Origin of the sequence: Bacillus sp. SN1, from assembly GCF_002796895.1 — a bacterium.
Taxonomy (GTDB): domain Bacteria; phylum Bacillota; class Bacilli; order Bacillales; family Bacillaceae; genus Bacillus; species Bacillus inaquosorum.
Genome location: NZ_PHIE01000005.1, coordinates 173,014 through 288,356, shown reverse-complemented (window position 1 = coordinate 288,356; position 115,343 = coordinate 173,014). Strand labels below are relative to the sequence as shown.

The 115,343-nt window shown below is 46.5% G+C and carries 104 protein-coding genes and 6 pseudogenes (2 of these 110 only partly in view); 37 read left to right on the top strand and 73 right to left on the bottom strand.

Going from position 1 to position 115,343, the window contains the following annotated elements; all coding sequences use genetic code 11:
* The 9 genes from CVV77_RS17790 to glvA form a co-directional block, all read right to left on the bottom strand.
* Positions 1-705 carry the start of a sugar porter family MFS transporter gene (locus tag CVV77_RS17790; protein ID WP_100276086.1) on the bottom strand. The gene continues 744 nt to the left of window position 1, outside the view, so only the first 705 of its 1,449 coding nucleotides appear in the window; the start codon lies at positions 703-705; its stop codon lies beyond the left edge, outside the window.
* A gap of 174 nt (positions 706-879) precedes the next feature.
* Positions 880-1,824 (bottom strand): AraC family transcriptional regulator, encoded by a 945-nt coding sequence (locus CVV77_RS17785; RefSeq protein ID WP_100276085.1) that lies wholly within the window; start codon positions 1,822-1,824, stop codon positions 880-882.
* 93 nt (positions 1,825-1,917) lie between these two features.
* Positions 1,918-2,775 (bottom strand): catechol 2,3-dioxygenase, encoded by an 858-nt coding sequence (catE, locus tag CVV77_RS17780; RefSeq protein WP_100276084.1) that lies wholly within the window; start codon positions 2,773-2,775, stop codon positions 1,918-1,920.
* Between the two features lie 17 nt (positions 2,776-2,792).
* Positions 2,793-3,197, bottom strand: a complete 405-nt coding sequence (catD, locus tag CVV77_RS17775) for a DoxX family oxidoreductase CatD (protein ID WP_003239773.1) — start codon at positions 3,195-3,197, stop codon at positions 2,793-2,795.
* Between the two features lie 153 nt (positions 3,198-3,350).
* Positions 3,351-5,165, bottom strand: a complete 1,815-nt coding sequence (locus CVV77_RS17770) for an ABC transporter ATP-binding protein (RefSeq protein ID WP_100276083.1) — start codon at positions 5,163-5,165, stop codon at positions 3,351-3,353.
* Positions 5,159-6,880, bottom strand: coding sequence for an ABC transporter ATP-binding protein (locus CVV77_RS17765; RefSeq protein WP_100276082.1), 1,722 nt, complete (start codon positions 6,878-6,880; stop codon positions 5,159-5,161). Before CVV77_RS17765 ends, CVV77_RS17770 begins: the two co-directional genes overlap by 7 nt.
* A gap of 104 nt (positions 6,881-6,984) precedes the next feature.
* The gene (gene malP, locus CVV77_RS17760; RefSeq protein ID WP_088111307.1) at positions 6,985-8,568 is read right to left on the bottom strand and encodes a PTS maltose transporter subunit IIBC; all 1,584 of its coding nucleotides are present in this window, start codon (positions 8,566-8,568) and stop codon (positions 6,985-6,987) included.
* A 14-nt stretch (positions 8,569-8,582) separates the two neighbouring features.
* The gene (gene glvR, locus CVV77_RS17755; RefSeq protein ID WP_019257802.1) at positions 8,583-9,347 is read right to left on the bottom strand and encodes a MurR/RpiR family transcriptional regulator GlvR; all 765 of its coding nucleotides are present in this window, start codon (positions 9,345-9,347) and stop codon (positions 8,583-8,585) included.
* 64 nt (positions 9,348-9,411) lie between these two features.
* Positions 9,412-10,761, bottom strand: a complete 1,350-nt coding sequence (gene glvA / locus CVV77_RS17750; RefSeq protein WP_100276081.1) for a maltose-6'-phosphate glucosidase — start codon at positions 10,759-10,761, stop codon at positions 9,412-9,414.
* Between the two features lie 334 nt (positions 10,762-11,095).
* Here glvA and CVV77_RS17745 point away from each other — a divergent pair, with 334 nt between their 5' ends.
* From CVV77_RS17745 to CVV77_RS17720, 6 genes are read left to right on the top strand one after another with little or no spacing between them, the layout of a single operon-like run.
* Positions 11,096-11,410 (top strand): WXG100 family type VII secretion target, encoded by a 315-nt coding sequence (locus tag CVV77_RS17745; RefSeq protein WP_003239785.1) that lies wholly within the window; start codon positions 11,096-11,098, stop codon positions 11,408-11,410.
* 5 nt (positions 11,411-11,415) lie between these two features.
* The gene (locus CVV77_RS17740) at positions 11,416-12,639 is read left to right on the top strand and encodes a hypothetical protein (RefSeq protein ID WP_100276080.1); all 1,224 of its coding nucleotides are present in this window, start codon (positions 11,416-11,418) and stop codon (positions 12,637-12,639) included.
* 11 nt (positions 12,640-12,650) lie between these two features.
* On the top strand, positions 12,651-13,457 hold the full coding sequence (locus tag CVV77_RS17735; RefSeq protein ID WP_100276079.1) for a hypothetical protein: 807 nt from the start codon (positions 12,651-12,653) through the stop codon (positions 13,455-13,457).
* The gene (locus tag CVV77_RS17730) at positions 13,454-14,011 is read left to right on the top strand and encodes a YfjD family protein (RefSeq protein WP_100276078.1); all 558 of its coding nucleotides are present in this window, start codon (positions 13,454-13,456) and stop codon (positions 14,009-14,011) included. Before CVV77_RS17735 ends, CVV77_RS17730 begins: the two co-directional genes overlap by 4 nt.
* A 10-nt stretch (positions 14,012-14,021) precedes the next feature.
* Complete coding sequence (locus CVV77_RS17725) at positions 14,022-14,564, top strand: YfjD family protein (protein ID WP_258460051.1); 543 nt, start codon at positions 14,022-14,024, stop codon at positions 14,562-14,564.
* Between the two features lie 49 nt (positions 14,565-14,613).
* On the top strand, positions 14,614-14,943 hold the full coding sequence (locus tag CVV77_RS17720; protein ID WP_084990644.1) for a YnfA family protein: 330 nt from the start codon (positions 14,614-14,616) through the stop codon (positions 14,941-14,943).
* Positions 14,944-14,979: 36 nt separating this feature from the next.
* Here the strand turns inward: CVV77_RS17720 and CVV77_RS17715 are convergent, their stop codons facing one another.
* From CVV77_RS17715 to CVV77_RS17640, 15 genes and pseudogenes are all read right to left on the bottom strand, one after another.
* Complete coding sequence (locus CVV77_RS17715) at positions 14,980-15,159, bottom strand: small acid-soluble spore protein H (RefSeq protein ID WP_003239795.1); 180 nt, start codon at positions 15,157-15,159, stop codon at positions 14,980-14,982.
* Between the two features lie 52 nt (positions 15,160-15,211).
* Positions 15,212-17,029 (bottom strand): acetoin dehydrogenase operon transcriptional activator AcoR, encoded by a 1,818-nt coding sequence (gene acoR, locus CVV77_RS17710; RefSeq protein WP_100276077.1) that lies wholly within the window; start codon positions 17,027-17,029, stop codon positions 15,212-15,214.
* 114 nt (positions 17,030-17,143) lie between these two features.
* Positions 17,144-18,520 (bottom strand): acetoin dehydrogenase complex dihydrolipoyl dehydrogenase, encoded by a 1,377-nt coding sequence (gene acoL / locus CVV77_RS17705; RefSeq protein ID WP_100276076.1) that lies wholly within the window; start codon positions 18,518-18,520, stop codon positions 17,144-17,146.
* Between the two features lie 20 nt (positions 18,521-18,540).
* Positions 18,541-19,737 carry an acetoin dehydrogenase complex dihydrolipoyllysine-residue acetyltransferase gene (gene acoC, locus CVV77_RS17700; protein WP_100276075.1) on the bottom strand — a complete coding sequence of 399 codons (1,197 nt, stop codon included), beginning with the start codon at positions 19,735-19,737 and terminating at the stop codon, positions 18,541-18,543.
* A gap of 13 nt (positions 19,738-19,750) precedes the next feature.
* Positions 19,751-20,779 carry an acetoin:2,6-dichlorophenolindophenol oxidoreductase subunit beta gene (acoB, locus tag CVV77_RS17695; RefSeq protein WP_100276074.1) on the bottom strand — a complete coding sequence of 343 codons (1,029 nt, stop codon included), beginning with the start codon at positions 20,777-20,779 and terminating at the stop codon, positions 19,751-19,753.
* A 1-nt stretch (position 20,780) separates the two neighbouring features.
* Entirely contained in the window at positions 20,781-21,782 is a 1,002-nt protein-coding gene (acoA, locus tag CVV77_RS17690) for an acetoin:2,6-dichlorophenolindophenol oxidoreductase subunit alpha (protein ID WP_100276073.1), read from the bottom strand.
* A gap of 236 nt (positions 21,783-22,018) precedes the next feature.
* A pseudogene (locus tag CVV77_RS17685) lies at positions 22,019-22,689 on the bottom strand (YfjL-like protein).
* A 29-nt stretch (positions 22,690-22,718) separates the two neighbouring features.
* Positions 22,719-23,171, bottom strand: coding sequence for a DUF6884 domain-containing protein (locus CVV77_RS17680; RefSeq protein WP_100276072.1), 453 nt, complete (start codon positions 23,169-23,171; stop codon positions 22,719-22,721).
* A gap of 93 nt (positions 23,172-23,264) precedes the next feature.
* A complete protein-coding gene (locus CVV77_RS17675; RefSeq protein WP_100276071.1) occupies positions 23,265-24,521 on the bottom strand; it encodes an amidohydrolase in 1,257 nt (418 codons plus the stop codon).
* Positions 24,522-24,542: 21 nt separating this feature from the next.
* The gene (locus tag CVV77_RS17670; protein WP_100276070.1) at positions 24,543-26,075 is read right to left on the bottom strand and encodes an AbgT family transporter; all 1,533 of its coding nucleotides are present in this window, start codon (positions 26,073-26,075) and stop codon (positions 24,543-24,545) included.
* Positions 26,076-26,096: 21 nt separating this feature from the next.
* Positions 26,097-27,281 carry a M20 metallopeptidase family protein gene (locus tag CVV77_RS17665; RefSeq protein ID WP_088111319.1) on the bottom strand — a complete coding sequence of 395 codons (1,185 nt, stop codon included), beginning with the start codon at positions 27,279-27,281 and terminating at the stop codon, positions 26,097-26,099.
* A 146-nt stretch (positions 27,282-27,427) separates the two neighbouring features.
* Positions 27,428-28,411, bottom strand: a complete 984-nt coding sequence (locus tag CVV77_RS17660; RefSeq protein WP_100276069.1) for a tRNA dihydrouridine synthase — start codon at positions 28,409-28,411, stop codon at positions 27,428-27,430.
* A gap of 757 nt (positions 28,412-29,168) precedes the next feature.
* Positions 29,169-29,453, bottom strand: a complete 285-nt coding sequence (locus CVV77_RS17655; protein ID WP_015252550.1) for a YfzA family protein — start codon at positions 29,451-29,453, stop codon at positions 29,169-29,171.
* Between the two features lie 1,229 nt (positions 29,454-30,682).
* Positions 30,683-32,083: a 23S rRNA (uracil(1939)-C(5))-methyltransferase RlmD gene (rlmD, locus tag CVV77_RS17645; protein WP_100276068.1), complete on the bottom strand. Its 1,401-nt coding sequence runs from the start codon at positions 32,081-32,083 to the stop codon at positions 30,683-30,685.
* Between the two features lie 113 nt (positions 32,084-32,196).
* Positions 32,197-33,060, bottom strand: coding sequence for a DNA-3-methyladenine glycosylase family protein (locus CVV77_RS17640; RefSeq protein ID WP_019257793.1), 864 nt, complete (start codon positions 33,058-33,060; stop codon positions 32,197-32,199).
* Between the two features lie 118 nt (positions 33,061-33,178).
* Between CVV77_RS17640 and corA the strand changes: the two genes are divergently transcribed.
* Together corA and CVV77_RS17630 are read left to right on the top strand one after the other, a co-directional pair.
* Positions 33,179-34,138 (top strand): magnesium/cobalt transporter CorA, encoded by a 960-nt coding sequence (gene corA, locus CVV77_RS17635; RefSeq protein ID WP_060398173.1) that lies wholly within the window; start codon positions 33,179-33,181, stop codon positions 34,136-34,138.
* A gap of 83 nt (positions 34,139-34,221) precedes the next feature.
* Entirely contained in the window at positions 34,222-35,082 is an 861-nt protein-coding gene (locus CVV77_RS17630; RefSeq protein ID WP_100276067.1) for an NAD(P)-dependent oxidoreductase, read from the top strand.
* Positions 35,083-35,119: 37 nt separating this feature from the next.
* Here the strand turns inward: CVV77_RS17630 and pdaA are convergent, their stop codons facing one another.
* Positions 35,120-35,911: a delta-lactam-biosynthetic de-N-acetylase gene (gene pdaA / locus CVV77_RS17625; RefSeq protein ID WP_060398171.1), complete on the bottom strand. Its 792-nt coding sequence runs from the start codon at positions 35,909-35,911 to the stop codon at positions 35,120-35,122.
* A 98-nt stretch (positions 35,912-36,009) separates the two neighbouring features.
* Entirely contained in the window at positions 36,010-36,195 is a 186-nt protein-coding gene (locus tag CVV77_RS17620) for an SE1561 family protein (protein WP_003239829.1), read from the bottom strand.
* A gap of 145 nt (positions 36,196-36,340) precedes the next feature.
* Between CVV77_RS17620 and yfkAB the strand changes: the two genes are divergently transcribed.
* Together yfkAB and mscC are read left to right on the top strand one after the other, a co-directional pair.
* A complete protein-coding gene (gene yfkAB / locus CVV77_RS17615; RefSeq protein ID WP_019257789.1) occupies positions 36,341-37,462 on the top strand; it encodes a radical SAM/CxCxxxxC motif protein YfkAB in 1,122 nt (373 codons plus the stop codon).
* Complete coding sequence (mscC, locus tag CVV77_RS17610) at positions 37,463-38,305, top strand: mechanosensitive ion channel protein MscC (protein ID WP_100276066.1); 843 nt, start codon at positions 37,463-37,465, stop codon at positions 38,303-38,305.
* Between the two features lie 38 nt (positions 38,306-38,343).
* Here the strand turns inward: mscC and CVV77_RS17605 are convergent, their stop codons facing one another.
* Both CVV77_RS17605 and cax read right to left on the bottom strand, forming a co-directional pair.
* Complete coding sequence (locus tag CVV77_RS17605; RefSeq protein ID WP_080010751.1) at positions 38,344-39,138, bottom strand: YfkD famly protein; 795 nt, start codon at positions 39,136-39,138, stop codon at positions 38,344-38,346.
* Between the two features lie 69 nt (positions 39,139-39,207).
* Positions 39,208-40,263 carry a calcium/proton exchanger gene (gene cax, locus CVV77_RS17600; protein WP_003239837.1) on the bottom strand — a complete coding sequence of 352 codons (1,056 nt, stop codon included), beginning with the start codon at positions 40,261-40,263 and terminating at the stop codon, positions 39,208-39,210.
* Positions 40,264-40,431: 168 nt separating this feature from the next.
* Here cax and CVV77_RS17595 point away from each other — a divergent pair, with 168 nt between their 5' ends.
* Positions 40,432-41,607: an MFS transporter gene (locus CVV77_RS17595; protein ID WP_100276065.1), complete on the top strand. Its 1,176-nt coding sequence runs from the start codon at positions 40,432-40,434 to the stop codon at positions 41,605-41,607.
* A gap of 198 nt (positions 41,608-41,805) precedes the next feature.
* Here the strand turns inward: CVV77_RS17595 and CVV77_RS17590 are convergent, their stop codons facing one another.
* Genes CVV77_RS17590 through yfkJ form a run of 3 tightly spaced genes read right to left on the bottom strand, consistent with a single transcriptional unit; the run spans position 41,806 to position 43,465 of the window.
* On the bottom strand, positions 41,806-42,633 hold the full coding sequence (locus CVV77_RS17590) for a YihY family inner membrane protein (RefSeq protein WP_100276064.1): 828 nt from the start codon (positions 42,631-42,633) through the stop codon (positions 41,806-41,808).
* Positions 42,634-42,656: 23 nt separating this feature from the next.
* Positions 42,657-42,977 carry a hypothetical protein gene (locus CVV77_RS17585; RefSeq protein ID WP_088111325.1) on the bottom strand — a complete coding sequence of 107 codons (321 nt, stop codon included), beginning with the start codon at positions 42,975-42,977 and terminating at the stop codon, positions 42,657-42,659.
* Between the two features lie 17 nt (positions 42,978-42,994).
* Positions 42,995-43,465 (bottom strand): protein-tyrosine-phosphatase, encoded by a 471-nt coding sequence (gene yfkJ / locus CVV77_RS17580; RefSeq protein ID WP_100276063.1) that lies wholly within the window; start codon positions 43,463-43,465, stop codon positions 42,995-42,997.
* Between the two features lie 203 nt (positions 43,466-43,668).
* On the opposite strand from yfkJ, the gene CVV77_RS17575 reads away from it, so the two are divergent.
* Together CVV77_RS17575 and CVV77_RS17570 are read left to right on the top strand one after the other, a co-directional pair.
* Complete coding sequence (locus CVV77_RS17575; protein ID WP_003223104.1) at positions 43,669-43,884, top strand: DUF1128 domain-containing protein; 216 nt, start codon at positions 43,669-43,671, stop codon at positions 43,882-43,884.
* A gap of 204 nt (positions 43,885-44,088) precedes the next feature.
* Entirely contained in the window at positions 44,089-45,285 is a 1,197-nt protein-coding gene (locus CVV77_RS17570; RefSeq protein ID WP_100276062.1) for an MFS transporter, read from the top strand.
* Between the two features lie 33 nt (positions 45,286-45,318).
* On the opposite strand, the gene yfkM is transcribed toward CVV77_RS17570, so the two are convergent.
* Positions 45,319-45,837, bottom strand: coding sequence for a general stress protein 18 (gene yfkM / locus CVV77_RS17565; RefSeq protein ID WP_100276061.1), 519 nt, complete (start codon positions 45,835-45,837; stop codon positions 45,319-45,321).
* Positions 45,838-46,079: 242 nt separating this feature from the next.
* Here yfkM and CVV77_RS17560 point away from each other — a divergent pair, with 242 nt between their 5' ends.
* On the top strand, positions 46,080-50,468 hold the full coding sequence (locus CVV77_RS17560) for a multifunctional 2',3'-cyclic-nucleotide 2'-phosphodiesterase/3'-nucleotidase/5'-nucleotidase (RefSeq protein ID WP_100276060.1): 4,389 nt from the start codon (positions 46,080-46,082) through the stop codon (positions 50,466-50,468).
* A gap of 36 nt (positions 50,469-50,504) precedes the next feature.
* On the opposite strand, the gene CVV77_RS17555 is transcribed toward CVV77_RS17560, so the two are convergent.
* The 4 genes from CVV77_RS17555 to treP all read right to left on the bottom strand — a co-directional run bounded on the left by CVV77_RS17555 (position 50,505) and on the right by treP (position 55,220).
* Positions 50,505-51,170: an NAD(P)H-dependent oxidoreductase gene (locus CVV77_RS17555; protein WP_019257780.1), complete on the bottom strand. Its 666-nt coding sequence runs from the start codon at positions 51,168-51,170 to the stop codon at positions 50,505-50,507.
* Between the two features lie 141 nt (positions 51,171-51,311).
* A complete protein-coding gene (gene treR / locus CVV77_RS17550) occupies positions 51,312-52,028 on the bottom strand; it encodes a trehalose operon repressor (protein ID WP_084990689.1) in 717 nt (238 codons plus the stop codon).
* Between the two features lie 20 nt (positions 52,029-52,048).
* Positions 52,049-53,737 (bottom strand): alpha,alpha-phosphotrehalase, encoded by a 1,689-nt coding sequence (treC, locus tag CVV77_RS17545; RefSeq protein WP_100276059.1) that lies wholly within the window; start codon positions 53,735-53,737, stop codon positions 52,049-52,051.
* Between the two features lie 70 nt (positions 53,738-53,807).
* Complete coding sequence (treP, locus tag CVV77_RS17540) at positions 53,808-55,220, bottom strand: PTS system trehalose-specific EIIBC component (RefSeq protein WP_100276058.1); 1,413 nt, start codon at positions 55,218-55,220, stop codon at positions 53,808-53,810.
* A gap of 224 nt (positions 55,221-55,444) precedes the next feature.
* Between treP and CVV77_RS17535 the strand changes: the two are divergent.
* Together CVV77_RS17535 and CVV77_RS17530 are read left to right on the top strand one after the other, a co-directional pair.
* Positions 55,445-55,801 (top strand): annotated as a pseudogene (locus tag CVV77_RS17535) (spore germination protein); the annotation flags it as partial.
* Between the two features lie 16 nt (positions 55,802-55,817).
* Positions 55,818-56,013, top strand: a pseudogene (locus CVV77_RS17530) (endospore germination permease); the annotation flags it as partial.
* 26 nt (positions 56,014-56,039) lie between these two features.
* On the opposite strand, the gene CVV77_RS17525 reads toward CVV77_RS17530, so the two are convergent.
* The 3 genes and pseudogenes from CVV77_RS17525 to CVV77_RS22720 form a co-directional block, all read right to left on the bottom strand.
* Positions 56,040-57,455, bottom strand: a complete 1,416-nt coding sequence (locus CVV77_RS17525) for an alanine/glycine:cation symporter family protein (RefSeq protein ID WP_088111333.1) — start codon at positions 57,453-57,455, stop codon at positions 56,040-56,042.
* A gap of 129 nt (positions 57,456-57,584) precedes the next feature.
* On the bottom strand, positions 57,585-57,977 hold the full coding sequence (locus tag CVV77_RS17520) for a DnaJ family domain-containing protein (protein ID WP_003239874.1): 393 nt from the start codon (positions 57,975-57,977) through the stop codon (positions 57,585-57,587).
* Between the two features lie 69 nt (positions 57,978-58,046).
* Positions 58,047-58,130: pseudogene (locus CVV77_RS22720) on the bottom strand (hypothetical protein); the annotation flags it as partial.
* Between the two features lie 104 nt (positions 58,131-58,234).
* On the opposite strand from CVV77_RS22720, the gene ltaS reads away from it, so the two are divergent.
* Positions 58,235-60,184 (top strand): lipoteichoic acid synthase, encoded by a 1,950-nt coding sequence (gene ltaS, locus CVV77_RS17515; protein ID WP_019257772.1) that lies wholly within the window; start codon positions 58,235-58,237, stop codon positions 60,182-60,184.
* Between the two features lie 33 nt (positions 60,185-60,217).
* Here the strand turns inward: ltaS and nagE are convergent, their stop codons facing one another.
* Positions 60,218-61,576 carry an N-acetylglucosamine-specific PTS transporter subunit IIBC gene (nagE, locus tag CVV77_RS17510; protein ID WP_088111334.1) on the bottom strand — a complete coding sequence of 453 codons (1,359 nt, stop codon included), beginning with the start codon at positions 61,574-61,576 and terminating at the stop codon, positions 60,218-60,220.
* A gap of 170 nt (positions 61,577-61,746) precedes the next feature.
* On the opposite strand from nagE, the gene map reads away from it, so the two are divergent.
* The 4 genes from map to CVV77_RS17490 all read left to right on the top strand — a co-directional run bounded on the left by map (position 61,747) and on the right by CVV77_RS17490 (position 63,467).
* Positions 61,747-62,496 (top strand): type I methionyl aminopeptidase, encoded by a 750-nt coding sequence (gene map, locus CVV77_RS17505; protein ID WP_088111335.1) that lies wholly within the window; start codon positions 61,747-61,749, stop codon positions 62,494-62,496.
* Positions 62,497-62,577: 81 nt separating this feature from the next.
* Entirely contained in the window at positions 62,578-62,892 is a 315-nt protein-coding gene (locus CVV77_RS17500; RefSeq protein WP_100276057.1) for a DUF3243 domain-containing protein, read from the top strand.
* A 109-nt stretch (positions 62,893-63,001) separates the two neighbouring features.
* Positions 63,002-63,157, top strand: coding sequence for a hypothetical protein (locus CVV77_RS17495; protein WP_003239883.1), 156 nt, complete (start codon positions 63,002-63,004; stop codon positions 63,155-63,157).
* 172 nt (positions 63,158-63,329) lie between these two features.
* On the top strand, positions 63,330-63,467 hold the full coding sequence (locus tag CVV77_RS17490; protein WP_003239885.1) for a YflJ family protein: 138 nt from the start codon (positions 63,330-63,332) through the stop codon (positions 63,465-63,467).
* 41 nt (positions 63,468-63,508) lie between these two features.
* Here CVV77_RS17490 and CVV77_RS17485 read toward each other — a convergent pair whose 3' ends face one another.
* Positions 63,509-64,174 (bottom strand): MOSC domain-containing protein, encoded by a 666-nt coding sequence (locus tag CVV77_RS17485; protein ID WP_100276056.1) that lies wholly within the window; start codon positions 64,172-64,174, stop codon positions 63,509-63,511.
* A 66-nt stretch (positions 64,175-64,240) separates the two neighbouring features.
* On the opposite strand from CVV77_RS17485, the gene CVV77_RS17480 reads away from it, so the two are divergent.
* Positions 64,241-64,516, top strand: coding sequence for an acylphosphatase (locus tag CVV77_RS17480; protein WP_019257767.1), 276 nt, complete (start codon positions 64,241-64,243; stop codon positions 64,514-64,516).
* On the opposite strand, the gene nosA is transcribed toward CVV77_RS17480, so the two are convergent.
* The 9 genes from nosA to CVV77_RS17435 all read right to left on the bottom strand — a co-directional run bounded on the left by nosA (position 64,507) and on the right by CVV77_RS17435 (position 75,011).
* Positions 64,507-65,598: a nitric oxide synthase gene (gene nosA / locus CVV77_RS17475; protein WP_100276055.1), complete on the bottom strand. Its 1,092-nt coding sequence runs from the start codon at positions 65,596-65,598 to the stop codon at positions 64,507-64,509. The genes CVV77_RS17480 and nosA overlap by 10 nt on opposite strands.
* A gap of 119 nt (positions 65,599-65,717) precedes the next feature.
* Positions 65,718-66,512, bottom strand: coding sequence for an MBL fold metallo-hydrolase (locus CVV77_RS17470; RefSeq protein WP_100276054.1), 795 nt, complete (start codon positions 66,510-66,512; stop codon positions 65,718-65,720).
* A gap of 55 nt (positions 66,513-66,567) precedes the next feature.
* A complete protein-coding gene (gene citM, locus CVV77_RS17465) occupies positions 66,568-67,869 on the bottom strand; it encodes an Mg(2+)/citrate complex secondary transporter CitM (RefSeq protein WP_100276053.1) in 1,302 nt (433 codons plus the stop codon).
* 375 nt (positions 67,870-68,244) lie between these two features.
* Positions 68,245-69,204 carry a tripartite tricarboxylate transporter substrate binding protein gene (locus tag CVV77_RS17460; protein WP_100276052.1) on the bottom strand — a complete coding sequence of 320 codons (960 nt, stop codon included), beginning with the start codon at positions 69,202-69,204 and terminating at the stop codon, positions 68,245-68,247.
* 2 nt (positions 69,205-69,206) lie between these two features.
* Positions 69,207-69,887 carry a two-component response regulator CitT gene (gene citT / locus CVV77_RS17455; protein ID WP_100276051.1) on the bottom strand — a complete coding sequence of 227 codons (681 nt, stop codon included), beginning with the start codon at positions 69,885-69,887 and terminating at the stop codon, positions 69,207-69,209.
* Entirely contained in the window at positions 69,859-71,487 is a 1,629-nt protein-coding gene (yflR, locus tag CVV77_RS17450; protein WP_100276050.1) for a two-component sensor histidine kinase CitS, read from the bottom strand. The genes citT and yflR overlap by 29 nt, the downstream gene beginning before the upstream one ends.
* A gap of 157 nt (positions 71,488-71,644) precedes the next feature.
* Positions 71,645-73,081, bottom strand: coding sequence for an anion permease (locus CVV77_RS17445; RefSeq protein ID WP_019257759.1), 1,437 nt, complete (start codon positions 73,079-73,081; stop codon positions 71,645-71,647).
* 127 nt (positions 73,082-73,208) lie between these two features.
* The gene (locus tag CVV77_RS17440) at positions 73,209-74,471 is read right to left on the bottom strand and encodes a pectate lyase (protein WP_100276049.1); all 1,263 of its coding nucleotides are present in this window, start codon (positions 74,469-74,471) and stop codon (positions 73,209-73,211) included.
* Between the two features lie 192 nt (positions 74,472-74,663).
* The gene (locus tag CVV77_RS17435; protein WP_003239911.1) at positions 74,664-75,011 is read right to left on the bottom strand and encodes a YflT domain-containing protein; all 348 of its coding nucleotides are present in this window, start codon (positions 75,009-75,011) and stop codon (positions 74,664-74,666) included.
* A 243-nt stretch (positions 75,012-75,254) separates the two neighbouring features.
* Between CVV77_RS17435 and CVV77_RS17430 the strand changes: the two genes are divergently transcribed.
* The 6 genes from CVV77_RS17430 to CVV77_RS17405 all read left to right on the top strand — a co-directional run bounded on the left by CVV77_RS17430 (position 75,255) and on the right by CVV77_RS17405 (position 80,688).
* The gene (locus CVV77_RS17430; RefSeq protein ID WP_100276048.1) at positions 75,255-75,623 is read left to right on the top strand and encodes a YfmB family protein; all 369 of its coding nucleotides are present in this window, start codon (positions 75,255-75,257) and stop codon (positions 75,621-75,623) included.
* 109 nt (positions 75,624-75,732) lie between these two features.
* On the top strand, positions 75,733-76,680 hold the full coding sequence (gene yfmC, locus CVV77_RS17425; RefSeq protein WP_084990710.1) for a Fe(3+)-citrate ABC transporter substrate-binding protein YfmC: 948 nt from the start codon (positions 75,733-75,735) through the stop codon (positions 76,678-76,680).
* Between the two features lie 71 nt (positions 76,681-76,751).
* Positions 76,752-77,753, top strand: coding sequence for a Fe(3+) dicitrate ABC transporter permease FecD (fecD, locus tag CVV77_RS17420; RefSeq protein ID WP_003239919.1), 1,002 nt, complete (start codon positions 76,752-76,754; stop codon positions 77,751-77,753).
* Complete coding sequence (yfmE, locus tag CVV77_RS17415; protein ID WP_100276047.1) at positions 77,750-78,751, top strand: Fe(3+)-citrate ABC transporter permease YfmE; 1,002 nt, start codon at positions 77,750-77,752, stop codon at positions 78,749-78,751. The genes fecD and yfmE overlap by 4 nt, the downstream gene beginning before the upstream one ends.
* Positions 78,752-78,763: 12 nt before the next feature.
* Entirely contained in the window at positions 78,764-79,561 is a 798-nt protein-coding gene (gene yfmF / locus CVV77_RS17410; RefSeq protein WP_019257752.1) for a Fe(3+)-citrate ABC transporter ATP-binding protein YfmF, read from the top strand.
* Positions 79,562-79,668: 107 nt separating this feature from the next.
* Positions 79,669-80,688 carry an NADP-dependent oxidoreductase gene (locus tag CVV77_RS17405; RefSeq protein WP_100276046.1) on the top strand — a complete coding sequence of 340 codons (1,020 nt, stop codon included), beginning with the start codon at positions 79,669-79,671 and terminating at the stop codon, positions 80,686-80,688.
* A gap of 54 nt (positions 80,689-80,742) precedes the next feature.
* On the opposite strand, the gene CVV77_RS17400 is transcribed toward CVV77_RS17405, so the two are convergent.
* Both CVV77_RS17400 and CVV77_RS17395 read right to left on the bottom strand, forming a co-directional pair.
* On the bottom strand, positions 80,743-81,189 hold the full coding sequence (locus CVV77_RS17400; RefSeq protein WP_100276045.1) for a GNAT family N-acetyltransferase: 447 nt from the start codon (positions 81,187-81,189) through the stop codon (positions 80,743-80,745).
* Positions 81,190-81,257: 68 nt separating this feature from the next.
* A complete protein-coding gene (locus CVV77_RS17395; RefSeq protein ID WP_100276044.1) occupies positions 81,258-82,388 on the bottom strand; it encodes a DEAD/DEAH box helicase in 1,131 nt (376 codons plus the stop codon).
* Positions 82,389-82,562: 174 nt separating this feature from the next.
* Here CVV77_RS17395 and CVV77_RS17390 point away from each other — a divergent pair, with 174 nt between their 5' ends.
* Positions 82,563-84,119, top strand: coding sequence for an ABC-F family ATP-binding cassette domain-containing protein (locus CVV77_RS17390; protein WP_100276043.1), 1,557 nt, complete (start codon positions 82,563-82,565; stop codon positions 84,117-84,119).
* Positions 84,120-84,283: 164 nt separating this feature from the next.
* Here CVV77_RS17390 and CVV77_RS17385 read toward each other — a convergent pair whose 3' ends face one another.
* The 6 genes and pseudogenes from CVV77_RS17385 to yfmT all read right to left on the bottom strand — a co-directional run bounded on the left by CVV77_RS17385 (position 84,284) and on the right by yfmT (position 91,012).
* Positions 84,284-85,474, bottom strand: a complete 1,191-nt coding sequence (locus tag CVV77_RS17385) for an MFS transporter (RefSeq protein WP_100276042.1) — start codon at positions 85,472-85,474, stop codon at positions 84,284-84,286.
* A 65-nt stretch (positions 85,475-85,539) separates the two neighbouring features.
* Positions 85,540-85,962 carry a MerR family transcriptional regulator gene (locus CVV77_RS17380; protein ID WP_100276041.1) on the bottom strand — a complete coding sequence of 141 codons (423 nt, stop codon included), beginning with the start codon at positions 85,960-85,962 and terminating at the stop codon, positions 85,540-85,542.
* A 123-nt stretch (positions 85,963-86,085) separates the two neighbouring features.
* Positions 86,086-86,532 carry a YfmQ family protein gene (locus tag CVV77_RS17375; protein WP_100276040.1) on the bottom strand — a complete coding sequence of 149 codons (447 nt, stop codon included), beginning with the start codon at positions 86,530-86,532 and terminating at the stop codon, positions 86,086-86,088.
* Between the two features lie 124 nt (positions 86,533-86,656).
* Positions 86,657-88,546: an ABC-F family ATP-binding cassette domain-containing protein gene (locus tag CVV77_RS17370; RefSeq protein ID WP_100276039.1), complete on the bottom strand. Its 1,890-nt coding sequence runs from the start codon at positions 88,544-88,546 to the stop codon at positions 86,657-86,659.
* 134 nt (positions 88,547-88,680) lie between these two features.
* Positions 88,681-89,046: pseudogene (locus CVV77_RS22715) on the bottom strand (methyl-accepting chemotaxis protein); the annotation flags it as partial.
* A 508-nt stretch (positions 89,047-89,554) separates the two neighbouring features.
* Positions 89,555-91,012, bottom strand: a complete 1,458-nt coding sequence (gene yfmT, locus CVV77_RS17360) for a benzaldehyde dehydrogenase (protein ID WP_003239954.1) — start codon at positions 91,010-91,012, stop codon at positions 89,555-89,557.
* Between the two features lie 247 nt (positions 91,013-91,259).
* On the opposite strand from yfmT, the gene bcaP reads away from it, so the two are divergent.
* The 3 genes from bcaP to CVV77_RS17345 all read left to right on the top strand — a co-directional run bounded on the left by bcaP (position 91,260) and on the right by CVV77_RS17345 (position 94,783).
* Positions 91,260-92,645 carry a branched-chain amino acid transporter BcaP gene (gene bcaP, locus CVV77_RS17355; RefSeq protein WP_100276037.1) on the top strand — a complete coding sequence of 462 codons (1,386 nt, stop codon included), beginning with the start codon at positions 91,260-91,262 and terminating at the stop codon, positions 92,643-92,645.
* 90 nt (positions 92,646-92,735) lie between these two features.
* A complete protein-coding gene (locus tag CVV77_RS17350; protein ID WP_100276036.1) occupies positions 92,736-93,443 on the top strand; it encodes a YjjG family noncanonical pyrimidine nucleotidase in 708 nt (235 codons plus the stop codon).
* A gap of 110 nt (positions 93,444-93,553) precedes the next feature.
* Positions 93,554-94,783, top strand: coding sequence for an MFS transporter (locus CVV77_RS17345; protein ID WP_084990734.1), 1,230 nt, complete (start codon positions 93,554-93,556; stop codon positions 94,781-94,783).
* Between the two features lie 28 nt (positions 94,784-94,811).
* Here the strand turns inward: CVV77_RS17345 and CVV77_RS17340 are convergent, their stop codons facing one another.
* From CVV77_RS17340 to cypD, 7 genes are all read right to left on the bottom strand, one after another.
* Positions 94,812-95,747 (bottom strand): putative nucleotide-diphospho-sugar transferase, encoded by a 936-nt coding sequence (locus CVV77_RS17340; protein ID WP_100276035.1) that lies wholly within the window; start codon positions 95,745-95,747, stop codon positions 94,812-94,814.
* Positions 95,748-95,761: 14 nt separating this feature from the next.
* Positions 95,762-96,925, bottom strand: a complete 1,164-nt coding sequence (locus tag CVV77_RS17335) for a glycosyltransferase family 2 protein (RefSeq protein WP_088111355.1) — start codon at positions 96,923-96,925, stop codon at positions 95,762-95,764.
* A gap of 28 nt (positions 96,926-96,953) precedes the next feature.
* A complete protein-coding gene (locus tag CVV77_RS17330; RefSeq protein WP_019257737.1) occupies positions 96,954-97,865 on the bottom strand; it encodes a putative nucleotide-diphospho-sugar transferase in 912 nt (303 codons plus the stop codon).
* A gap of 23 nt (positions 97,866-97,888) precedes the next feature.
* Positions 97,889-98,857: a GDP-mannose 4,6-dehydratase gene (locus CVV77_RS17325; RefSeq protein ID WP_100276034.1), complete on the bottom strand. Its 969-nt coding sequence runs from the start codon at positions 98,855-98,857 to the stop codon at positions 97,889-97,891.
* Positions 98,858-98,863: 6 nt separating this feature from the next.
* Positions 98,864-99,628, bottom strand: coding sequence for a glucose-1-phosphate cytidylyltransferase (locus tag CVV77_RS17320; protein WP_100276033.1), 765 nt, complete (start codon positions 99,626-99,628; stop codon positions 98,864-98,866).
* A 237-nt stretch (positions 99,629-99,865) separates the two neighbouring features.
* The gene (gene ltaS1, locus CVV77_RS17315) at positions 99,866-101,785 is read right to left on the bottom strand and encodes a lipoteichoic acid synthase LtaS1 (RefSeq protein ID WP_088112507.1); all 1,920 of its coding nucleotides are present in this window, start codon (positions 101,783-101,785) and stop codon (positions 99,866-99,868) included.
* Between the two features lie 437 nt (positions 101,786-102,222).
* Complete coding sequence (cypD, locus tag CVV77_RS17310; protein WP_100276032.1) at positions 102,223-105,408, bottom strand: bifunctional P-450/NADPH--P450 reductase; 3,186 nt, start codon at positions 105,406-105,408, stop codon at positions 102,223-102,225.
* Between the two features lie 149 nt (positions 105,409-105,557).
* Here cypD and CVV77_RS17305 point away from each other — a divergent pair, with 149 nt between their 5' ends.
* Positions 105,558-106,628: a DUF3900 domain-containing protein gene (locus CVV77_RS17305; protein ID WP_100276031.1), complete on the top strand. Its 1,071-nt coding sequence runs from the start codon at positions 105,558-105,560 to the stop codon at positions 106,626-106,628.
* A gap of 34 nt (positions 106,629-106,662) precedes the next feature.
* Here the strand turns inward: CVV77_RS17305 and CVV77_RS17300 are convergent, their stop codons facing one another.
* The gene (locus CVV77_RS17300; protein WP_100276030.1) at positions 106,663-107,772 is read right to left on the bottom strand and encodes an FAD-dependent oxidoreductase; all 1,110 of its coding nucleotides are present in this window, start codon (positions 107,770-107,772) and stop codon (positions 106,663-106,665) included.
* A 159-nt stretch (positions 107,773-107,931) separates the two neighbouring features.
* Here CVV77_RS17300 and yetL point away from each other — a divergent pair, with 159 nt between their 5' ends.
* Entirely contained in the window at positions 107,932-108,435 is a 504-nt protein-coding gene (yetL, locus tag CVV77_RS17295; RefSeq protein ID WP_100276029.1) for a transcriptional regulator YetL, read from the top strand.
* Positions 108,436-108,458: 23 nt separating this feature from the next.
* Here the strand turns inward: yetL and CVV77_RS17290 are convergent.
* The 4 genes and pseudogenes from CVV77_RS17290 to CVV77_RS17275 form a co-directional block, all read right to left on the bottom strand.
* Positions 108,459-109,448 (bottom strand): annotated as a pseudogene (locus CVV77_RS17290) (DMT family transporter).
* Positions 109,448-110,092 (bottom strand): Bax inhibitor-1/YccA family protein, encoded by a 645-nt coding sequence (locus CVV77_RS17285; RefSeq protein WP_003222963.1) that lies wholly within the window; start codon positions 110,090-110,092, stop codon positions 109,448-109,450. The pseudogene CVV77_RS17290 and the gene CVV77_RS17285 overlap by 1 nt, the downstream one beginning before the upstream one ends.
* 108 nt (positions 110,093-110,200) lie before the next feature.
* Entirely contained in the window at positions 110,201-110,368 is a 168-nt protein-coding gene (locus CVV77_RS17280) for a YezD family protein (RefSeq protein ID WP_084990755.1), read from the bottom strand.
* A gap of 156 nt (positions 110,369-110,524) precedes the next feature.
* Complete coding sequence (locus CVV77_RS17275; RefSeq protein WP_100276028.1) at positions 110,525-111,397, bottom strand: STAS domain-containing protein; 873 nt, start codon at positions 111,395-111,397, stop codon at positions 110,525-110,527.
* A 196-nt stretch (positions 111,398-111,593) separates the two neighbouring features.
* Here CVV77_RS17275 and CVV77_RS17270 point away from each other — a divergent pair, with 196 nt between their 5' ends.
* The 3 genes from CVV77_RS17270 to hmoA all read left to right on the top strand — a co-directional run bounded on the left by CVV77_RS17270 (position 111,594) and on the right by hmoA (position 113,047).
* Entirely contained in the window at positions 111,594-112,172 is a 579-nt protein-coding gene (locus tag CVV77_RS17270; RefSeq protein ID WP_100276027.1) for a hypothetical protein, read from the top strand.
* 93 nt (positions 112,173-112,265) lie between these two features.
* On the top strand, positions 112,266-112,628 hold the full coding sequence (locus CVV77_RS17265) for a VOC family protein (protein ID WP_100276026.1): 363 nt from the start codon (positions 112,266-112,268) through the stop codon (positions 112,626-112,628).
* A gap of 95 nt (positions 112,629-112,723) precedes the next feature.
* The gene (gene hmoA, locus CVV77_RS17260) at positions 112,724-113,047 is read left to right on the top strand and encodes a heme-degrading oxygenase HmoA (protein WP_060398123.1); all 324 of its coding nucleotides are present in this window, start codon (positions 112,724-112,726) and stop codon (positions 113,045-113,047) included.
* Positions 113,048-113,086: 39 nt separating this feature from the next.
* Here the strand turns inward: hmoA and CVV77_RS17255 are convergent, their stop codons facing one another.
* The 3 genes from CVV77_RS17255 to CVV77_RS17245 all read right to left on the bottom strand — a co-directional run.
* Positions 113,087-113,782 carry a DUF421 domain-containing protein gene (locus tag CVV77_RS17255; RefSeq protein ID WP_003239992.1) on the bottom strand — a complete coding sequence of 232 codons (696 nt, stop codon included), beginning with the start codon at positions 113,780-113,782 and terminating at the stop codon, positions 113,087-113,089.
* Between the two features lie 110 nt (positions 113,783-113,892).
* Positions 113,893-115,233, bottom strand: coding sequence for an alpha-galacturonidase LplD (gene lplD, locus CVV77_RS17250; protein ID WP_019257726.1), 1,341 nt, complete (start codon positions 115,231-115,233; stop codon positions 113,893-113,895).
* Between the two features lie 8 nt (positions 115,234-115,241).
* On the bottom strand, positions 115,242-115,343 hold the 3' portion of the coding sequence (locus CVV77_RS17245; protein WP_019257725.1) for a carbohydrate ABC transporter permease. It continues 786 nt past the right edge of the window; the window shows 102 of its 888 coding nt (coding positions 787-888); its start codon lies off the right edge, out of view — the gene reads right to left on this strand; its stop codon occupies positions 115,242-115,244.

Genomic DNA, 115,343 nt, shown 5'->3' with positions numbered 1-115,343 from the left:
CTGCTGTGCCCGGCTGTCTTCACGGATTTGCCGAAGCACCCGCAGAGCGTCACCCATTCTGCCTTTAGCCGCCAGCCAACGCGGGCTTTCAGGCACGATGAGCATTCCGAACCATAACACAACAGCCGGAAGTGTCGCGATGACCAGCATATACCGCCATACATTTGCGCTCTCCCCCATTGTGCTGCCGATAATGGCGTTAAAGGTGTATGCCAGCAGCTGGCCAATTACGATCATCAGTTCATTTTGTGTCACGATTCGTCCCCTGCGTTCTGCCGGCGAAATTTCCGCTAAAAAGGTTGGAACCGTTACAGAAGCGCAGCCAACCGCCAGTCCGAGCAGAAAACGAAAGGCAATCATCACGGACGCGTTTGGTGAAAAGGTACAGCCAAGTGTGGCTGCGATGAAGAGTAAGGCTAAATAAAGGATCGTTTTTCGGCGGCCGTGCCAATCGGACAGACGTCCTCCAAACATCGCCCCGAAGGCTGCCCCGAGAAGCAGGGAACTCGCAACCAGTCCTTCTGTAACAGGTGTAAGATTGAGTTGACCTGCAGTTGCCATAAAAGGAAGTGCCCCATTAATGACACCCGTATCATAACCGAACAACAGGCCGCCGAATGTAGATACCAATGTAATCGTTCGTAAAAGCCCTTTATGAGCTAAGCTTTCTTTTTCTTTTACAGCCTCTTTCTTTTTTGTACTCACGGCTTTCTTCCCCTTCTTTCAAGAATGGCAGAGCACCCGACACCAAGCATAAGCCAATGCATCCCTCCATCAGCAATACCCATTTTTGTAACCGCTTTCTAAAAAGATTATAAGACAACGAGATTTCTCGCGTCTTTATCTTATGAAGACATTGTTTTGTCATTTCAGGACATCTTATTCGTGCGGCTTGGCCTGTTCGATTTTTTGAAAAGGTTTATTGATTTGAAATGCGGTCATTTTTGAATCTTTATAAAGGGAGCGGAAAAGCCCTGGTGAGCTGCCGATTTTGGCGGAAAATATGCGAGTGAAATAATGTACTGAGAAACCGATTTCTTCCGCTACTTCTTTAATCGATAGATTCGTTGATTTCAGCAGCTCGGCAGCTTTGTTTATTTTTTCATTTTGGACAAATTCTGAGTAGCTGACGCCCAGTTCTGCTGCAAATAAACGTGATAAGTGCCTCCCTGAGATATGAAAGTGGCTGGCGACATCCGTCAGCTTTAACGGCTGTGAAAGATTGTCTTTTATGTGCAGTTTCACCTCTGTCAGCAAAGCAGAAGATGTTTGAATGGGCTGCTTTTGTTTCGGGCGATGGGCGGACGGGAGAAAGGTTTGGATTAATGACAGGATCAATGCATGCGACAAATGAGATAGGATCTCTTTGTCAAAAGCATTGACAGGCTGCGCTGCTTGCAGCATTAACGTTTTCCAAAGCAGGCCCGGCGGTTCGCCATCCTTCAATTGCATTGTGATAAAGGGGCTTTGTTTCACTTCTTCCATCACTTTGATCCATTCGGCGCTTGACTGATCCTCGCTCAGCTCGAAAGCGACGTAAAAAAGGAACAGCCCTGTTTCACTTTTGATTTGGTGCAAATGCTCCGGCTTTGACAAAAAAATCGTCTGTTCACGAAGCGGATATGTACGATCGCCTTCAAGGTAATATCCTTCACCTCTTACGACGTAACAAATTTCATAAAAGGAATGCTTATGAAGCAGTGTGTTATAGTGGTTCGTCATCGCTCCCCAATAGTGGACGTAAAATGAAACATCCTTTTGCTCTAAGCGATGCACATATTGATTTAATGCTATTTTGCCTGTCACAAGGTGATTGAGTTCCATGTAAACGCCTCCTAACAAGTTGGTTCTCCCATCATAACAAGGCGGACAAAAATAAAAAATCCCCCTGCCGTTTTTTCGGCAAAGGGATTACAGTCAAATCACAAATCTAATATGGGCGCCGGAAACAGGATCTTTCACACGGAAGCTGTTTTCCGTTTCTTCGATCGAATATCCGGCACGTTTGACTCGGTCTGCCACTCGATCCAGTTCCTCTTGATGAGGCAGGACAACCGTGTAATAGTCTAGTCCGCTGGCATTTGTCGGTTTAGGCGGCGCGTTTCTTCCCGCCCAAATATTTAAGCCGATATGATGATGGTAGCCTCCGGCTGAAACGAAGAGAGCAGACATGCTCGCATAGTTTCCGACAATATCAAAGCCCAGCACATCCGTATAAAACGCTTTTGCTTCTTTCAAATCACTGACATGCAGATGAATGTGTCCGATAATTGTATCGTTCGGAAGCACTGCTTTCCGTTCATCTCCGGCCACTTCAAGAAGACCCTCAATGTCAACAGCGGTTGTCGTCATGACGTAGTTTCCTTCACGATCACGCTGCCACGTACTGCGGGGGCGGTCAGCGTACATTTCAATTCCGTTTCCATCAGGATCAGACAGGTAGAGTGCTTCACTGACAGCATGATCCCCATGTCCGATGGCAATGCCGTGTTCAATCAGGCGGGCGAGCGCGATACCAAGTTCCTTCCTGTTCGGAAGAAGAATTGCAAAGTGATAGAGGCCCGTCACAGACCGTTCAGGCAAGACGACGGCGCTCTGATTTTCTTCGAGAACAAGCAGGACGCGTTTTCCGTCAGCCGATAGTTCGGCTTGGCGATCCGTCTTTTTTAAGACTTGAAAGCCGATGACGTTACAGTAGAACTGAAGGGAGCGCTCCAGACTGCGGATTGTGAGTTTGACATAGCCAATGTTTGTATCCTCATGAATGCTGGTCATGCTGTATGCCTCTTTTCTTATGCTGATACGTTTTCGCTCTTTTTTGCTTTAAATACAAGCGGGTCTAGCGCCAGGAAACGGCTTCCGGAAAGAGCCAGGTGGATTGATGTCAAAAGCAGAAGGTAATCAAATTCTGCATTGCCCATGAATGGCGCTTTCAGCTTGACTGTAATGATGGCTCCGATCAGCGTGAGGGCAAACAGAACACCGACAATACGTGTAGCCAATCCGAAGAAGACAAGCACTCCGCCAACGAGTTCAATCGCTGCAATGACATACGCCATAAAGCTTGGAAGGCCTATGCTGCCGAAAAATTGGATGGTGCCTTCCATTCCCTGAAACTTAGATAAACCATGAACAAAAAAGATAATACCTGTAATAACTCTTAAAAGTAATGTGCCAATTTCAAATGATTTATTCATTTTATCCTCCTTGATAAATGTTATCACTTACTTAATGTAAGCTAGTATATATACATAACTTGTTTACGTCAAGTAATTTTGTTACATTTTACGAAAATGAAATAAAAGTACTATAAAACTGTAACAAAAAAGACCTTTGTGCGGGACAAAGGTCTATTTCTCAAATTGGCTTTTATATAAGTCACTGTAAAATCCTTTTTGTCGGATCAGTTCTTCATGGCTGCCTTTTTCAATCATTTCGCCGTCTTTCAGCACCACAATCTGATCCGCTCTTTGAATGGTGTTCAGCCTGTGGGCGATGATGACGCTTGTTCTTCCCTCCATTAAACGGGCGAGCGCTTCTTGAATGTTGACTTCTGTTACGGTATCAATGTTACTTGTCGCTTCATCCAAGATGAGAAGAACCGGATCGGCAAGCACCGCACGCGCTATGGAAATCAATTGTTTCTGTCCTTGGCTGATGCCCGATCCGTTTTGCGTCAGCACTGTGTCGTACCCTTTTGGCAGCCTTTCAATAAAGCTGTGGGCATTCGCTGTTTTTGCCGCGGCTTCGACTTCCTGATCAGAAGCATCAAGCCTGCCGTAGCGAATATTTTCTCTGATCGTTCCTTGAAACAAAAACGAATCCTGCAGGACAAACCCCATGTTTTTCCGCAGGCTTGCTCTAGTGAGGGTTTTAATATCTGTACCGTCGATTAAAATCCTTCCCTCATCAGGCTCGTAAAAACGGGCGAGCAGGTTGGTGACAGTTGTTTTCCCCGCTCCCGTCGGTCCGACAAACGCGATGGACTGTCCGGCAGGCACTGTAAACTGTAAATGCTTCAGTGTCTGCTGCCCTTCATCGTAACCGAAGGACACATCCCGGAATTCAATACTGCCTGTTTGGATCGGCTGATGCACGGCGTTCTTTTCATCCTCGCGCTCTTCTTTTTCATCAAGCACGTCAAACACCCGTTCAGCGCCGGCAATGGCGGACAGCATCGTATTAAACTGATTGGCCAGATCGTTTAAAGGGCGTGTGAATTGCCTTGAATACTCGGCAAAAACGACGATGGAGCCGATCGAGATCCAGCCTTTTAGCGCGAACAAACCGCCGATTGCGGCAATCATTGTAAAGCTTAAGTTATTCAAAGAGTTCATGACTTTCGGGATAAACCCGGAAATCGTCTGTGCCCAGAAGCCCGAGGTCTTGAGCGCAGCGTTTTTTTCGAGAAATTCGGCAGTGATCTGCTTCTCACGCGAATAGGCTTTGATGACCTTTGCGCCGGAAACAGATTCCTCAATATATCCATTCAGCTCACCAAGGTTTTTCTGCTGTTCTTTAAACAGCTTTCCCGTCCGGTTGGTGATCCATTTCAGGCTTACTGCCATCACCGGAATGATGGTCAAGGTAATCACTGTAAGGAGCGGGCTCATGTACAGCATTACTGCAACCGTTCCGACAAAGGTGATGACGCTTGACAGAATTTGAATGACCGACGTATTTAAAGTAGAGCTGACATTTTCGATGTCATTTGTCACCCGGCTCATCAGCTCACCGTGCCGCTGTTTATCAAAAAACGGAATCGGCAGCTCATGCAGATGGGTGAACAACTCGCTTCTCATTCTGAAAACAGTGCCTTGCGAAATCGTAATCATCCAATAGTTTTGAAACCAGAGTGACAGTGACTGAATAATGTAAATGACGAGCAGAAGAAGCAAAACGGGAATCAGTCCGCTTACCGTTCGCCCGACGATGAAATGGTCGATGGCCTTTCCGATTACAAAGGGGCCAAGGAGCCCGAATATCGCGCTGATGACAACCATCAGCATGACAAGGATAAGCAGTCCTTTTCGTTCAGCCAAGTAAGACCAGATTCGTCTCAGTGTGCCTTTTGCATCCTTTGCTTTCGCCCGCTTTTTTGCGCCTTCTTTTTTGTCGATTGGCATTTTGGGATATTGGAAAGGCTTGCGGATGTCTTTTAGCATGACTCGCTCCCCTCCCTTCCGAATTGCGACTCGTAAATGCGTTTGTATAACTGAGATTCAGAAAGCAGCTCACTGTGCGTGCCTTTTTCAATCAGTTCGCCATCCTCAAGCAGCAAAATCTTATCAGCTCTCATCGCCGTGGTCATTTTTTGCGTAATGATCAAGGTTGTGCACTCATATGTGCTGATTGCCTCAAGCAGCTTCGCCTCCGTCTGCAGGTCTAGCGCGCTTGTGCTGTCATCTAAAAGAAGGATGGCCGGCTTTCGGATCAGCGCCCGCGCAATGGAAATCCGCTGCTTCTGGCCGCCGGACAGGTTGACGCCTCTTTGTCCCAAAACAGTGTCATACCCATTCGGGAGCTTCATAATCGTTTCATGAATTTGCGCATGTTTGGCCGCTTTCATTATTTCATCAAGTGAAGCATTTTCTTTGCCCCAAGCGATATTTTCCTTGATTGTGCCGGAAAACAGAAGCACTTCCTGCGGTACATATCCAATTTGCTTGCGAAGCCCCTCTGCTGGAAAATCGTGAATTGGCTTTTCATCTATGTAAATGCTGCCTGAATCCGGCCGATAAAGCCGCGGAATGAGCTGAAAGAGCGTGGACTTGCCCGATCCCGTCGCACCGAGAATCGCGATCGTTTCCCTCGGCTTTGCGGAAAATGAGACATTCCGCAGCGCTTCTCTCTCCATTTCAGGATAACGGAAGGATACATGCTGAAACTCAATCCGTCCTGACAAACGACCTGGTATGATGCCTTCTTCCCGCTCATCGCCTTCCGTTTCAAGCACCTCGCCGATTCTATCCCCTGAAGCCTTCGCCCGGGTGAAAATCATAATCAAAAACGGAAACATCGAAAGCGCGCCCGTAATTCGTGTTGCGTAGTTAATAATCGCGACAACATCACCGACTTGAGTGCTTCCGTTTGTGATACTGTGTGCACCTGCCCACAAAATCAAAAGGATGCAGAGGTTCATCAGCAGCATCAGCACAGGCATCGTGAATTCCACAAGCTGAAAGGCTGAAACTGTTTTTTCCATCAGCCTCGTGTTGGCTTTGATAAATCTTTTGACCTCGTGGCTGCCGCGAAGCAGCGCTTTGATCAGCTTAATCGCTGTTAAGTTTTCCTGCATGACGGTATTCACCTGATCCAGCCGTTTCTGCACTGAACGGAAGAGCGCCCCGCCTTTCTTTAATACCCATAGCAAAAACAAGATTAGGATCGGAATGGTCACAAGCAGAAAAAAGCCGAGCTTCACGTTAACGGTGAGTGACAGCACAATACCGCCTACAATCATTAACGGAGCCCGCAGCATAAACCGCAAACTCATAAAAATCATGTTTTGAACCTGTGTGACATCGTTTGTCAGCCTTGTAATATAAGAAGAGGATGAGAACTGTCCAAAAGTAGAATAGGAGAAGGACTGGATTTTTTGAAAAAGCCCTTTTCTCGTATCGTAGGAAAAGCTTTGGCTGACATGGGCGGCATAAAAGGAATTCAGCATTCCCGCTGCAAATGATAACACGGTCAGTCCGATCATGACCGCGCCCCATGTCCACACATGCCGGAGATCTTGCTTTAAAATCCCATCGTCGATGATTTTTGCGATCAGTAAAGGCTGCATCAGTTCAACCGCAAGCTCCGTCAACATGAGAATCAGCGCAATTCCCACCAGCAATGAGTATGGTTTTAAAAACGATAAAGCCTTTTGCATGTAAAAGCCTCCAAACCCCTTTTTACTCGATTGTCTCTTTCTTTACTTTACTATGACGGTCTTTTTGACGGCAAACGAAAACCCTCCCGAAAAGGAGGGCTGCATTATTGATTCAATATTTTTTCCACACGCTCCCGCATCTGCGGAACGCTCAATCCGATAATCACCTGAAACGCCTTCCCGTTTCTGACGACGCCGTGTGAGCCAAGCGCTCGGAACACGCTGTCGGGCTCAACCTTTGTTTCATCCTTGACGCTGACTCTGAGGCGGGTGGCGCAGTTTGTCACTTCAGTGATGTTGTCTTTTCCGCCCAGCGCTTCAATATACAGAAAAGCGGTGTCATCTGCCGTTTCAACAGCGGAGGCCGTTTCATCCTTGTTTTTTCTTTCTCTGTATTCCTTTTTCGAATACAGCTTTGTTTCCTGCTGATCATCCTTTTCCCGTCCAGGTGTGGCGATATTGAATTTGAGAATTAAAAATCGGAAGACGAAAAAATAAATAGCTGTAAAAGAAAGCCCGATCAAAATTTGATACACATACGTCATACCGTGGCTGCCAAAGAGCGGAATCCAGTTCAAGGTCACCGCTTCGATCAGCCCGCCACCCATGTTTCCGACGACACCGGCCATATACATGGCTGTCGACATCGTTGCAGCCAGTACGGCGTGAACCGCAAATAAGAAAGGAGAAATGAATAAGAAAGTGAACTCAATCGGCTCTGTAATACCGGCGACAATCGCCGTCAGCGTGACAGGAATCAGCAGCCCTGCGACAAGTTTTTTCTTTTCCTTTTTGGCTGTGACATAAAACGCCAGGGCGATGCCCGGAATGCCGAAGATTTTCGAGTTGCCGTGGAGCGCGAATCCGCCTTGCGGGAAGAGCTCCTTCAGCGGTTTGGCGCTTTGCGAATATTCGCCGAGATGCTGTGCCCAATACGTGACGATTCCGCCTTCCGCTACAGCAGGCCCGTAAATAAACGGCGTGTAAATAAAGTGATGAAGGCCGGTCGGAATCAAAATCCGTTCCAAAAACGTGTAAATCCAAACGCCCACCGCCCCGGAAGCAACCAGGAAGCTTTGAAGCGATCCGATTCCCGCTTGAACCATCGGCCAAATATAAGATACGGCCAAGGCGATCGGGATCATAATGAAGAAGGAAATCATCACGATATACGTTGAGCCTTGAAAGATGCCGAGAAAATCGGGCAGTTTTTTATCAAAATAACGATTATGCAAAAAGACGACAATCGAAGAAATAAAGATGGCTCCGATAATGTTGGTATCGAGCGTTTTGATGCCTGCGATCATCGTTAACCCGCTCGTTCCGCCGACCTCTTGGTTCATGTCGACGCCAAATGCCCCTCCCCATACCGTCAAGATCGAGCTGACAAAGTAATTGAACGTCAAGTAAACCGTAAGCGCTTCCAAACAAGCGCGCGCCTGAGCTTTCTTCGCCAAAGCAACCGGGATGCCGATGGCGAATAAGAGCGGCATTTGATTAAATACCGTCCAGCCGCCCTGCTCAATGATATACCAGCACTGATACCAAAACCCATCAGGATCGGCAAGCGGGCCCATGATGGTTTTATTTTTAAAAAGCGTACTGACACCGACGATAATGCCAGCGAACGCGAATAATAGAACAGGTACAAACATCGCGCTTCCAAAGCGCTGGATTTTTTGCATCATACCAGAACCCCCTGCTACTCAATGTCATTTTTTTCTGCCTCTTTGTAATCAACATATGCGCGGAACAATGCTTCGCCAACGAGAAAGAACGGTGCAAAAGCGACAATTTCCGTTTTATCGCTTAATGTCACAGGTTTGCTTGTCGCATAAAGATTATGCGGAGTCAGCTGGGCGAGGACATTGTTTTTTAAATTCGTAATGGAAATAAAGGGAATACCCTTTGCAGAAAGCATTCTTGCCTGAGGAATCAGCTCCGGTGTTTCTCCGGAAAGAGAAATGATGATAAACAGATCGTTTACTTTAAAATCATCGCGCATCAGATTAAATTCATTTCTGTCTTCAATCAAAATGAGATACCGATGGCGCGGAATAAACATTCTTTGCAGATCACGGGCGCATATCTTTTGCGCATTTCCTGATCCGTACACGAAAATGCGGTCGGCTTCATCAATCAGCTGGCACATATCCGTCATGTCCTTTGTCCTTAAGAACTTCAGATTTGATTCAATATCATCAAGCAGCTTTTGAAAACTCATACTCTCGCCTTCTTCCGGCTGATCTTCCCACTTTAAAAAAACGCGAAATTCACTGTAGCCGCTGAAACCGAGCTTTTGGGCAAGCCGCAAAATCGAGGAACGCGATACGCTGCAAGCTTTGGCCAACGCATCGATTCCAAGGGTGTAGCACGTGTGCTTGTGATTCAATATATATTTTAAAATATGAAAATCGTTGTCATTTAATTTGCTGTAGTGCTGATTAATCAGTTCTTCGAGCTGCATATCAGATCCCCCCATTTTCTTTCTATTATATACAATAACAGATTCGAAAATGGGGGAATTTCAGTTACGAAATACGGGTTGGGCTTTGATCAAGCTCAGGCCAGAAGTCTTTGTTGGCCTCAATTAAATCCTCGAGAATCAGCCTTGCCACACGCGCGTTTGGCACAGTTTTTGACAGGATCAGCGCCTGCCACAGCTTTTGGAACGATTTCTCCGACCACGCTTCAACAGTCAGTTTCTCAACGGATACCTGCTGCTCCATCAGCCCTTTTTGGAATTGCGGAATGGTGCCGACGGTGATCGGTTCAGGCCCATTTGAGCCGACAATACACGGCACCTCGACCATCGCAGTCGGGTCAAAGTTCGCAATCGCTCCGTTATTTTCAACGATCAAGAGCATTCTTTCACCTGTGTTGTAGGCAATCGCCCGGGCTAGATCAACAATATATGATGCGTGATCATCGATTTTGATTTCGCTGTTTTCCGAGGACTGCTCGCGTGTGATCATGTCACATTGGCTGAAAATAAAGGCTTCGCGCCCTTCCATCACTTCGTTTGCCCGCGTATGATTCGGATTTGATTTTTTTACCATATCATCCGGGAACAAGTAATATTGCAAATACGTATTCGGCAGTGTGTCAGGATCTGCTGCCTGCACGTCACGCGCTTTTGCGAACGTGTCATTCCAGCTCGCCTCGACAGCTTCAGCCTCCGTCTTCGGAATGTACCCGTATTGAGATACATGCTCCTTCAGCTTCGGCATTAAATCATTGCCCTCTTGATCCTGAATCGATGTCCACCAGCCGAAATGATTTAATCCGTAATAGCGGACCTTCATTTCTTTTCTTGAGGACAGGCCGAGAATTTGCGCCATCCGGTCTTCGATTCCAACCGGCATATCACAGATGTTCAGAATTTTCGAATTCGGTCTGAGGCGTCTTGTTGCTTCGGCTACAATTGCCGCCGGGTTGGAGTAATTGAGCATCCACGCATCAGGCGAATATGTTTCCATGTAATCTAATATTTCAAGCACGCCGCCGATCGAACGCATGCCGTATGCGATGCCGCCCGGCCCGCATGTCTCCTGGCCGACAACTCCGTACTTCAGCGGAATTTGCTCATCCAGCGCACGCATCGCGTATTTCCCTACTCTGATGTGCGCCATGACAAAGTCGACATCTGTAAAAGCTTCTTCCGGGTCAGTCGTCGCTGTAAATTCAATTTCCGGCGCTTTTTCTCTGATAAAAACGTCACAGGCGCCTGCTATGCGATCCTGTCTCTCCTTATCATTATCATACAGCTTCAGCTTTCTGATCGGAAACTCCTCCAAATGGTCCAAGAGCATCAGTACGATCCCTGGAGTGAAAGTGCTCCCTCCGCCCGCTATTACGATTGAGAATGATTTTTTCTTCATATGACGACCTCCTTGATAACGTTTACATTTCATTTATACCATGTAAAGGCCCGTCCCGTAACACATTTGGCGCACTTAGATCATTTGATCAATTTTAGTGTTTTTTCCCACAAAGCGGGAAATTTCTCATTTACCTTACGTCTAGGAGATTTGATTTTTTTACCTTTTTTGTAATCTTAAAGTCTCACCTACTGTGAAATTCAAGTGAATATACGCCCTTCCATTTCTTATGAAAAGGTTCTTTTGTACGATTCGGATACATGCCGAATTATTTATAATCATTTATATAAAACATCCATTTGTGCGTGAATTTAGAAAAGGCAGGGGACAAAAGTTGGACTCATATAAAGTCATTGAGCTGGCAAACAAGTACAGTGCGGCCGCAGAAGAGGTCAGAAGCTCCAAAATGCTGCTTGAATCCCGGTTATCTGCATTAGGGGATGCTTGGCAGGGAAAAGCAAGAGATTCGTTCGACCAGGATTTCGAGGAAACGAAAGCCGCCTACGATCAATTCGAACAGGAGCTGCTTGAAACAAGCCAGGAACTAAAGGCAGCGGCCGTCAAAATAGAAGAACGAAAAGCTGAAATTGCCAGAATGGAAGAACTGGAACGTAAAGCAAGAGAGGAAAGACATAAACTCAGGGGGTGAATGGTGTGTCAGGAAACATTGCAGTTGATCCGGATAAACTCGAACAGCTGGCAAATGATGTAGTCACTGAATTAACCGATATGGAAAGCAAATATAAGGACCTGCATTTGGAGCTGGGGCAGATGATTTTACAATGCGATCCCCGCTACAGCAGCTGTTTTTCCGGAGTCGGCGATGCGTGGAGCTCAGGAAAAGCGCTCGCCACCAAGCTGAGTGACAATGAGATTTTTATCAGAAAAACGGGCGACAAATTTGTTGAACAAGATGATATTCTGCGAAAGCTCTATAATGCTTACGACAAATACGGAACGATGACAAGCTTAACCGCCCTTATGCTGACACAAGGAAAATACTACGGATTAGGGCTTACGAAATTTGTGAAACAGCCAAGCGGTTTGCATACCGCCCGGCACTCAAAACTTCTATTGGATATTTCCAGAGCCGTTGACAGCTCACGTTATCAAAAAGCGGCTAGAGTGCTTATGAATCCTAAATATTTGTTTAAAAAGACAAACCGGCCATTTTCAGATTTGGTACATAAAAAGTTTACAAAGTACTTCCCTCAGGATACGGTCGATTTTTCAAACAGCGTCAGAAGCTACACAAGAGGATTTCTTAATGAAGCCGGCGTACGCTCAACTTTGAAGGATGTCGGAAAGACAGGCTTGAAATTCGCAAAAGGAAATGCCATTACCGCCACACTGATCACCGGTGCGACCGAAACGTTCGGAGCGGGCTTGAAAATTGCTGAAAATTACGCGAAATACCAAGACAAACCCGAAGTTCTCAAGCGTGAAAACGCCAAGGCCGTCGGGAATGCTGTGAATAATACGATTTTTGTTGCCGGCGGTGCGACAGCTGGTGCTGTCATCGGCGGTGCAATCGGAAGCTTTGCAGGACCTGTGGGTACTGTCCTTCTTGGGGCAGCCGGTTCATACGTTGGCGGAGTCGTCGGAGAACAAATCGCCAAATATACAGCCGGTTTTGCCGAAAAAGCAGCCTTAAAGCTAAAAGAACCGATCCATGCTGTCGTTGATACAGCCAAGAAAGGGCTGGAATCAGCCGGCAAAGTCGTCAAATCAGTGAATGACGGCATAGATGCGGCGAATAAAACGATACATAAAGGGATAGACAGCGCGAAAAAAGGAATGGAAAAAGCAAAGAAAACAGCGGACTCGCTTATACACGGCGCAACCCATTTCCTTAAAGGGAAACTTTCATTTGGATAGGAGAATAATCAATGAAGCAGTTTACAATCAGCATAGAGGAACTCTTATTTTGTTTTTACAGCGAAGGATTTTTTGAACAGGGAATGGCCTTAAAGCAAGCCTATTTTCCGGAAATAGAAGATGAACAGCTCGGCGCTTTGTTTGAAGCTGCGTGCCGCTCACTCTTAGCCAAGGATGCAGCGGAATATCGGAATCATCAATATCGGTTAAAGGACGAGTACTGTCCGTTTATCCATGTATTAAACGACGCTGACTATACAGTGAAGCTTTCTAAATTTAACGGGCAAGGCGCCGAACAGAATGTGTCCTGCCATGTATCAAAATTCGGCACCTACTCTCACGAACTCCTTTTTGATGAACAAGTCCATCGCATTACAAAAATGGAATCAAGTGAAGGATTACTTGCTAAGACAGATGAGTTTTTACATATAATAGATACAGAGGATAAAAGAGAATCCATTGTGACATTGACATCAAATGAATTTGAAAAGCTCTTGGAGGGCGTTTCAGACAACCCTTCATATCTAAAAGAGTTCCTTGATAAACATGACCATCAAGAGGACGTTACCCGATTTGTAAATGATCTGGCTCTGCGGAAAGGGAAAATGGATACACTGATGCGTCTGGCGTATGACAAAGATAACACTCCTGAAGTGGCTGACATGGCATTTGTCCTGCCGGGAGCCCGCCATACTTGGCTTGTCACAGGCATCACTCAGAATGAATTTTCTATCCTCCCTGCTCATAAGGATGTTGTAAATCAAATCATTTCAAAAAATGAATTAGAATCTGAATTAACAAAAGGAGAAAAGCATTGAAAAACCAAGAAATCGTTGAAGTCAAAAGCAGAATGTCCCTGAGAATATGGGCTTTTGTCGGATCTGCCGGTATGGGATTAGCATGTTTGTGGCTCTTTTATATGGGTATTACGTTTCAAACGAAATATTACCTCTTGGCCATTCCTACTGGCTTTCTGTTCACCTTGTTTTGTTTATATTTATTTATCATCTTCTTTCCGGCATTTACCCCGCGGGGAAATACCATCTTCCGCATCAAGACAGGAAAAGATGGAGAACTGTTCACTGACAAAGTGTCTGTTACGTTTACCGATATCAAGAAAATTGAGATGGGCCGCCATAAATTTAGTCTAAAAGGGATTTTCCAGGAAGATATAATGATTCAAACCGTTGATCAGAAGACCATTCGCATTCCCACTTGGAACATCATTCCGAATCCGTTGTTTTTTGAAGCGGTTGAACGCTATATCCTTCCCCATCTGAATGAAGAGGCGAAAAGCAATTGGATCGGCCAGTTTACGGAGATTCAGCGCAGCGCGTATTTAAAGGAATTTGAGAATCATCCAAAGCTTTAGGAGCAGCACATTGATTGAAGTAAAAAGCATGATGTTTCTAAGGGCTTGGCTGTTCCTCGCCACAGGGGGCGCTTTTATTGCAGGAGTGTGGCTGGTGTCTGAAGCTCTCACATTTGAATCTAAGTATGCCCTGCTTTATTTGGGCGGAGGATTAATGGCGATTGTTTATGGATTAATCACATTTTTTATGGCTTTTCCGGCGTTCACAAGCCGGGGAAATGTCATTTTCAGCGTAAAGACTGGGCCTGATGGCGAGATCTTCTCGAGAAAGCGCAGCGTGCTGTTTTCTGAGGTAAAACGGATTTATATGGGACGGCATCATTACAGTTTGAAAGGGATCTTTTTTGAGGATATTATCATCGAGAAAACAAACGGCAAAGTCGTTCGCATCCCTACCTGGAACATTATCGCGAATCCGTTGTTTTTTGAAGCGGTTGAACGCTATATCCTCCCCCATCTAAATGAAGAGGCGAAAAGCAACTGGATCAGCCAATTTACAGAGATTCAGCGCAGCGCGTATTTAAAGGAATTTGAGAATCATCCAAAGCTTTAACAGCACTCCTCCTTTATAATGAAAGAGAAAAGCAAGTTGAGGAGTGCGCGTGATGCTGATTACCCTTCTTTTATTTCTCGCGGCGGGGCTTGCCGAAATTGGCGGCGGGTATTTAGTTTGGCTGTGGCTGAGAGAGGCTAAGCCAGTCGGCTATGGCATCGCCGGAGCGCTGATCCTGATTGTCTACGGCATTCTTCCGACGTTTCAGTCCTTCCCTTCCTTCGGCCGTGTATACGCCGCTTATGGCGGGGTATTCATTGTGCTTGCGGTTCTATGGGGATGGCTTGTCGACCGGAAAACACCTGATCTGTATGACTGGATCGGTGCATTCATTTGTCTTATCGGCGTCTGTGTCATTTTATTTGCTCCGCGCGGATAACAAAAATGGCCCGCTTATGAAGCGGGCCATTTTTGTTTAATCCTCTTTTAAGTTGGTCAGCTGTACTTCATGCTCCTGCTCAGGTTCGTCCAACGGATAGATTCTCGCTGTTCCGTTTTCTTCATTCACGTGCTGAATGTAAATAGGAACGCCGTTATATGTTACTTTCTTCATGTCGGGAGATTCTACAATTTCTTTCGCCCTTTGACTATTCATTCTAACACCCTCCTTCATACATAACGTTTCCATTTCTTGAAAGAAGTATGCTTTATGATTCAGCGGACAAGTTGAATTTTTTCAGCCGTTTGTAGAAAGTGCTCCGGGGGATCCCACTGATTTTGGCGGCTTGAGAGACGTTTCCTTTTGCGGATTCAAGCGCTTTGATGATGATATCTTTTTGGATTTGCTCACGAAGGGTCAGCGCCCCGGCAGCAGCCGGCTTTTTTTCCGCCGGGATGATCGGCAGTCCTGCTGCTTCCAGTAAATCGGTAAGCGGCTCATCCCTCAGCCGGCCGTCCGGAAATCTGATGGAAAGACGTTCAAACACATTAAACAGCTCGCGAATATTCCCCGGCCACCTCCATTGCTTCAGCATATCCAAAAAAGCAGGGGGAAGTTCGCCAGGCCAATGATTCTTCTGTTTGTAGTACTTGAAAAGATCCGGAATATCTTCAGGGCGGTCGCGTAAAGGAGGAAGCTCAATCGGATAGACATGAAGACGGTAAAACAAGTCCTCTCTGATTTTCCCGCTTTCGGCAAGCTCGCGCAAATCACAATGTGTGGCGGCAATGACTCTGATATCAACCGGAATTTCTTTCGTTCCGCCGACCGGCGTAATCTTGCGTTCCTGAAGCACCCGTAAAAGCGCAACCTGCATCGAGTGGGAAATTTCTCCGATCTCATCTAAAAATAAGGTGCCTTGATTCGCCTTTTGAAAGGCGCCTTTGTAGCCGTTTCGTTTCGCTCCCGTAAAAGCGCCCTCCGCATAGCCGAACAGCTCGCTTTCAATCAAATCAGACGGGATCGCTCCGCAATTGACAGCAACAAACGGGCCGTGCCGCCGCTCGCTGTTCTCATGAAGTGCGCGGGCCGCGACTTCCTTCCCCGTACCAGTTTCGCCCGACAGACAGACCGTTGCATCCGCCGCTGCCGCTCGTTCAAGGCTCTTCAGCATAGCTTGCGATCGGCCGCTTTGCCCGATGACTCCATTGAATCGAAACGCCGTCTTTTTCTTTTGTTCCGAGAGATAAAAACAAGTGCCGCCATCCCCCATGGTGACGGCTTTCTCGATTGAAAAGCCCCGTTCCTTCAATTCATACAGATGCCGGTCCTGCCAATCCGGCATTGAGGTTCGAATCGCTTCACTCGCGCTGATGATATGCTGTTTGGTATTGCAGAGCACCATCGGCACACGGGATGCGGCTCTATCCGCAAAACGGCTGATCAGCTCCAGCTCTTTCTCACGGCTTTTAGCTGCCAGTTCCCGTTCCGCGGCATAGGCAATCGCCGTAGCAATACCGAGCATATGAGGATGCGCGCCTGCTGCCGGACACGATATATCAATCACACCCGCAAGACTGCCATCCTCATGATGAATCGGAGCGGCTGAACAGTTCCATTGATGGGAAGCGATAGAGTAATGTTCTGATCCTTGTATCGCAACCGGCTCGCTAATGTGAAGCGCCGTGCCAATCGCATTTGTTCCGACAGCCGTTTCCGTCCAGCATGCGCCTTCAACAAAGTTGATGCGTTTGGCTTCATAAAGCGCGCGAGGATGGCCGTCTAATGCCAGAACAACGCCGTCTGAATCAATTAACAGCGCCATCATTTCCATTTCTTGTATGGCAGGCAGCAATTTTTCGAGGTAAGGCTGTGCGGTCGTCAAGAAGAATGAATGCTTTTTTGACTGCTGATCCAGCTCGGTTTGCTGTAAAACCTTCGGGCCTTTTTCTAAATAAGGATTGACCTCAGCTTTTTTGCAGCGATGCCATGACTCGGCGATCCGTTTTCTTAATCGGGCTTCGTCAAGCACACCGTCTTTCACAAAACGTTTCCAGGTTTGCAAATCGTTTGGGATCGAATTCATTCCTTGATCGCTCCTCCCTTACACGCCGTTTTCATCTATTGTAGGGGAAAAATAAAGCGCTTTCAACAATAAAAAAGCAGGCGCCTTGTATCCCTGCGCCTGCTTTTTCCCGTATTACGCATGCACTGCAAGCCCAATCGTGCTTAACAGCGCCTCGTGCAATGTTTCCGACAGTGTCGGGTGGGCGGCGATAAAATGCTCCGCCATATCAGCGGTCATCTCACCATTCATGATCGCAGCCGCCTGGCCGATGAGCTCGGTCACATCAGGACCAATCATCGAGACACCGACGATTTCGCCGAATTCCGGTTCTGCCACGATTTTGACCTTTCCTTCTGCTTGCTGTTTAATGAGCGCCTTGCCGTTTGCGGAAAAAGGAAATTCGCCAATCTTCACATCCCCGTATACGCTTCTTGCCTGTTGTTCTGTCATCCCGATGCACGCGATTTCCGGTGATGTATAGATGCAGCGGGGCACATGCTTCTCATTGATTTTGACATCCCTTCCAGAAGCATGAGAAGCAGCGATGATGCCCTCGTGGAAAGCTGCATGCGCCAGCTGAATGCCTCCGATTGCGTCTCCGCACGCATAAATATGAGGCACGTTCGTCTGCATATGCCCGTTTACCGAAATGCCTTTTGGAGAAAAATCAACTCCGGCCTGCTCCAGCTGTAATCCGTCAAGACGGGGTTTTCTGCCGACCGCCACTAGCACATGATCAGCCTTGGTTTTAAACTCCCGCTGCCCACTTTTCCATATTGCCGTTTTGGCCGTTTGATCCACCCGCTCTAATCGGGATGAGGTGTGCACTTCAACACCGTCTTCCTCAAGCTTCTCTTGAAAGAGCCGGGCAATATCTTCATCTTCAGCCGGGATCAGCTGGCTGGCTGTTTCAATGATGGTCACCCTCGATCCCAATCTGGCAAACAGCCCGGCATACTCACAGCCGATGACACCGCCGCCGATAATGACAAGCGAAGATGGAATCTCAGAAAGGGAAAGCGCGTCCTTGCTGTCGATGATCCATTCGCCGTCAAACGGGGCGAATGGCAGCTCGATCGGCTCTGATCCGGAAGCAATCAATACTTGATCTGCTTCTCTGATTTCTTTTCCGTTCTCTCCTTCGATCAAGAGCTTTCTGTCAGAAAGAAAGGAGGCCGTCCCCTTCACAACCTGTATTTGATTTTTCTTCATTAAATACTGAACGCCCTGGACAAGCTGTCTGACAACCTGTTGTTTTCGGTTTTGCATTTTACTCCAATCGACCGATATCGCACCTGCCGGAAGTTCAATTCCAAAGCTGGCGGCATGCTTGATTTTATCAAGAACGTTTGCGCTTTCTAACAAAGACTTCGTCGGGATGCAGCCTTCGTTCAGGCAGGTTCCCCCAAGCTGGCCTTTGTCAATCAGCAGAACGTTTCTGCCCTGCTGTGCCGCGGAGACCGCAGCCGCATAGCCTGCAGGTCCGCCGCCGATAATGGCTTGTGTCATGTCGTTTTCACCTGCTTTTCCTATAAAATTAATGCTGCCGGTTCTTCCAAATATGTTTTTATCGCCTTCAGAAAGGCAGCGGCAGGGGCGCCGTCACATGCTCTGTGATCAAATGTCAGGCTGAGCGGCAGGATCGTGCTTCTGACAATCTCCTCCCCTTGATACACCGGCGTGTCATAGCTTGCTCCGATGCCGAGAATCCCTGTTTCCGGCGGATTTAATATTGGCGTGAAATGCTCGACTCCAAAAGCGCCAAGATTTGTAATGGAGAAGGTTGAGCCTTGCAGTTCTTCGCTTCCCACCCGTCCCTCGCGTGCTTTTTTGGCATGTTCTGAGATGGATTGAGCCAGTTCGATCAGCGACTGCTTTTCAGCATGGCGAATCACAGGCACAACTAATCCATTTTCCAAGGCCACAGCCATTCCGAGGTGCACATGAGGATGTGTGATGATGCGTTCATTTTTATAAAAGCTGTTTAGCACAGGATGAGCTTGCAGGGCGAGAACGGCGGCTCTTGAGACAAAATGAGTCATCGTCAGCTTTGTGCCGTACCGTTCTTCCGCAGTTGGCGAAAGCTGTTTTTGAAGGGCTGTCAGCTTGGTGATATCAGCCTTCATCGTAATCGTCAGCTGCGCGCTGTTTGCCAGGCTTTCCTGCATTCGGGCCGCGATGACTTTTCTCATGCCTGTCACTGGGGTTTCCTGCGCTTTTTGCTCAGAAACCGGCTTAGCCTGATCTTTTTTCTGTTCAGCAAGCGCCTTTGTCACGTCGTCCTTCACGATTCGCCCGCCTGGTCCTGTGCCTTTCAGCTGTTTCAGGTCTAATCCCGCTTTTTCCGCTATTTTTCTGGCGACTGGAGATATCTTAGTTCGTTCTTTTTTGGCGGCTGCGGGTTTGTTTTCTTGTTTGACGGGCTGGACGGCTAGCGGCGCGCTATCTTCCGAAGCAGGCTCTTTCGCCTCTTCCTGCACCGATTCATTGGCGTCCCCGATGTAGCAGATCGCTGTGCCGGGCGGAACCTCTTCTCCCTCTTTCACTTTGATATCGATCAGCGTTCCTTTTTCAGGCGCCTCGATTTCCATTTCAATTTTCTCCGATTGAATGCTGGCAATGCTTTCTCCCTTTTCAACCGGGTCACCTACTTTTTTATTCCATATCGATACTTCCCCTTGTTTCATGGCCATTCCCAATTTTGGCATCACTACTTTTACCGCCATTTGTGTCCCCCCTTTAATTCATTGCCGGCTCGCCAAGCAATTCAAGCGTGACGCTGACAATTTGATCTGGTGTCGGCAAATATTGATCTTCAAGCACTGGCGAAAACGGCACTGGTGTATGCGGCGCTGTAATTCGTTTAATCGGCGCATCAAGCAAATCGAAGCCCTTGTCGGCAACAATCGCAGCTATATCCGTGGCAATGCTGCATCGCGGATTGGCTTCATCAATGATGATCAGCCGGTTTGTTTTTTCCAACGATGTGAAAATCGCTTCCTCATCCAGAGGAGACAGACTGCGGGGATCAAGCACCTCGGCTTCGATGCCTTTTTCTGAGAGCTTCGCCGCCGCTTCAAGCGCGGTATTGACCTGCTTGCCGACTGCAAACAGCGTAATATCGCCGCCTTCGCGTTTGATGTCCGCCTTTCCGAGCGGGATTGTATAATAATCTTCCGGCACCTCGCCCTTCATGTTGTAGGACGTTTTGTCTTCAAAAAAGAACACCGGGTCATTGTCTTCTATTGCTGCAAGCAGCAGGCCTTTGGCGTCATATGGATTGGACGGAACGACCGTCTTCAATCCCGGGATGCTGGTGAAAAGGCCATACAGCGCCTGTGAATGCTGGGCAGCGGCCCGGAATCCTGCTCCGTAGGTAGTGCGGACGGTAATCGGCACTTGCGCTTTTCCGCCGAACATATAGCGGAATTTCGCCCCTTGGTTGATCACCTGGTCAAAGCACGTGCCGATAAAATCATTAAACATCAGCTCCGCAATCGGCCTTAGCCCGGTTGATGCCGCAGCCATGGCCGCCCCCATATAGCCCGCCTCAGAAATCGGTGTGTCCAGCACTCTTGTGCGGCCGAATTCCTGTACAAGCCCCTTTGTGACCCCTAATACGCCGCCCCATGCTTCATCATCCTGCAAATGATCGACCGCCGCTCCCCCGGCGACATCTTCACCGATCAAAAGCACATTTTCGTCTCTTCTCATCGCAAGCTTCATCGCTTCATTGATCGCGTCTGACATGCTTATGACTCTCGCCATCTCACATTCCCCCTTTTTCATATGACACGTAGACATCTGTCAGCAGCTCTGACTCTTTCGGATACGGACTGTCTTCACTGAACGAGACGGCTTTTTCAATCGATTTGCTGACACGCTGTTCAATGTCTGACAGTTTATTTGCATCAGTTTCTTTTAACAGATAGTTTTTAAAGCCTTGAATAGCATCCTTTTCTTCAAGGTGCTCAGCTCTTTCATCCTTCGTTTTATAGGTTTGGGCATCCCCTTCGAAATGGCCGTAATTACGATAAGTCATACATTCAATTAAAGACGGGCCCCCGCCGTTTCTTGCTCGTTCTATCGCTTCCTCGGCTGCCTGGTAAACTGCTAAAATATCTTTTCCGTCAACTGTAATCCCCGGCATGTTATAGGCAGCCGCCCGGTCGGCGATTGAATCACAGGCCGACGCGTACTCAAATGGGGTGGCTTCGCCATAGCCGTTGTTTTCAGCAACAAATACGACAGGAAGGTTCCATACTGCCGCTAGATTCAGCCCTTCATGGAAGGTGCCTTGGTTATTTGCTCCGTCTCCGAAAAAGCAAACGCTTACATTCTTAGTCTGTTTATATTTAGCGGTGAGCGCTGATCCGCATGCGAGCGTAAATCCGCCCCCGACGATTCCATTTGCCCCTAACATACCTTTATCGAGATCGGCAATGTGCATAGAACCACCCTTGCCTTTACACAATCCGGTTGCTTTCCCGAAAATTTCCGCCATCATGCCGTCCAGATCACAGCCTTTGGCGATACAATGGCCATGCCCCCTGTGCGTGCTTGTAATGCTGTCGCCATCATGTAAATGAGCGCACACCCCTACAGCCACCGCTTCCTCACCGGCATACAAATGGACGAATCCGGGAAGCACTCCCTGTGCGAACAGTTCATGCACTTTGTCTTCAAAGCCCCTGACTTCCAGCATCTTTTGGTACATCCACAGCGCTTTCTCCTCAGTTAATGACAAGCCTTCTCGTTTTAACAATTCCATTTTGTGTGCCTCCTTCTATTTAGGGTTCACGTTTATAAAAGCAAGAAGTGTGCCAGCCTTTGGAGCCCGTAAAATCAGTCTTTCCGTTTTTACACTGGAGACAGTTCGAGACAGGTGTCTCATTTTGTCTCGATTTGATCCGTTTGTCTCGTTTTATGGCATGCAAAAAAGACCGGGCATCACCCGGTCTTTTGACAATGATCGACGTATTTATTTCCTCGGAAATCTTTTTAACTTCATAACTCCTCTGCATCGTTTGGCTGAATAGCCGTTTTCGGAAGAAAATCAATTGAATATTTCACATAACCGATACCGCCGTCGCCGTCCTTCTGCATACAGTCTATCGTGCCGTTTGAATATGTATATCTCTTTTCATTAAGCGTTTTTCTGACCGTTTCCGCTATCTTTGAAGCACCTGTTTTTGATAACCCGCTGGCATCTAATTGAATCGTTATGCTCATAGGCGCTTTTTCAGCCAGCTGTTTGTTCCATTTTGTATCTAATGTGAACTGACCGTTTTCGATGCTCAACGCAGCGGCGGCTTTTATGATTTGCGGAACCGCTTTTTTCAGATCTGCTTCGATTTCCTTCGATGCTTCTTCATTTAAACGTTTTGCTGCTGACTCGGTAAATTCCATCGCAAGTGACTTTAGGATAGAGAAATCCCTTCGTACACATTGGGTAGCGATGAGATTGTGTTTGCTTAGAACACATATTCCGAGGTTTTAGCGTTATATATCCCATTCGTGATCTTGATTTCTTTTTTGGGATAGGTTTGTTTCGCATAAGATATAAGCTTCTGCTCTGCGGCATTTTTCGTAAATGGATCACCGAAACATACATGATAGATATATAACCCGCATCCGAATACCGCAATAACAAGCAAGCCAAACACAAGTTTTTTCATGTTCACACTCTTTTCTTGAAATGTACGTGCTACAGTTCATGCTTGTCTTCAACCGCCCGGTTCAGCGCTTGAAGCATGTAGCCAATGCCTTTGTATGATGACAGAGGCCAGCTGATGTGCTGATGCTCGCCGATGACGGCGTTTAGGACGCTTCGATATTTTTTGCCGCCAAGCATGACAAGCTCTTCGATGTCGGAGAAGCCTTTTTCGCAAAATTGGCGGCGGAGCTCCTCTGCTGTCATGATCTCCGGGTGACCGGTTCCAAAAGCCACATCGTAATTTTCGGGAACGATATCATCTGGGCGAAGGAATCCGTGCTTCGCAGACAAAATCACCCATTCATCGAAAAATGTTTTCGCATAACGCTCGCACGCCTGATGAAACGGGCTGAGATAAGCGTCTTCCGCCCTTACCGGCCCTGTGTCTGGATGGATGTCCCATATTTTATTCTTGCCGCAGGGGATGATGCATAGTCGTTTCATTTTTCTCTCCCCTTTATCATGTATCTCATATCAATGTACCATTATTTTCTTATTCCTGCATGTCATACAATAAAAATAGAGAGGGTTCCCCCTCTACTTCAACAGCTTCATTGCAGCCCGCTCCAGCAGCTGGACACCTCGCGGCAGAATGTCTTCCTGGATATCGAACTTTTCATGATGATGCGGGGCGGCGATGTCGGTGCCGATGATCATATACGTTCCTTTTCCTCCCCGCTCTTGAACCCTTTTGATCATGTAGCTTGCGTCTTCGCTCCCTCTTGATCCTGTTTGAATGCCTTTGCAAGAAGAAAAACCGTCAACCTCTGCAGCCGCTTCAAGCACAGTTTTGATCATTTCCTCGTCACATTTGATCGGAATGGCTCCGCCGATGATGTCGATGTCATATTCAAGCTCATGCATGGCTGCACTGTGGGCAATGATCTTTCGTACGCGTTCCTCCAGATCACAATTGACCTCTTCTGAATCAGACCGCGTTTCAATGATCATTTTGGCGTGCTGCGGGATGATATTTGCCGCTGTTCCGCCTTCAAGCACACCGACATTAATGCGGGTATCTCCTGAGCTGAAACGCGGAATGGCGTGAATGTTTAAAAGCGCTGTTGCCGCACCTAGCAATGCATTCTTGCCAAGCTCAGGCGCCGCGCCGGCATGAGAGGAGACGCCGCGGAAATGGACAGCCATTTTTGTCGTGGCCAGAAACCCTTCCGCTCCGCCGTATATTTCTCCCAACGGCACATTGGTGCCAAGATGGTGGCAAAGAAGATAATCGACATCATCCAGCATGCCTTTCTCGGTGACGGCGTACGCTCCGCGGACGCCCTCTTCGGCGGGCTGGAAGACCAGCTTTAAGGTGCCCGCAAAGTTTCCGTGTGCCATCGCTTTTGCCACACCTAACCCAATGGCGGTGTGGCCATCATGGGCACAGGCGTGCATATTTCCTTCAAATTCAGACCGGAAGCCCTTGGCGAACGGGACATGGTCCGCCTCTGCGCTTTCTGTAATCGGAAGTGCATCCATATCAAAGCGAAGCGCGACGACCGGTCCCGGTGCATTTCCCTCCAGCGTGCCGATGACTGCGGTGTATCCGCCTTCCATTGGCGCAATGATATCGGGATGCGCTCCATTTTCTATTGCACGTTCAAAAGCCCGCTGCAGGTCTTTTTCAGAAGGGACGCCTCTGCGGGCATCGCCATCAATTGCATCCTTTCCATATGTCACGTCGTATTCAAGGGCCAGCAGGGTTTCCACAACCTTTCCGGCTGTACGAAATTCCGTGAAGCCCACTTCTGGATGCCGGTGAAAATCTCGTCTCACTTGAATAATATCCATATCTCCCACCCTTTGTTGTTTTTACTTTGCATAGACGCCCGGCCCGATTGGCCAGCCAAATACGTACCAAATAAACATCATGAGCAGCCACGCCAAGAAGAATAGAACCGTGTACGGAATCATTGTTGAAATCACGGTTCCAAACCCCGCATCTGTTTTGTAGCGCTTATAGTACGCCAGCAGCATCGGCAAATAAGGATTCATCGGCGTGATGGTGTTGGTGGCGGAGTCCGCTATCCGATAGGCGATTTGAATAAAAGCGGGATGGAAATCCAGCAGCATCAGCATCGGAATAAACACGGGTGCCAGCAGCGCCCATAACGCGGAACCGCTCGTAATAAACAGACTGACGATACACGTCAGAAACGAAAATCCGATTAATACAGGGAATCCCGTTAGATGAATAGATTGCAGAAAGTCAGCGCCTTTTACCGCCATAAAAATCCCCATATTGCTCCATGTGAAAAAAGCGATAAACTGAGAAATGACAAATACGAGCACAATAAAACCTGACATACCTTTAACGGAATCACCCATCAGCTTCGGAACATCTGTCTGATCCTTAATACGTCCGGCCATGATGCCGTAGACAACCGATACAGTAACAAAAAACAGTAAAATGATTGGGATAATGCCTTTCAGAAAAGGTGAGGAAAGAATTGAGCCGTTTTCAGGATCTCGCAGGAGCGCTCCCTCCGGTACGACTAATATCGCAATGATGCCCGCGTATAAGAGAGCCGCAGCCCCTGCCCCCTTCAGCGCTTTAATCTCTTTTTTCGTTAAAGCCGCCATTTCCGGCTGATATTCGCCGCGGTAACTGCCAAGCCGGGGTTCAACGATTTTGTCTGTCACCCATGCTCCGATAAAGGCTAAAACAAATACGGAAGCGGCCATGAAAAACCAGTTATCAACAGCGGACACGTGAGCATTTTTGTCGATCGTTTGGGCGACCTTTGTGGTGATGCCGGAAAGCAGCGCATCTGTCCCGGCAATCATCAGGTTGGCCGTAAAACCTGATCCTACCCCTGCTGAAGCGGCCGCAAATCCGGCGAGCGGATGACGGCCGGCTGCCATGAAAATCAGCGCGCCTACCGGCGGAATAATCACCCATGCCGCATCGGAAGCCAAATTCCCTAAAATCCCGACAAATACAACGGAATAGCTGATGATCGCTTTCGGAATGTGGGCCATCATCTTCTGCAACACAGCTTCAATTAAACCGACCCGTTCCGCCAGCCCGATGCCGAGCACCATTGTAAGCACAAGGCCGAGCGGCGGAAATTGAACAAAGTTGTTTACCGCTTCCGTCAGCATCCAGTGAATGCCCTCGGTGCTAAGCAAACTTTTGACTGCTATTGCTTTGCCGTCCGCCGGATGTGTTACTGCGTTTCCAGCCAGCAAAACAGACATGGCGATGATGATCATAGATAAGTAGATAAACAGCATAAAAGGATCAGGCAGCTTGTTTCCAGCCTTTTCGATCCACTTTAATATTCCTTTATGCTCAATCTTTTGTAAAGAATCAGCAGTCATTTCCGGCAGATGTTTAGCCATAGCGCCCTCCTATAATCGGTTTTAGTATGCCTTTACAGAAAACGTATGATGGGAATTGAGAATAAAAAAGACTGAATTTACAAATAATTTAACACCTGCTGGTAATGCGTTTTCGTCAAATGTGAATTTAGGATGGTGATGAGGATAGATCATCTCCTCGCCTCCCGCTCCCAAAGCGATGTAACAGCTCGGCACTCGTTCAGAAAATGCGGAGAAATCCTCACCGCCCATCATCGGTTCTAACGGAAATACCTGTTCCTCTCCCCAAAGACTTACTGCTGCTTGTTTCACAAGCTCGGTGATATCCCGATCGTTTACAACAGATTTGTATCCATGGCGAAAATCAAATTCATATGAGGCGCCGTGGGCTTCGGTTACACCTTTTATGATCTGCTCCATCCGCAGTTTCGCCTGTTCCCGGATTTCTTCCTTAAACGTTCGCAATGTCCCGCCCAGCGTTACGGTATCTGGGATGACATTGTAGGCTGATCCTGCGCTGCACATCGTGACGGAGAGCACCAGCCTTTCTGCTGGATCTGTATGTCTCGAGGATATGGTTTGCAAATGAGAAATCAGCTGAGAGGCGATCACGAGCGGATCGACGCACTGTTCGGGCTGGGAGGCGTGTCCGCCTTTTCCTTGAATCGTGATATCAAAACGGTCAGAATTCGCAGTGACAGCACCTGATGCCAGACCGATTTTTCCCAATGGCATTGCAGAAAACAGATGGATGGCTAAGCACATATCAAGATGATCGGTAACACCGGCCTGCACCATTTCCTGCGCTCCGCCGGGATGAACCTCCTCAGCATGCTGAAAAATGAAATAGACTTCGCCCCTGATTTCGTCCTTTCTCTGAGATAATATCTCAGCCGCCCCAAGCAGCATAGCGGTATGCCCATCATGGCCGCAGGCATGCATCACTCCCGAATGCCGGGAAGAAAAATCGCTCTCATGCTCCTCCTGAATCGGCAGGGCATCCATATCAGCGCGCAGCCCAATGCGTTTACCGGTCCGGGAACCGATCAGCCGGGCGACCACGCTTGTCCTTGTCGGACGTCTGATGTCAAGGTTGCCAAAAGTAGAAAGCGTATCATATACAAATTGAGCTGTTTTTTCTTCTTGAAAGGACAGCTCTGGGTATTGATGGAGATGTCTCCTCCATTCAATCACATTCTTGTACGTAGCGGCATATTCATCCATCATGCTTCCAGCCCCCAATCGTTTTTAGAAACTCTTGCATTTACTTTATTGATTATATGGCGCTGGTTCAATCGGAATGTCAGACAATCTGACTTATTAAAGGTGACATGGATCAAAAAAAGAAGAGGAAATCTGACAGATTTCCTCTTCTACTGCTCTTCCACCCCATCAAGATACTTTCTCTCAAAGTCGTCGAGCAATGCACGTACTTCATCTGTCGACTTTGTGTTCATGCATTGATTTCTTAATTCACTTGCCCCTCGGAACCCGCGGAGATAAATTTTGAAAAAACGAGGAAGAGGCTTGTACGGACGGGCTTCTAATGCTGAATATTTATCATGAAGATCCAGATGCAGCCTTAAGAGATCAAGCAATTCCTTGCTGCTATGCTCTTTCGGCTCCTTTTCAAAGGCAAATGGATTTGTAAAAATACCACGCCCAATCATAATTCCATCAACACCGTATTGTTCAGCAAGTTTCAAGCCAGTTTGACGGTCAGGAATATCCCCGTTTATTGTTAACAATGTATCTGGTGCCACCTCGTCACGAAGTTTCTTAATCTCTGGGATGAGCTCCCAATGCGCATCTACTTTGCTCATTTCTGCTCTTGTACGCAGATGAATAGAAAGATTGGCAATATCCTGTTTCAAAATGTGTGTCAGCCACTCGCGCCATTCGTCTACATCCGTGAAACCAAGTCTTGTTTTTACGCTTACGGGCAATCCCCCTGCTTTTGCTGCTTGTATTAACTCTGCTGCAACTTCCGGCCGGCGGATAAGACCGCTTCCCTTACCGTTCTGTGTCACATTAGGCACAGGACAGCCCATATTGATATCTAGTCCTTTAAATCCTAACTCTGCCATGCCAATACTCATTTTACGAAAGTTTTCAGGCTTATCTCCCCATATATGGGCTACCATTGGCTGTTCATCCTCTGTAAAAGTTAAACGGCCGCGTACGCTATCCTTCCCATCCGGGTGGCAATAGCTCTCTGAGTTTGTGAACTCTGTAAAAAACACATCCGGTCTGCCTGCTTCACTTACTACATGCCGGAAAACAACATCTGTCACATCTTCCATTGGTGCCAGTACAAAAAATGGCCGTGGTAGTTCACGCCAGAAATTTTCTGTCATAACAAAAATCAATTCCTTTCATTAGGGGATACGGCTATACCTGTATCTCAATATTAAAAAACTGACCATGCTTTCTTTTTACACTTATCGCATGCGAAAGCATTTCTTATCAATCTATAGTAAATTTTGAACATTTCACGTGGGATGATTATCTACCCTATTTTTTATATTGTGGTTAACACTGGCTCTGACCTTCGTCTTTCTTAGTGGCCTTACTTTTGAACTTTTTGGATAAAAAGGATTCCAACCTAAATAGAATATCATATGAGTTCTCCATATTACCAACGCAAAATAATTGTCCTGTTATTGAAGATAAGATATTTAACGCTACACCATATCCGCATCTCAATATCATATTTGCGGAAAAACTAATTTCAAGAGATAAACTTTGATTAAGCAAATTGAGTTGGGGGTGGTATAACTGAGTACTCAAGAGAATGAAAAAACCTCTACTTAAGCTACTGCTACCACTTATGAATCACATGGAGTAAAGAGGATGAGATGAGAAAATAAACTCCTACTAAAAAAATGCAAGAACTTTAATCTGAACCATTTGGGATTTGTTCATGATTTAGAAAATAACCAACGCAGCAAGCGGCAACCTACTATATATTTGTATAGAGTTATAATTCGATAATCCTGATCCAGAACCAATAAAATAGACTGCTGACTTAGTGTCGCAGTCTTCACTCATAAGATTAATTAAGAAAGTGTTCATTTTCTTTCATCATTAAATAAGGCATCAGAAGTTATTGCTTTAATTTCGAATATCCTTTGTTACCCCTGTAATTATTTGTATAATAGTGAAAACTCCCAAGAAAACAGTAATAATATTAAACCATGGATTATCATAGAATGAAAGATATGTTTGAAAGAAATCTAGTTCAACTATGTTTGCTGGGAATCCATTCATTTCTCTATACTTAGGACCCCATCCCGTTAATTCTACAAAATTAAAATAAAGCTGAGAAACTAAAAATGCCAAAAATGTTTGAAACCAACTTCTTTTATATAACGGTCGTTTTTTATATACTTTATCCATTTAGTTATCCATTTCCTTCTCTGCAATACTTTTTAGCCAAGTGTCAATCTAAATTATTATGAAGCATGATTGTCGCAAGGATATAACCATTGTAGGTATTACTGTAATAGTTGTTATCGTCTCGGCACTATTATTTAATTGTTGTAGTGCTCATACGTTATTCATTTTAAAATGGGGTTGGCCATCATTTTCACCTCTTTCATTTATTACAATGTTTCAACTTTTTAAATCGAATGACTCTTGAAATGATATACGCCATACCTTTCCTTATATTCCTATAATCAATATTTCACACGTGATAACTGCAAGTCAATATATAATTTTACAAATTATGAAAAATACATCTATGATTTTAAATCATTCTACTCATGTATTTTAATCATACTGGAAGGAAATTTTTCCGGTTAAATAACTGCTAATTAGAAACATAAACATTTAAAGTTTTGCTTATAGGAAGAGGGATAAATTATATACAATCTTATCTATTTAATAAAATATATAAAGGAAATGGAGTATGTAAAAAATGAAGAATTTCGATGGTTTTCATATTTGCCAGTTTACAGCCTATAAGCGCTCATACTGAAGAATCAAATAATGATGACTCTATCATAATTAACCTCGACTCAAAAGTAAGTGAATCGACAATAAACAAGGTTCAGAAATATAGAAACAAATTTAAGCCTATTTTCAGCAATCAAAGATATTGAGGAGTAATCGATTATTGTAGATACTGAAGAGTCTTTTATTCCAGTTGAAGATAATACACAAGACTTCCATGGGCGATGATATAACATAATTAATTTAAGTTTACCTACTTTCTTATCAAAAAAGATAAAGAAGATAGAGATCGCTAGTAAGTCACTAGGCTTTCGAAAGGGATATGAACCTACTTTAGGGACAAGTGTAGCGCTCCAATAGTAACTGCTACAGCAGCCCTATTTAAGACAGAGTACTACGTTCGAGTTAAAATAGACTTTTCCTACCGAACCCCCATTTTCATACTTTTTCTGTTCAAAATCGGCTGTTTTTCACCCGCTTTTCAACACGTTTTTTCAATTCTTTTCGCCAGTTAAAATAAAGATCTCCGAGAATGAGAAGGAAGATAAAATTGAGAAAAGACAGTTAGGACAAGGGCTGCGCACGAAAAAGACCCGGAAATCGGAATTGTTTATTTTACCGAAATCCAGGTCTTATTAGGAAAACTATTTTATGAATGGGAAATGTTCTTTTTAGTTAGACGATTTCAATACAAGCTTCGCCACAGCTTCCACATGAGCCGTCTGCGGAAACATATCCACAGGCTGAATATATTCCACGCGATAATCCTTTGACAGCGCCTGCAAGTCCTTTGCAAGCGTGGATGGATTGCAGGATACATAGACAAAGCGTTTCGGTTTGACTTTTTTGATCGTGTCCAGGAATGTAGTGTCACAGCCAGTTCTTGGCGGGTCGACGATGACGACGTCCGGACGGAAGCCTTCTTTCGTCCATTTCGGGAGCCAATGCTCAGCTGTTCCTGTTACGTATGTGGAATTTGTCATGCCGTGTTTTTTGGCGTTTTTCTTGGCATCATCAATTGATTCCTTGATGACGTCCATGCCGCGGACTTCCTTCGCTCCGTCCGCCACCCACATGCCGATGGTGCCGACGCCGCAATACGCGTCAACGACTTTTTCTTTTCCGGTCAGCTGCGCCGCTTTTTTCACTTCGTCATACAGCTTGACGGTTTGCTCCGGATTGAGCTGGAAGAAAGCGCGGGCGCTCAGTTCAAATGATACGTCTCCAAGCACCTCTTGGATCACTGTTTTTCCGGCGAGCGGTTTTGTTTTCTCACCGAAAATCACAGAGGTTTTCGCTCCGTTTACATTTTGGATAATGGATTTGACCTCTGGCAGGCGCTTTTGGATCGCTTTGACGATTTCTTCCTTGTGCGGAAGCGTTTCTTTTGCTGTCACAAGCACGACCTGCACTTCGCCTGTTTCAAAGCCGACTCGCGTCACAATGGTGCGAACGTCGCCTTTTCGCTTCCGTTCATTATAAACAGACACATTAAAATCCTCTAAAATGCGGCGGACGATTCCTGTTGTTTTATTTGTTGCCGGATGCTGGACGACGCAGTCTTTAATCGGCACAATATCATGAGAATCAAGGCCGTATAAGCCGGCGATGATGCTGCCGCTTTGCGAGCGCCCGATTTGGAATTGGCTTTTGTTGCGGTAATTCCACGGGTTGTCCATGCCGATCGTTTCTTTGATTTCCATGTTCTCTATTTTAAACTTCGTATGGCGCTCAAGCGACTGAATGACGATGTCTCGTTTTTCCCGAAGCTGCTGGCTGTATGCAAGGTGTTGAAGCTGACAGCCGCCGCACTGTTCATATACAGGACAAGGCGGTGCCACGCGGTGCTCCGACGATTTGCGGATCTTCTTAATGCGCCCCTCCGAAAACTTCGGCTGAACCTTTGTGGCCTGCACGACAACCTCTTCACCAGGAAGCGCGCCGGGCACAAAGACGACTTTTTTCTTAAAGTAGCCGACACCTTCTCCGTTAATACCGAGACGCTTAATCGTCAGCGGAAAGGTTTGTCCGACTTTCAGTTCGACGGGCCCCTGTTTCTTTTGTTGGTTCACGTTGTTCTCTCCGTTTCTATAATGAAGCTTTCTGCAGATGGCAGAAAGTGAAATGTTTTTTCACATCTTTCTAGTATAACACGTTTGCAGGATTTCCTTCATTGTCAGATGAATTATTCGATACTCCTCCACAAATACAGAGACGCATAGCTTAAATAAGGCTCCCACTCCTTGCTCATCGCTAGCATGACATCCTTTGCCGGCTTATCGTCCAGCTGAAAATGGCGTTTGATCGCATTCTGGAGACCGATATCGGCAAGCGGGAATAAATTAGGGCGTCCAAGGCCGAACATAAGGACGTTTTGCACGGTCCACGGACCGATGCCTCTGATTTTGATCAGTTTCTTCATGATTTTTTCATCTGATAATTGCGGCAGCTCTGACAAGTTAAGCGTGCCTTCTGCGATCATCTTTGATATATCAATGGCGTATTCCGCTTTTCTCATGCTGAATTGCAGATCGCGCAGATCCTGATAATCGAGTTCCGCAATCGTTTCCGGATTTGGATAGCACCACACGCCGTCCTTCTGCTCGCCAAAAGCATGGACAAACCGTTCTGTTAGCGTGTAAGCGAAGGAAAGATTGAGCTGCTGGTGGATGATGCATTTCATGATGCAGTTGTACACGCTGTAGTCCAGTACAAGCGGCGTGCCCGCATGCTCTTCAAAAATGGCGGACAGACTCGTTTTCGAAAAATGAGCGAGAACGTGCTGCAAATCATGTTCCCATTGAAAAATCCGCTTGATTTCCTTCATCATCTCATCCTGATCCGTTTCCCCGCTGACGAGAAACTCAGGCTCGGCCGCGTGGCCTAACGCCTGTACCTTCACAATACACACATCCCCCGCCTGATTTCTGATCGGCACGCGGATTTCCCGCGCTTCTTTATCTACCGCATTGAGGGGATCTAAAGACAGTCTGTCCAACACCCGGTCAAAATGGTACGGAGGCGTAACAGATACGTTTTCCTTCCACATGCAATCCACCCTTTTTCCGTTTTTTGTTCAGTATAACACGCCGCTGGAAATAGGCAGAGATCACCGTATACTTTTCTCATAAAGGCCGCATGATATAATGGCAGGTGGAGGGTTGTTTATGATCAACATTACCGCAATTACAACAGAGCATCAGCTGCTGAAAAATATACCGATCGAACGTGTGGAACAGCCTGATATTGCATGGTACTGGGTTGATTTTTACGGCCCGGAGGATACGGAAACGGCGTTATTGAGAGATTTTTTTCATTTTCATCCGCTTGCCATAGAGGATTGCTTCCAGCATATGCAGCGGCCGAAGCTTGACCATTATGACGGCTATCGCTTTTACGTGATTCATGCGCTGAACCACGAAACGCTTGAGATGGAAGAAGTCGATATTTTTCAAGGCGAAAGATTTGTCGTCACCTTTCATTTACACGAAACACCCGGTATCGCCAAAGTCCGGGAGCGATTGTATGCTTCACCCGACATATTTAAAAAAGGGCCTGGGCACATTTCTTATATGATCATGGATCAGCTTGTTGATGAGTATTTTCCTCTCGTGTACAAAATTGAAGACCGGCTAAACGAAATTGAAGAAAGCCGGCCCCACAAAACGTACGGAACACTGATGAATGAGGTGTTTGATCTCAGGACAGACCTTTTGCACTTGAGACGGACAATTATTCCAATGCGTGATTTGCTCTATCGGATTCTAAGCCTAGACCATGTGAAAGAGCAGCGGGAAACGAAAGCCTACTTCAGTGACATATACGATCATTTGTTAAAATTGTCTGAGATTGTGGAATCCAACCGTGACATGACGTCCGACTTGCGCGACAGCTACGTGACACTGAATTCAAACCGGATGAACGCGATTATGATGACACTGACGATCGTGTCAACCATTTTTATTCCGCTCACCTTTATCGCCGGGGTATACGGCATGAACTTCGACAACATGCCGGAGCTGCATTGGAAATACGGATATTTTGCCGTGCTCGGCCTGATGGCCGCGCTTGTGATCGGGATGCTGATATGGTTTGTACATAAAGGATGGTTCAATATATTTAAATGAGGACAGCGTGAAGCTGTTCTTTTTATGTTGGCAGATCATGTTCTTTTGTTTATAATGGAAAAAATATTCAGGGAGTGATCAGATTGAAAATCGCTGTCATCGGACTCGGCAATATGGGACAGCCCATTGCCCGAAACGTGCTTCAAGCAGGCTACAAATTGACTGTTTATAACCGAACGAAACAAAAGACGAAAGAACTTGCATCAGAAGGCGCACAGGCAGCTGACACGCCGCGACAGGCGGCAGAGTCCGCTGATATTGTGATAACGATGCTTTCAGATGACGATTCTGTCAGCGCCGTGACATTTGGAGAAGACGGATTGATTGAAGGATTAGCAGAGAACGGCATTCACATCTCGATGAGCACGATCAGTGTTGAGTTCTCAGAAAAGCTCGCAGCAGCTCATGCGGAGAAAGGACAATCCTTCCTCGCCGCTCCTGTGCTCGGCAGGCCGGATGCCGCCGCCAAAGCCGCGCTCCGCATCATAACAGCCGGACCGGCGGAAGCAAAGCAAACAGCCAAGCCTCTGCTTGACAGCCTGAGTCAGCAGGTATTTGACGTCGGCGATGAAAGCAAGACTGCAAATGCAGCCAAAATCAGCATCAATTTCTTGCTCGTGTCTATGCTTGAGGCATTATCTGAATCATTCTTACTGATGGAAAAGTACGGCTTAGAACAAAAACAATTTTTAGAAATCGCCAGCGCGCTCTTTGGCTCTCCTGTCTATCAAAATTACGGAACCATCATGGCCGAGCAGAAATTTGAGCCGGCCGGTTTCAAAATGACCTTAGGTCTCAAGGATACCAATCTGGCACTCGCCGCCGCAGAACGAGTCTCTGCAAACCTCCCTCTTGCCGAGCTGGCCAAGAGCCATTTTGAAAGCGGGATCGAACAAGGCTTCGGAGATCTGGATTGGGCCGCACTGATTAAATGTATAAAATAATGAGAAAAGCCTCTCCGTTTAAGGAGGGGCTTTCTTATTACAAAGACGGCAGCTTCATCTCTTTCTCAAACATCAAATCATCAATGCTTTTAAATGTATAGCCTTGTTTTTTTAGATCTGTGATCGCATCATCCAGAGCTTCGGCATTGTCCCTCGATACGGTGTGAAGCAGGTAAATGGCTCCTGGATGCGCCTGCTTGATCATATGATCGTAGGCATATTTCTTCCCTTTTTGGTTGTTGATTTTCCAATCAACAAAAGCGACCGACCAGAAAACGGTTTGATAGCCTAAGCGTTTCGTTTCTTTCAGCACATACTCACTGAACACGCCGCGGGGTGGACGGAGATACAGGTTGTCCTGCTTTCCCGTAATTTTATAGACCTCTTCGTTGACGGAATCAAGTTCGTCTTGAATCTGGTCAGCTGTTTTTTTCGTCAAATCCGGATGGTGAAAGGAATGGTTGCCGATAATATGGCCTTCATCTGACATTCGTTTGATCAGCTCAGGCTGATCCTTTACGAAATGCCCTGTGACAAAAAATGTTCCTGTTACGCGATGTTTTTTTAAGACATCAAGCACTTTTGGCGTATAGCCATTTTCATAGCCGTTATCAAACGTTAAGTAAATCGTTTTTTCCTTTGTATTGCCTAAATAAAACGCGTCATATTTTTCAATTAAACTGTTCAGCTGCTTCCCGGCATCAGGCGGCTGATGATTGACACTTCGTTTAAAGCCCCAGTTAATCGGCTCATTCGGCACCGCTTCCGCCTGTGCCGCGCCCCCGGCAAGCAAGACGGCGGCGCAGCATATTGAACACATCCACTTCATGGCCAGCGCTCCTTCTGGATTTTTTCTTATTTTACAGAAAGGCGCTTTGTTTTATACTGACGCTTTATGCCAATATAAAAACCGCGGCATGCGCGGTTTTATTCCCAATCTTTTTTAAAGCGTTCGTATTTGGCTTCCAGGTCATCAAGCATGCTGATAAGCCTGTCTATATCTTCAACGTCGGTTGCTTCAGGGTCTAATGAATCGATGACGTTCATAAACATATCAAGTCTGTTCTTCAAATAATCTAGCTGCTGGTCCTTATTGTTTACTGCGTTCCCCATTGTGTTCCTCCATTCATTTTTTATTATGGTAGCTCATTTTTTGCCGTTTTTCAATCGCTCCGCTACTTGCGAACTTGTCAATTCAGGTCTAAAATTAACTGTTGGCAGCGTTAGTATGCCCCATTTATAAAGGAGTTAGATAGTCATGACACAAAACACGAAGCTGCGTCCGATTACACCCGAGTTTGACCCTTGGGAAGCCTATATGGATGTTGAGCAGTATGGCGAAATGCAGCTGACAAACGTTGAATTCACAACGACGACACTGTGCAATATGAGATGCGAGCATTGCGCTGTAGGCTATACCTTGCAGCCTAAAGACCCGAATGCTCTGCCAATAGATCTTCTGTTAAAACGGCTGGAGGAAATCCCGCGCCTCAGGTCCATCAGCATTACAGGCGGAGAGCCGATGCTTTCGTTAAAATCAGTAAAGGAATATGTCGTTCCATTATTGAAATACGCCCATGAACGGGGTGTGCGGACGCAGATCAATTCCAACCTGACCCTTGATATTGAACGATACGAATGGATTATTCCGTATCTTGATGTGCTTCATATTTCTCATAACTGGGGTACAGTTGAGGATTTTGCTGAGATCGGATTTGCCATGATGGACAGAAAACCCACCTTCGAACAGCGCGCGCGTTATTTTGAAAAAATGATCGAAAACAGCCGCACGCTTGTGGAAGCCGGGGTAATGGTATCTGCGGAAACGATGCTGAATAAACGCACACTTCCTCATATTGAGCATATTCACCGCCAAATCACAGAAGATATGAAATGTCAGCGTCACGAAGTCCATCCGATGTATCCGAGCGATTTCGCAAGCGCTCTTGAATCTCTCAGCCTGAAAGAGATGAGACAGGCCATTCACCGCTTGCTGGATATTCGTGATGAAAATACGTGGATGCTGTTCGGGACACTTCCGTTTTATGCCTGCAGTTCAGACGAAGAGGATCAAAAGCTGCTTCGCCGGCTTCGCGCGGCGAAAAACGTCACGGTGAGAAATGACCCTGACGGCCGTTCCCGCCTGAATGTGAACATTTTCGACGGAAACATTATCGTGACCGATTTCGGCGATACACCGCCGCTTGGCAATATTCAGACGGACAGCCTCCCTTCCGCCTATGAAAAATGGAGAGAGACCAAGCTTGCGAAAGAACTGAATTGCCACTGCCCGAATGTCCGATGCCTCGGGCCGAATGTTCTCGTCAAAAACAGTTATTATCAGAATACAGATTTCACAAAACGTCAAGCCAGGAGTTAGATGCGGATGGAAGAAACACTTACGGAGATTTTTCAGAATAAAATCGTCGATATTCTCCTCGTTGCCGTTATCCTTTGGATCGGTGTCTTTATCATCAACCGATTGGTGCAGCTATTTTTTAAACGGACGGACTTTATTGAAGAAAGAAAAGAAAAAACAATTGAAAGCCTTGTCCGTTCTGTCACCCAGTATACGGCGACGATTGGTTTTATCTTTTACGTTATTTCTTTATTTGTGCATGATTTCGGCAAAATTTTAGCCGGGGCAGGCGTGGCCGGTATCGTGATCGGTTTTGGCGCCCAATCGCTGATTAAGGATGTGCTGGCGGGTGTGTTCTTAATTTATGAACGCCAGCTGCACAAAGGCGATTATGTCACCGTCAACAATTTGTTTAACGGGACAGTGGAAGAAATCGGCCTTCGCTCTCTGCAAATCCGGGAATGGAGCGGGAAGCTTCTCACCATCAGCAACGGCGAGGTCAGGCAGATAGAGAACTATAATATCGATTTTATGCGGATTACCGAATCCTTTCTCATCAGCTTTAAAGAAGATCCGGACCGCGTGTACAGCGTATTGGAAGAGGCATGTGACATGCTGAATGAAGAGCTTCGGGATTCATTGAAGCGGGATGAATTCGGCAATCCGACAGAACCGTTTCAAATCCACGGAATCACCGCATTGAATAAAATCAATCGCGGCATCGAATTTACGGTAAAAGGCATGGTAAAAGATGATGATTATTTCAGCGCCAGCCTTGCAGTAAGACGGGTTCTCGTTCGCCAGCTGTACCAAAACAATGTGCAAATGCTTGAGGAAGCGGTCAGAATCGAGAGAACGCAATAAATAAAAAAACTGATTCCGAGTTGGAATCAGTTTTTTGTTTATCTTGGCTGTGAGGAAAGCTGAAAGCCAAACGTGACGTGGTCTTGAACCGGAATCCAGGCGCCGATACCCTGTGACGTGACATTTTTCACGACAAGTTTTCGTTTATTCCCTTTCAGCACTAAGTACACTTCTCCGTAAGTCACTTTTCCTTTTTCATTCACAGCCGGTGCATATGCATTTAAATAACCGAGTTTTTTAGGAGCGACTTTATAAATCTGATCCCGCTTTGTACCCGCTCCGACGACTGTATCAAATGCAAGCGGAAGGTTCGTTTTTTTCATCGCTTTCAGCATCATCATGCTTTTGACATCTTCCGCATTTGGAACCTTAGCTGTCAGGCCGCCCTTTACTTTGTATTGCTGTTCCTGGGCATAATGCATTTCAGCCGTTTCTTTCCCGCCGCGGTTATCTGCACGGTTTGTGTTGATTTTTTTATATTCCCAGTTCGCAACTGTTTCATTTGATTCATAGCCGAGCGCCCATTTCCCGAGAAATATTGTTGCCCGGTAGCCGACCGCAAGCGGTGTGCCGGATATGTTGGATTCATTCAGCATTTTGATGAGGTGCGGATTTTCAATCTTCACCTCAGAATGATCGAGCAGTTCCTTTGCCAGCTTGCTCGGCTGAAGCATCGGCTGATCCTGTGAAGCATTTGGATACGTATTTTCCTTTGAAATGCTTGCGACAGAATTAGGAACCTTAAACTGCTTTTCCGCGTGGATGGGCTGAACGCCGAAAAAACCAAAGAATAACAACACAATAAGTGTGGAATGAAATAGCTTTTTCATCATATCACTCTTTCTATGGCATTTTCCCTTAGTCTTTTCATCCCGCTTTATTGTTATCCATCATTTTTTTGGTTAAAGAAGGAAAAAGCCGATCGCCATAATGATATATGCGGCAAGCAGTGTCGCCCCTTCAAACCAGTTGGAATCACCGTCATTCGAAATGGCGATCATCAAGAGAACTGATGATACCATCGCCACGAGCTCCGGCAGTGTAAACACAAGCGGCATGCTTACCGGGAAAAAGATGGAACAGATGACGAGAACCGGTGCGACAAACATAGCAATTTGCAGCGTGGAACCGACTGCGATTTCAACCGCAATGTCCATTTTATTTTTATAGGCCATGATGATGGCTGATGCGTGCTCCGCGGCATTACCGACAATCGCAACGATAATGACCCCGATAAACAGCTCACTCCAGCCGAACTGCTCAGCCACCGAGTGGAATGTGTGCACCAGGTTTTCGGATATGTATGCCACAGCAATCGTTGCGGCAAACAAAACAATCGTGGCAACCTTCCCTGACCATTCCGGCTCCTCCTCTTCCACATGCTGGGCAGCATGATTCGGCTGATAAACACCGCGGTGCGTGACGAGCTTAAAGTATAGAGCCGCCACATACAACAGAATCAAAATGATGCTGATGCCGATGCTTAAATTGAGCTTGCTCACGTCGCCCATACCAACGGAGAATACCTCAGGAATCACGAAAGCGACAATGATGGCAAAAATCAAAAGACCGGAATTATGGCGTGCATCATGGATATTGAATTCCTGCCGCTTATATTTTAAACCGCCGACAAAAAACGATAGGCCCGCTACCAGCAGCAGGTTCCCCAGCACTGAACCGGTTAAAGAGGCAAGCACGATTCCGGTCAGGCCTTCCTTTAATGCAAAAAGGGAAATAATCAGCTCAACCGCATTCCCGAAGGTGGCGTTTAAAAGACCGCCGATTCGCGGGCCTGCGATGATGGACAGCGCTTCTGTCGCCCTCCCCATATAGCTTGCAAGTGCGATAATCGTTATGCAATACACTGCAAAGAGAATGGCAGAAGGCCAATGCATGAAACTGCCGATCACAGAAAGCGGAATTCCCGCAGCTACTAAAATAAAAAAGATACGATTCATGGTGAGTTGGCTCCTTTTATATGACTTGTTTTATTTTTATTCTTCACAAAAATCATCATGATTACACGAGGTCAAATGTTTACCTGTGATATAGGCTTTTTTCAGGTTGCCTGCTTTTGGAAATCATTGTACGATCAACATAGATTCCACATAAGGAGAACAAACGCGATGTCACGATTTCATTTCTTTATTCTTGTTTTGCTCGTTTCCATTTCCGGGTTTTCACAAGGCATGCTGCTGCCTGTCATCTCGATCATTTTTGAAACAAATGGGGAATCGGCCGCCATCAACGGCCTGCACGCGACCGGACTGTACATCGGCGTGCTTTTAGCTTCACCGTTTATGGAGGCGCCGCTCAGAAAGCTCGGATTCAAGCCGCTGATCGTCATTGGCGGAAGCATTGTGATTGTAAGCTTGTTCGGATTTGTTTGGCTTCAGTCGGTTTGGATCTGGTTCCTGCTTCGCCTGTTTATCGGAATCGGCGACCACATGCTTCACTTTTCTACGCAAACGTGGGTGACCTCCATGTCATCGAAACAAAACCGCGGAAGAAACCTGTCGATTTACGGGCTTTCCTTCGGTCTTGGCTTTGCCGCGGGCCCGTTCATGGTTCCGCTTGTCAAGCTGAGCCCGGCGCTGCCTTTTATCGTGTCCGGCTGCTTCAGTCTGTTTGCGTGGCTTTTTGTTTTCTTTCTACAAAATGCATACCCGGAAACCATTCCTTACGAAACCAAATCAGACAATAGTTTCAGGCGGTTTTATCAAGCCATGCTGTTTGGATGGGTTGCCTTTATGCCTACATTCGGCTACGGCTTTTTGGAGACGGCCCTAAACGGAAGCTTTCCGGTGTACGCGCTCCGGCTGGGAATAACAGTAGATGCAGTGGCGCTGATCCTTCCCGCTTTTGCGATTGGTAGCATTATTTTTCAGTTTCCGCTCGGCATCCTCAGCGATAAATATGGGCGGCGGAATGTGCTGCTTGTCATTTTACTGACAGGGGCGCTCTGCTTTTTCATCGCCGGCGTATTCCCTTTGCCTTTCGTGATCGGCTGCTCCTTTTTTATAGCGGGAATGGCAGTCGGATCAACCTTTACACTTGGCATCAGCTATATGACAGATCTTCTTCCGCCCCACCTGCTGCCGGCGGGGAACCTGCTTTGCGGCATTACATTCAGTCTCGGCAGCATCCTTGGCCCGATTGCCGGCGGCTGGTATATGCAGACATTTGAAAGCGCAAACTTGTTTTATTTCATTACCCTTACACTTAGCGCTGTATGGCTGGCCCTTGTCCTGGGCAAACCCAAAAGCTGGTCACCGGCTGAGACTTATTCTTCATCTTCCTAATCAAAAAGCCTCCTGACATGACGTCAGGAGGCTTTTATACTAATGATAGCCGTTTTGTCCGTTGGCGCTTCCGCTTGTTTTATTGCTCGATTTGCTTTTCGAATTTTGTTTATTGTGGCTTCCGCCTTTTTTCGTATGTTTGGTCATCACGATAGCCCCCCGACATCTTTTTGAACCGAAGTTCGTTTATAGGGTGCGCTAATAATAGGGATTTTCATCAGGAAGCTTTTTACGTTTATGTAAAAGAGCGTTGATTTCTCCCCCTAGGATAATTAATATGCCGCTTAAGTAAAACCAAATCATCAGAACGATGATTCCCCCAATGCTTCCATATGTGGCGCTATAATTTGCAAACGTACTGACGTAAAATGAAAACAAAGTGCTGACAACGATCCAGCCGATGGTCGCAAACACCGCACCCGGCATGACAAAGCGGAGGGAGAGCTTTTTGTTCGGTGCGATGACATACAATGCGGAAAAAACGATCAGCAGCACAAGCGGGCTGACACCCCAGCGAACCGCCTCCCAAACGGATAAAAACAGATCCGACGCACCGACAAAGTCTGAAGCAAGCATCCCGATCTGCCGGCCGAATACCGGCAGAAGCAAAGCCACTAAAATGGTAAATACCATGGCGATTGTCAGAAAAATTGAGGTTAGACGAACAATGATAAAAGAGCGGTTTTCCTCCACATCATACGCATGATTTAACGATCGGACGATGGCGTTCATTCCATTAGACGCAGACCATAAAGCCGCGATAATCCCGAATGACAGCAAACCGCCATTTCGATTATTTAAGGTTTGATAGGTAATGGATTCAACGAGGGACATCGCACTGGCGGGAGCATATTGTTCGACAACTCCCAGAACATCATCGGTAGAAAGCGGAAGATACGCGGTGAGCGTCAGCATAAAAATCAAAAACGGGAACAACGACAATAGAAAAAAATACGCCAGCTCCGCTGATTTGCTTTGCCCTTCATGAAGGGTATATCTGCTGAAAAGCTCTTTTAAAAAATTCATGTCGTCTCACCTCGCATGTTTGATTATTTTTTTGTAAAATGCTCTTTCGTTTGTTGTACGAGCTCCATCACTTGCGGCGTTGTTTTCTTCAGTTCTTTCACCTGCTGATTCACAAAGTCGACTTCCTTTGACAGCGTTTGTGCCAGCTTCTTAGCCTCATCCACTTTTGTGATGACGGTGTTTTTCAACAGTTCCGGATTGCTTTTGTACAGTGAAAGTTTATGCTTGCATGTCAGCCATCTCATGCCGCATGCCTGTCTTGTCGGCTTATGGAGCAGCGATAACGCCGCGCCTGCCGCAGCTCCGAGAAATATACCTTTCAGCATCAAACGTTCGTTGTTCATGCAAATTCTCCTTTCACTCACAATTGTTTTTCTTTTTGAATGGATGCAAGCAGATGCTCACAGCCCGATTTGATTAGTTGGCAGACCTCTTCAAAGTTCCCTGTGTAGTAAGGATCGGGTACGTCGGCAAGGTCTGAATCTTCAACAAAGTCCAAGAGCCTTTTGATATGCGAGGTGTTCTTAAAACCCGCCATGCTTCTGAGGCTCCCGATATTTTCTGCGTCCATCGCAATGATGTAATCAAAATCGGCCAGATCCTGTTCGCTGACTTGACGCGCCAGCATGCCCTCAAAGCTGATTCCTTCTCTCTGCAATATCTCCTGCGTTCCTTCATGCGGTGGATCGCCGATGTGCCAGCCGCCGATACCGGCTGAATCCGTCTTGATTTTCCCCTCTAATCCTTTTTTGGCTGCCAAGTCCCGAAAAATCGCTTCCGCCATCGGAGACCGGCAAATGTTTCCTAAACAAACAAATAACACGCTTATCATGTTGCACAACCTCCCTATTCTTTGCCCATATTTCTCTAAAAAGAAACCTTCATCAATATCTTAGTAGGATGTTCATTTCCTTTTCAACTGATGTCTCCACTTTTTTGAAATCAACAGCCAGCTCTTAGAATAGGGTTTTTTTCTGATCGAATTCTGTTAGAATAAAACATACCCAATAACGCGCAAAGAAAGGATGGAACCATTTGTCCAGCCCAAATACAGAAACGTTAACTCAAATGATTGAAGAGATTTCCCAAAAACTGAACATGCTGAACGTCGGCGTGATTAAAGCGGAGGATTTCAGTGATGAAAAGATCGAAGACCTCACGTACCTTCACAGCATGGTGATGAAAAAACAATCATTCAGCCCAAGTGAAATGCAGGCGATTGCTCAAGAACTAGCCTCACTTCGTAAATAATGAAGACTGGCCGAAAACTCGGCGAGTCTTTTTTATCATTGCCTCAAAACCAATTTTCCTTAAGATAGGCGTCATGAATTAAGAAATACAGACTGCCAAACATGAAACAGGGCGCCCTTGCTTTCCAATATCGGACGGGCCAAGACATGCCTGTTTATAACATCAAACAGCAAATGTTCGAAAAAGATTTGAAGGAGTACAAGCATGAAAACGACATCTATCAAAACAGCATCCGGAATGTATATCAACTACTTCTTTCTCGGAATGGTCAATATCATTCTCGCATCCAATATGTCCTCTTTAACGAAACAGTGGAATACAGACCCGACCGGCATCAGTTATGTCATTGCCGCTATTGGATTCGGCAAGCTGCTGACATACGGCATTTCCGGCGTTTTATCAGATAAAATCGGAAGAAAGCCGCTTGTTGTCGCTTCTGCAGGAATTATGGCCGTCTTTTTAGTCGGTATTCCTTTATCACCGAGCTATGAATTGGCGTTTGTGTTCGCCTTATTAGCCGGAGTCGCTAATTCAGCGATGGACGCCGGAACCTATCCGGCATTAACCGAGCTCTTCCCGGCAGCTTCCGGCTCGGCGAATGTCTTGGTCAAAGCCTTTATGTCTGTCGGGGCTACACTTTTGCCGCTCTTGATCACATTTTTATCAGACCACAGCTTGTTTTACGGATTTGCTTTTTATCTCCCGGCAGCAGTCTATGCGCTGAATATCGTTTATTTATCAACGCTTTCGTTTCCTAAGAGACAGAAGATGCCAACTAGCAGCGGCCAACAGGAATCTCCCGCTTTCTTGTCTGAACCCGTTTTTCAGAAAGAAGGCACCGCACTGATCATTATCGGTTTTACATCAACGGCTTTATTTACCGTTTCTCAAATCTGGCTCCCGAGCTACGCGCAAAAGGCTGCCGGTCTAGCTGAATCAGCATCCGTGCAATTGCTGAGCTATTACAGTATAGGATCTCTGACATCCGTTTTATTATTAGCCGTTTTGCTGAACAGATGGGTAAAGCCAGTCATGATTACGCTCTTATACCCTGTTATTACTTTATGTACGCTCGCAGTCATGCTGACGGTTCATGTGCCAGTTGTGCTGGACATCACCGCCTTTTTCTTAGGGTTTTCAACCGCGGGTGTGTTTCAAATTACCATTACATTAATGACAGAGCTTTTCTGGAAGCGAAAAGGAACTGTTACCGGAATTGTAGCGACCGCTTCAAGCATCGCGTCTATTCTGCTGCCGATTGCCACCGGGCTTATCGCAAAAGCGGGAGGCATCGCCCATATTTTTATGTTCGACTTCGGCATAGCAGTTATCGGAACAGCTGCAGCCGCCTTTTTGTATTATAGATACAAAAAACTGACGGCTGCTCCAAGCCGTAATTAAATAAAAAACGGACGCCCCGGGCGTCCGTTTTTCTTATTTCTCAAGCAATGTGAGAGATTCGCGGTTAAATGCCGGAATATCATCCGGTGTGCGGCTTGTGACCAATTGATGTTGGCAAACGACCACTTCCTGATCCACAACGTCGGCACCCGCATTTTCCATGTCAACACGAATGGACGTATAGCCTGTTGCTTTTCGGCCATCGAGCGCTTTCGCGTTGATTAAGAGCTGCGGGCCGTGGCAAATGGCGAATACCGGTTTTTTGTCAGTCATAAACGCTTTTGTAAACTGGACGAAACGGTCATCAGCGCGAAGCTGGTCTGGTGAAAATCCTCCGGGAATCAAAAGCGCATCAAAGTCTGAAGGGTTTACGTCATCAATGGACGCGTCAACCGTCACTTCCGCGTTCCCCTGCTTGCCTTTTACTGTTTTTCCTTTTTCATTTTCGATGACAGTCAGTTCATGTCCCGCTTCTTTAAAGGCTTTCGCAGGTTCCGTGTACTCGCTGTCCTCAAAATAATCTGTCAAAACAACTGCAATGTTTTTCCCCATCATTCATAACCTCCCGCTTAATATGACTACATAAAACACTCTACCCCAGCCACACTAAAATAAACATTCCGCAGACCTGACAAGTGCTAAGCATAAATACCCAGCAGCTGTCGTTTGATGCCGTTACATAATACTCATTTTTCTCCCTTTTACAATAATCATAAAGAAACACCTACAAATAGTTACAAAATATTCTTACAATAGGAGCTGTAACACAAATTTCGTTGAAAGGTGGAGAACTGGTGAGAATACAGAAAAGACGAACACACGTCGGTAACATTCTCCGTATTCTTTTGCCCCCAATTATGATACTTAGCCTAATCCTCCCAACACCACCCATTCATGCAGAAGAAAGCGCGGCCTCTCAGGTACATCTGAGTATTTTAGCCACGACTGATATTCATGCCAACATGATGGATTACGATTACTACAGCGACAAAGAAACGACGGATTTTGGCCTGGCAAGAACGGCACAGCTGATCCAAAAGCACCGCCAGCAAAACCCAAACACCCTTCTCGTTGATAACGGCGACTTGATTCAAGGGAATCCGCTGGGCGAATACGCGGTGAAATATGAAAAAGACGACATTATCTCCGGTGCGAAAACCCACCCGATTATCAGCGTCATGAATGCGCTGAAATACGACGCCGGCACACTGGGCAATCATGAATTCAACTACGGGCTCGACTTTCTGGACGGCACGATCAAAGGAGCCGATTTCCCGATTGTAAATGCCAACGTCAAAACAACAAGCGGTGAAAACCGCTATACGCCGTATGTCATTAAAGAAAAAACCGTCACCGACGAAAACGGCAATGAGCAGAAAGTGAAGGTTGGCTACATAGGCTTTGTCCCACCGCAAATTATGACATGGGACAAAAAGAATCTCGAGGGTCAGGTGCAGGTGCAGGATATCGTAGAATCCGCCAATGAAACGATCCCGAAAATGAAGACGGAAGGCGCAGATGTCATTATTGCCCTCGCCCACACCGGCATTGAAAAGCAGGCGCAATCGTCTGGCGCAGAAAACGCCGTGTTTGATCTTGCCACCAAAACGAAAGGCATTGACGCGATCATCTCGGGCCATCAGCACGGACTCTTCCCTTCCGCCGAGTATGCGGGTGCTGCCCAATTCGATGTTGAAAAAGGAACGATTAACGGCATTCCTGTCGTCATGCCAAGCAGCTGGGGCAAATACTTAGGCGTGATTGACCTCAAACTCGAAAAAACGGACGGCTCATGGAAGGTGGCAGATTCCAAAGGCAGTATTGAATCCATTGCCGGCACCGTCACATCCCGAAATGAAACGGTCACAAACACCATTCAGCAAACACACCAAAACACACTGGAATATGTCAGAAAACCAGTCGGCAAAACAGAAGCAGATATTAACAGCTTCTTTGCACAGGTCAAAGATGACCCTTCCATTCAGGTTGTGACCGATGCGCAAAAATGGTATGCCGAAAAGGAAATGAAGGATACCGAGTACAAGGACCTGCCGATTTTATCCGCTGGAGCGCCGTTTAAAGCAGGCGGCAGAAACGGGGCCAATTACTATACGAACATTCCGGCCGGAGATCTTGCCATTAAAAATGTCGGTGACTTGTATCTTTACGATAATACCGTTCAGATCGTCAAGCTGACAGGAAGCGAGGTCAAGGACTGGCTGGAGATGTCAGCAGGCCAATTCAATCACATTGATCCGTCAAAAGGCGGCGATCAAGCCTTGCTGAACGAGAATTTCCGCTCCTATAATTTTGACGTGATTGACGGCGTCACATATCAGGTCGATGTTACAAAACCGGCTAAATACAATGAGAACGGAAAAGTGGTCAATGCGGATTCATCACGGATTATCAACCTTTCCTATGAAGGTAAGCCGATCAGCCCAAGCCAGGAATTTCTCGTCGTCACAAATAATTATCGCGCATCCGGAGGCGGCGGTTTCCCTCACCTGACGAGCGATAAGATTGTCCACGGCTCCGCGGTTGAAAACAGACAGGTACTGATGGATTACATTATTGAACAAAAAACAGTCAATCCAAAAGCGGACAACAACTGGTCAATCGCACCTGTTTCCGGAACGAATTTGACGTTCGAATCCTCGCTTTTGGCCAAACCATTTGCCGATAAAGCAGATGATGTTGCTTATGTAGGCGAGTCTGCCAATGATGGCTACGGTGTGTACAAGCTGCAATTCGATGATGATTCAAATCCTGAGCCTCCTAAAGACGGACTGTGGGATCTGACTGTCATGCACACGAATGATACGCACGCCCACCTCGATGACGCAGCGAGACGAATGACGAAAATCAACGAAGTACGAAACGAAACAGACCACAACATTCTCCTTGATGCGGGAGATGTGTTTTCCGGCGACCTGTATTTCACAAAATGGAACGGTTTAGCCGATTTGAAATTCATGAACATGATGGGCTATGACGCCATGACTTTCGGAAACCATGAATTTGATAAAGGTCCGACAGTGCTTTCTGATTTTCTAAGCGGAAACAGCACAACCGTCGATCCGGCAAACCGCTATCACTTTGAAGCACCTGAATTTCCGGTCGTCAGCGCAAACGTAGATGTATCAAATGAGCCTAAGCTGACATCATATGTCAAAAAGCCGCAAACCTTTACGGCGGGTGAAAAGAAAGAGCCTGGCATCCACCCTTACATTCTGTTAGATGTTGATGGTGAGAAAGTCGCTGTATTCGGACTGACAACGGAAGATACAGCCACCACATCAAGCCCGGGCAAAAGCATCGTATTTCATGATGCGTTTGAAACAGCGCAAAACACTGTCAAAACAATTCAGGAAGAAGAAAAAGTAAACAAAATTATCGCTTTAACCCATATCGGGCATAACCGAGACCTTGAGCTAGCCAAAAAAGTAAAAGGCATTGACTTGATCATCGGCGGACACACCCACACCCTCGTTGACAAAATGGAGGTCGTGGACAACGAAGAGCCGACGATCGTGGCTCAGGCCAAAGAATACGGCCAATACTTGGGACGTGTTGATGTCGCGTTTGATGAAAACGGCGTGGTGCAAACAGACAAATCAAATCTGAGCGTGCTGCCGATTGATGAACATACAGAAGAAAACGCAGAAGCCAAAAAAGAGCTCGATCAGTTCAAAACTGAATTAGAGGATGTAAAAAATGAAAAAGTCGGCTACACGGATGTAGCGCTTGACGGCCAGCGTGAGCATGTGCGCACGAAGGAAACCAACCTCGGAAACTTCATCGCGGACGGCATGCTGGCAAAAGCGAAAGAAGCAGCCGGCGCCAGAATCGCGATAACAAATGGCGGCGGCATCAGAGCCGGAATTGACAAAGGCGACATCACACTCGGTGAGGTGCTGAACGTGATGCCGTTCGGCAACACGCTTTATGTGGCAGATTTGACCGGAAAACAAATTAAAGAAGCTCTTGAACAAGGATTAAGCAATGTGGAAAACGGAGGCGGCGCCTTCCCTCAGGTGTCCGGAATCGAATATACCTTTACATTAAACAACGAACCTGGACACCGTGTTTTAGACGTGAAATTCGAATCGCCTAACGGAGACAAAGTTGATCTGAATACGGATGATACCTACCGCGTGGCAACGAATAATTTTGTCGGCGCCGGAGGAGACGGATACTCTGTCTTCACTGAGGCATCCCATGGTGAAGACCTTGGCTACGTGGATTATGAGATTTTCACTGAACAGCTGAAAAAACTAGGAAACAAGGTCTCTCCTAAAATCGAAGGACGCATCAAAGAAGTATTCCTGCCGACAAAGCAGAAGGATGGCAGCTGGACACTTGATGAAGACAAATTTGCGATTTATGCGAAAAATGCCAACACGCCCTTTGTCTATTATGGAACACATGAAGGATCTCAAGAGAAGCCTATCAATCTTAAAGTGAAAAAAGATCAGGTCAAGCTTTTGAAAGAAAGAGAGTCAGATCCTTCATTGACGGTGTTCAACTACTGGTACAGCATGAAGATGCCAATGGCGAACCTTAAAACCGCAGACACTGCAATTGGAATCAAATCTACCGGTGAATTGGACGTGTCCATCGGAGACGTATATGACTTTACAGTGAAGCAAAAAGGAAAAGAAGTGAAATCATTTAAAGAACCCGTTCAGCTTTCACTTCGCATGTTTGATATTGAAGAAGCCCATAACCCTGCCATTTACCATGTTGATCGTAAAAAGAAAACTTTTACAAAGACAGAAAACGGATCAGTCGACGATGATATTGTCACAGGGTACACAAACCACTTCAGCGAATACACGATCTTAAATTCCGGTGAGAATAACAAACCGCCCGAATTTCCGTCCGATCAGCCGACAGGCGGTGATGACGGCAGCAATGGCGGAGGCTCTGATAAACCAGGCGGAAAACAGCCGACTGACGGGAATGGAGGAAATGATACACCTCCTGGCACAGACCCGACAAACGGCTCTGGAGGAAACGGATCGGGCGGATCCGGTACGGACGGCCCGGCTGGCGGCTTGCTTCCGGATACAGCCACATCCATGTACTCGATTCTCTTGGCCGGATTTCTGATCAGCGCGCTCGGAACGGCAATGTACTTGCATCAGAGGAGAAAACAGAATAGAGCGAATCAAGCATAAAAAAAGAGCTGCTCATTATCGAGCAGCTTTCTTTATTTAGACCCACTTCACAACATCTTCAACAGCAGATCTTGTTTTCGGACGAGGGTCTCTCACACGGTAGCCGAATGCCACCATCACAGAAATGTCGAAGCTTCCGTTTTCCAGAAGGCCTTCTTCTTCAAGAATGCGGTGAATGTGATCATACTGGAATCCTTCGATAGGGCAAGAATCAACGCCGATTTGCGCAGCGGCAGTCATCATGTTGCCAAGCGCAATATAGGTTTGTTTTGATGCCCAGTCAAACAATGTTCTGTCACTTTCAAGCAAATGCAAATCGTTTTTTTGGAACTCTTCTGTTTTGCTGAGATAGCCTTCATACACGTCCTGAGGCATTTGTTTTACTTCTTTTAAATGACGTTTGATGTAGTCCGCATCATATTTAATATCCTTCGCTGTACGCGCAAGAATCAGAACGAAGTGGCTTGCTGTCGGAAGCTGCTTTTGCGCGCCCCATGTGTATTCGCGAAGCTTCTCGCGAAATTCCGGATTTTGGACGACGACAAATTTCCAAGGCTCAAGGCCAAGTGAGCTCGGAGACAGTCTTCCAGTTTCTAAAATAAATTCAAAATCGCTGTCTGATACTTTTTTATTCGGGTCAAATTCCTTTGTTGCATGTCTAAAATTGTATGCATCCAGAATTTGTTTCTTTAGATCTGCCATGTTAAACACCTCTCCTTTTGGTTACTCTCATCTCTATTGTAGCCATTATGATAAAAAGTAAAAGTACGCACATTTTTGTTGGATAGTATCAATTTTGATACCAAATAAAAAAAAGCGCACTGCCGCAGGCAGGCGCCTTTCTCATTTTCCCCGCCGCGCAAAATCAACAAACCGGAATTTGTCGAGACGGTGTCTGCTTTCCGTATATTGAAACAGACTCGTATCCTCCAAAAAGACGTAGTTTCTTACCACGACCATATGGTCATACCCGCGTAAATCGAGCAGCTCCCTGTCCTCATCCGTACACGGCTCGGCTACAATTTCTTTTTGGGCATAGCTGATTGAAAGACCGAGCTCTCCTTCTATATATTCATAAATGGAGTTTTCACAGATTTCTTTCGTTAGGTGAGGCACATGCTTTCTGAAAAAGTAATCCTTGTCCAAAATCACATGTTCCCCGTCAATCTTTCTAGACCTGATGACTTCCCAAATGTCGTCATCCGGCTGGGCCCGGAGCTGTTTTTGGATCAGCTCTGACGGGGGCTCCAGCCCGAATTTGTGTACAGTTGTTTTCGTTTCTTTGCCAAGCGTTTGCGCGAGTTCCTTGAAACTGACAAGGCCTGAGACGGGAAACTGCATTTTTTCACGGTTGAGGACGACGGAGCCTTTCCCTCTGATTTTCTGGATATAGCCGTTTTGCGCAAGCATGTGAAGCGCCTTTCGGACCGTTTCTCTTGATGTATCATACTGTGCGGTCAACTCATGTTCAGACGGAAGAATCTCCTCCGCTTTCCACCGGCCGCCTTCAATTTGCTGTGCAATGTCTTTATAGATTGCGATGAATTTGTTCACCTTCATTATGGACCACCCAGCTTAGTTTAACACGGTTTCGTTAAACGATAAACAATGGACTCATACGGACGGAGCGTCATGTTCTGCAGTTCTTCCCTCACCTCATCGTTCGTCAACAGCACCTCTGCCTTCCACTCGTCAGGCGCTAAAGAGTCCGGCAGTGTAAAGGCTGCCTCTGTCCCGTAAAAATTATTGATGACGAGCAGCTTTTCATTGTTGCCGTGTCTGAGATACGCAAAAATGTTCGGGTCATCCTTTACGATTAACTCATATGTTCCCTCTGTCACAATGTCATATGTTTTGCGAATCTGAATCAGCTTTTGATAATGGTAAAACACCGAGTTCCGGTCCTTCAGCGCCGCTTCGGCATTGATTTCCCGATAGTTGCCGGCGACCGGTATCCATGGCGTGCCCTTTGTAAAACCGCCATTCGGCGTATCGTCCCATTGGACAGGCGTTCTGGAATTGTCGCGGGATTTCGCCTGTAAAATCGCTGTGATCTCTTGATCAGCCATTCCGTTTTCCTTAAAGGCGTGATACATGTTCAGCGATTCGACGTCCCGATAGGAGCTGATGTCCGTAAACTTCGGATTCGTCATTCCCAGCTCCTCACCCTGATAAATATAAGGCGTGCCCTGCATCATATGAATGGCGGTAGCGAGCATTTTCGCCGATTTCATCCTGTACGCGCCGTCATCTCCATATCTCGATACGACGCGCGGCTGATCGTGATTGCACCAGAACAGAGCGTTCCATCCTCCTCCAGCGTGCATCCCCGTCTGCCACTCAGATAAGATCTCCTTCAGCTTCAAAAAGTCAAACGGCGCCAAGGCCCATTTTTCACCATTTGGATAGTCAACCTTAAGATGATGGAAGCTGAACGTCATATCAAGTTCTTTATTGGCAGGATTCGTATACCGGATGCAATGGTCTACGGTCGTCGAAGACATCTCACCGACTGTCATACTGTCATAATGCGAAAACACCCTTTCGTTCATTTCATGCAGATATTCGTGCACCCGCGGCCCGTCAGTGTAAAAGGAACGGCCATCGCCTCCGTCTTCCGCATTCGGAAAGCGCTGATCTTTAGAAATCAGGTTAATGACATCAAGCCTGAAGCCGTCTATTCCCTTTTCAAACCAAAAATGCATCATGTCATAGACATGCTTTCTGACCTCTTCATTTTCCCAATTCAAATCAGCCTGCGTCACATCAAACAAATGTAAATAGTATTGGCCCGACGCTTCGTCAAGCTCCCATGCCGAGCCGCCGAATTTCGATTCCCAGTTCGTCGGAGCAGAACCGTTTTCCTGCGGGTTTTTCCATATATAAAAATCACGGTACGGGCTGTCTTTTGACGAGATCGCCTCTTGAAACCATTTGTGCTCTGTTGACGTATGATTGACGACAAGATCCATGACGACTTTCAAGCCTCTTTTATGCGCCTCAGACAGCAGACGCTCAAAATCCTCTATCGTCCCGTATTCAGGATAAATCGAGTAATAATCACGAATATCATACCCATTATCATGCTGCGGAGAGTCATAAATCGGCGTCAGCCAAAGCACATCCACCTGAAGTGTTTTTAAGTAATCAAGCTTTTCAATAATGCCGTTCAGATCGCCGACACCGTTTCCCGTCGTATCGTTAAAGCTTTTCGGATAAATTTGATAGACCACGGCTTTTTTCCACCATGGCGTTTGTTCTGTTTTCATCTGTCTCCACCACCATATTTAAATTAAAAACGGGAAAAGGGAACGTTCAACACGTCCCGCTCCCCATTGGTTATCTATGTTTGAATCTCGCATACGCGTATGTTCCGGCAAACGGCACGATCAATACAATGGCCATCCCGATTGCAAACGCGCCCCAGTACTGGCTCATGATTGAGAAAATCCCCGGCACGCCGCCGACACCGACGGAGCTTGCCAGTACACCTTGGGAAGAAATATACATTCCGGCCAGCCCTGAGCTGATCATCGCAATAATAAACGGGAATCTGTATCGAAGATTCACCCCGAAGATGGCAGGCTCTGTAATGCCGAGATAAGCAGAAATCCCTGAAGTGAGGGAGAGGCCTTTTTGTTTCTCATCCTTCACGATAAACATCATAGCCAGCGCAGACGAACCTTGTGCGATATTAGAAAGGGCCAGCATCGGCCATAAAAAAGTGCCGCCGAGCTTTGAGCCGATGAGCTGCAGGTCGACTGCAAGAAACGTGTGATGCATGCCAGTAATCACGAGCGCTGAGTAGAAACCGCCATATAACAAACCGCCCAGTGCGGCAAAAGAGCCAAACACCGAGATAAGCCCTGAAGTCAGCACGTTTCCGATCGCAAATGTAACCGGGCCGATTATGATAAAAGAGGCAAAGCCTGTTACGAGAAGCGTAATCGGCGCAACAACGAGCAGCTGTATGCCTTCAGGTGTGCGTTTTGTTAAGAACACCTCTATCTTCGCCAGCATATAGGAAGCCAGCAAAATCGGGAGCACCTGTCCCTGATAGCCGACTTTCTGCACTTCAAGTCCAAACAAATTCCATACCGGGATCTTTCCGCTTTGTTCCGCGGCTCCATAGCCCCACGCGTTCAGCAAATCAGGATGCACGAGCATCACGCCGAGCACAATGCCAAGCAGCGGATTGCCGCCGAATCGTTTGACCGCAGACCAGCCGATTAACGCCGGCAGAAACGTAAAGGCCGTGCCCGCAATCAGGTTAATCATATTAGCGAGATCCGCCCACTGCGGATAGACCTGCACAATCGACTTTGTGCTGAAGAAAATGCCTTGCGCCGTTAAAATGTTATTGATCCCCATCAAGAGCCCTGCCGTGACAATCGCAGGCAATATCGGAATAAAAATATCTGCAAGCGTTTTCACAGCACGCTGTAAAGGATTCATATTTTTTTCTGAAGCCTTCTTCACTTCATCCTTTGTTGACTCGCCAATCCCCGTTTCCTTGACCAGTTCAGCATATACTTTGTTGACCGTTCCCTGGCCGATCACGACCTGAAACTGCCCGTTTGTCGAAAACGACCCCTTCACAACGTCAATTTGATCAAGCACCTCTTGGTCAACCTTGCTTTCATCTATTAATGCAAAACGCAAACGTGTCACACAATGAGTTGCCGCTGCAATATTTTCAACACCGCCGACTGCTTCGACAATCTGCCGTGCCGATTTGTTCAGTTCCCCCATGCCAACCCCTCCGTATTCGTTTTATAACTTGTATATACAACTTATGATTATATTGTATTCCTGTATATACATGTCGTCAACAACTTTTTATAGCGCTTTCATCCTAGGCCAGGAATATTTAAAACAACGAAGTTCCCCTAAAAAGTCACAACCACTTATTGAATAAGACATTGAAAAAGCAGGGTGAGCCTCATGGATAAACGCGCGAAAAAGCGCTTCAACTCATCAAAGAGCTTAAGAAATCAGGACAGACCGATCTCTCCCGATTTGAAGGAGAACTTCGATAATCTGACTTTATTAACAGAAGGCTGCTCAGACATCGTATTTAGACAATTTAACTTTGGAAACGGGCTGTGCGGATTTATTGTTTATATCGAAGGAATTGTAAAATATGAACATATACAGGCTCACGCCCTCCGACCTTGCTTGAGGGATTTGATGGGGATCAGATAGATGAACATAATGAAGCGCTGCAAAATACACTATCGATTTCAAGCGTTGCGGCAGAAACGAGTTTAAGCAAAGGGGCTGCATCCATCAGTGAGGGAGACGCGGTTTTATTTGCCGACGGGCATTCAAAATGATTGATCTTGAAGATACGGACTTTCCTTCTTACATTCAAAAATCGACCTGAAAGCCATGTAACACCAACCGACATGTTTTCGTCGTATCCAGCTTTTGGTTCTTTCTGAATACAAAGCAGCTGATCGACTTTAACAGAATCAAGCCGATCATCAATGTATTGATTTCCCTTTTGCTGCTTTTATTCATCTTTTTGATCATCAAAAGCTAAGCGATGTTCGCCGCTAAAGCAAAACACTAAGAATTTTTGGCCTCTTTTGTCTGATAAACAGAGTTCTGTTTTGTTTTTCCTCTATCTTTCAGATAATACTGTTCAGATGTAAAAAATTCGGTATATAACGCTTTTACCTTTCTGCTCAATAACAACAGTGCAATCACATTCGGAACGAGAATAAAAGCCAATGCTAGATCCAGAAAGCCCCAGATGGCTTTTGCTCCGCCAGCAGCACCTATGATTATAGCCGCTAAATAAACGAATTTGATCACATGTCCTGCCAGCCGCCCGAATAGAAATTCAGCTTGCTTAACGCCGTAAAAAATGACAACCATAATGGTCGAGACAACAAAGAAAACGAGGGAAATCGAGACGAAGTACCCTCCTCCAGAACCGAAATAGTGCTGAAATGCAGCCGTCGTCAGTGCCGCCGGGTCATTTGAGGCATTCTTCCCTGTCCAGACTCCGGATGCAAGGACGACAAAAGCCGTGGTGGTGCAGATGATCAAGGTGTCAATGACAATGCCGATCACAGACCAGAACCCTTGCCTCACAGGGTGATCAGTCATTGCCGCCGCATGTGCAATCGGGGCTGTTCCCATTCCTGCTTCATTAGAATACAGCCCGCGGGCGAATCCCCAGCGAACGGTTTCGGCCAGTGCAGCACCTGCAAATCCTCCAACTGCTGAAGAAGAGGTAAACGCATTCGAAAAGATGAGAGAGAAAAATGCCGGCACTGATGAAAGGTTCATGAGAACAATTAGAAGACCGGCTCCCGCGTATGCCCCTGCCATAAGAGGCACGATAAACTCTGTTACTTTTCCGATCCGCTTGACCCCTCCTATCACCACTAACCCGATCAAAAATGCAATGCCGATTCCCGCGTATATTTTATTGAAAGAAAACGTTTCGGCAAGTGAGACTGAAACCGAATTCCCCTGAACCATGATACTCGGGACCAGCTCCACGATCAGCGCAACAGAGAAAAATACGCCGAGCCATTTCATGCGCAGCCCTTTTGTTATGTAATACATCGGTCCCCCGACAAATTCCCCCTGCTCGTTTTTTTCTCTGTAATGAACAGCAAGCACACTTTCAGAAAACTTAATCGCCATCGCAAATAAGGCAATAAGCCACATCCAAAAAACCGCTCCGGGACCGCCAAACATAATAGCAGCAGGCACACCGACAATATTCGCCGCACCTATTGTTGAGCTAAGGGCTGACGTCAATGCCTGAAGCGGTGTGACTGTGCCCTCTCCCTTCGGCTTTTTTCCTACGCTGCCGATCGTCTGCTTCAAAATATATAACGGATAGCGAAATTGAAAACATTTCAGCAAAATGGTGAAGTACAATCCCGTCCCCGTCAGCAAGATGATTAGCGGCGGCCCCCACAGCCAATCAGATATTCGCTCTATCCATTCCAATAGTCGTTCCATCCCATCACCCTTTTTTCGTTTATGAGTTCATTTCCCCACAGACGGAAAAACATAAACCTATAAGACTGAGAACTGCTGGAACATAAAGAGGATGGCTGTTATCAATCGCCATCCCTCAGACAGGAAAAATCAGCTGGAAGAAGGTCTGTTTCGTCCAAGCCGGTCATATACTTTATTCTTATAAAAAGCGGACGCTGGCTTTGAAAACATGCCTTTTTTGTCGACAAGCTTATCAAGCATCATCTGCTTTTCTGTTTTTTTTCTCATTAGTTGCTCGCGTTCTTTGTCGTCATAGCACTTTGCGATTAAATGGTCGATGGTCATAAGCTCTTTTTTGAGCGCACCCTCGTCCTCTGCCATTCCCGCATTTTTTAACATACGGTAGCTCATGCGGAGCGATTCGGGCAAGTGTGCCGCGTCATCTTTTGGCAGCGGCTTTCCCATTCCCGGGAGGTTTTCAAATTCTCCGTCTTTGATGGCGCGCTTAATTTTATCTTCAGACACAATATGAGAAAAATCCATCCTTCCACCTCTTTTCATTTATAGCTTATATTTTATCATACAACCGTCACAATACCATTTTATTCCTTAATTTCTAGAAAGAAACCTCTTTTTACATTTGGCAATATGTCAAAAAAACGTTGATTCGACGGCGTTTTTCGCCACTTTTATCATCGTACGATTTTCACTTTTCTAATCCGCCGATTCGTGTTATATTTGAAACGTTCGTTTTTTCTATCGTTTCGCTCGAACTGTGATCGGAAAAAAGGAGTGTAACAATGAAAACATTTATTAAAGAAAGAGGACTGGCCTTCTTCTTAATCGCGGTCGTCCTATTATGGATCAAAACGTATGTCGGTTATGTCCTGAACTTCAACTTAGGAATAGACAACACGATACAAAAAATATTGCTTTTTGTGAATCCTCTCAGCTCAAGCTTGTTCTTTCTTGGCTTTGGACTTTTGTTCAAGAAAAAATTACAGCAGACAGCCATTATAGTGATTCATTTTTTAATGTCTTTTTTACTGTACGCAAACATTGTGTACTACAGATTTTTCAATGATTTTATTACAATTCCGGTCATTATGCAGGCTAAAACAAACGGCGGCCAACTCGGCGACAGCGCATTTTCGCTGATGAGACCGACTGACGCCTTTTACTTTATCGATACGATCATTCTGATCATCTTGGCGATTAAAGTGAACAAGCCTGCCGAAACGTCGAGCAAAAAATCGTTCCGAATCGTTCTTGCGTCTTCAATTCTGGTTTTCCTAATCAACCTGGCAGTTGCGGAATCAGACCGTCCTGAATTGCTGACAAGATCATTCGACCGAAACTATCTTGTGAAATACTTGGGAACGTACAATTTTACGATTTATGACGCTGTGCAGAATATCAAATCCAACAGCCAGCGCGCGCTTGCCGATTCAAGCGACGTGACGGAAGTTGAAAACTACATGAAAGCCAATTACGACGTGCCGAATAACGTATATTTCGGCAAAGCGGAAGGAAAAAACGTTATTTATGTTTCTCTTGAATCTTTGCAGTCATTTATCATTGACTATAAAATTAACGGCAAAGAAGTCACACCGTTCTTAAATAAATTGGCACATGACAACGAAACGTTTTACTTTGATAACTTTTTCCACCAAACGGGACAAGGTAAAACATCTGATGCGGAATTTATGATGGAAAACTCTCTGTACCCGCTGGCTCAAGGTTCAGTTTTCGTAAACAAAGCGCAAAACACGCTTCAATCCGTTCCGGCAATTCTGAAGTCTAAGGATTACACATCTGCTACGTTCCACGGAAACACGCAGACGTTCTGGAACCGAAACGAAATGTACAAAGCGGAAGGCATCGATAAGTTCTTCGATTCTGCCTACTATGACATGAACGAAGAAAACACGAAAAACTACGGCATGAAAGACAAACCGTTCTTCAAAGAATCAATGCCGCTGTTAGAAAGCCTGCCGCAGCCGTTCTATACGAAGTTCATTACCCTGTCTAACCACTTCCCATTCGGAATGGATGAGGGGGATACAGACTTCCCGGCTGGAGACTTTGGTGACTCTGTCGTCAACAACTACTTCCAGTCAGCCAATTACCTTGATCAGTCCATTGAACAATTTTTCAATGACCTGAAAAAAGACGGGTTATATGATAAATCGATTATCGTGATGTACGGAGACCACTATGGCATCTCTGAAAACCACAATAAAGCGATGGCCAAAGTCCTTGGCAAAGATGAAATTACCGATTATGACAACGCCCAGCTTCAACGGGTGCCGCTCTTTATCCACGCTGCCGGCGTGAAAGGCGAGAAAGTTCATAAATATGCCGGAGACGTTGATGTGGCTCCGACCATTCTGCATTTGCTCGGAGTGGATACGAAAGACTATCTGATGTCCGGTTCTGATATTTTATCTAAAGAACACCGTGAAGTGATTCCGTTCCGTAACGGAGACTTTATTTCACCGAAGTACACGAAAGTATCCGGCAAGTATTACGATACAAAAACCGGAAAAGAGCTTGATGAATCTGAAGTCGACAAGTCAGAAGACTCACTCGTCAAGAAGGAACTTGAAATGTCCGATAAAATCATAAACGGAGACCTGCTGCGTTTCTACGAGCCGAAAGGCTTTACGAAGGTGAACCCTTCTGATTATGATTACACAAAACATGGCGAGGATTCTTCCGAAACGTCAACGGATGATGAAGATAAATAAGAAAAAGCAGAGAGGCTAGCCTCTCTGCTTTTTTTATTTCACCGCAGCTCTTAATTCCTCTGCCGCAAATTCCACATTTGGGCCAATGATCACTTGAACCGATTGCCCGCCTGATTTGACGACCCCTTTTGCGCCTGCTTTCTTGAGCAGCGCTTCATTTACTAAAGCGGTATCCTTCACAGTCAGCCGCAGTCTTGTGGCGCAATGGTCAATGGTTTGAAGGTTTTCTTTTCCGCCGAGCCCTTTCAGCATGATGTTTTCATTGACATCCTGAACTGTATTTTCATCCAGCACTTCATCAATGTCATCATCTTCCCGTCCCGGCGTTTTTAAATTCAATGCCTTAATCAGTACATAAAACACGATAAAGTATATTGCCGCATAGCATATACCTACCAGGAGCAGAAGCAGCGGTTTTTCTGCGATTCCGTAGCTGAGCACATAATCGATGGCTCCGGCTGAGAAAGAGAAACCTGTGCGGATGCCGAGCCAGTTGACGATAAATAAAGACAGCCCGGTTAAGACCGCGTGAACAGCGTATAAAAGCGGAGATAAAAACATAAATGCAAACTCAATCGGCTCCGTAATCCCTGTGATAAACGCAGTCAAAGCAAACCCGATCATCATTCCCGCCGTTGCTTTCCGTTTTGACGGCTTTGCAGTTACAACCATAGCGAGACATGCCGCCGGAAGACCGAACATCATAATTGGGAAGAAGCCGGTCATGTATGTGCCCGCTGTCGGATCTTTCGCAAAAAAGCGTGCCAGATCCCCTGTCACTCCGTTATATTCTCCAAATTGGAACCAGAAAATATTGTTCAGCACGTGGTGAAGGCCAAGCGGTATTAACAGCCTGTTGAATAGGCCGAATATGCCAGCCCCGATGCCGCCGAGTCCCAGCATCCATTCTCCAAACGCATTAATGCACGATTGAATCGGCGGCCAGACGACTCCGAAAATACCGGCTAAAATGATCGTGATAATAGCAGTTACAATTGGCACAAGCCGTCTGCCGCTGAAAAATCCGAGATATTCTGGCAGCTTTGTATCCTTGAAGCGGTTATAGGTGTAACCCGCTATTAAACCAGCAATGATTCCCCCAAATACCGCCATGTTGTTTGTTTTATCAATTGTCTTTGTCGCCGCGTCAAGCATCAGATACGATATCGCCCCTGATAAACCCGCGGCCCCATTGCTGTCCTTTGAAATGCCGATGGCAATTCCGATCGCGAAAATAAGCGGCAGATGATCAAAAACCGCCGTCCCCGCTTGATAAACAAACGGGATATTAAATACATCCTCTCTGCCAAGCGCAAGGATTATTCCAACTGCAGGCAGAACCGCAATCGGGAGCATAAAAGACTTCCCGAGCTTTTGTAAAAATGAAAGCATACCCATCCCCCTCATACCCTTTTTTTTCAAATATACCATATAAGTTATCTAGTGATCTATACCAATTTTCCCGGGGTATTTCTTTTTTCCCAGGTCCGTGTGTTTCCTATTTTTAAGACAGTTGTGGTAAGCTTAATCTATATTATTTAAAAAGAAAGCGGGAATGACAGATGATTGTAACAAACGATCAAGAATTAGAAGGCCTGAAAAAAGTCGGAAGAATCGTCGCGCTGGCGCGTGAAGAAATGAAACGGAAAGCAGAGCCCGGCATGAGCACTAAAGACCTTGACCTTATCGGAAAAGCGGTGCTTGATGAGCACGGCGCTGTTTCAGCTCCTGAGAAGGAATACGACTTTCCGGGCGTGACATGCATCAGTGTAAATGATGAAGTGGCTCACGGCATACCAAGCACCTCCAAAATATTAAAAGCGGGAGATCTTGTGAACATTGACATTTCAGCAGAATTTGGCGGTTTCTATTCCGATACAGGCGTCTCATTTGTGCTCGGTGAAGGAGAAGAACGCCTTCATAAGCTTTGCCAATGCGCGGAAGACGCTTTTCAAAAAGGGCTGCAGCAGGCAAAGGCAGGCAAGCGCCAAAACCAAATCGGAAGAGCCGTTTATCATGAGGCACGCTCTCAAGGCTTTACCGTCATCAAAACCCTGACTGGCCACGGAATCGGCAGAAGCCTGCATGAAGCGCCGAATCACATCATGAACTATTATGATCCGTTTGATAACGCGCTTTTCAAAAACGGCACAGTCATCGCGCTTGAGCCGTTTATTTCAACGAAAGCGGAAACCACTGTTGAAGCTGGAGACGGCTGGACATTCAAGACACCGGATAAAAGCATGGTTGCCCAAGTTGAACACACCATCGTCATCACAAAAGATGAACCGATTATCCTGACAAAACTGTAAAACACATTCCGGGCTGCCGGATGGTTTAACCTCCGCCAATTGCAGGTAAAACATCACTATTCTGCAGGAGGAGGTATTGCAATGAACAGAGATCAAGAAAAAATCCAAATTGAAAACGAAATGAATGCAATGCATGGCACAACAAAAGAAGAAATTTTACAAGACTTCGAGGAATTTAAAGACTACCTGAAAAAACAAGTTAACCGAGGCAAGAAGCTGGGATTGGATGACGACAAGCTTGTGAAAAGCGCCGCGATCCTGGGAGACTACCTCAAGAAGCATGAAGAGCCGCAAAACAGTGAAGAAATGCTGCTGCAAGAGCTTTGGAGCGTTGCGGACGAAGATGAGAAACAACATTTGGCACAGCTGCTGGTCAAATTGGTTGATAAACAATAAAAACACGAGCCGGGCACATATGCTGCCCGGCTTTCTTGATATTGTCACAGCCCGGCTCTTCCAGATATGCTACACTACTATTATGTCTGTGAAAGGAGCCTTTATCTGCATGTGGTTTATTATTTTCGGCATCATTTTTTTCATTGAAGGCATCATTATGACCGTTTACGGCGTGAAGAAAAAAAACGGGATGCTCACATATATCGGCATTGTGTTCAGCATTATGACATTTGGCGTTGTCATGATGAAACTAACCGGCCATTAAATCATATTCAGCTTTTACTCCGCATATACATACAGAAGAACATTCGTACAGCTAGTGCGAAAGGCTCAGTTTTTCCCGCACCTCTTTTCAGCATCTTTTCATGGATGTTACAATGCCAATCGTTTGGTAAAATCCTCTCCATTGAGAGAGATAGGGAAAGGAGTTTTCTGACATGCATTACGGCAGTAAAGGCTGGTATGTGGCAGAATTAAAAAAGCAGGGGATCACGCACCATGAAGGAAGAAAGCTTCAAAGCTATAAAACCTATTTTCTTGCCAACCTGCTTGAAACAAAGAAAAAACAATCTTAAAAATGGTAAAGCCGCGCACGTTGATATGCGCGGCTTTTTTTCTATTCAGCGGGCTGCAGCCTGTCCCTTTTTTTCATAAATGACGCTCTCCAGCTTTCCGACAGTGCGTCTTCACTTAAAATCCGCTCAATGGCAGCGAGATTTTTTGTGTCATGGTAGTTGATACGGTTTGCGAATTGGACTGATATGCCTGTCGTTCCTCTGGACAGCAATTCCAGTTTGGCGCCGGGAGCCACTCTGCCCTCTTCCAGCACGCGAAAATAAAAGCCGGTATAGCCGGTTTGCTGAACCTTCAGCACCATTTCCTTTACACCAAACTTTTTCGCCAGCTTTACACACGGCTGGCGCGGCTGGCTGACCTGAACAACAGCTTCATCAAGCTTGAACACATCCCCGATGCAAACGTTCTCCTCGGTCAGGCCCGTGACCGTCAGATTTTCACCAAATGCGGCGTTTGGCAGCGGTCTTGAGAGGAACTCTTCCCAATACGGATAATGCTCCGCCGGGTAGACACAGACAGCCTTATCAGGTCCGCCGTGATTGACGAGGTCCGCCTGTCCGTCTCCTTCAAAATTCTCCCGATACAGCATGACAGCGGAATCAGCCGGCCGCTTCATGATGCCGGTTTCGATTTTCTTTCCGTCATATTCAAGCGTCTGCGGCTTGCCTAGATTAAGAGAAAGAACTGAATAATGCGCTGGTTTCATACAAACACATCCCCTTTACAGGTTGTAAAATGATTGATTATCATAAAAAGAAAAGGTGGTTTTTACATGCTTCAATACCGAATCGTTGTAAACGGCCGGGTTCAAGGTGTGGGCTTTCGCTATTTTGTTCAAATGGAAGCCGATAAGCGAAAACTGGCCGGCTGGGTCAAAAACCGAGATGACGGCCGTGTCGAGATTTTGGCAGAAGGCCCGGAAAACGCCTTACAATCGTTTCTTGAGGCTGTAAAGAAAGGCAGCCCTTTCTCAAATGTTACCGACGTCTCTGTCACTGAATCCCGCAGCCTTGAAGGCTATCACCGTTTTTCCGTTGTTTACTCGTAAGGCTTATCCTGATAAAAGTAGTTTGGCTTAACGATTGTGTTGTCATAGGAACGGTGGAAGATATGAGTGGCAGCGGGTGAAATCGGCGGAATCAGCCACGTCCAGTCCCCCGTCAGCTTTCTGCCCGCTTCTTCCTCCTGTTCTTCAAACCGTTTAAACTGGCTTGCAGCCGTATGATGGTCAACGATGCTGACACCCTGCTTTTTATACGAGTGCAGCACAGCTTTATTCAATTCAACAAGCGCTTGATCCTTCCATAAATCCGTATTGTAATCAGTAGAAATGCCGATAACGGACGCCACTTTTTTGAGCTTGTCGTACCGCTTTTCATCTGCCAGGTTTCTCGCTCCGATTTCCGTGCCCATATACCAGCCGTTAAACGGTGCGGCATTATAATGAATGCCCCCGACCTCAAGCTTCATATCAGAAATAATCGGCACCCCGTACCATTTCAGCTCCAGATCAGAAAACGCTTCGATGTCCGGATGTGTGATTGGAACCTCGATCACAAGTGAACGCGGCAGGTCATACCAGACCGGCTGTTCGTCGCCTTTCATGCGAAAAATGAGCGGCAGCAGGTCAAAATCTGTTCGCTCTCCGCGCCAGCCGAGCTCTTCGCAGGCTGCGGTCAGGGAGCGGGAAGCCGGGTCGCCGATTCTTTCTCCGTCTGATTCATATCCAGCGTACCGGATCAGCTGATGATTCCAGATCTCGACTTGCTTTTCACCCTTCTCTTCCGGAGGGAAAATCGTAATGGTCGGCCTGATTTTCCCGTTATTGGTGGCAGTTTCAATATGATGAAAGAGGGCGTCACGCACTTCTTCCTTCGTCCGGACGTCACGTCTGTCGATGACATTCAGCGAATTCCAGAACAATCTGCCGATGCAGCGGTTGCTGTTTCTCCAAGCCATTTTCGCCCCGTGCGCAAGCTCTTCCTTCGTATGTACATAGCTTCCGGTCCGGTCAATTTCACTTTTAATGCTATCGAGACGGTCTTTCACTTCCTCTTCCTTTCCCAATTCCTGATAGCATGCGGCAATAAACCCTTTCGCTTCATTCCAGAGTATTTCTTTTTCTTCCAACAAACTCTCCCCTTCAAATCGCATTCATGCTTTTCATTGTATCGTTTTTAAGCCGGAAGACAAATGATTTTTCTGTATCTTCTTGGAAAACAATAAAAAAACACCCGCGTGTGCGGGTGTCAAAGAGACGCTAAACGATTTGCCAATTCAATTAAGTCACTGCGAAAGTTTTTGCCGTTCATCGGTATGCCATGCCCGGTCAGCAGTGCTTCCGGTTCCAGGCCGGCAAGCTTCTGAATGGATTCGGCAGCCATCTCTGTGTCAGGCGTGAAATAAGCCGGAGGCCCATGAAGCTCTTGTTTTTGAATCAGGACGTCAGCCATTTTCTCCTGTTCCACGGTAATGACTGCATCGCCTGCTACAAGCACGCGCCCGTCCTCGCGGAATAACGAAATATGGCCCGGCGTGTGTCCCGGAGTCGCAATCCACATCCAATCGTCAAGAAACGGTACAGAGCCGTCTTCCAGCAGTGTCTGCACATGTGAGGAAATATCGATGGAGTGCCGCGGAAACAGCGGCGACAGCTTGGCAACCAGCCCGCTCTTGCTGTCAGGACGAGCCGGAGGATAATCCTTTTTACCTGTTACATAAGGCATTTCCCGAGAATGGACATACACAGGAACATCCCAATGCTCAAGGATCCCTTCGATTGCCCCGATATGATCAAAGTGCCCGTGTGTGAGGATAATCGCCTTCAGCTGAAAATCATCGCCGAATCTTTGTTTGGCTTCACTCACAATCATGTCGGCTGATTGAGGCATGCCGGCATCAATTAAAACAAATGAGCGAGGTTCAGAAGGCAGCTGAATAAAATAGACATTCACAATTTGCACGGTCAAGCCGTGCACCCCTTTTGCCGCTTCGAACCCCGTTCCGCTTCTGACCGAAGTCAGCGGCATATAAGGATCACTCATGATGACACCTCCGGTATGTTGTATGCCGTTAGTGTGTGTCATTACGCTTGAATTATCATACGGAAATAGAGATCGCACCGATCAATAGAGCGGCAGCCGTCATGACGATCACTGCGAGAACCGCCCATTTCAACGCGAATTTTTGATGGTCGTCAATAGAAACCCCGACAAGTCCGACTAGCAAATGAGTAGACGGCACAAGCGGGCTCAGCATATGGATCGGCTGGCCGATGATAGAGGCTCTGGCAATTTCCACTTTATCCACACCATACGCGACAGCCGTTTCTGATAAAATCGGCAGCACCCCGTAGAAATATGCGTCATTCGGCATCAGGAATGTGAAAATGCCGCTGGTTAAGGCCACAATCGCCGGGATCAATCCGCCCATTTGTTCAGGAATCATAGACACGAGCGAAATCGCCATTTCATCAACCATTTTGGTGCCTGTCAAAATCCCCGTAAAAACCCCTGCCGCAAAAATCATTGAGCCAATAGCCAGCACGTTGCTCGAATGCGCCGAGATGCGCTGTCTCTGATGATCAAGGTTTGGATAATTCACAATCAGTGCAATACAGAACGCAATGACAAACAGTACGGTTAAACTGACTTTACCCGATACTAAACATCCTATCAAAGAAAGCGTTAACAATAAATTGAACCACCATAGCTTCGGCCGCTTCCACTCATCTTCAACCGCAGCCGCCGGTTCATTGGCATTGGCCGGCTGTTTCAGTTCAATCACCCCAAGGCGCTTTCGTTCCGCTTTTCCAAGCACATACGCAACTGCAACCATACAAAGCATCCCGCTTGCGATGACAGGAATCATCGGCCCTGTAAGTTCAGCCGGATCAACCCCCAGCGCGCTCGCCGCCCGCGGCGTCGCGCCACCCCACGGAATTGTGTTCATGATCCCCATGCCGACTCCCGCGATTCCCGCCAGGATAATCGGCCGGATGCCAAGCAGCAGATAGAGCGGAAGCATTGCGCTTGTCGTAATCATATACGTGGTCGAGCCATCTCCGTCCAAGGCGACGAGCATCGTAAGAACCGCTGTCCCGACAACAATTTTTAACGGGTCGCCTTTGACCATGCTTAGAATTTTGCCAACCATCGGATCAAACAGCCCTGTATCAATCATAATCCCAAAATATAAGATCGCAAACATAATCATGACCGCAGTCGGCGCTACCTGCTGAATCCCCGAAATCATCATGTCCCCGACTTCAGTAAATCCAAATCCGGCGATCAGCGCAAACACAATCGGCGTCAAAACTAACGCTGTCAGTACAGAAAGCCGTTTTGTCATGATCAATGCCATAAACACGAGCATCATGAGAAAGCCTAAGATTGCTAACACACCCATTCCCCCTTAAATGAATCCGCTTACATTTTTTCTCCCTTACTCCCCTTTTTGTCTTGCCTTTTTGCCATCGTATGGGAAAACCATTCGCAAGTAAATAATTTGGTTTTTTTGTATTTTTAAATTTTTAAAACCTTTTTGTTCTTTTTGATCATTTCTGGGCACATAAAAAGATAGCGTGATTGAAAACCCTTGAAGTCTAGGAAAGGCGAGCATTGGAGCAGACTTTCACAGGATGTGATGACGGCGGCATTTATGCAGAACGCCTGAGCGATTAGCCGCCGTTCCTTTCATAACTGGTAAGCACCGACGCGCAGGTTTGACAATGAATGCGAGGGTTTGTCGACAAAAAAATCCCGGAATGCCGGGATCTTAATTTCCTGTCATAATGCTTTGATAAAAAGCAGATTGCTGGTCAAGAAACCGTTTTGTTTCCCTGCTGTTCAAATAAAAGCTTTCCCAATCCTGTTCGTTTATTTTCCGCTTCCACTCAGGCGAGGATGTGACCTTCTTTAGCGCTTGATCCCAGTAAGAAATCTCTTCCTCCGACATGTTTTTCGGGCCCAAAACCCCTCTCCAATGAGAAAACACAAATGGGATCCCCTGCTCCTTCCACGTCGGAACATCAGGAAAACCGGGAAGCCTTTTATCAGACGTTACAGCAGCTAATGTGATATCGCCGTGCCGCTCATATGGTTTCGCTTCAGATAGTGTCATTGAAGCCGCTTCTATCTCATGTCTGATCAACGCCTGAATGAGCTGCTCACTGCTGTCATACTGCAGAAATTGAATGTCAAAAGGGTCAATGCCGTACATATCAGCCGCTCTGACAAACGAGAGCTGATCATCATTGCCAAGCCCCGGCGCAAAGCCGATTTTCACCTTACCGGGATGCATCTTAATCTCCTTCAGCAAATCCTTGCCGTTTGTTAACGCTGATCTTTTTGGCAATGCAACAGTCTGCCATTCCTTGGAGAGAATGGCGAGCGGAGTAAAATCGGCTGTTTTTAATTTGCTTTGCCCGAGAAGATCATTGCTCAGGATTAAACTGGACGTCATGCTGATGGTCTGTTTACTGCTTTCATTGACATATTTCCAGCCTTTCTCTCCCCCGCCGCCGGGTTTATAGACAACATGAACCTCACCCTTCACGATCTGCTTCTGCCTCAGAACAGATTGGATCGCCTGCGCTGTGACATCCCAGCCGCCAGAAGGCTCAGCGGGGACGACAATTTCAATTGGCCCGTCTGGCAGGCGCGGCGCAGCCGCCTGCCTGATGTCGCCCTGCATAAAGATCAATAGAGCAATCAATAGGATCATATACTTTTTCATATCTAGTCCGCCGCCAAATAATATTTTCTCTCCGGCCTGCCGATAATCCCGTATTCAAGCTCGGCTCTTGCTTCTTCCTTTGCCACAAGGTACTCGGCATAGCGGCGTGCGGTCGTTCGTGACGCCCCCATTTTTTCCCCAAGCTCTTCTGCTGTCAATCCTTCTGCTGCATTCCGAAGCGTTTCTTTAATTTTTCGCAGTGTTATCGAATTAATGCCTGTCGGCAAATTATCTGCCAGCAAAGATGTCTTCACCCCGTTCCCGAAAATATGATCAATCATGGATTGGCTGACCTCCGGCTGAGACAAAAGCAGCTTCCTTTTTTCTTTATACTGAAGCAGCACTTGTCTGAACTTGTCAGCCGTTACGGGTTTGATCAAATAGTGGGCAATCCCTGCCCTGAGCGCTTCCTGTAAATGACGCGTTTCTGTTGCCGCTGTGATGATCATAATGTCCACTTCAGGAAATCGGCTTCGTATCTCAGGAATCAATGTGGTCCCAAGCTCGTCCGGCATATAAATATCGAGCAGAAGCAAATCAGCCTTTTGTTCCTCCAAAAGCGCCATTGTCTCTTTGGCATTGGCCGCTTTTCCGATAATCTTGAATCCATCAAGCTGTTCAATCAATCTCTCATGGATTTGCGCAACCCGAAAATCATCCTCCGCAATCGCGATGTGAATCAAATGGATTCCCCCTTTGTTTCTCCTTCGGTATAAATACAGTGAATACCGCACCGCCACTTTTTTGGTTCGCCAGTTCGATCCAGCCGCCCAGTTCATGCACTGAGTCTTTGACATTAGCCAGACCGTAGCCTCTCTTCATCCCCTTTGAAGAATAGCCTCTTTGAAACACAGCTTCCGTCTTATCGGGCGGTACACCGGGCCCTGTGTCTGATACTTCGATGACAATATCATGGCCCATATCCGTGATGAAAAACAAAACCTCCTTCACGCTTTGCTCTGCTACCGCTTCGAAAGCGTTATCAATTAAGTTGCCAATAATCGTAATGAGATGGGACAAGCCAATATGTGCAGGAAGAGGCGCGAGCGAGCTGTTCTCATCAATAGACAGCTTGACCTTTTTTTCCGATGCCTTGCTTATTTTTCCCAGCAAAATCGCCTGCACCTGCTGCGAATGGATGTTTTGGAATAAAATATCATGCTGTTCATTTTGTATCGCGTATTCTTCTTTAATCAGCTCAATGGCTTCATCATACTCACCGAGCTCAAGCAGCCCTAAGATCGCGTACAGCTTATTTGAGAATTCATGGGTCTGCGCCCTGAGATCCTCAGAATATTTGCGAACCTCTGTCAGTGTGTCGATCAGCTTTTTCAGCTCTGTTTTCTCCCGGAAGCTGACGACAATCCCATACGCCTGCCCGCCTTGAGTCATCACTTTCGTATTGATAATAAAAACTTGATCATTGACACTTACCTCCTGGTTCGGCAGCATGTCTCCTTGTTCAAGCACAGACTTCAGCCCGGCTCCCGGCATGACGTCCTCAATAGAAAGATGGATCACAGGCTCGGGAAGCTTCAGCATCTCGGCCGCCGACACATTCATCATTGTGACGACGCCTTCACGATTGGTGGCAATGATTCCTTCTCTAATCGCAAAAAGCATTGCATTCCTTTCCCGATAAAGAGCCGCGATCTCATGCGGCTCAAGGCCAAGCGTATCCTTCCTGATGCTTTTTGCCAGCGCGGCGGCACCGGCAAATCCGAGCAGCAGCACAAGCACAGCGATCACACTCAAGTTTCTCAAATGCTTTTTGATGCCTTGCTCGGTCTCCGTTTGCAGAAAATCAACAGACACGCTGCCGATCACTTGGCTGTATCCCTTCTGCTCTTTAATGATCGGCGCGCTCCCTCTGATGACTCTTCGTCCATCTGCTTTTGTTTCAGAAACATGCGAGCCGCCAAACAACATTTCTCTGCTGCGCTCCAGCTTCTTTTGACCGCTTTTTTCCGAGGCGCTCCGAATGTCTCCTTTTTCGTCCAACACATAAATGGCATACGCGCCAGTCTGTTCTTTCATTTGTTCAATGACCTCTTGCATCTCAGCCGCATGCCCGCCTTTTCTCTCAATGAGCTCTTTAGCCGGCGGCATATAGGAAATGGTTCTCGCCGTCTGAACCGCAAGCTGCTCAGCCTGTCTCCGTTCTTCCTGTGTATGCTGAACGGCTAACGTAACGGTCAGCACACCAATGACAAAAACCAGCAGAGCCGCAATCAGCCCCATTATTTTTGTTTGCAGGGAAAAATGGACCCGCTTTTTCACCACAGCACCAGCCGTCCTTTCTACCTAGATCATATCATTTTTTATAGGGAATTTTCTTATTTTTCAAAATCCATTTCTTATGAGGGGTAAAAAAGAGGAAATTAGATTCGTTACATGAAGTGAAAATAAAAAAAGGCAGACCGCGTCTGCCTTTTTCTTTCTACCATATTCCTAGTACTTTCCACCATAATCCGCCGATCCCAAGCCATACGATAATATGAACAATCGACAGGATAAATCCGATGGACCACCATTTACCTTGCGGAATGTAGCCTGCTCCGAAGAAGACTGGAGCCGCTCCAGAACCGTAGTGAGTCGTTGACCCGAACAGGTTGCTGATGAATGCGAGGCTCAGCGCTGCTAAAAGCGGCGGTGCGCCCGCTGCAACGACCACAGCCAAAAATGCTGAATACATCGCACTGATGTGGGCTGTCGCACTTGCAAAGAAATAGTGAGAGTAATAATACACAACAATTAAAATGATGAATGCCACAATCCAAGAGAACCCTGATACGGATGATTTCATGGCATTGCTGAACCAAGACACCATGCCTAACTCATTCAGGAAGTTGGCCAGCATGACAAGCGCCGCAAACCAAGTGAGCGTATCCCAAGCGCCCTGTTCTTTTTTGACATCATCCCAAGTCAGAACCTGTGATAATAAGAGAACGGCCAAACCGATCAATGCGGTTGTGGTTGCGTCGATGTTGAAGCTGCCGCCAAAAATCCAAAGCACAAGCACCAAAAGAAAGACAATAACCATGGAAAGCTCTGATTTTTTGAATGGTCCCATTTCTTTCAGTTTTTCTGTTGCGATTTTCGCCGCATCTGGTGTTTCTTTGATTTCCGGCGGATACAGCTTGTAAATTACAAGCGGTGTGATGATTAAGCTTACAAGTCCCGGTACAATCGCGGCAATTGCCCAGCTTGTCCATGTTAAGTCCACCCCTGCGACATCATGGGCCAGCTTGGCAATCAGCGGGTTTGCCGCCATCGCCGTTAAGAACATAGCAGATGTGATCAGATTCCCCTGAAAACCGGTTTTCAATAAGAATGCGCCGATTTTTCGCTCTGTTCCATTTGCCGGGCTTGATCCGAATGTTTCGGATAATGATCTGATAATAGGAAATATAATGCCTCCTGCACGCGCCGTATTACTTGGAATAGCAGGTGAAAGTATTAAATCACTGAACAGCAGTGAATAAGAAAGTCCAAGGGTTTTTTTCCCGAATTTCTGAACGAATACATACGAAATTCTCGCACCGAGCCCGGTTTTGATAAATCCCCGGGAAATAAAGAATGCGATCACGATAAGCCAAATGGTCTTATTCCCGAATCCGCTTAGTGTATCCTCAATTGATAGTGTTCCAGTTAGTGCAGTAACCGCCAATGCAAAAATTGCAATTGCACCCATTGGCAAGGGCTTGGAGATAAAGCCGATAATTGTCGCGACAAAGATCGCAAACAAATGCCAAGCTTTAGGTTCAAGTCCGGACGGAGCGGGAATAAACCAGATGATTAGTCCCACAGCGACAGTAATAAGCAATGGTACAAGCTTTACTGCTGACTGTTTTCCTGCGTCTTTTTCTGAAGCCATAAATAGGTCTCCTCCTATATACTTGTTTTCCGATCCCCTTTCCCATTCTACTCCTTAACTAAGTTAATAAACAATTTAATTAATTAAAAAACACAAAGGTGAGCAGCCCTTTGTGTTTTTTCATTTCTTAATTTAGTTTACCCGCACCCGCTTGAGATATAACATTCGTTTTCACATTCGCTGAAGCATCGATTGTGCCGTGCAGAGACGGTGTCCAGCCGACAGAAGAGCTCAGCCCGTTTGCAGCCGATGCGTTGATTTGCGTGCCATTCAGCAAGGTGCCTGAGTCATATAAAGCTGTTCCCCCGCTGAATACGCTGATTGTTTTAGCAGCTGACAGTCCAGGTACGTCAATAACATTGTTTTGAGCATAAATTTTAGATGACTTTCCGATTCCCCACGCATAGCTGAAGGCATAACCTGAGGAGCTTGTGCTGCCTTCATAATAGTTGTTGTATACGTGCACTTGTCCAAAGCGAACTCTCGGTGCACGCTGGACGATATTTTTGTAGTGGTTATGGTGAAGCGTAATTTTCAATTTGCCATCATCAGATGTTTTGCTGTCGCTTGATCCGAAAATGGAGCTTTTATCATGATCGTGATAATAGTTGTAAGACATCGTGATATAGTTAGCACCGTTAGAAGCATCAGTTTGTCCGTCATGGTGCTGATATTCTCTGCCGAAATACTTTGGCGATGTGCTGTCCGGACGTGAGCCGTCATTAAATGTACAATGGTCAATCCATATATGCGTGCCTCCGTTTATCGTGATGTTATCGTATTGTGAGTTCCAGTTTCCTGAGCTTCCGTCAGTTGGATCCCATTGCGGAAAATAATCATAGGCGTCCTGGAATTCGAGATTGCGGATAATGACGTTATCACTCTTGATTTGGAAGTTTCCGCCCACAATTTTGGCATTTGTCCCTGAACCGACGATTGTCGTGTTTGCAGGAATATCCAGCATGACCCGTGCTTTTTGGTTTTTCTGAGAGCGTGCTCTGGCTTCTTCTTGTGTTCCGGAAGGCTCTTTTTTGCCCCATGTGCTTGGATCATAGGCTTTCAAATATTTGTTCAAATCGTACTCTGGATCTTTATAGTCATTTAAACCAAGCGGCTTCAAATTGTCATCCACATTCATGTCAATTGTTCCCTTGATATAAATGATTTTTGGCGTTGTGTTGGTATCCTTGCCTAATGCCGAGACAAGCTGGTTTCTGTTACTGACAGTATACACGTTCGAGGACGATGCTTTTGATCCGCCTGTCGTGCCCGTCGAGTACGCGCCCCAGCCATCATTTGACCCTAATGTCTGATGGCCCAAATCAGCCGCGTTTGCGCCAGCTGGAGTCAACCCTAAGAATAGAGCCGTAGCTAACATCACTTTTTTCATCCACTATGAACCCCCATTTTCTATTTCATGAGACTTTATTCCAATTTCTCACAAAAATATAATAGCAAATTGAGGGACATCCAGAACCGAAAATGTTCCGCTATCTTATTGCGGCGTTCTACAAAACATACACCGCAAAAACCGCAAAAAACCCAAAAGGCCGAAGTTTGCCTTTTGGGTTCTATTCCTGCATTAAGCCCAGGATTTCACTTTTTCATTGTCTGTTACAAAGAGAAGCACTTTCCCTTCATCCAAACGTTTTTCGAATTGAGCGGCTTCATCTTCAGAAAAGCCGATTTCATGAATTTTATTGCGGAGCTCGTCTCCTTTTTTATTAAACACGTTTCCTACCGCATTCTTAAAACCCGTTTCTTTGGCTCCGATCGTGTTGGCGTTCGTGTTGTCTGCCAGCCGTTCCGTTCTGTCATCGTCGTGAGCTAAGACGTATACATCCTCTTTCGCAACACCCATTTGCTGTAATTCTTCTACATCCTTCATGAGCTGTTCGTCGTTTGTATACTCTTTTACAACTGGTTTCATTTCGACATTCCTCCTTCATGATTACTATATTTCTTTCATACCCGGTCGCATATAGATGAAACAGATTCCAGAACATTGAAGCGAAAAACAGGAAGAATGGTAGTAGCCATTTATTTTCCGCCCATGGTAAAGTGATAGGAACAGGTAATATTTTCAGAAAAATCAAAATCAAAGAGAAACCGCTGCACGGAGCAAACGATCATGAATTGCTGTCTTTATCCGTACGAGCAGGAGGTATGTCTAATGCAATACTTTTCACCAGAACAGCAATACAATGCATGGGTTGTGAGTGATTTAGTCAAACAGATTTTCCATCAGCGCGCCGGCTGTTCACCCGGAATTCACGAGCTTGCGGTCTTTGCTGAGGAACATTTTCATATCGATATCGACTTTGTCTTCTCGATTATCATGAATATCGGCGACATTGAATTCGCGCTCGCAGAAGAAATAGAAAAGAAATTGTCCGGGTATCTCGGCGCTCTCCTTCCTTATGTTAATACTGATATGCTTAAAAACTCTAAAGCTAATGCCCAAGCGTTTTTGTCTCGGAGACACGGCGATGCTGTATACCATTTATTTGTGTCTGATGATGCTTTCATGAGAAAGCAGTAAAACCGACGCTTTCTTTACTAAAAAAATATTGACATGATGAGCCATGCTATTATAGTGTTTACATGTGATAATGATTCTCATTACTAAATCTAAAAAAAGGAAGAATGACATGCGCACCTATTCTAACAAGTTGATTGCCATCATGAGTGTTCTATTAATCGCCTGCTTCATTGTATCCGGCTGTTCATCAAGCCAGAATAACAGCGGAAGCAGCGAAAGCAAGTCTAAGGATTCAAGAGTGATCCAGCATGAAGAAGGAAAAACGCCAGTAAGCGGCACACCTAAGCGGGTGGTTGTCCTTGAGCTTTCATTCTTGGATGCTGTCTACAACCTCGGCATTACGCCGGTGGGCATCGCCGATGACAACAAAAAAGATATGATTAAAAAGCTTGTCGGCAGCTCAATTGATTATACATCGGTAGGCACACGCAGCGAACCGAATCTAGAGGTCATCAGTTCCTTAAAGCCTGATATCATCATCGCTGATGCTGAACGCCATAAAAACATTTATAAACAGCTGAAACAAATCGCCCCGACGATTGAATTAAAAAGCCGGGAAGCGACATATGACGAAACGATCGACAGCTTTACAACCATTGCTAAAGCATTAAATAAAGAAGATGAAGGAAAAGAAAAGCTTGCAGAGCACAACAAAGTGATCAACGATCTAAAAGCGGAGCTTCCGAAAGATGAAAACCGCAACATCGTTCTTGGGGTTGCTAGAGCAGATTCATTCCAGCTTCATACGTCATCATCTTATGACGGAGAAATCTTTAAAATGCTCGGCTTTACGCACGCAGTGAAATCAAATGAAGCCTATCAAGAGGTCAGCCTTGAGCAATTGAGCAAAATCGATCCAGATATTTTGTTCATCTCAGCCAACGAAGGCAAGACAATTGTAGACGAGTGGAAAACGAACCCGCTCTGGAAAAATCTCAAAGCGGTGAAAAACGGACAAGTCTATGATGCAGACCGTGACACTTGGACAAGATTCAGAGGGATCAAGTCTAGTGAAACAAGCGCCAAAGACGTCCTCAAAAAAGTGTATAATAAGTAAGACTATGAGAAGCGAGGGGAAATCCTTGCTTCTTCGTTTTTGCAATCAGACGCAGTAAGGAAGTGAGACTGTTGTATCATTCAGCCAAACGGCGCTTATCATCGAGACTGATGATATTTATCATCGCACTGATCATTTTTATATTCGGGCTTGGGCTGAATCTATCAGTAGGAGCCTCAGACATCGGCATCATAGATTCATTGAAATATCTTTTTGTATGGGACGGTTCAAAGGAACAGCTCATCATCTCTACTCTTCGCCTTCCCCGCACATTAATCGGCGTTTTCGTCGGTGCCAGCCTTGCCGTAGCAGGGGCGCTGATGCAGGCCATGACTAGAAACCCTCTGGCTTCACCTCAAATTTTCGGTGTGAATGCGGGCGCATCGCTGTTTGTCGTTGCTTCTCTCGTCATTCTGCCGGCATCGCCCTATTCTTCCGTTGTATTCGCTTTTGCGGGTGCGGCAGCAGGCGGCGCGATTGTGTATATGATTGCCTCATCAGGCGGAATGACACCAGTCAAGCTGGCGCTATCGGGAATGGCGGTGCATTTGTTCCTCTCCTCCATGACACAGGCCGTCATTATTTTAAATGAGTCGGGAGAAGATGTTCTGTACTGGATGACAGGCGCGATTGACGGAAGCAATTGGCAAGACGTCATGACCATCGCTCCGTTTTCTGTCATCGGCATCGGGCTTGCCCTCGTGTTTTCCGGTTCTGTTTCTGTCCTTGGTCTTGGGGACGAGACAGCAAAAGGGCTTGGGCAAAACATGAACGGCATCCGGATTCTGATCAGCTTTATCATTTTAATTCTTTCCGGCGCTTCCGTAGCCGTCGCCGGGCCGATCGGCTTTGTCGGACTGCTCATTCCGCATATTGTCCGCAAGCTGATCGGAGAACATTATCAATATGTGCTTCCGTTTTCAGCGCTGTTCGGTGCCATTTTGCTGGTGTACGCAGATGTTCTGGCCAGATGGATTGCGTTTCCTTATGAATCACCGGTCGGCATTGTCACCGCGATTATCGGAACACCGTTTTTCTTATATTTGGCAAGGAAAGGGCGAAATCTGAAATGAAGAAAACAACCAGAAAACAAAAACGCCCCTTGCTGGCGATACTCATATTGGCCGTGCTTCTGATCGTTCTGTCCGTCATCAGCATCGGCTTCGGTGCATTATACATTTCACCGGATGCGGTAGTGACAAATTTGCTGGGACTGGATCATTCCTTTGAATTCATCATCCAGCAATACCGCCTTCCCCGGATTATACTAGCGATTTTGGCCGGTGCCGGGCTTGCCGCGGCCGGAGCGATTTTGCAGGGTGTCATCCGCAATCCGCTCGCTTCCCCGGACGTTGTTGGCATTTCAAAAGGGTCCGGACTTGCGGCCATGGCTGTGATTCTGATCTTTCCTAAATCGCCGGTGTACGTGCTTCCGTTCTCTGCATTTGCCGGAGCCGCTATTATTGCTGTACTATTATTAATGATAGCCCGCAAAAAAAGCATTCAGCCCTCTTCATTGGCTCTATCAGGCATCGCCTTAGGCGCGGTCTGCCACGCCGGGATGCAATATATGATGGTCAAGTTTCCGGGCGACGTGAATGCTGCACTCATTTGGCTGACAGGCAGCCTCTGGGGAAGAAACTGGGAAGAAGTCAAGCTGCTAGCGCCATGGCTTTTGATTCTTTTGCCGATCGTCTGCATTCTCATACCGAAGCTGGATCTAATGTCACTCGGCGATGAGCTTGCGCAGGGTCTCGGCGAAAACGCAAACCGGCTGAGATTCATCCTGATTTTCACTGCGGTTGGGCTGGCGGGAAGCTGTGTAGCCGTCGTCGGCTCAATCGGTTTTATCGGCTTGCTTGCTCCGCATATCGCCAGACGGCTTACCGGAGAAAAAGCTAAATATTTACTGCCTGCATCGGCATTGATTGGTGCTATTATATTATTAATTGCAGATACGTTAGGGCGCGGCATCATGCCCCCGGTTGAAATACCGGCCGGAATATTGACAGCCGTGATCGGCGCGCCTTATTTCTTATATTTATTGAAATTCGAAGCGAGGAAACAGTAGGGAGAGGATACCATGGGAAAACTGGCTGCAGACCAGCTCACTCTTTCATATGACAGCACAGTGATTATTGACGGAGTCGATTTAAAGATAGAAGAGGGAAAAATCACTGCACTCATCGGCGCCAATGGCTGCGGGAAATCAACAATCCTCAAATCACTCGCCAGGCTGATGGCGCCAAAAAGCGGTACGGTACTATTAGAAGGAAAAGATATCCACCGCCAGCCGTCAAAAGAAGTCGCAAAAAAACTGGCCATTCTTCCTCAATCTCCTCAGGCCCCTGAAGGATTGACGGTAGAGGAATTATGCTATTTCGGCAGACATCCTCACAAAAAACTGTTATCCAAGCATACCCAAGAGGATCACGATATGGTAGAGTGGGCGCTGGAAGCAACGGGAATGATAGAGCTGAAGGAACGGACACTGGATGCTCTCTCAGGCGGCCAAAGACAAAGAGCATGGATTTCCATGGCGCTTGCTCAAGGAACTGATTTGCTTTTGCTTGATGAACCGACCACGTATTTAGACATTTCACACCAGATTGAAGTGCTTGAGCTGCTGAAAAAGCTGAACCGCGATCATGGCCGCACCGTTGTCATGGTGCTCCATGATTTAAACCAGGCCGCTCAATATGCCGACTATCTGATCAGTGTGCTGGACGGAAAAATATACAATGCCGGAACACCGGAAGATGTGTTTACCCAGCCATTTTTCCGTGAAGTCTTCGGCCTGGAATGCTGCATCATGAGAAGCCCGATCGACCAGAAGCCAATGTGCCTGCCGACGGGACTGTGCCCGAAATTACGGGCGTGATAAAAAGGAGAGGAACCCCCTCTCCTTTTTTGTATGCCGGCTTACCTTTTGTATTTCTCCTCCTCTCCATGTTACAGTGGTGTCAATCAAGTGATAGGAGGATGAAAATGACAGCATCTCAGCAGCAAATTCAATTAGCAAGACGCCCGCAAGGTGTTCCCATTCATGAAGATTTTCGCTTTGAAACCATTCCGGTCCCCGAGCCGAAGCAAGGGGAAGTGCTTGTCAAAACGCTTTATGTATCAGTTGACCCTTATATGCGCGGCCGTATGCAGGATACGAAGTCATATGTTGAGCCGTTCGCCTTGAATGAAGCGCTCTCTGGCGGGGTCATCGCTGAAGTCGTATCAGACGGCGATCATCTGAAAAAAGGCGATATCGTCATCGGAAACCTCAGCTGGCAGGAATTTTCCGCTGTGAGCGAGTCAGCCTTGCGAAAAATTGATACAAGCCTCGCTCCCGCTTCGGCCTATCTCGGCATTTTGGGAATGACCGGCTTGACGGCATATTTCGGACTGCTGGACATCGGGCGCCCGAAAGAAGGCGAAACCGTGGTAGTCTCCGGAGCAGCGGGAGCCGTCGGTTCAGCGGTCGGGCAGATTGCCAAAATCAAAGGCGCGCGAGTCGTCGGCGTCGCGGGCTCTGATGAGAAAATCGCGTATTTAAAACAGGAGCTGCAGTTTGATGAAGCCATCAATTACAAAACAGCAGAAGATATCCAAAAAGCGCTAGAAGACGCTTGTCCTGATGGTGTCGATGTGTATTTTGACAATGTCGGCGGGCCGATCTCAGATGCGGTCATGAACCTGCTCAATGAATTTGCCCGCATTCCGGTGTGCGGCGCCATTTCTTCCTATAACGCGGAAAGCGAAGAAGATGATATGGGGCCCCGCGTCCAATCGAAGCTGATCAAAACCAAGTCGCTGATGCAAGGGTTTATCGTAGGCGACTACTCCGATCGCTTTTCTGAGGGGGCAAAACAGCTGGCCGAATGGCTAAAGGATGGAAAGCTCCATTACGAGGAAACCATCACAGAAGGCTTCGAAAACATTCCTGACGCGTTTCTCGGTTTATTTAAAGGCGAAAATAAAGGAAAACAGCTGATCAAAGTCAGTGATCCGAGCTGACATGATAATGAAAACAAGGAGGGCTTTTTGCCCTCCTTTTGTGTTGGTTTGAGGTCAGGTGCGAAGAATTAAAGTGAGAAAGCCATCTTCATCAGGTTCAGTGTCCTCCAAAGTAAATCCGGCTGCTTGAAAGCAAGCCAAACTGATTCGATTGTCTTCTTCAATGCATGCAGCCCATTCCTGCACACCATTAAAATCAGGGTCACTCAGCAGTTTTTGCAATATCCGTTTTCCGTACCCTTGAAGTCGGTACAAAGGATTTACGATCAATCCAATATACGCCAGCTTCTCTCCGAACTCCATAACGACCATCCCTGCCGGAAGCTGCCCGTCATAAGCCATCATGACAGTATCGTCTTCATCTTTATTCACTCGTGCATACCACACATCTAATGGCAGCATCCCATCCATTCTCCGCCTTGTATCCTCATTTTCAAACCATTGTTCAAGGATTTTCAGCTCAGGCTCCTTCAATCTTTGAAATCTATCTATTGAAGCCATCTCCTCACCCCGCACGAACCTTTTTCTATTATTTTACAACAAAAAAGAAGGGCATACCGCCCTCCTTTTTATTTCGTCTTCAATTTTCCGCCTGTATAAACAGCTTCACTCAGCTCTACGCCAAGCTTCTTCGCCATTTTTTTCAGCTTTGATTCTTCCAATTTCGTAACGAGGCTCAGCACGTTGCCTTCTTTTCCGGCTCGGCCTGTTCGGCCTGATCTGTGTACATAGCCGTCTTCGTCAGGAATATCGGCATGAATCACGTACGGTAGGTTTTCGATATCCAAACCGCGTGCAGCAATATCAGTCGCCAATAAGAGCGGGAACTCTCCGTCTTCAAATGCGGCAATCATTTTCGCCCGCTCCATTTTTTTCGCTTCACTGTGCAGAACGCCAAGATTGACATGGTGATACGCCAGCTTTTCCGCATACACACTCAGGTTGCCGATGTCTCTCACAAATACAAGCGCCTGCATGCCTTGAAGCCTTGACAGCTTTTGCAGCAGCTTCACTTTGTCGCGCTGGTCGCAAATCAGATATTGATGCTTTACTTTCCCCGCTTCCGCCTTGCTTCGCTGCACCTTTAACACCTCAGGCTCATGCGCCAATTCGCGGAGCACGTCCTCTGTTTCCTTTTTGAGGGTGGCAGAAAAACATAGAAGCTGCCGGTCTCTTAATGTCGTTTTAATGATTTGCTTCATCGTTTCGCGATGCTCCGGCAGGACAAGCTGATCCGTTTCATCAAGCACGATCGTTTTCACTTCATGCATTTTGAGTTTCTTCGCTTTAATCAGCTCAAATACCCTGCCCGGCGTGCCGACAATGATATGCGGATGTTTTTTCAGCTTTTCAACCTGCTTCTTCACATTCGCCCCGCCGATTAAGGAAGCCGCGCGCAGCTCTGAGCCCGCTTTCCAATCCTGAATCACCTGAAAAATCTGCATCACCAGCTCACGCGACGGCGCCAAAATCACCGCCTGCGGATGCTTCTGATCTGGCTTAATTCGCTCCAAGACCGGCAGCGCATACGCAAGCGTCTTGCCTGTGCCTGTCGGCGATTCCGCGATGACATCCTTTCCATCCATGATCAGCTGTGCTGCCTGCTCCTGAACAGGTGTTGGCTTTTGAAAGCCGGAAGCATTCCAATTCTCTTGTATAAATGATTGTGCATTATGTAAAAATGGCCAAGTTTGCGTCATTTTTGTTCTCCTCAATTCCTGAAATCTACTCCATAGTATCTCAAAACCTCGCCCGGAACGCAATTTTTCTTTTTCTTTCCTATACCTTTCAACATTCCGATTCCTCCTTTATAATCAAAAGGGTGAATAATACACGCCGATTGTGCGTGTTTGATAAACGATAGAGGTGTAAACATGAGTATTTTATCTGTAAAGGATTTAAGCCACGGCTTCGGTGACCGGGCCATTTTTAATAACGTCTCCTTCCGCCTGTTAAAAGGCGAGCACGTCGGGCTGATCGGCGCAAACGGTGAAGGAAAATCAACCTTCATGAATATTATTACCGGAAAGCTTGAACCTGATGAGGGAAAAGTCGAATGGTCAAAAAATGTCCGTGTCGGCTACCTGGATCAGCATACCGTGCTGGAAAAAGGAAAATCCATCCGTGACGTCCTGAAAGACGCATTCCATTATTTATTTGCGATGGAAGAAGAAATGAACGAGATTTACAACAAAATGGGCGAAGCTGATCCCGACGAGCTCGAAAAGCTGCTTGAAGAAGTCGGTGTGATTCAAGACGCGCTGACGAACAATGATTTTTATATCATTGATTCCAAAGTGGAAGAAATTGCTCGCGGCCTCGGCTTGAGCGATATCGGATTAGAGCGTGATGTCACTGATTTGAGCGGCGGACAGCGCACAAAGGTTCTTCTCGCCAAGCTGCTTCTTGAAAAGCCGGAAATTCTGCTTCTCGATGAGCCGACAAACTATCTTGATGAACAGCATATCGAATGGCTGAAACGTTATCTGCAGGAATACGAGAACGCGTTCATCTTGATTTCCCATGATATTCCGTTCTTAAACAGCGTCATCAACCTGATTTATCACGTTGAAAATCAAGAGCTGACACGCTATGTCGGCGACTACCATCAGTTTATGGAAGTCTACGAGGTGAAGAAACAGCAGCTTGAAGCGGCGTACAAAAAGCAGCAGCAGGAAGTCGCAGAGCTGAAGGATTTCGTTGCCCGCAACAAAGCCCGCGTCAGCACAAGAAACATGGCGATGTCCCGCCAAAAGAAACTCGATAAGATGGATATGATTGAGCTGGCGGCAGAAAAGCCAAAACCGGAATTCCACTTCAAGCCGGCGAGAACGTCAGGCAAGCTGATTTTTGAAACGAAGGATCTGGTGATCGGTTACGATTCCCCGCTGTCACGTCCGCTGAACCTCCGCATGGAGCGCGGCCAAAAAATCGCCCTTTACGGCGCGAACGGGATCGGAAAAACGACATTGCTGAAAAGCCTGCTTGGCGAAATCCAGCCGCTTGAAGGCTCGGTTGAACGCGGCGAGCATCTCTTTACCGGCTATTTTGAGCAAGAGGTCAAGGAAACAAACGACAATACGTGCATCGAAGAGGTATGGAGCGAATTCCCTTCTTATACGCAGTATGAAATCCGTGCCGCTCTCGCAAAATGCGGACTGACGACAAAGCATATCGAAAGCCGCGTCTCCGTATTAAGCGGGGGCGAAAAAGCGAAAGTCAGATTGTGCAAGCTGATCAATTCGGAAACAAACCTGCTGGTGCTCGATGAGCCGACAAACCACTTGGATGTCGATGCGAAGGAAGAGCTTAAGCGCGCCCTCAAAGAATACAAAGGTTCCATTCTGCTCATTTCTCATGAGCCAGATTTTTATATGGATATCGCGACAGAAACGTGGAACTGCGAGTCTTGGACGACGAAAGTGCTTTAATTTTTAAAAAAACCCGCCTGCTGAAGGGCGGGTTTTTTACTGCCATTTTTTCTGAACGATTCTCAAAAGCTCTCTGTCTTTTAAAATGACCTGCAATGGATATGGTAGTAATGAGAAGGTTGTATGATAAAAAAGACACTGCATCTGCGCAGTGTCTTTCGTTATTAATGTCCCGCCTTAATTCCGGCAAGATGTTTACGTCCCATGAGAAGGACAAGCATGCCGACAAAAACGACGATCCCGCCTACTGTATACGGTGTGCTTGCTGTGAAGTGCTCTGACAGCATCCCCGCAATCCACGGAGCGAGCGCACCGCCGATGAAGCGGACTGAGCTGTAGGCTGAAGACGCGATTGAACGTTCAACCGGCGCAGAACCCATCACAGCGGTTGTCATGATCGTATTCACCATACCGAGGACAGCACCAGCGACAACGATACATGTAATAATCAATGTCTGATGGTCTGTCCAGAGCCCCATGATCATGAGAATAACTGCAAAGGCGATAAAGAGAACGACCAAGGAACGCACTGTGCCCATCGCTTTGTGCACCAGCGGCGCCGTAAAGACTGACGTAATCGCCAGCAGAAGGCCCCAGCCGAAGAAGACATATCCAAGACCATGTTCATCTAAATCCAGAACGAACGGAGAATAAGCAAGCAAAATAAAAAATCCAAAGTTGTATAAGAATGCAGATACCGCCATCGTCAGCAGACCTTTATATTTGAGCGCCTTCATGGCATCAAACACACCGACGCGTTTCGCCGGTTTCGGCAATTTCGGTAGCATGAAAGAAATCGCGATTAACGCAATAAACATCAGGACAGATACCCCAAAAAACGGTGCGCGCCATGAAATGCTTCCAAGCTCTCCGCCTGCAAGCGGCCCGACAGAAATCCCGAGACCGAGTGCAGCCTCATACAAAATAATCGCTTGGGCGCTGCCCCCGACTGACACGCCGACGATGACCGCAAGCGCTGTTGAAATAAACAAAGCATTACCTAATCCCCAGCCGCCGCGGTAGCCGACTAGCTGAGCAATTGAACTTGAACTGCCGCCAAGCCCCGCAAACACAATAATAAAAATAAGTCCGAGAATTAACGTCCATTTCGCGCCGATACGGCTGGAAATGGCGCCTGAGAAAAACATCATAAATCCGGTTACAAGCAAATAACTTGTAAACAAGAGTGATACTTCACTAGGTGAAGCATGTAATTGTGCGGCAATTGCCGGAAGAATTGGATCGACCAGCCCGATTCCCATAAAGGAAATCACACAGGCAAACGCGACAGCCCATACAGCTTTCGGCTGACTGAGCAAGCCCGTTTTCTGATTCACTTGTTTTGTCTTATCCATTTGACCTGACCTCCATCTTTATTCCATTAAAAGAAACGCTACAAAAATAGCGTTTGGCAAACTTTTCATTCAATTGATTGAATAGCACGTTCCGCTTTATCTTTCATGCCTTGCAGGCGTTCTTTAAAGCTTTCGAATGTGCGGATTTTCTCATCAATCAAATCCAGCTGGTGATTCAGTGTTTCCTGAATTTCCTCCAGTTTTTCTTTCCGTTCCTTAGGATCCAGTGACAACAAATACCCCTCTTTGTTTAACTCTAGCTGGCGGCTGGTTTCCATGAAATGCTGAAGCTCCTGAAGGGAAAAACCGAGCACTTCTTTTGTGCTGATGACTTTCTCAAGCTCCTCCATATCATCCTCTGAATAAAGCCTTACGCCGCCGTCTGTCCGTTTCGGCGCCAGAATCAAACCGATTTCTTCATAAAACCGGATGGTCCGCTTTGTCAGCCCGCTTCTTTTGGCTACTTGATCAATCTTCATCCATTCCAAGGTAAATCCCCCTTCGCCGTTTCTGTTCCCATTATACACCTTTTGAACCTTAACGTAAACGTAAAGTTTTGAAAATCAATAAAAAAAACGAGTGCATAAAGCCCCCGTCTTTCACTGTCCTGTTTAAGCCAAACTTCCTGTCACTGACAGAGTCTGCTTTTGAAGGCTATCAGAAAGCAATTGATACGCAATGACTTTCTTCTTGTACTGCTTGACGACATCAATATGGTCGTCGTAGCGGTACACAAACAGCTTCACATCATTTTTGCCTTTTTTCGTATCTATCACCAGCGGCGTACCGCCGTTTTCCGGATATAAATAACGCTCTTCGTCACCTGGGTAAATATAATACTTCTCCAGGAAGACAGCTTCGTTAAATTGGTCAATCACTTTCTGCTTCTCTTCCCCCTCAAGACGTTTTCCATCTAGAGAGAGAACGGCATTTTCGTCACTCAGCTTGGCGTGCACCTCAAATTTGCTGAGCAGCCATTCCATGACGCCTGTTGGAAGACAGGTTAATACGATTTTCACCAGACTCATGAGGATTAACATCACGATAGTCCATGTCATACTTCATCATCTCCATTAGTTTTCCATGTGCCGCTGACACACAATTCCATCCTATCATAAGCAGGGTGTTTCGTTTTTGTACATTATGTGAAAAAAAGTGCGGCCTGCTGCGGGCCGCGCTTTTCTAACTTTCAAGTTCTTCAATCATAAGGGACAATTCTGTCCAACGGTCCATAGCCGCCTCAAGCTCTTCCGCCGTTTTCGCCTGCTCGGCCATCAGCTCTTGGATTTTTCCGAAATCGCTGCCTGCTGCGGCGATGTCAGCTTCAAGCTGCTCATGCTTTTCTTCCAGCTGGGCAATTTTATCTTCGATGCCGTCCCATTCAAGCTGATCTTTGTAGGAAAGCTTTTTCCGTTTTTTCTTCGGCTCAGCTTCGGGCTGTTTTGCTTCAGCAGCCGGTTTTTCAGCTGTTTTTTTCGCTTTTGATTCCTCCATGTAATCACTGTAGGAGCCTTGGAAGCGGGAAATGACGCCATTTCCTTCAAACACAATCAAACGGTCTACGACACGGTCAAGGAAGTAGCGGTCATGGGATACGGTGATGACGACGCCAGGGAACTGGTCGATATAATCCTCCAGGACGCTTAATGTTTCAGTATCCAAATCGTTCGTCGGCTCATCGAGAAACAGAACATTCGGCTCCTGCATGAGAACCTGAAGCAAGTATAAACGGCGTTTTTCTCCTCCTGACAGCTTGCGGATATATGTCTGCTGCATCGAACGCGGGAAGAGGAAACGCTCCAGCATTTGTTCAGCTGTAATGATATCGCCATCCGCTGTTTTTACGACCTCCGCCGTTTCTTTTATATATTCAATGACCTTTAACTCGCCATTCATTTCACTATGATCTTGGGTATAGTAACCGATTCTGACGGTCTGGCCGATCGCAATATGGCCGCCGTCTGGAGTATGACGGCCGGCAAGGGCGTTTAACAGCGTTGTTTTTCCGATGCCGTTTGGCCCGATGATCCCAATCCGTTCACCCGGTATGACCAGCTCATTAAAGCGGTCGACAAGTATGCGGCCGTCATAAGCGATCATCACGTTCTCCGCTTCAATGACCTGTTTGCCAAGACGGTGGGAGCCAATCGCAAAGTCGAGTGAGCCCGATGACTGAGGGCCTTTCTGTTCCTTAAGCGTCTCCACTCGGTCAATTCTCGCCTTTTGTTTTGTGGAACGGGCTTTCGCTCCCCGTCTGAGCCAAGCCAGTTCGCGGCGCAGCAGGTTTTGCCGCTTCGTTTCCTTTTGCTCAGCCTGCGCTTCCCGTTCCGCGCGTTTTTCTAAAAACACTTCATAGTTGCCTTTGTACGTGTAGAGGCTGCCTCGTTCGAGCTCATAAATGCGGTTCGTGACACGATTTAAGAAATACCTGTCGTGCGTCACCAGCATGACGGCGCCGGGATATTGGCTTAAATATCCTTCAAGCCACTCAATCGTTTCATTATCCAAATGGTTCGTCGGCTCGTCTAAAATCAGCAGATCAGCCGGCTGAATTAAGTTTTTGGCAATGGCCACCCGTTTTTTCTGACCGCCTGAGAGCTCGTTGACTGGCTTTGTTACGTCGTTGACGCCAAGCTTAGACAATACGGTTTTTGCCAAGGTGTTCGCATCCCACGCATTGTTTGCGTCCATTTTCGCCTGCGCCGCCAACAGGTGCTTCTGACGCTGTTCATTTTCAGGGTCTTCCCCCAGTTCATACAGCGCTTTTTCATATTCACGCAAGGTTTTCATCACAGCCGATTCACCGGAATAGATATGCTCCAGCACAGTTTGCCCCGCAGGCAGCTCGGGGTCTTGATGAAGAAATTCAACGTGCACGCTGCCTGATTTCGTGATGTCTCCCTCTTCGATAGATTCCAAGCCGGCAATCACTTTCAGCAGCGTGGATTTTCCTGTTCCGTTCGGCCCGATTAATCCGATTCTCTCATTCTCTTCAATATGAAAGGAGATGTGGTCAAATAATGTTTTATCTCCGTATGTTTTATATAGATTTTCCGCTTTTAGTATGCTCATGGTTCCTATCAATCCTCACGTAAGTTCATGTGTACATTTTAAATCAGCCGTTGGAATAAAACTAGTAAAACGTCAGACAAAGTTCATGGAAATACAGGATAGAAAAAAGACCGGGGACGTTCGTCCCCGGTCTTTTATTCTTCCTCAAGCGCTTTTTCAGCCATTTTTGCGAGATGCTGTGCGCTTCCTGAAATCTCCTGCATCGTGGCGGAAATTTGTTCAACGGCAGCGGCTTGTCCGTCTGTATGCTGATTAATCGACTCGATTGATTCCTCCAGACCTTTCAGCAGGCTGTGGATTTTTTTCGTGATCTGGTCAATCTGGCCGACATTTTCTTTCGAATGCGTTGCTAGCTTTCTGATCTCATCTGCAACGACAGAGAAGCCTTTTCCAGACTCCCCTGCTCTCGCCGCTTCGATCGCGGCGTTCAGGCCGAGCAGGTTGCTTTGATCAGAGATGCCTTTCACGGTTACTGAAATATCGGCGATTTCACCGGCGCTTTCGCTTACCTTTTTCGCCTGAGAGGAAATGCCCGACATTTGAGTTGAAAACCCGTTGATTGAATCAGAAATATCGGAAATGGCTGCGGCCGTTTGTTCAACAACAGCTGATAAGCTTTCCGCCACATCATGAAGCTTAGACGACTCCTCAAGACTCGTTCCGAGGCCGACGCCCCCTATCACTCTTCCATTCTCGTCGTGGAGCGGGATGGCGCGTGCAATCAATGGGAAGCCGAACAATTCTTTCGGAACCATGCTCGTCTTCTTCTGATTGGTGCGGATGGCGTCTGTAATAATATCCCCTTCCTGCAGCGGATCGCCGGCTTTTACGTTGAGAGAAAAGGTTTTGGCAGGTATATTCACAAGCAGTTTTTCCGTATCGTAAATGCCGATTGTAATATCATCCTGAACCAGGCTGTTTAAATAAGGGGCTACTTTGACAAACGCGTCCAGAAGGTCTGCGGTTTCTTTTTCCGTTCTTATGCTCAATTCCATTCACTCCTATTCATTAATAAGGGAAGCTGCGTTTTTCGTGCTGGACCGAAATCCATTTCAATGTCGTAAATTCTTCAAGGCTCCACTCGCCGTTCAAACGGCCGAGACCGGATTGTTTTTCACCGCCGAAGGCCACATTCGGTTCATCGTTGATTGTCGTGTCATTGACGTGAATCATGCCTGTTTCAATGCGCTTCGCAAAAGCCACGCCGCGCTCAAGATTTGACGTATGTACGGCACCGCTCAAGCCAAACGGGGTTTCGTTTGCGATATCGACCGCTTCGTCTTCTGAATCAAACTTCATAAAGGATACGACAGGTCCGAACAGCTCTTCCTTGGCAATGCTCATGAACGGTTTCACATCTTTTAAGATCGTCGGTTCCACGATCGTTCCGTTAAATCCGCCAAGCTTCACTGGAACAGCGCCTTCTTCAATTGCTTTCTCAACAGATCTCATCAGCCCGTCAGTCTGTCTGCTGTTGATTAGAGGTCCGATAATCGTATCAGGGTCCATCGGGTCACCGACTTTCAGCGATTCCACTTTTGCCTGATACAGTTCAAGGAACTTATCATAAATTGATGAGTGAACAAGTACGCGGTTCGCTGACATACAAATCTGTCCTTGGTGTGTAAATCGGCTGAACACTGCCGCATTAACCGCATATTCGATATCCGCATCTTCAAGCACGATAAAGGCGCTGTTTCCGCCGAGTTCAAGAAGCGGCTTTTTAAAATGTTTCATCGCGAGCTGGCCGATGTAGCTGCCGACTTTCGTAGAACCTGTAAATGAGATGATCCGCGGCACCGGGTGTTCGACGAAGCTGTCTCCGATTTCTGCAATGTCTGTAACAACAACATTCAGCAGCCCCTCTGGAATTCCCGCGTTCTCAAAAATTTTCGCAATCAGCGTACCGCCGCAAATCGGTGTTTCCTCATGCGGCTTTAACACGACGCCATTGCCGGCTCCAAGTGCGGGCGCCACTGATTTCATAGATAAAAAGAATGGAAAGTTAAATGGACTGATGACACCGACAACGCCTGCCGGCACGCGATATAATCTGTTTTCCTTGCCGTCTATTGTTGACGGAAGAATTTTTCCTTCCATGCGGACAGGGAACGTCGCCGCTTCTTTCATGATGTTTTTAACCAGCCCGATTTCAAAGGCCGCTTTGAGCCTTGTTCCGCCGAGCTCTTCCATAATCAAATAAATGATGGCTTCTTCGTTCTCTTCAATATACGTGACAGCTTTTTCTAAGATGGTTCTTTTCTCGAACGGATTGACCGCATCCCATTTTTTCTTTGCCAGCGCCGCTGCTCGATACGCTTCATCTACATCATCAGCAGTCGCTTTTTGGAAGGTTGTAAATGTTTTTTGAGTATAAGGATTTTTGTTTTCCAATACATTCGGGCTGCTGCCTTCCTGCCATTTCCCGCCGATAAACTGTTTATTCAACTCTTCATATTGAAACATGGTCAGCATCTCCTTTTTAACCGCAAGTCAAAATTGGGCGAATCTATTTTTTCTATCGGTTCACCCTGCATAAAATTGAATATGTTATTAGTAAAAATTACTATCCTATAATACGACAACGCTGTTTCGCTTCTATCATTTAAAGTGGAAAAATATTTTATTGACTGCGCCAAATTTCGACAATATAATACAACAAGAACTGTATATAATGATTAGAATATTTTGAATCTTTCAGGAGGAACTTTTGATGAGTTCATTATTTAGAAAAAAACCGCTTGAAACATTGAGTGCGCAGAGCAAGTCAAAAAGCCTTGCCCGTACGTTAAGCGCATTTGATTTAACCTTGCTCGGTATCGGTTGTGTCATCGGTACAGGGATTTTTGTCATTACAGGAACAGTGGCAGCGACCGGTGCAGGTCCCGCCCTTATCATATCGTTTATTTTAGCGGGGCTCGCCTGTGCGCTCGCTGCCTTCTGCTATGCTGAGTTTTCGTCTTCGATTCCGATTTCGGGAAGCGTATACTCATACTCCTACGTGACACTCGGAGAGCTGCTTGCCTTTTTGATCGGATGGGACCTCATGCTTGAATATGTCATTGCGCTGTCGGCGGTTGCCACCGGCTGGTCTTCATACTTTCAATCACTGCTTGCCGGCTTCAACCTTCATATTCCGGTCGCACTGACAGGAGCGCCGGGAAGCACGCCGGGCGCCATATTTAATCTTCCGGCTGCAGTGATCATTCTCCTCATCACTGCGATTGTCAGCAGAGGCGTCAAGGAAAGCACACGCTTTAACAACGTCATCGTACTGATGAAAATCGGAATCATTTTATTGTTCATCATTGTCGGCATCGGCTATGTCAAACCGGAAAACTGGTCTCCTTTTATGCCATTCGGGATGAAAGGCGTCATTGTCAGCGCGGCAACTGTATTCTTCGCGTATCTCGGGTTTGATGCGGTTTCTAACGCTTCAGAGGAAGTGAAAAATCCGCAAAAAAACATGCCCGTCGGCATTATTTCAGCGCTTGCCGTCTGTACGGTTCTATACATCACGGTATCGCTAGTGCTGACAGGCATGATGCCTTATACGAAATTGAATGTCGGGGATCCGGTGTCCTTTGCGCTTAAATTCGTCGGCCAGGACGCTGTTGCCGGAATTATTTCTGTCGGTGCCATTATCGGGATTACGACGGTTATGCTCGCTTTGCTGTACGCTCAGGTCCGTTTGACATTTGCCATGAGCAGAGACGGCCTTCTGCCTGGATTGTTCGCAAAGGTTCATCCGTCATTTAAAACCCCGTTCCGCAACACATGGCTGACAGGTATCGTTGCAGCGGGAATCGCCGGGTTTATTAACCTTGGAACGCTGGCCCATCTGGTGAACATGGGAACACTGGCCGCGTTTACGGTCATTTCAATTGCTATCATTGTGTTAAGAAAGAAACATCCGGAAATCAAAGCGTCCTTCAGAGTGCCGTTCGTTCCGGTTGTGCCGATTATCAGCGCAGGCATCTGCCTTTGGTTCATGTACAGCCTTCCCGGCGTCACATGGCTTTCATTTGTGATCTGGATCGCTGTCGGAACACTGGTTTATTTCATGTATTCAAGAAAACACAGCTCATTAAACAAATAACTCTTTTCAGCCGGCGGTGCCTCACCCGCCGGCTTTTTCCTTTTTTTATGTGCTATACTTTGAGTACATATGAGAAAGGGAGACAAATCGATGAAACAATACCGCACTTTATTATTTGATGTAGATGATACCATCCTTGATTTTAAAGCGGCAGAAGCATTAGCGCTGCGTTTGCTGTTTGAAGATCAGAACATTCCTTTAATAGATGAAATGAAGACGCAGTATAAAACAATCAATCAAGGTCTCTGGAGAGCCTTTGAAGAAGGAAAAATTACACGGGATGAAGTCGTGAACACCCGTTTTTCCGCTTTGTTCCAGGAATACGGTTATGAGGCGGACGGCGCCTTGCTTGAGCAAAAATACCGCAGCTTTCTTGAAGAAGGGCATCAGCTTATTGACGGCGCTTTTGATCTTATCTCAAATCTGCAGCATCAGTTTGATTTGTATATCGTGACAAACGGTGTGTCTAAGACACAATACAAGCGTCTCCGTGATTCAGGATTATTTCCGTTCTTCAAGGATATTTTCGTTTCCGAAGACACAGGCTACCAAAAGCCAATGAAGGAATATTTCGATTACGTGTTTGAACGGATTCCCCAATTTTCAGCAGAGCACGCATTAATCATCGGCGATTCCCTGACTGCTGATATCAAAGGCGGACAGCTCGCCGGGCTTGATACTTGCTGGATGAACCCTGACATGAAGCCGAATGAGTCAGAAATCATGCCAGCTTATGAGATTCGTAAGCTTGAAGAGCTGTATCACATTTTGAATATCGAACAAACCGTCAGCTGCTAATCATGCTGACGGCGTTTCTTTTAAAGAGTCTATTTTCCTCTTGATAAATTCTTCACCTTATGAATAATATGGTGATATGATTTGGTTATATATGTAAGGAGGAGACTCATTTGGCTATTGCCGCCCCGCTAAAAGAAAAAACAGTTCAAAAACCCGGCACCACAGTGTATCCGATTTTGATTATCATCGGAATCTGCCACATGCTCAACGATTCGCTGCAAGCCGTGATTCCGGCCATGTTCCCTATTTTGGAACGCTCCATGAGCTTGACGTTTACACAGCTCGGCATCATCGCTTTCACATTAAACATGGTATCATCCGTCATGCAGCCTGTCGTCGGCTGGTATACCGATAAACGGCCGCGGCCGTATGCGCTGCCAATCGGTCTGACCGCCAGCATGCTCGGCATTTTGGGCCTTGCATTTGCCCCGTCATTTGTAACGATTTTATGCTGTGTGTTTTTCATCGGATTAGGCTCGGCCATTTTCCATCCGGAAGGCTCCCGTGTGGCGTATATGGCAGCCGGCACAAAACGCGGGCTCGCCCAGTCGATCTATCAGGTGGGTGGAAACTCAGGCCAGGCGATGGCGCCTCTGATCACCGCGCTGATCCTTGTGCCGCTCGGGCAATTCGGCGCCGTTTGGTTCACGCTTGTCGCCGCGCTCGCTGTTATGTTTCTGCTGTATATTGCGAAATGGTACGCTGCACGTCTCGGAAGTCTTGCCCAGAAGCACGGCAAACAAAAGAAAACGGCTGAAAACACGGCTATCACCAAGTCTGTTGTATCTGCTCTTATCATTATTATATTTCTCATTTTTGCACGTTCTTGGTATACGAGTGCAATCGGCAACTTTTACACGTTTTACGCGATGGATACATATCACGTAAGCATTCAGCAGGCACAGAGCTATATTTTTGTCTTTTTGCTGTTCGGCGCTGTCGGCACGTTTCTTGGCGGCCCGCTTGCAGACCGTTTCGGAAAACGCTTCGTGATTCTCGGTTCGCTGCTCTGCTCGGCGCCGCTGGCAATTGTGCTTCCATTTTCCGGACCGGTGCTCGCCTATGGCGTGCTCGCATTGATCGGCTTGGTTCTGATGTCGAGCTTTTCCGTAACGGTTGTCTACGCACAGGAGCTTGTTCCTGGAAAAATCGGCACAATGTCCGGTTTGACCGTCGGGCTTGCCTTCGGAATGGGCGCGATCGGCGCTGTGGCGCTGGGCGCTCTGATTGACGCCGCAGGATTGACCCCGACAATGATCGCCATTGCCTTTCTCCCTGTCCTCGGCATCCTTGCCTTCTTATTGCCGAGCGACCAGAAGCTGAGAGAGTGGCATAGCTAAAAAACCCCTGCCATGCGGCAGGGTTTTTTTAATCCAGCTGTATAAAATGAGTATCAGGCACTGCGTGCTTCGGGATAAAGCCGTCCGCAAAGTCAGGGAACGCCGACTGTATTTCGTCAATCCATCTTTTCAGGTTTAACACATACGGCATATAAATCATTTCAATGGTCGCTTCGTCTTCAATCCGATAATACCAGCAAAGATTGAACTCATTTTCTGTCACCAGTGTAAACCCGGAGAAATGATAGAAAATCAGCGGCGTTTCATCTATATACACGCGGCCATCCTTTTGCCCGACCTTATAGTTTTCGATATTCCAAAGCGCTGTATTGGCTCCGATTGATTTGACAACATGCACACCCTTGTACTGCGCCGGCCACTTCTCCACATATCGTTGATCACCGTACGTCTTTCGTTCCGTATTCATTTCTACCGTACAAAATTCAATGCAGTCCTGTCTCCACTGCCACACCGCTTCATATGCTTCCTTCGTATTCCCGGCACCGACAAAACCTGTGTTATAGCGGCCGGTCCGTTCATAGTAGGACATGAACCGCGGCGAGTTGCGGTGATCGGTCAAATACAGAGAAGCCGTTGGGTTTTCCGCAAAAATACGTGATGGATCAGAAAAGAAGAACAGATCGGTATCCATATGAGCAAAGTATTCAGCATCATCCCACTTGCTCATGACATGGAATAAAAAGGCGGGCTTCAATGTCCAGCAATATTCATGAAACGTTCGATTGCTTTTCGCTTTCAACAGCTCTGGGTCTTCCATTTCATGCAGCTGCACAAAGGTCACATGCTCCCATGGCACGTGCTGAAGCAATTCATACGCTTTCTGATCGACACACAGCACATACAAATGAAAATCATCGCAATGCTCATGGAGAGAATGAATCATGGGCATGAGCTTAAAGATATGCGTCCTTGACACTATCGTTGAAAAATGAAATGTACTCATCATACCACATCCAATTATCTAAGATCCACGTGCAGCAAATCGTTGACAAGCGCATACAACGCATTGGCAAAATCGTTCACGCCAAGCTTTTTCTTCGCTTTTGGCAGGAGCTTGCGGACAGTTTGCAAATCAAAGTTTTTCGCCGTCACCCTTGGTGCTTTCTTTTGCCAATCCGGGTCAATGTTGCGCTCTTTGACAACATGGAGCAGCTCAAGAAACAGATTCAGCAGCATGTCGTATTTCTGAGATTCCAGCAGCTTATGAATATCAGTCATGATGCCGTTCGTCATGTCAGGAGGAAACGGCCCATTAAAAGCGAGATGAACGTCTAGAGAGCGAGTGTTGTTGTATTTATCGCACATATAGGCAATGTTTGCCCGAATATCGTCTACAGACTTACAATTGCTCGGGTGCTCCTGATGAACACTGACAATATCGCGATGCAGCCTGAAGGTCAGTCCGGCCTGATGAAGCCTGATCCCGAGGTCATAATCCTCAAACCCGTACCGCACAATGCCTTCATCAAATAAGCCGAGGTCAACCACATGCTTGCGTTTAACAGAGGAATTATTCGTGATAAAAAAGCGCCATGGCATATGATAGCCTTTCAGGTCATCGCCGTACTCATCTAAAATCTTCTTGAGCACGTCAATAAAGTCGGTATCAAGGTCAAAGCTTTTGTCCAGGAAGCTTCCGTTTTTGATATCCGCTTCATTCAGCAGCTTCTGTTTGTCTTTTTTCGGCATTTCATCTACGAGCTTTGCGAGCTGTTTCTTATGTTCATCTTCAAAGCGTTCATAATAAAAACTGTAGATCCGTTTCCAAAACAAACCGCACACGACGAGATTCTCTTCGTTCTCATGGGCTTTGATATGCTTTGCCACAAGATCCTTTGCCGCAAGCATATCGCTGTCATGGAAAATCAGGATATCTCCTCTGGCATTGCGAAGCGCCTGATTTCGGCCGTACGCAATGCCCCTGTTTTCCTTAATCCGTGTAAAAACCAGCGGAAAATCCGCTTGAAACGACTCGAGCATCGAGAGCGTCCCGTCCTCAGAACCATTGTCCGCTACAATGACTTCAAATTCTTCATCGCACTCCTGCTGGTTTAATGACAGAAGGCTGTTATAGAGACGCTCCTTTGAATTATATGCAGGAATAATAACGCTTGCTTTCACTTCATTTTCACTTCCTGTATTTAATCATTTATTTGTTATCATCTTTTGAAGCAAAACCGTTAAATTCAGGGTCTAACGTTTTAATGTGCTGAATGATATGCGGCAGTGTCTCTTGATACAGCTCATGCACAAACGGCAGGTCTGTGCGGGTTGTTTCATGAATCTGTTTGATTTCATTGATGCTGACGATTCGGTATCCGCTGAAATGGTAAAAAATCAGCGGGCTGCCATCCTCCAGCACGATCCGGCCATCCTCCCAGGAAAACGTATGCTGCCCGTAGTTCCAGTGGCCGATGTTCACACCGGGTGTCGTAATGTCACATACATTCGGAAACAGCTCAGACATATAATCCAAATAGCCTTGATCACCGAATTTCCCTTCACCCGGGGCATTTTTGCATTCCTCAAGACAGCGTTCCTTCCACCACTCCAAGCAATCCGTGCCGGCATCATCATGCTTGAAGCTGATAAAGCCGGAGTTATATCTGCCTAAAAGACGCTGCAGCATGTCAATCTGCTCTCTCTCAAAGGAAGGGATTACAATATCCCCTCGTGAAAGGAGCACCGAGCAGTCCGGCTGGTTTTCAAAAATCGGCGACGGATCGGCGTAAAAAAATAAATCCCCGTCAATATACGTCACACGCTCCAGCTCGGGGTTGCTGTTCAGCACAGCTTGCAGAAAGATCGGCTTCATCGTCCAGCAGTACTCGCTTTGATCTCTCGTTTCCTTGAGCTTCAGAAGCGTTTCATTTTCAAGCGCGTCCACCGGCACAAGGTTCAGCTGCTTCATCTTCAGCTTCTGTAAGACGCGGTGCGTGTCTTCATCCATGCACAGTATAAAAATGGGACTGTCTTGATCCACTTGCTCTAACGACTTAAATAAGGCGACTGCCTGATATAATCTCCCTTTTGATAAAACGGTGCAATACGCGCTGGCCACAGTCATGTTCACCTCGTTTCACATTACTTTTTGAAGAATTCCGTATACCATTCAATCGTTTTTTCAAGTCCTTCATCAATGGTGTAGGCCGGTGTCCAATTCAGCAGTTTTCTCGCTTTTTCCGCGGATAAATATTGATGTTTGATTTCATTGCTCCCCTGATTCAGCACCTTCGGCTTCAGGCTGCTGTTCATTTTCTTCAATATTTTCTCTACCAATTCAAGTACAGTCAGCTGGATTTCATTGCTGAAGTTAAAGGCCTCTCCGGCAAGATTGTTTTCTTCCATTTTTTCTGCCAGAAGCAAATAAGCCTGAACGGCATCTTCAATATAGAAGTAGTCGCGGATAAACGTGCCGTCGCTGCGGATTTCCGGCGCTTCCCCATTCAGGACAAGCTGAATCGTCTGCGGAATAATGCGGTTGAAGTTCAAATCCCCGCCGCCGTACAGGTTCCCGCAGCGCGTGATGCAGACTGGAAGCCCGTACGTGTGAAAATACGTGTGGCTGATCAGATCTGCGCAGCTTTTTGAGACGTCGTACGGATGCTTGCCTTGCAGCGGCATATTCTCATCGTACGGAAGGTTTTCTTGATCGCCGTAAGCTTTATCACTTGAAGCGACAATCACCCGCTTAATTAACGGATGCTTCCGGCAGGCTTCGAGAATATTCCATGTGCCAAGTATATTCGCTTCAAAGGTAGAAATCGGGTTGCGGTTTGCCACGCCGACAATCGCTTGTGCAGCAAGGTGAAAGACTGTGTCAATTTCATACTCGCCAAGCGCGCGTTCTATCACAGGCAAGTCTTCAAGAGATCCCCGTACGATGTTCATTTTCTTGATATGTTCTCCCTGATAAAGGTTGGATTGAGGCACATGATCTCTGACAAGCCCCGTAACATTTGCGCCCTGTTCGATCAGCTCTTTCACCAAGTAGCTTCCTAAAAGACCTGTACACCCCGTGACAAATACGTTTTTATTTTTCCAGAAACTCAAATCAGTTCACCATACCTTCCATACTTGTTGTCCTTGATCCCACATTTTGTTGACTTCTAAGAGATTTTTATACGTATCGATGGCCGTCCAAAATCCGTAATGGCGGTACACGGCAAGCTCTCCGTCTTTGGCAAGGTTCTTCAGCGGTTCATCTTCGAACATTATATTTCCGTCCTTCGGCAAATAATCGAAAACCTTGGGACTGAGAACGAAGAATCCGCCGTTGATGATTCCGTCACTCGATGTCTTCTCAGAAAATGTTTTCGCCATGCCTTCCTCAACCGTCAAGGTGCCGAACTGCGAGACTTTGTCAATGCCGGTGACAGTCGCGGCAGCACCCTTTGTCTGATGATAGCTGATGAGATGGAAAAGATTGATATTGGCCAGCCCGTCCCCATAGGTGAGCAGAAACGTTTCATCGCCGATATAGTCTTTTGCCTGCAAGATTCTTCCGGCTGTCAGCGTGTCTTCCCCTGTTTCCAAAAACGTAATTTTCCACGTTTCAGGCTGCCCCAGCATCTGCACCTCTCCCGTAGAGCTGTCGAGTGTCAGGCTGTTGTGCTTCCATTCATAGTCGAGAAAGTATTCTTTGATTTTTTCTCCTTTATAGCCCAAAAGCAGAATAAACTCGTTTACTCCGTAGTACTGATAGATTTTCATAATATGCCATAGAATCGGTTTGCCGCCTATCATGGCGAGCGGTTTAGGAATGTCATGCGTGACTTCACTCATTCTCGTTCCTTTTCCGCCGCAGAGAATGACCGCTTTCATCTCTACCCCTCATCTCTATGAATATTGAGTTCGAAACCTGGTACATCTTTACAATCTATCAAGGCGTTTCCCCGATAATTTGTCCACTTCAATACCGGTTTCAAAATCTACTGTAATGATATGAGAGAAAGGCGGCCTTGGTGACCAAATGGAATCTATTTTTTCAAGTTGGTTATGTAACCAAAAAAAAAGAGCCTTGAGCGAAGGCAATGTGCCCGCTCAAGGCTCTTTCTCGTCTTATTTGATTTCTTTTTCCTTGCCGTAATGATAATCAGACGGATCAACGGCTGTGAAATCGCTGAGTTTGTGGAATCTCAGCAAGTCTTTATACAGAACACTGTCTGACAGACTCAGCTGCTGGTTCACTCTTGTTTTCAGATTTTTCGTTTCTTCATTCGCTTTCAGTTTTTCACCAGTCTTCGTATCGTAAATAACATTATCGACAGATGTGTACTTCGGCGTCACGAAGTCTCCGTTTCTGAACGCCACTGTATCGTCGTGGTCTTTAGAGAATAAATCAGTACCGAAGTTGATGTATTTCTGAGAATCAATTCCTTGCAAGTGCAGAAGCGTCGGCATGACGTCAATTTCGCCGCCATACGTATGGTTCACTCCGCCTTTTTTGCCAGGAACGCGGATCATCAGCGGCACGCGCTGGTTCTGCGCGTTTTGATAATCTGTGATCTCTTTTCCAAGAATCTCTTTCATCGCGCGGTTATGGTTTTCGGAAATACCGTTGTGGTCACCGTAAATCATAATGACTGAATTGTCATAAAGGCCGGCTTCCTTCAGTTCCTTGAAGAATTGCTCAAGCGACTCATCAAGGTAGCGAGCTGTCTGGAAGTAATTATCAACTGTTTTATCACCGGTTGTCGCTTTCTTAATGGTCGCATCTTTTTCATCCAAGTTAAACGGATAATGGTTTGTCAACGTAATCAAATGCGCGTAAAACGGCTGTTTAAGAGATTCAAGTTTTGGAATCGACTCTGTAAAGAACGGCTTATCCTTGAGTCCCATATTCACGAGGTTTTCTTCAGACATGTCATAACTGCTTGCGTCGAAGAACTCGTCATACCCAATATGTTTGTAAATCTGGTCACGGTTCCAGAACGATTTGTAGTCACCATGCAGGACGGCGCTTGTGTAGCCTTCCTTCTGGTCTAAAATCGCAGGAAGCGACTGATAGGTGTTTTCGCCTTTCGTCACAAACGCGGAGCCTTCAGGAAGGCCGAAGATGGAGTTATCCATTGTCAGCTCGGCATCAGATGTTTTTCCCTGGCCTGTCTGGTGGAAGAAGTTATCAAAATACGTCACATCTTCCCCGCCGTGTGCAAGTTTATTTAAGAACGGCGTCACCTCTTCACCATTCAGCTTGTAATCAATCAGGAATGACTGGAAGCTTTCGAGGTGAATCTTAATGATATTTTTGCCTTTGGCAGAGCCGAAGTACTCGGCATTCGGTTTCGCATAATGAGACGTCGTGTAATTCTCGACGCTTGTTAAATCATCGCTGCTCGCGTAGGCTCTTTGCGTTTCCGTTTGAGCAGTCTGAACACCGTCATAAATGGTGTAATTGTAAAGACCTAAATATTTCACGATATAATTGCGGTCAAACGTTCTTGTCAGCAGCTGCGGACGGTCTTTTTCCGCATAGTGCAGGTTGATGAAAAACAGTGCGACTCCGGAAAGAATCACCAGTGACGCAAAACGTTTTTTCATTTTGTATTCTTTTAATTCAGGTCTCCAGATCAATACCGCAATCAAAATAATGATATCTAAGAAATAGAAAATATCATGACCGGCCATGATGCTGAAAATCCCGTCTCCCATGTTTCCGACGTTGCCGGACTGTTTAATGTTCGGGAACGTCAAGAAATCGTCAAAGAAACGATAGAATAAAATATTTGCATATAACACAAATGTCATCACAAAATCGATAATCAGCATGATAATGGCTGATTTTCGCCCTTTCGCCAGCAAAGCCAGTCCTAAAAAGAAGACGGCGCTTGAGAACGGGTTAAATACCAGGAGGATCTCCTGGGTTGTGCCTTTTACCCCAAGATTAAACTCAGTCTTGTAGGATAAATACGTTTTTGCCCAAAACAGTATAACAGCCAGCACAAAAAAGCTAAGTTTGTAAGAAAAAAGTTTCTTCATGGCAACCTCTACTTTCTTAAACACTTTAAGTTCTTCATTCATATTTACCTGCTCTTTATCCTGTCTTCCAATTCCTTCTTTCCAAACAAAATCAAGGCATCACACAACAATAAATACACCGCGGTACCCCCCGGAATATTTACGCTTTGCACCATACCAGTTTTATTACACCTATTTCAAACCAAACACTGGACGAAAGAAGCCTTCGTTTCGTTTCACATTTTTTCTCGCAAAATAAAAAAAGGATTTCTTTAGTCGTGTGTGCCGCGGAAAAAAGAAATAGATACCGAGTATAAGAATAACATAAACTAGCAAAAACGAAAAATAGGTTTTGCAGACAGCCCGCCCTTCAGGCGGACTGTGGCTATTGTATGCACTAACGTTCAGCTCCATCACATTTTTTTGAAAGGCCAAAAAAGACTGGATGTCTCCAGTCTTTACAGCCCCGACCAAACATCTTTTGCATATATACCGGTATCCTGCAGATGTTTCAGCCAGTTTTGTGCTTCTTGTTCGCTGGTGCCATGAACAGACTGATATGCTTTTTGCAGCGCTGCCTCCACATCTGGGGCCATTTTGCTGCCATCACCGCATACATAGAGCCTGCCTCCGCGATCGAGAATCGAAATTAATGTTTCTGCATGGTCAGACATGAGATGCTGGACATACGTTTTCGGCATGCCTTCTTTTCTGGAAAAGGCTGTGTGGACAGTGACGATTCCATCTTTTTCAAACTGCTCAAGCTCATCGCGGTAAATAAAATCCCGATCGTTCCTGCATCCGAAATAGAGATGAGCTTCACCGAGCTTTTTTCCCTCCCGCTTTAAAGCTGCGCGAGCTTGGAGAAAACCGCGGAATGGCGCTACTCCTGTACCCGGCCCGACCATAATGATAGGGGTCTCAGGGTCTTCCGGAAGCTGAAACCGGGATTCCGGTGTGCGGACAAACATCACGACATCATCCCCCGTCTTGCGTTCAGCTAAGTAATTTGAAGCCACGCCCCTATATTCGCCAAGGCCGCTCCAAGCAGGGCCTCGCACAACACCGACTGTAATGGATGCTTGCTCCGGATTCACCCTTGAAGAGCTTGAAATCGAGTAATATCTCGGTTTTAACGGCCGTAAAAGCTCTAAAAATCGTTCAAATGGCATGTCACACGCTTCATATTTTTCAAGCAGATCCAGCATAGAAATCCGTTTTTTCAATATTTGTTCCTGGTAGACACCCTCTGCCGTCAGATCTTCTAATTCGCGTTTATGTGGCGGGCAGACTGTGAATGCCGCCAGCTCCCTTATTTGCGCCCTTGTGGCCGCTTCCTGCACCTCGACGCTGTAGCTGAGAAGATCTTGCAGACTGACAGGCCGGCCCAAAGGCAAATGCCCCGCACTGCGCCCGCTTGCCGACAATGTCACTTGGTCGGTTCCCTTCAGACCGAAACGGTGAAGAATCCGGCTGACATTGGTTTGGCTGTTCCTCGGCAAGACGCCAAGGTGGTCGCCCTCTCGATATTCAACATCCGGCGGCAGTGCGATTTCGATATGGCGGGTGCTGCGGTCGCTGTTTGCGGACTGGAGTTCACGATTTTCGGCAATGGATGCGTGAGCCGCTTCGTACGATCTGGCCAGCGGGGACTCTCCAAGCCCTCTGACAAACTGAAGGCTCAGCGTGCTTCGTTCCTTATCGGCGTTTTCATTAAGCTCTAGTCCGAATGCTTTGATGGCGTCGGCCCACATGCTTTTTTTCCACTCGTCAAGCTGCCCTTCAAAATCGCCGCTTACATCTCCCTCTCCCCGCTTAGAAAACCGAGTCGCGCCTTTCTCCGCAAGCTGCTCATCAATGAATCTCGGCACGTATTGATACGTGCTCGCCCAGTTGTGGTCACCGCAGCCAAATACCGCGTAATGGACGCCCTCAAGCTCCCCCGGCTTGATTTCTTGAATCCATTGAACGAACTGCCCGGCATTGCTTGGCGGTTTTCCGTTATAAGAAGAGGTCACTATGACAACAGCCCCCTCCTGCGGCAGCTTGCCAATCTGGTCGTTCAGAGGTGCCACCTCGGTCCTTACGCCATGAAGACTGGCAGTATCCGCAAGCTCCCGGGCGACGCCTTCCGCAGTGCCTGTATCAGATCCGTAAAGCACGAGAAGCGGGCGGTTGTTAAGACCGATGACCGATGCACCCTTTGTTTCTGTTTTCTCTTTTTGCTCATCAGGCGCCGCTTTTTCAACTGCCGGGACGTCCGCATGAATGGCTTCCTGATTCCTGGTTTGAACCCTGATGCGAAAATCGCCAGGCTTGAGTGTTAAAGTTTGTTTAATATCAAGCTCATAATTCTCATGATCAATTAACGTGAAATATTTTAAAACCATGCCCAGCACAAGTGTCGCTTCATGAAGGGCAAACTGCATGCCGATACAGGCCCGCTGTCCATTTCCGAACGGTTTGTACGCATGATGAGGCACTTGGTCCTGATGTTCGAACCGTTCCGGACGGAATTCTTCAGCGTCCGCTCCCCAAGCGTCTCGATCACGATGAAGCTGAGGAATCAGCACAGAAATTCTGTCTTTCGTTGTAATCGGGTATTTTCCGCCAATGACTGTGTCTTCCTTTGGATAAAGGCTGAAAGCTGGAGCTGTTGGCCATAAGCGCAAGGATTCATTTAAAATCATCCGTATGTATTTCAGCTCGAGCACTTGTTTATAGGTCGGTGCTGCATCAGTCAAAACCCGGTCAACCTCTTCATATGCCTTTTTCAGTTTGTCAGGATGCTTCAATAAATAGTAGATCGCAAAGGAAAGCAGGCCGCTCGTTGTTTCATGCCCGGCAATCAAAAACGTAATGATTTGAAAACGGATATTTTCATCGTCAAGCTTATCGTCTGTTTCCGGATCTTCCACATTCAGCATGCGAGCAAGCAAATCTTTTTCATCCTGGTCTCCATTCGATCTCCGCTCCGCAATAATGCTGTCGACTAACGAAAACATCGTTTGAATATCATGATGAAATTGTCGCTTCGTTCTGACCATAAGCTTATCTTGAAAATCAAGCCGCTGCATCTGGTGCATCGCTTCATCAAGCGCCCGCACCATGCTGCTGATAAACGGGTGGGGCGTTTCTCTGTAGTAGCTGTTAAAGCGATAGTTAAACCCGCACAGCCCAATTGTGTCGAGCGTCAGCCGGGTCATATCCCCTGGGACATCGACTGCTTCATTCGGGTTGAGCCTGGCCCATTTTTGAATGAGCTGAACAGCGATATCGACCATTTTCTCATGGTAGTCCTTCATGGCCCGCTGGCTGAACGTCGGCATCAGAATATTGTGCGCTTTTCTCCAGTTAGGCTCATGCGTCCAGCTTGTAAATAATCCGTCACCGGAAAACGCGCGAACCTTCTCCAAGGCGCCTTCAATGCTTTTATCGAACCGCTCTTCATCACAAACCTCTTTCACCAATTCATAGCCGGACACCACAATCGTCGTGCCCGCAGGTGTATGAATTTGAAAAATCGGGCCCTGCTCTTCCGCCAATTTAATCAGCGACAATGTCGGTCTGTCTTTATCAATTAAAGGCAGGTTGCCGAGCGGCCCAAACGTCTTCGGCTGAGGAATCGGGCTTGTTTCCTTCATCGAACCATTCCTTTCCGTATGAAATGCCTTCTATCTGACTACATTTCCCTTTCATGGTCAGGATTATTCCGTTCCTCTGATTGACGTACGAACATCGTTTTTTCTATACTTGAGAAGCTGTACAATACGCGAATAAGGTGAGTTCATATATGGATTTTGAAATTCGATTTTTATCCTTTTATGTCATACAGGTGGAAGGCAAGGACGAGCAGGCAAACAAGCAGTTCAAGCACTTCCAGACCCTTGATACGGGTGAATTTGAAGAAAGCGAGCTGAAGGACTTTCTCGACGGGGAGCTGAAAAAAATCGTCAAACGGAAAGCAGACCGCCATCCGCAGTCCGAGCAGGTGCCGACGAAAATCGGCCATTTTATCGTCGAGCCCGGCCACGAGCTCGATTCCAACCCGAACTATAACATGTTCAACCGTGCGCGCCTGGCGGAAACAAAAGAGGACTTTAACGAGCTGAGCGAGCAGTTCGTCCGCACGTACCTCGACACGAGCGCAGTCCGCGGCGGTGTGTTCCTCGTCGCTTCGGCCGTGCCGAGAAAATACTTCGACGAATCATTTGTCTTCATTATGAAATGTGATTTTGAGCCGAAGGTCGCCCGCATTTCAGACGCGTCTTCTCTTATTAAAAAAGTCGAAATGGCGATTACGACAAAAAACATGAAAAGCATCCAATACCCGTTCATGCCGGAGGAAGGGATGGTCGAGGAAGGCGAGCTGAAAATCCACCAGGCCTCGCACGCCCGCTATTTTGAGGACTTTCTGAAATTCGTCGAGTACGGAGAATCGATGCCGGAAATCATGAAAAACCAGGTCATGAACATGGTGCAGGAGCACGTCTACGAGACATTCGAAGACAACAGCGAAGAGCTCAAGCAGTTCGAGCACGACATCGAAATATGGGAAGCAAGCGAAAAACGGGAAATCCAAGAGCGCCTCGACACCCATCAAGTCATCGAAGCCTCCGCCCAAATCATTGAGCACACGCCCGAAGCCCAGTTGAAAATGAAAGTCGGAGAAACTGAGATTAAGGGATTGCTAGCGGATTTTGGCGATTCGATTCACCTCGCAAAAGTGAACGGGCGCTATGTCGCGCTGATTGAAGCCGAGACGATTTCGTTTGAGAAGGGCAGTTCGCCGGTGGAGTTTTATAAGCCTGAGGGGCTGCATGAGGTGATTGAGCGGATACGCCACAAACCAGAGCAAGAATAAAAAAGTCCAGAATTCAATTCTGGACTTTTCCTATTTAATATCCTTCCCTCAACACCGCATAGCACTCCCCAATCAGCTCTTTCGCTCCCGGCTCTCCTTTTAGCCCGCGGCGGACGATTTCTGAGGATAGGTTCTGGACTTTAAGCGCTCTTGGGGCTCTTCTTTTGTAGTACGCCTGAAATGCTGTTTCGTGGCCTTCATGGTTTTTGAGTTCTTCGGCGAGGACGATGGCATCCTCAATGGCCATTGCCGCCCCTTGTGCCAAGGTCGGCGCACCGGCGTGGGCGGCGTCTCCTCCGATGACGACGCGGCCTTTGTACCATGGCTCCTGCACGGCGACCTGTTCCAGTTTGTTAAATATGACAGGATGCTCTTTTGACATATGCTTTGTGACAAAATCGAGCCCCGGAAAGCCAGAGAGAATCTCTTTTACTCTATCAAACCGTGTATCTTCCTCATCCCAGTAATCACTCGTGCAAGGCTGGAGGACGAAGACATAGCCGGCGTGTTCCGCCAATGGCACGACGCCAATTTGTGTGTCTCCGCTTCTATACATCAATGTCGCGTCCTCAAATGTAAAATCAGGAAGTTCGATATAAAAGCGCCATGCCCCCATGCCAAGGTGCTCTTTTTCTGTTTCCTTTTGCAGCATCTTATCGCGAACAACGGAGTGGATGCCGTCGAAGCCTGCCAGAATGTCAGCCTGCATCTTCTCTCCGTCTTCACATACGGCAGTAACCGATTCAATCGTTTCTTCATAGGCGACAACCTTTTTCCCCCACTTGATATGTACACCCGCCGCCTCGGCATGCTTAATGAGAATGTCATTTAGCGTCTTTCGCAGAATATTATTTCGTCCTGGAAGTGTATCGTCTAAAAAGGATTCACTGACTTGAAACAGCAAATCCCCCTGTGCATCAAACGTTTTAAACCATTGTGTTTGAAAGCCATGCTTACAGCACTCTTCGAATATGCCCAATTCTTTCAAGACCGCCAGTGCGTTTTGCGGCTGGAGAATCCCCGCACCCGTTTTGCGGTTTTCTGTAGCCGCTTCACACAAGGTGACGGAAAACCCTGCTTTACTAAGGGAAATGGCCGCTGATAATCCGCCGATTCCGCCTCCCGCTATCAAAATATGTTTCATATAAATAACCACCTTTTCAGTTCTCTATATAGTTAGGCGCCTAACTATATTACCTTACTATGTCCCGTGAAAAGCTGTCAATCATCTCCAAGCTAAGTTGCGTTATGGTTTTCGCTCCTTTATAATCGTGTCACAACGAACGTACGGGAGCTTATTATGATGGAATTAAAACATTTACCGAAATATCAGCATATAACAGAGCACGCCGAGACGTATGCCAATATTGACGCCGGCTCTCTTGAATTGTTTTTATCTCTTTTTGATATCTCAAAAAAAATGAATCATGTGATGGAGCATTATTTCGCAGGCCGCGGGCTGTCAGAGGGAAAATTCAAAATCCTGATGCTGCTCTTTGATGCCAAGGACCATACGTTAAGTCCGACCGAGCTTGCCAAGCAATCCAACGTCACGAAAGCAACGATTACAGGCCTGCTGGACGGGCTGGCGAGGGACGGGTTTGTCAGCCGCAGGCATCACACAGAGGATAAACGAAAAATCAGCATTGAACTGACAAAGGAAGGCAAAGAACGGCTGGAGCAATTTCTGCCCAGCCATTTCGGCAAAATCTCCGCGGTGATGGAAAACTACAGCGATGAGGAAAAAGACATGTTCGTGAAGATGCTTGGTGATCTTTTTGAAAAGCTAAGCGTGTTTAAAGACTAAAAAACCCGTCCGACCAGGACAGGCTACAGCGTCTTTTCTTCTGCAGCCGGATACGTATCCGGCTGTTTTTTCTTTATAACCGTAACAAATATGCCGCTGATGACACATGCAATGCCGATCAAATGCACAAGCTCAAACGGCTCCTTCAATATCACACCTGATAAAATTTAGCGGAAACCGGAAGAACGGATGTGAAAATGCCAGACACCCCAGCCGGCACCTTCGTCACCCCGCTATACCATAAGTAAAACGCCAAAACAGTGACAAAAAGCGCATAATACAGCACATACGACCAATCCAAAACAGTCGGCACACTGAAATCAAATGAAGAGGCCTCAAACAAAGCAAACGGGAGAAAAAACAGGAAGTCGAAGAGCGATACGAAGGTCGAAATTGCCAGTGCCGAAATATGCGGAGATAGCAGCTTAGCCATCAATGTAAACAACGCTTCGCCAATGACTGCAGCAATGATCAGCATGTTCCCGAATAAGGCGTGCGGCGTCCCGTCTTGGCTCCCCGCTCCAAATGATTAATCGCCATTACGCCGCAAACCGCCAGCAAAATGCCGATCAGCGTCTTTTTCTCAATTTTTTCTCTCAGCAGGAAATAGGATAAAATCCCGATCACCATCGGGGTTGTGCTTGTCAAAATGCCGCTTTCCGTTCCCGTAGTATATTGAACCCCATACAGCAGGCAAATACTGAACAAAAACACGCCTGTGAATGATTGCACCAGCAATACGAACACATCTTTTTTCGTCAAAGCCGGAAACCCTTTTTCAATGCAAAACAGCAGCGTGAGCAATACGACAGAAGCCAGCAAAAAACGCAGTCCCGAGGATAGAAAGACAGGAATACGCTCGACCATGAGTTTTCCTACGACGACCGAGCTGCCGACGATCGCCATGGCTGCTATCAAGGAGACATAAGCGCCCATTTGTTTTTTCATCACAACATCACCTGCCTTTTTATGTATGACGAAAAGCGCCTATCCAATGACAGGCGCTCTCTGATTAATCATCACTGCTCAAAATGCCAAAGAAGCGAAGCAGATTGATGAACAAGTTGATAAAGTCAAGGTACAGCGATAATGCCATAACGGGAATTAAGTCCTCCGTAATATGGCGGTGTTTGATTTGGTTCAAATCATACAAAATGTAAAGGGAAAAGACGATGGTTCCGATGACGGAATACGCCATCATCGCCGCTGAGTTTAACGGACTGAAAATGTTGAAAATGCCAACCACTGCCAGTGCGAGCACCGCTACCAGCAGAAATGACCACAGGAAGGATAAATCCTTCTTCATTTTTGCGCCGATTGTGCCCAGAACAGCAAAAATAACAAATGTAGAGCCAAAAGCTTCAAGCACGACATAGGCGCCGGCGATGGAAGCGTAGTGGCTGACGATCGGAAATAGGGTAATCCCGGAAACAAACGCGAATGTATATACAAACGCATACCCGACCGCTTTTCTTCTGCGCATCCAGAAGGCCAGAATAATCATCCCCACTTCAAGAATAGAAAGCGGGAGCATCAAAGCGACAGGAACAAATTGGCCAATAAAAAGACCGACAGTCGCGATCAGCAGCGTGAAAACAAAGACTGTCAAAATGCGCTGCATGATCGATTGCTTACTCTCGTGAACCGTAGCTTGCATGTCAAAAATCCTCCTAAAAAATGATCTTAAAGGTCTATTATATAAAAATTGGATGAAATATGTATATGTTTTAAGGAGAATTTAATGAAAACAAACGCCCTTATGCGATCACTTTGATTCTTTCCTTTTCAGCGAAAAACGGTGCTTTTCTATTTTCTCAATTTGGGTAACCTGAGAATCATGAACCGTAATCTGAACGGTACCGAAGTCGAGCGTTTCCAGCGAGCTGATTATTTTTTCAATCACTTCCGGATCAATGGTTGATTTTAAAACCAAAGGACCTTCCCCCTTGTTGAATATATTTTAATTCACAGTATTCTTATAAGAATTATAATATTATGTTTTTTTTGATAAATCAATGGTGTTTTCTGTTCAAATCAAAAAGGCATATGATCACCCGATGGCGGACAATCATATGCCTGATCAGACTTCCTATTTGTTTTCTTCCAATTCCTCAACAATACAGCGGACACCCATATTTTCTAATGCCTGCTTCAGCGTGCCGTATGTTTCATATTCACTGAAATCAAGCCCCAATTGAATCGATGTCTGGGCCACATCCGGGCGAATCCCTGAAAATACAGCTTTGACGCCTAATAAGAAAAGCGTTTTAGACAGATTGTACAGTTGCTGCGCCACCATGGTATCCACAATCGGAACACCCGAAAGATCAACGACAAGGCTTGTAATTTTTCTCTCGATACAGCGGACCGGCACTGTTTCTAAAATGACCTGTGCCCGTTTCGTATCTATGGAGCCGATTAGCGGCAATATCCCAATTCCATCCGCAATGGAAATGACCGGGCAGCCCAGCTCAGAAATCAGTTCTTGCTGAGATGTGAGCCTCATCAGCATAAATTTTTGGTACTGCTCGGAAAATTCAATAATCAGCTTATCGAACGACTGATTCACAATGCGGTTCCACCGGTCGGCATCCTCATTTGTGACGATATCCTGATTCTCTTTTATAAACGCAACGACAGCATCCCAGAATGAGATTCTTGAGTTTGATATGGCTTCTACGACCTCATGCACCTGAACATCTTGCTCTACCCTGTTTTTCGCGACGGTTTGCGCCCATTTAGTCATATTTTCTTGGAACTCGGTTTGATCCTCCAGAAATGCGCTTGCGATTGTTATATTGGTAAACGTATGCTGCTCGGTTAAGAGCTTTTTCATTTCTTCACTTAAATTGTCGGCGGAATATAGCTCGCCTTTCAGCTGACATCGCAAACTGAACCATTTCTCGGTAATGCTCGCAGTGTTGTCTATGATATATTGATATAATAATCGATCGATATTCACGGTCTGTCTCCTTTTTCATAATAGAAGCTCTTTCATTATAAAATGATAAATCGGAATTGTGAATGGGACTAGGGAAAAATGAAATGATTCTGCATCCCGAGCACATTCCAATTTCATCCATAGGCGAATGCACCAATAAACGTCCGCATGCATAGACTGCAAATGTACAGTTTACAATGAGAAAGGACGTTATCACATGTATTATGTTGATCCTTATATGTTTGCCGGGCATTTTTATGAGCCTTGGCCTGCTTTTGAATATGAATACCGTTATCCAAATGGTTACCCATGGTCTGGCATTGGGGGCGGTGCCGTCCCTGGCATTGGCAGCGGGGCTGTGCCTGGCTTCGGCGGCGGTTCCGGCCCTGGTATTGGCGGTGGGGCTGTACCTGGCATCGGCGGCGGTTCCGGCCCTGGCATTGGCGGCGGGGCTGTACCTGGCTTCGGCGGCGGTTCTGGCCCTGGCATTGGCGGCGGGGCTGTACCTGGTTTCGGCGGTGCGCCACAGGGCCCCCCGCCTTCCCAAATACCAGCGAAGCCGCAAAAGCCGCAGGGTACTCAAGGAGCTGCTTTTTTAGTTGAACCCATCACCATTCGGCCTTGCCTCTTCCGGTTTACCTATGTTTGGTTAACCAACGGCCGCTCATTTTGGTTCTTCCCGATCATTCTTGGCAGAAGATCCGTCGGCGGCTTTTATTGGGATCCTTCACGGCGACGCTGGGTTTATTTCGCCTTAGACACTAATTTGATAGATGTTGTGAGCTGCTCGTATTAATCGAAAATCAGCCGTTTTCCGGCTGATTTTTTTATGTTACTTCGGCCGTAAACAGGTTATAGTATTACTATCTTGCAAATTGGAGGTTTCCCTATGATCAAACAAATTGGCACTGTTGCTGTATATGTTGAAGACCAGCAGAAAGCGAAGCAATTTTGGGCGGAGAAGGTTGGCTTTGATATTGCGGCGGACCACCCGATGGGGCCTGAGGCAAGCTGGCTGGAGGTTTCGCCAAAAGGAGCCCAGACTCGTTTAGTCATTTACCCGAAAGCCATGATGAAAGGCTCTGAACAAATGAAGGCTTCTATCGTGTTTGAATGTGATGACATCTTTGATACATACGAGAAAATGAAAACAAACGGTGTAGAATTTCTCGGTGAGCCCAATCAAATGGAGTGGGGCACCTTCGTTCAATTTAAGGACGAAGACGGCAATGTGTTTTTATTGAAAGAATAACGATACGGCTGCTATGCAGCCGTGCGCTTTCTTTGACATTGAGAATGAATTTCATTTACAATCATTCATATATGAGAATGATTGGAGAGAGACAGATGTTTGTTCAGTTGAGAAAAATGACGGTAAAAGAAGGACATGCAGATAAAGTCATAGAACGTTTCAGCGCTGAAGGAATCATTGAAAAACAAGAAGGTTTAATTGATGTGACAGTGCTTGAAAAAAACGTCCGCCGCGGTGATGAGGAAGTTATTGTCATGATTCGCTGGGAATCTGAGGATCACTGGAAGCAATGGGAAAAAAGCGATGCTCATATCGCCGGCCATAAAGCGAACAAGGGCAAACCAAAGCCTGACTATCTGATCAGCACTGAAGTGAGCATGTATCATGTAAGAGCTGTTAAACAAGGGACTCACGAATAACAAAAAGAGCTTGCACCAGCTGCAAGCTCTTTTTTGCGGTCATGATGAACTGCTTTCTTCGTATGTGATGAGATAAAGAGGCTGGTTGGCGTGCCACTCCGCATATAAGACGTCCTCAACCCTTTCAACTCCATGCTTTTGCAGCGATTGTTTCAGCCATTGTTCATCCACGCCCGCTTCCGTCAGGTTGTCAAACACAATCTCCCCATCCAGTATTAATGTAGCCGGCAAAGACACATCCTTAGGCGGAAGGTTCATATCTTTTCTGGTCGGTTTATCAAAATCCGCTTTCGGGAGCACACTGATCATCCCGTTTGTTTCCAAAATCGCATATTCCACTTCCTGAATCGAAAAGCAGCCTTTTTGTCTCAGGAGGCTTTGCAGCTGATTAATATCGAGCTTGTTTTCCTTCAGCATCTTGTATTTCAGCTTTCCTTTATGGATCACAATATTTGGTTCGCCCTCCAGAAACTTTCTGGATCCTTTTAGCTTTTGGGTAATCAATTCAATTAAGAAGATAAGCAAGCCCCATAGAAGCGAAGCAAAAATAATTTCTTTAATCTTGATTTCATGATCATAGACGGCATTTCCAACCAGTTCCCCTAAAATTAAAGCAGAAATAAAGTCAAACGGAGTAAGTTGAGAGAATTGGGTTTTCCCAAGAAACTTCAAAATGACAAATAAAATACCGAGACCGCAAACTAATTCTATTGCTACATTTAGATAATCTCCCACGTTGATAGCACCTACTTCTTAAAAGCTACTACCATTATGGTCAACTGCACTATTTCTAAACCGGAACTGCACATTTCGATAAAAAAAGCAGCCCGTCGTCGGCGCCGTTTTCACATCATTTGGTGCATTGCCAGCATGTCATGAAAAAGCCGCTCTGCATCACTGCGGTCAATTGTGACAAGCGGATCATTGAGAAACGCCTGAAATGCGAGAGCGCGATCCTTTGTTAAACCGGCTTCCGCCACTGCCTCCTGATTGGATACGTGCCTAGCCGCCAGCATTTCTACACCTTTCGGCAGCGCTCCAGAGAAAATCGGGTGGACGTTGTTGCGGGTAATCAATGCGTTCGTTTCGACAATCGCTTGTAAAGGAAGATTCGAAACTTGGCCTTGATTCGGCACATTTACATTCGTGACGAATTCACCCAATCCGAGAAGAGCCGCTATGATGTTCACGCCTTCTTCTCCCGAGGCTTGCCCGGCAGCTCCCCGTTTTTGTACGATCAATCGTTCTGTTTCTTTTCGTTTCTCATCTCTGTCTTGTTTTCTGAATGATACAGATGTGAGATGAAATTTCCAAGCCTCAGGCTGTTTGAGGTAAGGACCGTGAAGAAATTCTGCCAGGTGCCTGTCACCTGCAGCGGGGATGGCGCCATACGTTTCAAATAAATCAAACGCGACACGGTGTGCCGAACGAAAGACGCTATCCCTCCAGCTTTCCCCCTGCAGCTCATACCCTGATTCTCCATAATGCGCGCTGAATTCATGGAATATAGGCAGCAGGTCAATATGGCGGTAAGAGGCTTCCGTGATCCATGTAAAATGGTTAATACCCAGTACATTGACGCGGATATCTTCACGCCGCAACACCTCTATTCCAAGCCTTTCCGTGACCATTTCCGCCAGCAGCTTTTGCGTGCCGAATACCTCGTGGCAGCAGCCAATGGCTTTGATGCCGGGAAAGACTTTATACAGCACTCTTGTACAGACAGACATCGGGTTTGTATAATTAATGACCCATGATTCCGGTGCGTAGTCTCTTATTGCCCGGGCAATTTCCGCAAACATCGGGGCCGCTCTTAAACCTCTGATGATCCCGCCCGGCCCGACAGTATCACCCACAGATTGATAAATGCCGCAGCGCTCAGGCAAGTGGACATCGATTTCCATGTCATCCAGTGAACCCGGCAAAATAGAAATAATGACGATATCCGCGCCTGATAACGCCCTTTTCAAAGTAGAAACTGCTTCGTACCTCCATCTTCCGTCTCCGCTGTAATTGCCGATCACTTCATTTTTTTGAGCCGCTTCAAAATCAAGATCATAGAGCGCCACCGTGCCTGACATCCGTTCATCAATCGACAGATCACTCATCAGGCTTCTTGCCCAGCCTTGGGACCCCCCGCCGATATAGGCGATTTTAATTTGATCCAACGTACTGATATGAAACACTCCCTTTCTCAGCCTTTTACCGAACCGATCAGCATTCCTTTCGCAAAGTGTTTTTGTAAAAATGGATAGACAGCCAAAATCGGAAGCGTCGCAATGACAATGACGGCGAG

Excerpts from the sequence above, each read along its gene's own strand:
- CVV77_RS17785 (WP_100276085.1), bottom strand. The coding sequence starts at position 1,824 with ATGGAACTCAATCACCTTGTGACAGGCAAAATAGCATTAAATCAATAT.
- catE (WP_100276084.1), bottom strand. The coding sequence starts at position 2,775 with ATGACCAGCATTCATGAGGATACAAACATTGGCTATGTCAAACTCACA.
- catD (WP_003239773.1), bottom strand. The coding sequence starts at position 3,197 with ATGAATAAATCATTTGAAATTGGCACATTACTTTTAAGAGTTATTACA.
- CVV77_RS17770 (WP_100276083.1), bottom strand. The coding sequence starts at position 5,165 with ATGCTAAAAGACATCCGCAAGCCTTTCCAATATCCCAAAATGCCAATC.
- CVV77_RS17765 (WP_100276082.1), bottom strand. The coding sequence starts at position 6,880 with ATGCAAAAGGCTTTATCGTTTTTAAAACCATACTCATTGCTGGTGGGA.
- malP (WP_088111307.1), bottom strand. The coding sequence starts at position 8,568 with ATGATGCAAAAAATCCAGCGCTTTGGAAGCGCGATGTTTGTACCTGTT.
- glvR (WP_019257802.1), bottom strand. The coding sequence starts at position 9,347 with ATGCAGCTCGAAGAACTGATTAATCAGCACTACAGCAAATTAAATGAC.
- glvA (WP_100276081.1), bottom strand. The coding sequence starts at position 10,761 with ATGAAGAAAAAATCATTCTCAATCGTAATAGCGGGCGGAGGGAGCACT.
- CVV77_RS17735 (WP_100276079.1), top strand. The coding sequence starts at position 12,651 with ATGAAGCAGTTTACAATCAGCATAGAGGAACTCTTATTTTGTTTTTAC.
- CVV77_RS17715 (WP_003239795.1), bottom strand. The coding sequence starts at position 15,159 with ATGAATAGTCAAAGGGCGAAAGAAATTGTAGAATCTCCCGACATGAAG.
- acoR (WP_100276077.1), bottom strand. The coding sequence starts at position 17,029 with ATGAATTCGATCCCAAACGATTTGCAAACCTGGAAACGTTTTGTGAAA.
- acoL (WP_100276076.1), bottom strand. The coding sequence starts at position 18,520 with ATGACACAAGCCATTATCGGCGGCGGACCTGCAGGCTATGCGGCTGCG.
- acoC (WP_100276075.1), bottom strand. The coding sequence starts at position 19,737 with ATGGCGGTAAAAGTAGTGATGCCAAAATTGGGAATGGCCATGAAACAA.
- acoB (WP_100276074.1), bottom strand. The coding sequence starts at position 20,779 with ATGGCGAGAGTCATAAGCATGTCAGACGCGATCAATGAAGCGATGAAG.
- acoA (WP_100276073.1), bottom strand. The coding sequence starts at position 21,782 with ATGGAATTGTTAAAACGAGAAGGCTTGTCATTAACTGAGGAGAAAGCG.
- CVV77_RS17680 (WP_100276072.1), bottom strand. The coding sequence starts at position 23,171 with ATGAAACGACTATGCATCATCCCCTGCGGCAAGAATAAAATATGGGAC.
- CVV77_RS17675 (WP_100276071.1), bottom strand. The coding sequence starts at position 24,521 with ATGGATATTATTCAAGTGAGACGAGATTTTCACCGGCATCCAGAAGTG.
- CVV77_RS17670 (WP_100276070.1), bottom strand. The coding sequence starts at position 26,075 with ATGGCTAAACATCTGCCGGAAATGACTGCTGATTCTTTACAAAAGATT.
- CVV77_RS17665 (WP_088111319.1), bottom strand. The coding sequence starts at position 27,281 with ATGATGGATGAATATGCCGCTACGTACAAGAATGTGATTGAATGGAGG.
- CVV77_RS17660 (WP_100276069.1), bottom strand. The coding sequence starts at position 28,411 with ATGACAGAAAATTTCTGGCGTGAACTACCACGGCCATTTTTTGTACTG.
- CVV77_RS17655 (WP_015252550.1), bottom strand. The coding sequence starts at position 29,453 with ATGGATAAAGTATATAAAAAACGACCGTTATATAAAAGAAGTTGGTTT.
- CVV77_RS17640 (WP_019257793.1), bottom strand. The coding sequence starts at position 33,060 with ATGTGGAAGGAAAACGTATCTGTTACGCCTCCGTACCATTTTGACCGG.
- corA (WP_060398173.1), top strand. The coding sequence starts at position 33,179 with ATGATCAACATTACCGCAATTACAACAGAGCATCAGCTGCTGAAAAAT.
- pdaA (WP_060398171.1), bottom strand. The coding sequence starts at position 35,911 with ATGAAGTGGATGTGTTCAATATGCTGCGCCGCCGTCTTGCTTGCCGGG.
- CVV77_RS17620 (WP_003239829.1), bottom strand. The coding sequence starts at position 36,195 with ATGGGGAACGCAGTAAACAATAAGGACCAGCAGCTAGATTATTTGAAG.
- yfkAB (WP_019257789.1), top strand. The coding sequence starts at position 36,341 with ATGACACAAAACACGAAGCTGCGTCCGATTACACCCGAGTTTGACCCT.
- mscC (WP_100276066.1), top strand. The coding sequence starts at position 37,463 with ATGCGGATGGAAGAAACACTTACGGAGATTTTTCAGAATAAAATCGTC.
- CVV77_RS17605 (WP_080010751.1), bottom strand. The coding sequence starts at position 39,138 with ATGATGAAAAAGCTATTTCATTCCACACTTATTGTGTTGTTATTCTTT.
- cax (WP_003239837.1), bottom strand. The coding sequence starts at position 40,263 with ATGAATCGTATCTTTTTTATTTTAGTAGCTGCGGGAATTCCGCTTTCT.
- CVV77_RS17595 (WP_100276065.1), top strand. The coding sequence starts at position 40,432 with ATGTCACGATTTCATTTCTTTATTCTTGTTTTGCTCGTTTCCATTTCC.
- CVV77_RS17590 (WP_100276064.1), bottom strand. The coding sequence starts at position 42,633 with ATGAATTTTTTAAAAGAGCTTTTCAGCAGATATACCCTTCATGAAGGG.
- CVV77_RS17585 (WP_088111325.1), bottom strand. The coding sequence starts at position 42,977 with ATGAACAACGAACGTTTGATGCTGAAAGGTATATTTCTCGGAGCTGCG.
- yfkJ (WP_100276063.1), bottom strand. The coding sequence starts at position 43,465 with ATGATAAGCGTGTTATTTGTTTGTTTAGGAAACATTTGCCGGTCTCCG.
- CVV77_RS17570 (WP_100276062.1), top strand. The coding sequence starts at position 44,089 with ATGAAAACGACATCTATCAAAACAGCATCCGGAATGTATATCAACTAC.
- yfkM (WP_100276061.1), bottom strand. The coding sequence starts at position 45,837 with ATGGGGAAAAACATTGCAGTTGTTTTGACAGATTATTTTGAGGACAGC.
- CVV77_RS17555 (WP_019257780.1), bottom strand. The coding sequence starts at position 51,170 with ATGGCAGATCTAAAGAAACAAATTCTGGATGCATACAATTTTAGACAT.
- treR (WP_084990689.1), bottom strand. The coding sequence starts at position 52,028 with ATGAAGGTGAACAAATTCATCGCAATCTATAAAGACATTGCACAGCAA.
- treC (WP_100276059.1), bottom strand. The coding sequence starts at position 53,737 with ATGAAAACAGAACAAACGCCATGGTGGAAAAAAGCCGTGGTCTATCAA.
- treP (WP_100276058.1), bottom strand. The coding sequence starts at position 55,220 with ATGGGGGAACTGAACAAATCGGCACGGCAGATTGTCGAAGCAGTCGGC.
- CVV77_RS17525 (WP_088111333.1), bottom strand. The coding sequence starts at position 57,455 with ATGGAACGACTATTGGAATGGATAGAGCGAATATCTGATTGGCTGTGG.
- CVV77_RS17520 (WP_003239874.1), bottom strand. The coding sequence starts at position 57,977 with ATGGATTTTTCTCATATTGTGTCTGAAGATAAAATTAAGCGCGCCATC.
- ltaS (WP_019257772.1), top strand. The coding sequence starts at position 58,235 with ATGAAAACATTTATTAAAGAAAGAGGACTGGCCTTCTTCTTAATCGCG.
- nagE (WP_088111334.1), bottom strand. The coding sequence starts at position 61,576 with ATGCTTTCATTTTTACAAAAGCTCGGGAAGTCTTTTATGCTCCCGATT.
- map (WP_088111335.1), top strand. The coding sequence starts at position 61,747 with ATGATTGTAACAAACGATCAAGAATTAGAAGGCCTGAAAAAAGTCGGA.
- CVV77_RS17500 (WP_100276057.1), top strand. The coding sequence starts at position 62,578 with ATGAACAGAGATCAAGAAAAAATCCAAATTGAAAACGAAATGAATGCA.
- CVV77_RS17495 (WP_003239883.1), top strand. The coding sequence starts at position 63,002 with ATGTGGTTTATTATTTTCGGCATCATTTTTTTCATTGAAGGCATCATT.
- CVV77_RS17490 (WP_003239885.1), top strand. The coding sequence starts at position 63,330 with ATGCATTACGGCAGTAAAGGCTGGTATGTGGCAGAATTAAAAAAGCAG.
- CVV77_RS17485 (WP_100276056.1), bottom strand. The coding sequence starts at position 64,174 with ATGAAACCAGCGCATTATTCAGTTCTTTCTCTTAATCTAGGCAAGCCG.
- CVV77_RS17480 (WP_019257767.1), top strand. The coding sequence starts at position 64,241 with ATGCTTCAATACCGAATCGTTGTAAACGGCCGGGTTCAAGGTGTGGGC.
- CVV77_RS17470 (WP_100276054.1), bottom strand. The coding sequence starts at position 66,512 with ATGAGTGATCCTTATATGCCGCTGACTTCGGTCAGAAGCGGAACGGGG.
- CVV77_RS17460 (WP_100276052.1), bottom strand. The coding sequence starts at position 69,204 with ATGAAAAAGTATATGATCCTATTGATTGCTCTATTGATCTTTATGCAG.
- CVV77_RS17445 (WP_019257759.1), bottom strand. The coding sequence starts at position 73,081 with ATGGCTTCAGAAAAAGACGCAGGAAAACAGTCAGCAGTAAAGCTTGTA.
- CVV77_RS17440 (WP_100276049.1), bottom strand. The coding sequence starts at position 74,471 with ATGAAAAAAGTGATGTTAGCTACGGCTCTATTCTTAGGGTTGACTCCA.
- CVV77_RS17435 (WP_003239911.1), bottom strand. The coding sequence starts at position 75,011 with ATGAAACCAGTTGTAAAAGAGTATACAAACGACGAACAGCTCATGAAG.
- CVV77_RS17430 (WP_100276048.1), top strand. The coding sequence starts at position 75,255 with ATGCAATACTTTTCACCAGAACAGCAATACAATGCATGGGTTGTGAGT.
- yfmC (WP_084990710.1), top strand. The coding sequence starts at position 75,733 with ATGCGCACCTATTCTAACAAGTTGATTGCCATCATGAGTGTTCTATTA.
- yfmE (WP_100276047.1), top strand. The coding sequence starts at position 77,750 with ATGAAGAAAACAACCAGAAAACAAAAACGCCCCTTGCTGGCGATACTC.
- yfmF (WP_019257752.1), top strand. The coding sequence starts at position 78,764 with ATGGGAAAACTGGCTGCAGACCAGCTCACTCTTTCATATGACAGCACA.
- CVV77_RS17405 (WP_100276046.1), top strand. The coding sequence starts at position 79,669 with ATGACAGCATCTCAGCAGCAAATTCAATTAGCAAGACGCCCGCAAGGT.
- CVV77_RS17400 (WP_100276045.1), bottom strand. The coding sequence starts at position 81,189 with ATGGCTTCAATAGATAGATTTCAAAGATTGAAGGAGCCTGAGCTGAAA.
- CVV77_RS17395 (WP_100276044.1), bottom strand. The coding sequence starts at position 82,388 with ATGACGCAAACTTGGCCATTTTTACATAATGCACAATCATTTATACAA.
- CVV77_RS17390 (WP_100276043.1), top strand. The coding sequence starts at position 82,563 with ATGAGTATTTTATCTGTAAAGGATTTAAGCCACGGCTTCGGTGACCGG.
- CVV77_RS17385 (WP_100276042.1), bottom strand. The coding sequence starts at position 85,474 with ATGGATAAGACAAAACAAGTGAATCAGAAAACGGGCTTGCTCAGTCAG.
- CVV77_RS17375 (WP_100276040.1), bottom strand. The coding sequence starts at position 86,532 with ATGACATGGACTATCGTGATGTTAATCCTCATGAGTCTGGTGAAAATC.
- CVV77_RS17370 (WP_100276039.1), bottom strand. The coding sequence starts at position 88,546 with ATGAGCATACTAAAAGCGGAAAATCTATATAAAACATACGGAGATAAA.
- yfmT (WP_003239954.1), bottom strand. The coding sequence starts at position 91,012 with ATGTTTCAATATGAAGAGTTGAATAAACAGTTTATCGGCGGGAAATGG.
- bcaP (WP_100276037.1), top strand. The coding sequence starts at position 91,260 with ATGAGTTCATTATTTAGAAAAAAACCGCTTGAAACATTGAGTGCGCAG.
- CVV77_RS17350 (WP_100276036.1), top strand. The coding sequence starts at position 92,736 with ATGAAACAATACCGCACTTTATTATTTGATGTAGATGATACCATCCTT.
- CVV77_RS17340 (WP_100276035.1), bottom strand. The coding sequence starts at position 95,747 with ATGAGTACATTTCATTTTTCAACGATAGTGTCAAGGACGCATATCTTT.
- CVV77_RS17320 (WP_100276033.1), bottom strand. The coding sequence starts at position 99,628 with ATGAAAGCGGTCATTCTCTGCGGCGGAAAAGGAACGAGAATGAGTGAA.
- ltaS1 (WP_088112507.1), bottom strand. The coding sequence starts at position 101,785 with ATGAAGAAACTTTTTTCTTACAAACTTAGCTTTTTTGTGCTGGCTGTT.
- cypD (WP_100276032.1), bottom strand. The coding sequence starts at position 105,408 with ATGAAGGAAACAAGCCCGATTCCTCAGCCGAAGACGTTTGGGCCGCTC.
- CVV77_RS17305 (WP_100276031.1), top strand. The coding sequence starts at position 105,558 with ATGGATTTTGAAATTCGATTTTTATCCTTTTATGTCATACAGGTGGAA.
- CVV77_RS17300 (WP_100276030.1), bottom strand. The coding sequence starts at position 107,772 with ATGAAACATATTTTGATAGCGGGAGGCGGAATCGGCGGATTATCAGCG.
- yetL (WP_100276029.1), top strand. The coding sequence starts at position 107,932 with ATGGAATTAAAACATTTACCGAAATATCAGCATATAACAGAGCACGCC.
- CVV77_RS17285 (WP_003222963.1), bottom strand. The coding sequence starts at position 110,092 with ATGCAAGCTACGGTTCACGAGAGTAAGCAATCGATCATGCAGCGCATT.
- CVV77_RS17270 (WP_100276027.1), top strand. The coding sequence starts at position 111,594 with ATGTATTATGTTGATCCTTATATGTTTGCCGGGCATTTTTATGAGCCT.
- CVV77_RS17265 (WP_100276026.1), top strand. The coding sequence starts at position 112,266 with ATGATCAAACAAATTGGCACTGTTGCTGTATATGTTGAAGACCAGCAG.
- hmoA (WP_060398123.1), top strand. The coding sequence starts at position 112,724 with ATGTTTGTTCAGTTGAGAAAAATGACGGTAAAAGAAGGACATGCAGAT.